The sequence below is a fragment of the Enterobacter sp. 50793107 genome, from assembly GCF_001463365.1.
Taxonomy (GTDB): domain Bacteria; phylum Pseudomonadota; class Gammaproteobacteria; order Enterobacterales; family Enterobacteriaceae; genus Enterobacter; species Enterobacter cloacae.
Map to the genome: position 1 here is coordinate 1 of NZ_LNII01000146.1, position 81,216 is coordinate 81,216.

At 55.6% G+C, this 81,216-nt stretch carries 74 protein-coding genes and 3 pseudogenes; 48 read left to right on the plus strand and 29 right to left on the minus strand.

Annotation, left to right across the window (positions count from 1 at the left end; genetic code table 11):
• The 3 genes and pseudogenes from APU11_RS27160 to APU11_RS18660 all read right to left on the minus strand — a co-directional run.
• Positions 1-448: pseudogene (locus APU11_RS27160) on the minus strand (funZ protein); the annotation flags it as partial.
• Positions 449-764: 316 nt separating this feature from the next.
• Complete coding sequence (locus APU11_RS18655; protein WP_058651547.1) at positions 765-1,220, minus strand: hypothetical protein; 456 nt, start codon at positions 1,218-1,220, stop codon at positions 765-767.
• Between the two features lie 330 nt (positions 1,221-1,550).
• Positions 1,551-2,435, minus strand: a complete 885-nt coding sequence (locus APU11_RS18660; protein WP_058651546.1) for a LysR family transcriptional regulator — start codon at positions 2,433-2,435, stop codon at positions 1,551-1,553.
• A gap of 117 nt (positions 2,436-2,552) precedes the next feature.
• Here APU11_RS18660 and APU11_RS18665 point away from each other — a divergent pair, with 117 nt between their 5' ends.
• From APU11_RS18665 to osmV, 8 genes are all read left to right on the plus strand, one after another.
• On the plus strand, positions 2,553-3,680 hold the full coding sequence (locus APU11_RS18665) for an alpha/beta hydrolase (RefSeq protein ID WP_072056930.1): 1,128 nt from the start codon (positions 2,553-2,555) through the stop codon (positions 3,678-3,680).
• Between the two features lie 112 nt (positions 3,681-3,792).
• Positions 3,793-4,977: an MFS transporter gene (locus APU11_RS18670; RefSeq protein WP_058651545.1), complete on the plus strand. Its 1,185-nt coding sequence runs from the start codon at positions 3,793-3,795 to the stop codon at positions 4,975-4,977.
• Positions 4,978-5,061: 84 nt separating this feature from the next.
• Entirely contained in the window at positions 5,062-5,685 is a 624-nt protein-coding gene (locus tag APU11_RS18675; RefSeq protein ID WP_058651544.1) for a glutathione S-transferase, read from the plus strand.
• Positions 5,686-5,840: 155 nt separating this feature from the next.
• Positions 5,841-6,584 (plus strand): YoaK family protein, encoded by a 744-nt coding sequence (locus tag APU11_RS18680; RefSeq protein ID WP_029882809.1) that lies wholly within the window; start codon positions 5,841-5,843, stop codon positions 6,582-6,584.
• 269 nt (positions 6,585-6,853) lie between these two features.
• Positions 6,854-7,564 carry an osmoprotectant ABC transporter permease OsmY gene (osmY, locus tag APU11_RS18685; protein WP_058651543.1) on the plus strand — a complete coding sequence of 237 codons (711 nt, stop codon included), beginning with the start codon at positions 6,854-6,856 and terminating at the stop codon, positions 7,562-7,564.
• 18 nt (positions 7,565-7,582) lie between these two features.
• Positions 7,583-8,482, plus strand: a complete 900-nt coding sequence (osmX, locus tag APU11_RS18690) for an osmoprotectant ABC transporter substrate-binding protein OsmX (protein ID WP_058651542.1) — start codon at positions 7,583-7,585, stop codon at positions 8,480-8,482.
• Positions 8,483-8,490: 8 nt separating this feature from the next.
• Positions 8,491-9,138, plus strand: a complete 648-nt coding sequence (osmW, locus tag APU11_RS18695; RefSeq protein ID WP_006808875.1) for an osmoprotectant ABC transporter permease OsmW — start codon at positions 8,491-8,493, stop codon at positions 9,136-9,138.
• On the plus strand, positions 9,138-10,286 hold the full coding sequence (gene osmV, locus APU11_RS18700) for an osmoprotectant ABC transporter ATP-binding protein OsmV (RefSeq protein WP_058651541.1): 1,149 nt from the start codon (positions 9,138-9,140) through the stop codon (positions 10,284-10,286). The genes osmW and osmV overlap by 1 nt, the downstream gene beginning before the upstream one ends.
• Positions 10,287-10,328: 42 nt before the next feature.
• Here osmV and APU11_RS18705 read toward each other — a convergent pair whose 3' ends face one another.
• Positions 10,329-10,796 carry a DUF6392 family protein gene (locus APU11_RS18705; RefSeq protein WP_058651540.1) on the minus strand — a complete coding sequence of 156 codons (468 nt, stop codon included), beginning with the start codon at positions 10,794-10,796 and terminating at the stop codon, positions 10,329-10,331.
• Positions 10,793-12,490, minus strand: coding sequence for an S-type pyocin domain-containing protein (locus APU11_RS18710; protein WP_058651539.1), 1,698 nt, complete (start codon positions 12,488-12,490; stop codon positions 10,793-10,795). Before APU11_RS18710 ends, APU11_RS18705 begins: the two co-directional genes overlap by 4 nt.
• 255 nt (positions 12,491-12,745) lie before the next feature.
• On the opposite strand from APU11_RS18710, the gene clcB reads away from it, so the two are divergent.
• A complete protein-coding gene (clcB, locus tag APU11_RS18715) occupies positions 12,746-14,056 on the plus strand; it encodes a voltage-gated ClC-type chloride channel ClcB (protein WP_058651538.1) in 1,311 nt (436 codons plus the stop codon).
• Here clcB and bioD read toward each other — a convergent pair.
• The 3 genes from bioD to APU11_RS18730 all read right to left on the minus strand — a co-directional run bounded on the left by bioD (position 13,991) and on the right by APU11_RS18730 (position 17,064).
• Entirely contained in the window at positions 13,991-14,686 is a 696-nt protein-coding gene (bioD, locus tag APU11_RS18720) for a dethiobiotin synthase (protein ID WP_013096826.1), read from the minus strand. The genes clcB and bioD overlap by 66 nt on opposite strands.
• Positions 14,687-14,816: 130 nt before the next feature.
• Positions 14,817-16,037, minus strand: coding sequence for a sugar metabolism global transcriptional regulator Mlc (gene mlc / locus APU11_RS18725; RefSeq protein ID WP_013096827.1), 1,221 nt, complete (start codon positions 16,035-16,037; stop codon positions 14,817-14,819).
• Positions 16,038-16,158: 121 nt separating this feature from the next.
• Positions 16,159-17,064: a LysR family transcriptional regulator gene (locus APU11_RS18730; protein ID WP_048971287.1), complete on the minus strand. Its 906-nt coding sequence runs from the start codon at positions 17,062-17,064 to the stop codon at positions 16,159-16,161.
• A 121-nt stretch (positions 17,065-17,185) separates the two neighbouring features.
• Between APU11_RS18730 and APU11_RS18735 the strand changes: the two genes are divergently transcribed.
• Positions 17,186-18,439, plus strand: a complete 1,254-nt coding sequence (locus APU11_RS18735; protein WP_013096829.1) for an MFS transporter — start codon at positions 17,186-17,188, stop codon at positions 18,437-18,439.
• Between the two features lie 76 nt (positions 18,440-18,515).
• Here APU11_RS18735 and APU11_RS18740 read toward each other — a convergent pair whose 3' ends face one another.
• On the minus strand, positions 18,516-19,907 hold the full coding sequence (locus tag APU11_RS18740) for an APC family permease (protein WP_058651537.1): 1,392 nt from the start codon (positions 19,905-19,907) through the stop codon (positions 18,516-18,518).
• A 356-nt stretch (positions 19,908-20,263) separates the two neighbouring features.
• A complete protein-coding gene (locus tag APU11_RS18750; protein WP_013096832.1) occupies positions 20,264-21,682 on the minus strand; it encodes a glutamine synthetase family protein in 1,419 nt (472 codons plus the stop codon).
• A gap of 214 nt (positions 21,683-21,896) precedes the next feature.
• On the opposite strand from APU11_RS18750, the gene puuD reads away from it, so the two are divergent.
• The 8 genes from puuD to APU11_RS18790 all read left to right on the plus strand — a co-directional run bounded on the left by puuD (position 21,897) and on the right by APU11_RS18790 (position 30,740).
• Positions 21,897-22,661, plus strand: coding sequence for a gamma-glutamyl-gamma-aminobutyrate hydrolase (puuD, locus tag APU11_RS18755; protein ID WP_014831700.1), 765 nt, complete (start codon positions 21,897-21,899; stop codon positions 22,659-22,661).
• Between the two features lie 25 nt (positions 22,662-22,686).
• Positions 22,687-23,244 (plus strand): HTH-type transcriptional regulator PuuR, encoded by a 558-nt coding sequence (gene puuR, locus APU11_RS18760; protein ID WP_013096835.1) that lies wholly within the window; start codon positions 22,687-22,689, stop codon positions 23,242-23,244.
• A 157-nt stretch (positions 23,245-23,401) separates the two neighbouring features.
• Positions 23,402-24,895, plus strand: coding sequence for an aldehyde dehydrogenase PuuC (puuC, locus tag APU11_RS18765; RefSeq protein ID WP_038419277.1), 1,494 nt, complete (start codon positions 23,402-23,404; stop codon positions 24,893-24,895).
• The gene (locus APU11_RS18770) at positions 24,892-26,172 is read left to right on the plus strand and encodes an FAD-binding oxidoreductase (RefSeq protein ID WP_058651536.1); all 1,281 of its coding nucleotides are present in this window, start codon (positions 24,892-24,894) and stop codon (positions 26,170-26,172) included. Before puuC ends, APU11_RS18770 begins: the two co-directional genes overlap by 4 nt.
• A gap of 25 nt (positions 26,173-26,197) precedes the next feature.
• Positions 26,198-27,469: a 4-aminobutyrate transaminase gene (puuE, locus tag APU11_RS18775; protein WP_045902912.1), complete on the plus strand. Its 1,272-nt coding sequence runs from the start codon at positions 26,198-26,200 to the stop codon at positions 27,467-27,469.
• 150 nt (positions 27,470-27,619) lie between these two features.
• Complete coding sequence (locus APU11_RS18780; protein WP_058651535.1) at positions 27,620-29,107, plus strand: carboxypeptidase M32; 1,488 nt, start codon at positions 27,620-27,622, stop codon at positions 29,105-29,107.
• Positions 29,108-29,256: 149 nt separating this feature from the next.
• Positions 29,257-29,646, plus strand: coding sequence for an acid resistance repetitive basic protein Asr (gene asr, locus APU11_RS18785; RefSeq protein WP_013096840.1), 390 nt, complete (start codon positions 29,257-29,259; stop codon positions 29,644-29,646).
• 275 nt (positions 29,647-29,921) lie between these two features.
• Positions 29,922-30,740 carry a serine protease gene (locus APU11_RS18790; protein ID WP_013096841.1) on the plus strand — a complete coding sequence of 273 codons (819 nt, stop codon included), beginning with the start codon at positions 29,922-29,924 and terminating at the stop codon, positions 30,738-30,740.
• A gap of 28 nt (positions 30,741-30,768) precedes the next feature.
• On the opposite strand, the gene mdtI is transcribed toward APU11_RS18790, so the two are convergent.
• Positions 30,769-31,098, minus strand: coding sequence for a multidrug/spermidine efflux SMR transporter subunit MdtI (gene mdtI, locus APU11_RS18795; RefSeq protein ID WP_013096842.1), 330 nt, complete (start codon positions 31,096-31,098; stop codon positions 30,769-30,771).
• On the minus strand, positions 31,085-31,447 hold the full coding sequence (gene mdtJ, locus APU11_RS18800) for a multidrug/spermidine efflux SMR transporter subunit MdtJ (protein ID WP_029882799.1): 363 nt from the start codon (positions 31,445-31,447) through the stop codon (positions 31,085-31,087). Before mdtJ ends, mdtI begins: the two co-directional genes overlap by 14 nt.
• A gap of 418 nt (positions 31,448-31,865) precedes the next feature.
• Between mdtJ and APU11_RS18805 the strand changes: the two genes are divergently transcribed.
• Positions 31,866-32,903, plus strand: coding sequence for an AI-2E family transporter (locus tag APU11_RS18805; RefSeq protein WP_020688252.1), 1,038 nt, complete (start codon positions 31,866-31,868; stop codon positions 32,901-32,903).
• Between the two features lie 16 nt (positions 32,904-32,919).
• Here APU11_RS18805 and APU11_RS18810 read toward each other — a convergent pair whose 3' ends face one another.
• The gene (locus APU11_RS18810; protein ID WP_038419270.1) at positions 32,920-33,945 is read right to left on the minus strand and encodes an LLM class flavin-dependent oxidoreductase; all 1,026 of its coding nucleotides are present in this window, start codon (positions 33,943-33,945) and stop codon (positions 32,920-32,922) included.
• Between the two features lie 178 nt (positions 33,946-34,123).
• Between APU11_RS18810 and yajD the strand changes: the two genes are divergently transcribed.
• Complete coding sequence (gene yajD, locus APU11_RS18815) at positions 34,124-34,471, plus strand: HNH nuclease YajD (RefSeq protein WP_006808895.1); 348 nt, start codon at positions 34,124-34,126, stop codon at positions 34,469-34,471.
• Between the two features lie 129 nt (positions 34,472-34,600).
• Here the strand turns inward: yajD and APU11_RS18820 are convergent, their stop codons facing one another.
• Positions 34,601-35,389, minus strand: coding sequence for a MipA/OmpV family protein (locus tag APU11_RS18820; protein WP_038419268.1), 789 nt, complete (start codon positions 35,387-35,389; stop codon positions 34,601-34,603).
• Between the two features lie 90 nt (positions 35,390-35,479).
• Here APU11_RS18820 and APU11_RS18825 point away from each other — a divergent pair, with 90 nt between their 5' ends.
• The 4 genes from APU11_RS18825 (at position 35,480) to APU11_RS18840 (ending at position 41,666) form a co-directional block, all read left to right on the plus strand.
• The gene (locus APU11_RS18825) at positions 35,480-36,175 is read left to right on the plus strand and encodes a response regulator (RefSeq protein ID WP_038419267.1); all 696 of its coding nucleotides are present in this window, start codon (positions 35,480-35,482) and stop codon (positions 36,173-36,175) included.
• Positions 36,172-37,368, plus strand: coding sequence for an ATP-binding protein (locus APU11_RS18830; RefSeq protein WP_058651534.1), 1,197 nt, complete (start codon positions 36,172-36,174; stop codon positions 37,366-37,368). Before APU11_RS18825 ends, APU11_RS18830 begins: the two co-directional genes overlap by 4 nt.
• Positions 37,369-37,446: 78 nt before the next feature.
• Positions 37,447-38,595, plus strand: a complete 1,149-nt coding sequence (locus APU11_RS18835) for an efflux RND transporter periplasmic adaptor subunit (RefSeq protein WP_058651533.1) — start codon at positions 37,447-37,449, stop codon at positions 38,593-38,595.
• Entirely contained in the window at positions 38,592-41,666 is a 3,075-nt protein-coding gene (locus tag APU11_RS18840) for an efflux RND transporter permease subunit (RefSeq protein WP_058651532.1), read from the plus strand. The genes APU11_RS18835 and APU11_RS18840 overlap by 4 nt, the downstream gene beginning before the upstream one ends.
• 273 nt (positions 41,667-41,939) lie before the next feature.
• On the opposite strand, the gene APU11_RS18845 is transcribed toward APU11_RS18840, so the two are convergent.
• Positions 41,940-42,386 carry a hypothetical protein gene (locus tag APU11_RS18845; protein ID WP_045295893.1) on the minus strand — a complete coding sequence of 149 codons (447 nt, stop codon included), beginning with the start codon at positions 42,384-42,386 and terminating at the stop codon, positions 41,940-41,942.
• Positions 42,387-42,458: 72 nt separating this feature from the next.
• The gene (locus APU11_RS18850; RefSeq protein WP_060578692.1) at positions 42,459-43,517 is read right to left on the minus strand and encodes an SDR family oxidoreductase; all 1,059 of its coding nucleotides are present in this window, start codon (positions 43,515-43,517) and stop codon (positions 42,459-42,461) included.
• A 97-nt stretch (positions 43,518-43,614) separates the two neighbouring features.
• On the opposite strand from APU11_RS18850, the gene APU11_RS18855 reads away from it, so the two are divergent.
• The 3 genes from APU11_RS18855 (at position 43,615) to umuC (ending at position 46,332) form a co-directional block, all read left to right on the plus strand.
• A complete protein-coding gene (locus APU11_RS18855; RefSeq protein ID WP_038980423.1) occupies positions 43,615-44,502 on the plus strand; it encodes a LysR family transcriptional regulator in 888 nt (295 codons plus the stop codon).
• A gap of 149 nt (positions 44,503-44,651) precedes the next feature.
• A complete protein-coding gene (gene umuD / locus APU11_RS18860) occupies positions 44,652-45,086 on the plus strand; it encodes a translesion error-prone DNA polymerase V autoproteolytic subunit (RefSeq protein WP_029882790.1) in 435 nt (144 codons plus the stop codon).
• Positions 45,070-46,332, plus strand: coding sequence for a translesion error-prone DNA polymerase V subunit UmuC (gene umuC, locus APU11_RS18865; RefSeq protein ID WP_058651531.1), 1,263 nt, complete (start codon positions 45,070-45,072; stop codon positions 46,330-46,332). The genes umuD and umuC overlap by 17 nt, the downstream gene beginning before the upstream one ends.
• Positions 46,333-46,369: 37 nt before the next feature.
• On the opposite strand, the gene APU11_RS18870 is transcribed toward umuC, so the two are convergent.
• Positions 46,370-47,233, minus strand: coding sequence for an aldo/keto reductase family oxidoreductase (locus APU11_RS18870; protein ID WP_058651530.1), 864 nt, complete (start codon positions 47,231-47,233; stop codon positions 46,370-46,372).
• A gap of 142 nt (positions 47,234-47,375) precedes the next feature.
• Here APU11_RS18870 and APU11_RS18875 point away from each other — a divergent pair, with 142 nt between their 5' ends.
• On the plus strand, positions 47,376-49,037 hold the full coding sequence (locus APU11_RS18875) for a methyl-accepting chemotaxis protein (protein ID WP_013096858.1): 1,662 nt from the start codon (positions 47,376-47,378) through the stop codon (positions 49,035-49,037).
• Positions 49,038-49,075: 38 nt separating this feature from the next.
• On the opposite strand, the gene smrA is transcribed toward APU11_RS18875, so the two are convergent.
• Together smrA and APU11_RS18885 are read right to left on the minus strand one after the other, a co-directional pair.
• Entirely contained in the window at positions 49,076-49,639 is a 564-nt protein-coding gene (smrA, locus tag APU11_RS18880) for a DNA endonuclease SmrA (protein ID WP_013096859.1), read from the minus strand.
• A 353-nt stretch (positions 49,640-49,992) separates the two neighbouring features.
• Entirely contained in the window at positions 49,993-50,904 is a 912-nt protein-coding gene (locus APU11_RS18885; RefSeq protein ID WP_020688268.1) for a LysR family transcriptional regulator, read from the minus strand.
• A 175-nt stretch (positions 50,905-51,079) separates the two neighbouring features.
• Here APU11_RS18885 and APU11_RS18890 point away from each other — a divergent pair, with 175 nt between their 5' ends.
• The 7 genes and pseudogenes from APU11_RS18890 to uspE all read left to right on the plus strand — a co-directional run bounded on the left by APU11_RS18890 (position 51,080) and on the right by uspE (position 58,250).
• A complete protein-coding gene (locus APU11_RS18890; RefSeq protein ID WP_013096861.1) occupies positions 51,080-52,390 on the plus strand; it encodes a M20 family metallo-hydrolase in 1,311 nt (436 codons plus the stop codon).
• Complete coding sequence (locus tag APU11_RS18895) at positions 52,390-53,835, plus strand: M20 family metallopeptidase (RefSeq protein ID WP_058651529.1); 1,446 nt, start codon at positions 52,390-52,392, stop codon at positions 53,833-53,835. Before APU11_RS18890 ends, APU11_RS18895 begins: the two co-directional genes overlap by 1 nt.
• A 45-nt stretch (positions 53,836-53,880) precedes the next feature.
• Positions 53,881-55,406: pseudogene (abgT, locus tag APU11_RS18900) on the plus strand (p-aminobenzoyl-glutamate transporter).
• A 10-nt stretch (positions 55,407-55,416) separates the two neighbouring features.
• Positions 55,417-55,932, plus strand: a complete 516-nt coding sequence (gene ogt, locus APU11_RS18905; protein ID WP_013096864.1) for a methylated-DNA--[protein]-cysteine S-methyltransferase — start codon at positions 55,417-55,419, stop codon at positions 55,930-55,932.
• Positions 55,933-56,115: 183 nt separating this feature from the next.
• Positions 56,116-56,868 (plus strand): fumarate/nitrate reduction transcriptional regulator Fnr, encoded by a 753-nt coding sequence (gene fnr, locus APU11_RS18910; protein ID WP_006174991.1) that lies wholly within the window; start codon positions 56,116-56,118, stop codon positions 56,866-56,868.
• Positions 56,869-56,995: 127 nt separating this feature from the next.
• Positions 56,996-57,190 carry a hypothetical protein gene (locus tag APU11_RS18915; protein WP_013096865.1) on the plus strand — a complete coding sequence of 65 codons (195 nt, stop codon included), beginning with the start codon at positions 56,996-56,998 and terminating at the stop codon, positions 57,188-57,190.
• Between the two features lie 109 nt (positions 57,191-57,299).
• A complete protein-coding gene (gene uspE / locus APU11_RS18920) occupies positions 57,300-58,250 on the plus strand; it encodes a universal stress protein UspE (protein WP_013096866.1) in 951 nt (316 codons plus the stop codon).
• 40 nt (positions 58,251-58,290) lie between these two features.
• Here uspE and APU11_RS18925 read toward each other — a convergent pair whose 3' ends face one another.
• The 3 genes from APU11_RS18925 to pntA form a co-directional block, all read right to left on the minus strand.
• Positions 58,291-59,400, minus strand: coding sequence for a mechanosensitive ion channel family protein (locus tag APU11_RS18925; RefSeq protein WP_013096867.1), 1,110 nt, complete (start codon positions 59,398-59,400; stop codon positions 58,291-58,293).
• Positions 59,401-59,506: 106 nt separating this feature from the next.
• On the minus strand, positions 59,507-60,895 hold the full coding sequence (pntB, locus tag APU11_RS18930; RefSeq protein WP_040023063.1) for a Re/Si-specific NAD(P)(+) transhydrogenase subunit beta: 1,389 nt from the start codon (positions 60,893-60,895) through the stop codon (positions 59,507-59,509).
• 10 nt (positions 60,896-60,905) lie between these two features.
• A complete protein-coding gene (pntA, locus tag APU11_RS18935; protein ID WP_020688274.1) occupies positions 60,906-62,435 on the minus strand; it encodes a Re/Si-specific NAD(P)(+) transhydrogenase subunit alpha in 1,530 nt (509 codons plus the stop codon).
• 534 nt (positions 62,436-62,969) lie between these two features.
• On the opposite strand from pntA, the gene ydgH reads away from it, so the two are divergent.
• The 3 genes from ydgH to folM all read left to right on the plus strand — a co-directional run bounded on the left by ydgH (position 62,970) and on the right by folM (position 66,244).
• Positions 62,970-63,914, plus strand: a complete 945-nt coding sequence (ydgH, locus tag APU11_RS18940) for a DUF1471 family protein YdgH (RefSeq protein ID WP_038980415.1) — start codon at positions 62,970-62,972, stop codon at positions 63,912-63,914.
• Positions 63,915-64,099: 185 nt separating this feature from the next.
• A complete protein-coding gene (locus tag APU11_RS18945) occupies positions 64,100-65,482 on the plus strand; it encodes an amino acid permease (RefSeq protein WP_013096871.1) in 1,383 nt (460 codons plus the stop codon).
• Between the two features lie 39 nt (positions 65,483-65,521).
• Positions 65,522-66,244, plus strand: coding sequence for a dihydromonapterin reductase (folM, locus tag APU11_RS18950; RefSeq protein WP_013096872.1), 723 nt, complete (start codon positions 65,522-65,524; stop codon positions 66,242-66,244).
• Here the strand turns inward: folM and APU11_RS18955 are convergent.
• Positions 66,241-66,576, minus strand: coding sequence for a GlpM family protein (locus APU11_RS18955; RefSeq protein ID WP_013096873.1), 336 nt, complete (start codon positions 66,574-66,576; stop codon positions 66,241-66,243). The two genes, folM and APU11_RS18955, sit on opposite strands and share 4 nt — an antisense overlap.
• 128 nt (positions 66,577-66,704) lie before the next feature.
• Here APU11_RS18955 and rstA point away from each other — a divergent pair, with 128 nt between their 5' ends.
• From rstA to tus, 4 genes are all read left to right on the plus strand, one after another.
• Complete coding sequence (gene rstA / locus APU11_RS18960) at positions 66,705-67,421, plus strand: two-component system response regulator RstA (protein WP_013096874.1); 717 nt, start codon at positions 66,705-66,707, stop codon at positions 67,419-67,421.
• A 247-nt stretch (positions 67,422-67,668) separates the two neighbouring features.
• On the plus strand, positions 67,669-67,929 hold the full coding sequence (locus APU11_RS18965) for a hypothetical protein (RefSeq protein WP_038980410.1): 261 nt from the start codon (positions 67,669-67,671) through the stop codon (positions 67,927-67,929).
• A gap of 109 nt (positions 67,930-68,038) precedes the next feature.
• Positions 68,039-69,337 carry a two-component system sensor histidine kinase RstB gene (rstB, locus tag APU11_RS18970; RefSeq protein WP_013096876.1) on the plus strand — a complete coding sequence of 433 codons (1,299 nt, stop codon included), beginning with the start codon at positions 68,039-68,041 and terminating at the stop codon, positions 69,335-69,337.
• 73 nt (positions 69,338-69,410) lie between these two features.
• On the plus strand, positions 69,411-70,340 hold the full coding sequence (gene tus / locus APU11_RS18975; RefSeq protein ID WP_013096877.1) for a DNA replication terminus site-binding protein: 930 nt from the start codon (positions 69,411-69,413) through the stop codon (positions 70,338-70,340).
• On the opposite strand, the gene fumC is transcribed toward tus, so the two are convergent.
• Complete coding sequence (fumC, locus tag APU11_RS18980) at positions 70,341-71,735, minus strand: class II fumarate hydratase (RefSeq protein WP_013096878.1); 1,395 nt, start codon at positions 71,733-71,735, stop codon at positions 70,341-70,343.
• A gap of 137 nt (positions 71,736-71,872) precedes the next feature.
• Entirely contained in the window at positions 71,873-73,519 is a 1,647-nt protein-coding gene (gene fumA, locus APU11_RS18985) for a class I fumarate hydratase FumA (protein ID WP_013096879.1), read from the minus strand.
• A gap of 199 nt (positions 73,520-73,718) precedes the next feature.
• Here fumA and manA point away from each other — a divergent pair, with 199 nt between their 5' ends.
• Together manA and APU11_RS18995 are read left to right on the plus strand one after the other, a co-directional pair.
• Positions 73,719-74,894: a mannose-6-phosphate isomerase gene (gene manA, locus APU11_RS18990; RefSeq protein ID WP_038419228.1), complete on the plus strand. Its 1,176-nt coding sequence runs from the start codon at positions 73,719-73,721 to the stop codon at positions 74,892-74,894.
• A gap of 98 nt (positions 74,895-74,992) precedes the next feature.
• Positions 74,993-76,525 (plus strand): YdgA family protein, encoded by a 1,533-nt coding sequence (locus APU11_RS18995; protein ID WP_013096881.1) that lies wholly within the window; start codon positions 74,993-74,995, stop codon positions 76,523-76,525.
• 86 nt (positions 76,526-76,611) lie between these two features.
• Here the strand turns inward: APU11_RS18995 and APU11_RS19000 are convergent, their stop codons facing one another.
• Positions 76,612-77,640 carry a Mal regulon transcriptional regulator MalI gene (locus tag APU11_RS19000; RefSeq protein WP_029882782.1) on the minus strand — a complete coding sequence of 343 codons (1,029 nt, stop codon included), beginning with the start codon at positions 77,638-77,640 and terminating at the stop codon, positions 76,612-76,614.
• A gap of 178 nt (positions 77,641-77,818) precedes the next feature.
• Between APU11_RS19000 and APU11_RS27170 the strand changes: the two are divergent.
• Positions 77,819-78,013 (plus strand): annotated as a pseudogene (locus tag APU11_RS27170) (PTS sugar transporter subunit IIBC); the annotation flags it as partial.
• Positions 78,014-78,152: 139 nt separating this feature from the next.
• Here APU11_RS27170 and APU11_RS19010 read toward each other — a convergent pair.
• Positions 78,153-78,470, minus strand: coding sequence for a hypothetical protein (locus tag APU11_RS19010; protein WP_060578694.1), 318 nt, complete (start codon positions 78,468-78,470; stop codon positions 78,153-78,155).
• Positions 78,470-78,709 carry a hypothetical protein gene (locus tag APU11_RS28985; protein ID WP_060578695.1) on the minus strand — a complete coding sequence of 80 codons (240 nt, stop codon included), beginning with the start codon at positions 78,707-78,709 and terminating at the stop codon, positions 78,470-78,472. Before APU11_RS28985 ends, APU11_RS19010 begins: the two co-directional genes overlap by 1 nt.
• Before the next feature lie 86 nt (positions 78,710-78,795).
• Between APU11_RS28985 and APU11_RS19020 the strand changes: the two genes are divergently transcribed.
• The 3 genes from APU11_RS19020 to APU11_RS19030 all read left to right on the plus strand — a co-directional run bounded on the left by APU11_RS19020 (position 78,796) and on the right by APU11_RS19030 (position 80,147).
• A complete protein-coding gene (locus APU11_RS19020; RefSeq protein ID WP_060578696.1) occupies positions 78,796-79,035 on the plus strand; it encodes a DinI family protein in 240 nt (79 codons plus the stop codon).
• 255 nt (positions 79,036-79,290) lie between these two features.
• Entirely contained in the window at positions 79,291-79,758 is a 468-nt protein-coding gene (locus APU11_RS19025) for a type II toxin-antitoxin system antitoxin SocA domain-containing protein (RefSeq protein ID WP_060578697.1), read from the plus strand.
• Positions 79,759-79,766: 8 nt separating this feature from the next.
• On the plus strand, positions 79,767-80,147 hold the full coding sequence (locus APU11_RS19030) for a hypothetical protein (RefSeq protein WP_060578698.1): 381 nt from the start codon (positions 79,767-79,769) through the stop codon (positions 80,145-80,147).
• 143 nt (positions 80,148-80,290) lie between these two features.
• Here the strand turns inward: APU11_RS19030 and APU11_RS28165 are convergent.
• A partial coding sequence (locus APU11_RS28165; RefSeq protein ID WP_131729169.1) for a hypothetical protein occupies positions 80,291-81,216 on the minus strand: 926 nt, incomplete at its 5' end.

Below are 81,216 nucleotides of genomic sequence, written 5' to 3' on the forward strand. Positions count from 1 at the left end.
TTTCTGGTGAGAATGCCTTGAGATAATATTCATCTATTGCATCAGTTAGTGATGAGAATTTTGTATAGTTTAGTAACTTTGAAATTGCCCCTTCTTTATCTAATACTTGTTTGGATATTAATAAATACAGAATAACTTTCCATATACCAGAGAAATCAGATAAACTTAAATGCTTTTCGGATTTAAGAGTGATAAATTTTTGGTATTCTGTCTCTCTTATATATTTGGTCGTGGCTAGTGTGTTGTTAATGTTATTATTTGAAAGATAGATAGAGTATGCGGTTTTACCAGTACCTTTCTCTCCTACAAGAAACGATATATTCGGCTCGCATAATTCAGTTAAGTGATTGTCACGTATGAATACTTTATTAAGTAAGTCTTTATTTTCCCTTCTCTTATAATTTTCAGCATCAGCATAACCAAGAGTTAGTTCTTTGATTGGTATCATCGTCACCTCAACTAAAGTAATTGGATAAAATATGGTTATAAGACATTGGCACTGCTCTGTTACATAATGTTGAGGATATCAACATATGAAATGTAAAGGAACCATTTGTAGATGAATGGACTGAATCGCCGTAGATTCGGTAGTCATCTTTCAGGCTGGCATGTGATGACCAACTTCCGCTCCTCGCTCATAGCAGTCATTTACCCGCCCTACTATCGCGAAAGTAATAACAACACAACCCTCAAAAACCGCAAAGGGGCCCACCCAGCCCCTTTCCCACACCACCCTCTAAGCAGCTAACAATGCCTGCCCGCACTCAGTGCGCCACAATTCGCGGCTCCTTCACAAACTCCGCCAGAAGCCAAATCATATCGTGCAGCAGCCCCGTAAGCTCTTTTGCAACGTTCGCGGGCAATGTCCCCCCTTTAACGGCTTGGGTAAGTGCCAGCGCATAGTCAATCTGGGTAGCGGTGTCGTGCCAGCAGTCGGGCACGCAGGAGGTCATTTTTTCTCCCACAATCAGCTGTTCAATAAGGTTCGGCGGGAGATCGGCATCGCAGAGTTCGCGCAGTCGATGAAGCGCTTGCAGCAGGCGCTCACAGAGTGCAGTGCTAATCACGCTATCATCGCTTTCGACCAGCACGGTCACCAGCGCGGCGCAGTTGTCCGCCACGTCAAAGAGATCGGCGTCAACCGGAAGGGGTCGGGTAATAAGCTGCTGAATAATGTTTTCGTCAGATTGAGGGAAAATCAGGGTCTGGATAGTCGCCATATTAGGGCATCCTCTACATGTAATTTTATTCACTACCTTGTGAGTTCCTACGCTCGGGGGTAGCACTGACGGAGGTAGGAATACCGCCCACATAGAAAACGGCCAGCCTTACGGCTGCTCCGCCAGCGCCACCGAGATTGTAACGGGATAAACGCTGCCACGACATACTAAATATCGCTATATGGAATACGGGTTCCTACACCCGATTGCGGATGTGCCGCAACGCCGTCACTTTACGACCCAGGTAACCGGAATAAAAGCATTAACCCTCATTTTCACCGGGTTACTTTTAGGTTTGCGAGGCTCCTTCCAGAAAGCCAGTCTTCCCGCCTACATTTTCAGCGTATCGATCACTGCTCTCAGGGCTGGCGACACATTGCGATGCGGATAATAGAGAAACAACCCGTCCATCCGCAGGCTGTAGCGTTGCAAGACCCGGATAAGCGTTCCGCGCTCCAGATCGTCCGCCACGAGCTCCACCGGAATATAGGCTAGACCCAGGCCCAGCCGGGCAGCTTCCGCTTCCATATAACTGTCCGATAGCGCCCATTGTCCTTCTGGCCGGTGAAAGATTTTCTTGTCGTCCTGAACCAGTTCCCAGTGATAAAGATTACCGTCGGCAAACTGATACGCAATGCAGGGGTGCCTCACCAAATCCTCAGGCGTTTGCGGAAAACCATAACGGCGGAAGTGCTCTGGTGCCGCAACCACGCCCATTTCCATGTCAGGCGTGATGCGTACCGCAATCATCCCCTGCCCGACCTCAGGCCCCAGCCTGACGCCCGCATCAAACCGCTCGGCAATGATGTCAACGAAGCGGCTTTCATTCATCAGTTCAAGGCGGATATCCGGGTAACGCTGCTTGAAGATGGCGAGCTTTGGCAGCAGGCATTTATCGATAGCGTGCTGGCTGGCATTGATGCGCACCGTACCGGACGGCGTCTGGCGGTAATGGGCCAGGGTGGCCAGCCCGGTATCAAGCGTATCGAATGCTGACTCCGTGGTTTGATAAAGCTGCTCCCCGGCGTGGGTAAGTGACAATTTTCGTGTGGTACGCACCAGAAGCTGAACGCCCAACCGCGCCTCCAGCTCACGTACCGAGCGGCTGATCCCGGATTGTGCCAGTCCGAGTCGCTGCGCGGCTGCCGTGAAGCTTCCCTCGCGTACCACCTGCATAAACAAGTACAGCTCGTTGTAGTTTTCCCGTTTCGCCATCGCGCCTGCTCTCTGATTCATAACAAATTGGTATTAATCTTAGCAATTTTCACCCTCTAATCAGCACGATTTCTGCTCCCTATACTCCCCTTATCACAACAACGCACGGGATCTCTAATGAAAACATTCACCCAAAAACTGTCAGTGGCGATGCTGCTGTGTGCATCTTTAAGTGGAGTGACAACAATGAGTTATGCAGAAACGACTAACCCAAACGCGCCCATTTCGATGGTGACCACCTGGGATAAAACCTTCGCCAAAAGTGATAAGGTTGACCATCGTAAGGTGACGTTCCAGAACCGATACGGCATTACCCTGGTGGGAGATCTTTATCTGCCTAAAAACCGTGGGGACCGCAAGCTGGCGGCGATTGCCGTTAGCGGACCGTTTGGCGCGGTCAAGGAGCAATCCAGCGGGCTCTATGCGCAGACGATGGCCGAGCAAGGGTTTGTCACGCTGGCGTTCGACCCGTCTTACACTGGCGAAAGCGGCGGCCAGCCACGCAACGTGGCCTCGCCGGACATCAACACCGAAGACTTCAGCGCTGCGGTCGATTTCCTGGGCCTGCAGCAAGAGGTTGATCGAAACCGTATCGGCATTCTGGGTATTTGTGGCTGGGGCGGCATGGCACTGAACGCGGCAGCAATGGATACCCGCGTAAAAGCAGTCGCCACCAGCGTGATGTATGACATGAGCCGTGCCATGGGCCACGGCGTTGGCGACGGGAAAGATCGCTATTCCACGGCCGATCGTCGTGCCGTACTGCAGTATCTGAACGAGCAGCGCTGGAAAGATGCCGAAAACGGCACCTTCGCGCACGGCGGCCATGATATCTATGTCGATGAAAACGGCAACGTAACGGCGGCTGAGCGTATTCTGCCAGAAGCATTACCCGCCAACCCGAATCCGGTTCTGAAGGAGTTTTATGACTACTACCGGATGCCGCGCGGATTCCATGCACGCTCCGTCAACTCCACCGGCGCATGGACGGCTACCATGCCGTTGTCTTTTATGAACATGCCGCTGTTAAGCTACGCAGGGGAGATCAGCATCCCGACGCTTATCGTGACGGGTGAAAAAGCGCACTCCCGCTATTTTGCCGAGGACGCGTTTAAAACCGTTGGCAGCAAACAGAAAGAGCTGGTCATTGTCCCGGGCGCAAACCATGTCGATCTTTACGACAACGCCGCAGGAAAGATCCCGTTTGCACAGTTTGAGCGATTCTTCAAAACCAGCCTGAAATAAGCCGTTCTGCCCGGGATCATGCAGGCCGCATACGCGTTAGCCTGAAGCATGACGAGCATACGCCACCCGAGCCAAACGGGTGGCCCTCTCTTTGCCTTGATGAAATCTGACTATGTCCGCACTAAGCCAAACCACGCAGTCAAACCGTGAACATACGTACTGGGGCGGCATTTTTGCCCTGACCCTGTGCGTTTTTGTTTTGATCGCCTCTGAATTTATGCCCGTTAGCCTGCTTACCCCGCTCGCCCGAGATTTAGATGTCACCGAGGGGCTGGCGGGCCAGGGGATTGCTGTCTCCGGCGCACTGGCCGTCCTGACCAGCCTGACGCTTTCTCAACTGGCTGGCAGCATGAACAGAAAATATCTCCTGCTGGGAATGACGCTACTGATGGCCCTGTCGGGAACGATTATTGCCTTTGCACCGAACTATCCGGTCTATATAACCGGCCGCGCCCTGATCGGTATTGCCATCGGCGGATTCTGGTCCATGTCTGCGGCAACGGCTATTCGCCTGGTGCCACAACATCAGGTATCGCGCGCGCTGGCTATTTTCAACGGGGGCAACGCGCTGGCGACGGTGGTTGCCGCTCCACTTGGCAGTTATCTCGGCGCGACTATTGGCTGGCGTGGCGCCTTCCTGTGTCTGGTGCCCGTGGCAATAGTCGCGTTCATTTGGCAATGCTATAGCCTGCCTGATATGAAGGGGAATGACCGGGCAACGTCGCGTGGGACGGTCTTTCGGTTGTTTCGTCAGACGGCCGTTATTGCAGGCATGCTTACCTGCGGCCTGTTCTTTATGGGTCAGTTTGCGTTATTTACCTATGTGCGTCCGTTCCTTGAAACCGTTACCCACGTTAGCGACTCCGGGTTGTCGTTGATATTGTTAACCATCGGCGTTTCAGGTTTTGTAGGTACTCTCGTGATTGCCATGGCGCTCAACGCGTCATTTTACCTGACGTTAATGGCCATTCCCCTGCTGATGGCCACCATTGCGGGCGGGTTGATTCTGACCGGGCACAACGTATGGGCCGTTGCCGCACTGTTAGGGCTCTGGGGAATGCTGGCGACGGCGGCACCTGCCGGGTGGTGGACGTGGATCGCCCGTACGCTTCCGGAAGATGCAGAGGCGGGCGGTGGGTTAATGGTTGCGGTGATCCAGCTTGCCATTGCGCTGGGATCAACTACCGGAGGCATGATGTTTGACTATTTGGGCTGGCAGAGCACCTTTCTCATGAGCGGCCTGCTGCTTCTCAGTGCGGCTGGGGTGACATGGCGGCTCGCACGTCTGAACAGATAACGCCGCAGAGGATTAATTGCCGCTTTTCTGTGGCGCTGGTGTATTGTTTTTGAACCCACTATCACTGTGAAGAGGCGCGACAGCATGATCACCATCCTTGGCAAAACCACCTCCATCAACGTGCGTAAAGTCCTCTGGACCTGCGAAGAAGCCGGAATTGCATATCAGCAGGAAGATTACGGCAGCGGATTTGCCCCGACGGAAACGGACGCCTTCCGCGCCCTGAACCCCAACGCCATGGTGCCGGTGCTGATCGACGGCGATTTTGTGCTGTGGGAATCGAATTCAATCTGCCGCTACCTGGTGCGCAAAGCTGGACGCGATGACCTGCTGCCATCGCAACCGCAGGCCTGCGCTAACGTCGAGCGCTGGATGGACTGGCAGGCAACCGAATTCAACAACGCCTGGCGCTATGTATTCCCGGCGCTGGGGCGCAAAAACCCGGACTATAACGATCCCGCGCGGATTGCCGCCGGGATAAAAGAGTGGAACCACTGCATCGGCATTCTGGAGCAGCAGTTGCAGCGCACCGGCGCCTTTACTGCGGGCGAAACGTTTACGCTTGCAGATGTAGTGTTGGGGCTGTCGGTGAACCGCTGGAAGATGACGCCTTTTGACAAACCCGCGGTGCCTGCCATTGATGCCTGGTTTGAACGTCTTAATCAGCGCCCGGCATTTTTGCGACACGGAAATAACGGCATGGTCTGAATTCCCCACGGCCCTATATTCAGCAAGGATATTTTATTTAATTACAAAACCCTGCATCTCGTCAGAGGGAATAATAATTAAGCCATATCCTGGACTGTCCGTTGTACCGCTTTGCTAGCCTGACGTTTCAGGCAAAGCTCACCCCGGAGGTATTCTTGCTGATTAAACTCAAAAAAGAACGAACGCATCAGGAGGATCGCCGGTTAGCCCTCTGGCTGGCGACATCCGCCGGCTTGCTCAACGCCATCGCCCTTGGGGCATTTGGCTTTTTCCCCTCTCACATGACCGGTAATACCTCACAATTATCCAGCGAAGTCTCTTCCACCGATCTGAACGATATTATTTTCTTTGGTTCCATTATTCTGGCGTTTGTCACGGGCGCCATTCTTGCGCGCATTATTGTTATCTGGGGCATTATCCATAATATCCGCCTGGTTTTTTGCCAGATCCTGTTTGTCGAAGGGTTATTACTGACCGGTATTTCGATTTATGAGATGTATTTCCATGCCCTCACCAGCAACCGCACGATTATTATCTTTCTCTGTGGTCTGATGGGGATCCACAATTCCACCTCCACCCAGCTCTCCAGCGGCCGGGTGAGATCGACGCACATCACCGGCACGCTGACGGACGCGGGAATATCGCTGGCCTCGGTGGTGGTGGCGATGCTGCGCCGGGACTACTCCAAAGACACGGCGGCGCAGAAAAGCCAGCTTAAAACCCACTTAACCACCCTGTTCTCGTTTATTACGGGCGGTATCGCAGGGTTACTCCTGTTCCGGTGGATTGGCTTTAATGCGATGCTGGCGCTGGGTGTCATACTGGCGCTGGTATCCGTTTGTTCCATGATTACCATCGCGGTGCGCGTGCGCAAAGTTCGCGCAGCCCTCGGCCGATAGTCAAAACGCAGAGGGCAGAATGTCGCGACAGTTGTGACACCGTCACTTTCATGAAGTCGCTTTAGGACTATTCTGCCCTCTCACAGCCAGCCCTTACCTCATAAGGCTTAATCAAGGTTGTCACTAGTTTCATAGGGTTACTGATTTTCCCCCTTCGCTGGAACCCTTCCCAAACGCTTGCTATAGGTCAACTACCCCTGCCGAAACATGGCATAACAACAGGCAACCGCTGGTTGCGATAACGCATGCGCACAGGGAGACACACCGCAATGCATCCATTACTCAAACGCTCGCTGCTGTTTGTCGGCGCCATAATCGTGGTTCTGGCCCTCCTCACTTGGGGCATTGGGCTGGAGACGATCAAGGCGCGCCAGGTTGACCTAATCTACCTCGGGCAACAGCATTTAATCCTCGTATTTTCCTCGATGTTCTTCGCACTGCTGGTTGGCATTCCGGCGGGTATCCTGCTCAGCCGCCCGGCGGCGCGTGGGGTAGCCGAATACGTGATGCAAATCTTCAACGTCGGCAACACCCTGCCGCCGCTGGCCGTTCTGGCGCTGGCGATGGTGGTGATTGGCATTGGCGATACGCCAGCCATCATCGCCCTGTTTCTTGCCTCGCTGCTGCCGATTGTGCGCAATACCTACGCCGGGCTGTGCTCGGTGCCGTCGTCGTTACTGGAAGCGGCGAACGGGATTGGGATGACCAAATGGCAGCGTCTGCGCCAGGTGGAGTTACCTAACGCCTGGCCGGTGATGCTCTCGGGCATCCGCATCGCCACCGCCATTAATGTGGGTACAGCTCCGCTGGCCTTCCTGATTGGCGCCAGCAGTTACGGCGAGCTGATTTTCCCCGGCATCTACCTGAACGACTTCCCGACGCTGATCCTGGGCGCGGCGGCCACCGCGCTGTTTGCCCTGATCCTCGACACCCTGCTGGCTGCGCTGGGTCGCGTGATGAGTCCCCATCTCCCTCGATAACAATAACAAGGAGCTTTCATGAGACTGATATCCAGCCTGACGGCGCTGTGTGCCGCGGCGCTCTTCACCAGCCAGGCGATAGCCGCCCCGCTGATTCTGGCGACCAAGAGCTTTACCGAGCAGCATATTCTCTCGGCCATGACCGTGCAGTACCTGCAAAAGAAAGGGTTCCAGGTGCAGCCGCAAACCAATATTGCGACCGTTATCTCCCGAAACGCTATGATCAACAAACAAATTGATATGACCTGGGAGTACACCGGTACGTCGTTGATCATCTTTAACCATATCAACAAGCGCATGTCGCCGCAGGAGTCTTACGAGACGGTTAAGCGTCTGGACGCGAAGCACGGTCTGGTCTGGCTCAAACCCGCCGATATGAACAACACCTATGCCTTCGCCATGCAGCGTAAACGCGCCGAAGCGGAACATATCAACACCATGTCTGAGATGGTGGCGAAGATTGAGCAGGTGCGTAAAACCAACCCGGATAAAAACTGGCTGCTGGGACTGGATCTTGAGTTTGCCGGGCGCAGCGATGGGATGAAGCCGCTGCAGAAGGCCTACAACATGGAGCTGGACCGTCCGCAGATCCGCCAGATGGATCCCGGCCTGGTGTATAACGCGGTGCGCGACGGTTTTGTTGATGCCGGGCTGATCTACACCACCGACGGCCGCGTGAAAGGTTTCGACCTCAAAGTACTGGAAGATGATAAAGGCTTCTTCCCGAGCTATGCCGTCACCCCGGTGGTGCGTAAAGACACGCTGGAGGCGAACCCGGGGCTGGAACAGGCGCTTAACACCCTCTCCGCCCAGCTTAACAACGACGTTATCACCGAGCTGAACAAGAAGGTGGATATCGATCATCAGTCACCGCAGCAGGTCGCCCGTGATTTCCTGCGTAGCAAAAAGCTGTTGTAGGAGGCGCTATGGAGACGATTCACTACATTCTGGATAACTGGGATTACCTCTTAACCCTGACGCTGCAGCATCTGTGGCTGGTGGCGCTGGCGGTTGGCCTGGCCATTATTATCGGCGTTCCGCTCGGCATTCTAATTGTCCGTCACAAATGGCTGGCGACACCGGTGCTGGGCATCGCGACCATCGTGCTGACCATTCCGTCCATCGCCCTGTTTGGCCTGATGATCCCGCTGTTTTCGCTGATCGGTCAGGGCATTGGCGCCCTGCCCGCCATTACCGCGGTGTTTCTCTACTCGCTGCTGCCGATTGTACGCAACACCCATACCGCGCTGGACAGCCTGCCACCGGGTCTGCGTGAGGCCGGACGCGGCATCGGCATGACCTTCTGGCAGCGGCTGCGCTGGGTTGAAATTCCCATGGCGCTACCGGTGATTTTCGGCGGCATCCGCACCGCCGTGGTGATGAACATCGGCGTAATGGCGATTGCCGCCGTGATTGGCGCGGGCGGCCTGGGTCTGCTGCTGCTTAACGGCATCGGCGGGAGCGATATCCGCATGTTGATTGCGGGGGCGTTGATGATTTGTCTTTTAGCGATTGTGCTCGACTGGCTGCTGCACCGTCTGCAGGTGGTACTGACTCCGAAGGGGATTCGATAATGATAAAACTGGAAAACCTCACCAAACATTTTTCACAGAAGCACGGCCAGACCTTTAAGGCCGTGGACAACGTCAACCTGAACGTGCCCGAAGGGGAAATGTGCGTCCTGCTCGGCCCGTCCGGCTGCGGGAAAACCACCACCCTTAAGATGATCAACCGCCTGATTACGCCAAGCAGCGGCACGATCCTGATTAACGGTGAAGACACCAGCGGGATGGATACGGTGACGCTGCGCCGCAACATCGGCTACGTGATTCAGCAAATTGGCCTGTTCCCGAACATGACCATCGAAGAGAACATTACCGTGGTGCCGCGCATGCTGGGCTGGGATAAAGCCCGGTGTAAAACCCGTGCCGAAGAGCTGATGGATATGGTGGCGCTGGATCCGCGTAAGTTTCTTCACCGCTATCCGCGCGAGATGTCCGGCGGCCAGCAGCAGCGTATCGGCGTGATCCGCGCGCTGGCGGCCGATCCGCCGGTACTGCTGATGGATGAGCCCTTCGGCGCGGTGGACCCCATCAACCGTGAAGTGATCCAGAACCAGTTTCTGGAGATGCAGCGCAAGCTGAAGAAAACGGTGATGCTGGTCAGCCACGATATCGATGAAGCCCTGAAGCTGGGCGATCGTATCGCCGTTTTCCGTCAGGGGAAGATTGTCCAGTGCGCCAGCCCGGACGAGCTGCTGGCGAAGCCGGCGAACGAGTTTGTCGGCTCGTTTGTGGGTCAGGACCGCACTCTGAAGCGCCTGCTGCTGGTGTCGGCAGGCGACGTCACCGACCAGCAGCCTACTATCACTGTACGCGGCTCTACCCCGCTTCCAGAGGCCTTTGCCACCATGGATGATCACGATATCCGCGCCATCACCGTGGTGGACGAGCACGGTAAACCGCTGGGGTTTGTGAAACGCCGGGAAGCGCGCAACGCCAGCGGCACCTGTGCCGATATCCTGCATCCGTTCCGCATGACCGGCAAAGCGGAAGATAACCTGCGCGTGGTGCTCTCCCGCCTGTATGAAAGCAACACCAGCTGGATGCCGATTGTGGATGAAGAGGGTCGCTATAACGGTGAGATTTCGCAGGACTATATCGCGGAGTACCTCAGCTCAGGGCGTACGCGCAGGGCGCTGAATATTCACAGTGAGAATTGAGAATTATACCAGAAAAGCCCCTTTCGGGGCTTGTATAGAGCATTACCAGCGAAGCTCTGACGTTAGCATATAGGTTATAGACCTCACGCTATCCTCTACGTCATAGTTAATCTGCATGCTCGTGGGAATATCGTGATCCTTTACCTCATAGAGGTCTGTCCAACCATAATCCCTATTCATTACAGTGTAAGGCGGCGCGCTTCGTAGCGGCTCTCCAAGATTTTCATTAACCCATTTGCGTGACATAGACGCCTGCAAGGGTGCTGGTAGTTCATTAGGAAATGTCCAACTGGACGCAGGTTCGTGCTGAATTCTGAGTGTGACAGATTTCAAAATCCGCCCCTCTCGCCAGAAAGAAAGAAAAATCCCTTCCTGAGCCATTTCAAGGTTGATGGTCGGTGTTCCAGAAGATCCCTTCGGGGCAGTCTTATACGGAATTAAATCCTTATCAAGCATATATTGATAAGACTTACCAAGACTATTTATCAGCGCTTCAACGTTTATCGTCATTTGTACAGCCCCGCTTCACTATTTATTTTATGCATTTTCACCCTTGCTGCTTCGATCTGAATTTCGGTCGCGCCATGATCTTTCAATGCCGGTTTTATGGCATCCAGATTGCGATCCACTGCTGCCCTGAGGTTCCTGGAGTCAAGATCAATTTGTGTAGGCGTATTACGTCCACCATATGTCTCGCTTATTTTGTGATGCATATCTTTCGGGATCACGATGGCAGCAACTTTATCAGTCAGCGCAAGTATCTCGTCATCATCTAGCAACGGATAATTAGCTCTCAGATATGCATCAACAGCAGCTCTGGACGGCATGTGATCCGCCTCATACATCCCCTGCCGCGAACGGCGTTTAAAGTCACTGTATAGCTCGACTTCCAGAAACTCCACCGGTGGTTTGCTCAGGTAGATATAAATCGGCGGCAGGTCAGGGAACGGCAGGATCAGAATGTAATCCGCGAAACGCTTTTCTTCCTGTGCCGGGCTGGTGGTCGCCGTTATGCCGGTGTTAACGGGCAGCGGGTCAACAACGACCGGGTTCGGCAGCACTGGCCGCGCCTGGTCGCCGGTGTTCCACGGCTTTTTCTCGTCTGTTCGGTCAGGCGTCCACACGATGGTGATGCGCGGTTCTTCCTCCGTGGTGAAGGTGTACGCCTGCGCGCTACTGTCGTACTCCATTTTTCTGACGCGCACACTGTCCCGGCCAGGCGGCGTGTGCCAGCCATGCGGCACCGGGTTCCCCCGGCTGTTGCTCTCCCACGTATAGCGCACCCTGCTCGGGGCTTCACGCATCTGCGCCAGGCGCATACGGTCAATAAAGTCCTGTTCGCCGTCGTTCAGCCTGCCGGGCATCATTCCCACCAGCAGCCCGGCCACGGGTGCGCCCGCTCCGGCGGCAGCTATTTCACCCAGCCCGGCGGCACCACGCACCGCCCATGTGCCGTAGGTCAGCGCCCTGCCGCTTATCAGCTCCAGCAGGCTTGCGCCCGCTGTGGCCGTCTGCGCGCGCGTAGCTGCAGTTGCGGCGGCAACAGCGGCCTGATAATCCATCTCCTCCTGGTTGCCGTTCCACCAGCGATAAAGGGCGCTGCGCTTTTTCGGTCTGGGGATATCCTCTGGCTTTTTCTTTCTGGCGGTCTGCGCGTGCTGCGGGGTGTCTGAATCGGTTGCCGGGTCGCTGGCCGGCATGGCCAGGAAAAATGCCATATCGGCAAAATTAGTATGGGGTTCGCGCTCGTCACCGGCATCATTGCAGCCATCCCCCCGCAGGCAGGATTTTGCAAATACCCGGTTGCGCTCCCTTTCCTCCTCTCTGCGGTTTTCTTCAGCCTGCTTTTCTGCTGCCAGCCTGGCGGCGTGTTGTTCCCTGGCAACATCAACCGGGTCTCGGCCACGTCCCAGCCACTGACCTGCGGGAGCAATTACCCGATTTGAACCTGGTGGGCAATCACAGTGTACTTTTGAACCGTGAACGGCGACGGGTACGCCGTGAAATGTCACCCGTTCCTCACCTGATACAATCACGCCCTTCCTGCCACATTTAGGACAGGGAGTGGTTTTATCACCTACCCTGAGAATTCTGCGTCCAAATTCGGTGCTGTCCGTAATAGACGCAATACACCTGGCACCGGTAGTCGTTTTATCATTCTCAAGCGCCTGTCCCCGACCAAAATTATCGGTACGGTAACCCATGCGTTACGCTCCGGTAATTAGTAAATTGATTACTCATAAAGAATTCCCTTTTCCTTTTCGTTAATAAAAAAGGAATTTTACTATGAATATGAGTTAACCAGATTTATTCCGCACATTTGGTTAATATTTAACAACCAAATAAATCACCACTAAAAATAAACAACTTAAATATTTAGAACACCCCTATAAACACTCATTTGCATACTGGTTGAGTTCCTATCACAATAGAATACCGATCTCGTTTACTCGCGACCCATGCAACGTCTTCATACTTACCCCGATATCCGCGCGATGTTTCGCCGGCTTCTGATTGCCACCGTCACGGGCGTACTGGCCGCGCTGGCCGTTGCCGTGTTTCGCCACAGCATGTATCTGCTGGAGTGGCTGTTTCTCAGTAACGACAGCGGCAGCCTGGTGAATGCCGCGGCGGCGTTGTCCCCCTGGCGTCGCATGCTCACGCCTGCTCTTGGCGGCCTGGCAGCCGGATTGTTGCTGTGGGGATGGCAGCGGCTGACGGCGCAACGCCCGCATGCGCCAACGGATTATATGGAAGCGCTGGAAACGGGTGACGGGCAGTTCGATTACGGTGCCAGCCTGGTCAAATCCCTGGCGTCACTGCTGGTGGTTTCCAGCGGAAGCGCCATCGGGCGTGAAGGGGCGATGATCCTGCTCGCCGCCCTCGCCGCCTCCTTGTTTGCGCAGCGCTTTACGCCGAAGTCCGAATGGAAATTATGGATAGCCTGCGGGGCGGCGGCGGGAATGGCCAGCGCCTACCACGCGCCGCTAGCCGGAAGCCTGTTTATTGCGGAAATCCTGCTCGGCACGCTGATGCTGGCCTCGCTCGGCCCGGTAGTCATTGCGGCCGTCGTAGCGCTGCTGACGACGCGTCTGTTAAGCCCCGGCGCCACCACGCTGTATGAGGTGCATCTCAGCGAAACGCTCACTGCGGGCGATTACGGATTAATCGTTATCATCGGTCTGCTGGCGGGCGTCTGCGGCCCGCTGCTGATGTGGCTGATGACGGTTAGCCACGCGCTGTTTCTGCGTCTCAAACTCTCACCACCCTGGCAGCTGGCGCTCGGGGGGCTGATCGTCGGGATGTTGTCGCTTCTTACGCCCAAAGTGTGGGGTAACGGCTATAGCGTGGTGCAGGCCTTTCTGCTCTCACCGCCGCTGCTGTCCGTTATTGCGGGCGTGTTTATCTGTAAGCTGCTGGCGGTCCTGGCAAGCAGCGGTTCGGGCGCACCGGGCGGGGTCTTCACGCCGACGCTGTTTGTCGGGCTGGCGACAGGAATGCTCTTTGCGCAGCTTTTTGCGCTGTGGCTACCGGGTTCTGGAACGGCGATTTTGCTGGGACTGGCGGGGATGGCGACGTTGCTCGCTGCCACGACGCATGCGCCTATTATGTCGGCGCTGATGGTGTGTGAAATGACCGGGCAGTATTTTCTGCTACCCGGCCTGCTGATTGCCTGCGTTGTTGCGTCCGTACTCTCGCGAACGTTACGCCACGACTCGATCTACGGCCAGCACACTGCCGAGAGCAGAGAGATCGATGTACTGCGCTAGTTCGCGCTGCTCGGCGCGCGGCAAATAAGGCAGTTCGCCCACCAGAGGGCCGGGCAGTTTTTTGCTCAGCACGTCGATGATTTCTGCATAGTGCGCAAGGCCTGGGTTGATGCGGTTTGCCACCCAGCCCACTAACGGCAGGCCATCATTGGCGATCGCCTGCGCCGTGAGCAGCGCATGGTTGATACACCCTTCCTGGATGCCCACCACCATCACCACCGGCAGTTGCTCCTGCACCACCCACTCGGAAAGTGGACGCAAATCGTTCATCAGGCTGCGCCAGCCGCCCGTGCCTTCAACCACAACGTGATCAACCTTCTCGCTCAGGTTCGCCAGCCCATCCGACAGCAGGGTGTAATTGATCAGCCCGCTGTGCGCCACGCTGCTCTCCTCTTCGCTCAGGGCAATAGGATTGACCGCGTCATAAGGCAGCTCCAGGGATGAGACGCTTTGTAAAACCAGGGCATCTTTATTGCGCAGCCCCTCTGGCGTCTCTTTACTGCCTTTTGCGACCGGTTTGTACCCTGCAACACGTTTACCGCTTGCTGCCAGCGCCTGTAGCAACGCGCGCGATACAACAGTCTTGCCGACAGAGGTATCTGTACCAGTAACAAAGAAACGCTTAAGCATGACTCATTCCACCTCTTGGGTATGCTTCGAAAATATAAACCAGGTAAATAATTCAGTGGGGGAAGTCTACGGGAAGCGTGCGCTATCCGGCTTGAGATAGCGCAATTTTTAGTAAGTCTGTGGAAAAGAGTTAGCCCTGCAGCAGGCGGATCAGTAAGGAGCCGTTATACATTGCATCTTTCACCAGCGCGGCGCCGGCCATGGTGCCCTGGTTCGAAAATTGCGTGCTTTCGACCACAATGTTTTTGCTGTAAGCGGGCAGCGCCTGCTGATTAATGCAGGCCGAAATCGCCGGGAAGAGGATATCCGCCGCCTGGCTGAGCGGGGAGCCGATCAGGATTTTTTGCGGGTTAAACAGATTCACCATAATGGCGAGAATGCGCCCGACGTTATTCCCTACGCCAGTAATGATGTCCTTAGCCAGCAGATCGCCCTGCCGCGCCGCTGTGCACAAGGAATCTACCGTCAGGGGTTGCCCGTGCAACGAGGAGCTCATGGACTGGCTGAGCCTCACCTGCGCCAGCTCAAGCACGCTTTCCACGCTGGCAATGGTCTCCAGGCAGCCGTGGTTGCCGCAGTAGCAGCGTTTCCCGTAGGGATCGACCTGCGTGTGGCCGATCTCCACCAGGCTACTGCTGCCCGCATGCAACAGGCGTCCGTCGGTGATGACGCCCGCCCCGACGTTATGGTCGATCACCACCTGAATGACATCCCGCGCCCCGCGTGACGCGCCAAACAGCGCCTCCGCCATAGTCCAGGCGCTGATGTCATGCTGAATGTAGACCGGTACGCCGGTATGGTTTTTCAGGACCTCACCCAGCGGCATCTCTTTAACGTCTTCATAAAACGGCATGCGGTGCACAATGCCGTTCTCGGTATCAATAATGCCCGGCATGGTGATGGCAATCGCCGTTAAGCGTTCAAGCTTCTGCTGGTGACGAATAAAGAAATGATCGATATGCGTGACAATCGCCTCAAGAAGCGGTTGATCAGCGTTAAGCGGCAGCTCCAGCCGGTCTTCCACCACCAGCTTGCTGCTGAGATCGCGCAGCGCAAGAAAGATCTCACCCCGGCTGATGCGCAGCGACAGGTAATGCCACGCTTCCGTCTCCACCACCAGCCCGACCGCCGGACGACCCCGGCTCCCCGGCTCCTGAATCTCCGTCTCCTGAACCAGGTGGGCTTCCAGCATTTCGCGAACAATCTTGGTAATACTGGCGGGAGCCAGTTGGGCCAGGCGCGACAAATCGATACGCGAAACCGGACCAAGCTGATCAATCAGGCGATATACCGCGCCAGCGTTGGTCTGCTTAATCTGATCAATATGCCCTGGCTGACTATCAGCAACCACCTCGTACTCCCTTATTTTCGAGCTTCGAAATAAACTTTGGGCTATGGTGAAGCACTTGCATGGCCGTCGTCAAATATTTACTTAGCCATGTGATTTACTGCACATTTTTGCCCATTTTTCCCTATAAATATCGCCCGGCAGAGGCGGTGATAAGCTGCTTTTTAAAACGCTGTGCCGCATTGCTCTGTTCATGATGTCTGGACCACACCAGCCACATCTCCGATACCGCGTCGTCTTCGGCAAGCGGGACCCAGCACATTTCACGCAATTGTACCCGTTTAAAGGAGGCCGGGAGAATAGAAACCCCCAGCCCGGCGGCGACCAGACCTATTATCGTCATCGCCTCTCCTACCTCCTGGGTAATGACCGGGGCGAGATCGTAGCGGCGCATCAGGCCCAGAATATCGTCATACAGACCGGTTCCCACCTGCGGGTCGAAAAAGACAAACGGCTCTTTCGCCAGCTCAGCCAGCGTGATGGCAGGTTTCGACGCCAGGGGGTGATCGCGCGGGATCATCGCCATCAGCGGCTCGCGCAGGATCACCTGCCACGCCAGCGAGTCCGGCAGTTGAGTGTTGCGCATCAACCCTAAATCCAGCGCCCCTTCATTCAGCGGAGCTATTTGTTCCCGGGTATTAATTTCGCGCGTCTGAATATGCACGTCCGGGAAGTCACGGCGAAACGACGACAGGGTTTGCGAGACGGCGCTGATAAACGGGGCAGACGAGGTAAACCCGATACGCAATTCACCGGCTTCTCCCAGATAGAGCCGCTCTGCGCGGGCGGCGGCGTCGTCAACCATGCTCAGAATTTGTCGGCTGTCGGCCAGAAACTGCCTGCCTGCCGCCGTCAGGCTCACGCTACGGTTGGTACGGGCGAGAAGACGGGCACCAATCTGCTGCTCCAGGATCTGAATTTGCTGGCTGAGCGGCGGCTGCGAAATGTTCAGGCGCGCGGCGGCGCGGCCAAAATGGAGTTCTTCTGCCACCGCGACAAAGTAGCGTAAATGACGCAGTTCGATATTCATATTTTATAAGTATCATTTGAGATTATTAATATATTAGACAGAATATTTACATTTTCCTACCCTGAAGAGGTGGTCATACCCGTCACCAGAAACCACGGGGATGTTTAAGCAAGGAACATGTGTGAGTCGTACATCTACTGTTGATATCGAACCGGCACGCGATATCGATGATTTACCGGCAGCTTCTCAGCCGGCGCAGTTTATTAAACGTGGTACCTCCCAATTTATGCGCGTCACGCTGGCGCTGTTCTCAGCCGGTCTGGCAACCTTTGCCCTGCTCTACTGCGTTCAGCCTATCCTTCCCGTGCTGTCACATGAGTTTGGCGTCTCACCGGCCAGCAGCAGTATTTCTCTCTCTATTTCAACCGGGATGCTGGCTGTCGGCCTGCTTTTTACCGGCCCTCTCTCTGATGCCATTGGGCGTAAACAGGTGATGGTGACCGCGCTGATGCTGGCGTCGGTTTGTACGTTGCTCTCCACCATGATGACCAGCTGGCACGGGATCCTGATGATGCGCGCGCTCATCGGGTTATCCCTGAGCGGCGTGGCGGCGGTTGGGATGACTTATCTCAGTGAAGAGATCCACCCGAGCTTTGTCGCGTTCTCCATGGGGCTGTACATCAGCGGGAACTCCATTGGCGGTATGAGCGGACGCCTGCTGAGCGGCGTGTTTACAGACTTCTTTAACTGGCGCATTGCGCTGGCGGTGATTGGCTGCTTTGCACTGGCCTCTGCGCTGATGTTCTGGAAAATTCTGCCGGAATCACGCCACTTCCGCCCCACCTCCCTGCGTCCGAAAACGCTGTTTATCAACTTCCGCCTGCACTGGCGGGATAAAGGGCTGCCGCGGCTGTTCCTGACCGGCTTCCTGCTGATGGGATCGTTCGTCACGCTGTTTAACTATATTGGCTATCGTCTGATGCTTTCGCCGTGGCATCTGAGCCAGGCGGTGGTGGGCCTGCTCTCCGTGGCGTATCTGACCGGGACCTGGAGCTCGCCAAAAGCCGGAGCGATGACCGCCCGCTATGGCCGTGGGCCGGTGATGCTGGTCTCAACCGCCGTGATGTTGTTGGGCCTGTTGCTGACGCTTTTCTCTTCCCTGTGGCTGATTTTCACCGGCATGCTGCTCTTCTCTGCCGGTTTCTTCGCCGCGCATTCCGTCGCCAGCAGCTGGATTGGCCCGCGCGCCCGTCGTGCCAAAGGCCAGGCATCCTCTTTGTATCTGTTTAGCTATTATCTTGGATCCAGCTTCGCCGGGACGCTGGGCGGTGTGTTCTGGCACAACTACGGCTGGAACGGCGTGGGCGGGTTTATCGCGCTGATGCTCTGCGGGGCACTGCTGGTAGGCGCCAGTCTTCATAAGCGTCTGAGATAATCCGCCTGCGGGCTGATGTCCGGTAAGACGAGCGATCCAGATAAACGGCACCAGCGTACTGGTGCCGTTTTTACATTCAGGAATCCCAGGCCTGCTCTATCTTAGCGGCTTCAAACTGCGGAGGCGGTTTTCGGAAACGGCGCGTCAGCCATGTCAGATAAAGGGCCCCCAGTGCCGCCCAGATGAGGCCAAGCGTCAGGGACGTCGCTTCGAGGTTTATCCACAGCACGCCGACCGTTACGGCACCAATGAGTGGCAGCAGGAGATAGTGGAACCGATCTTTCCACGTTTTGTTCAGCCCCTTACGCCGCCAGAAATGGTTGTACACCGAGAGATTAACAAACGTAAACGCCACCAGCGCGCCAAAGTTGATCAGCGCCGTCGCGGTCACGAGGTCAAAGTACAGGGCCGACAGCGCCACTATCCCTACCATAATGACGTTCAGGGCCGGAGTACGCCATTTCGGATGCACGTAGCCAAACACCCGCTCCGGAAAGACGTTGTCACGCCCCATCACATACAATAAGCGTGAGACGCTGGCGTGTGAGGCCAGGCCTGAAGCGAGCGTATTCACAAACGTGGTACACAGAAACACCGACTGGAAGAGCTTGCCGCCCACGTACAGCGCAATTTCCGGCAGCGCGGCGTCCGGGTTCTTGAAGCGCGCAATCGTCGGGAAGAAGAGCTGCATGAAAAACGAGGCAACAATGAATATCAGCCCGCCATACAGTGCGGTCAGGAAAATGGCTTTGGGAATAACGCGCGCCGCGTTTGGCGTCTCTTCCGACAGCGTGGTGACCGCGTCAAACCCGAGGAAAGAGAAGCAGACGATAGTCGCGCCGGTAATAATCGGGATCAGATGTGCGTTCTCGCTGATAAACGGCTGCAACGACCAGACGGTGCCCACGCCCTCCCCCTTGTGCAGGCCATGCACCACGAGTATGACAAACACCACCATGATGGCGATCTGCACCAGCACAAACAGGGTGTTAAAGTTGGCGACCAAATTAACACTCTTCAGGTTCGCCAGCGTCAGGATCGTCACAAACCCCACCACCCACACCCACGGTGGGACTTCCGGGAACAATGCGGAAAGGTAGATCTTCGCCAGCAGCACGTTGATCATCGGCAGGAAGAGATAGTCCAGCAGCGAGGACCAGCCGACCATAAACCCCAGATGGGGTCCGATCGATTTCTGCGTGTAGGTGTACGCAGAGCCCGCTTCCGGGAACTGTCGTACCAGTTTGCCGTAGCTGATGGCGGTAAACATGACGCCCGCCAGCGCCAGGAGATACGAGGCGGGCACGTGGCCATTGCTGATACCGGACACAATGCCGAAGGTATCAAACACGGTCATGGGGGTAAGGTAAGCCAGCCCCATCATCACCACCTGCCAGAGTTTGAGGGAACTGCGCAGCCGGGTTCTTCCGGCCATGCCCGGCGAATCAAGAGATGTGTTAGTCGCCATAGACCATCCCCCCCATGCTTACCGTGGTTTGCAATCGCGTTGACCTTAACGCAAACCTGCTTAGCAAAGGGGGAAGTTGTAAAGAACATACGCGATCGTACCAGCGCAGCGTCTCTCGCTCGCACTCACAGCAGGCGCCTGACTGGCCCCCTTCGCCCTGCGGATAGTTGAACATCTGCATCATTTCCTACCTCGTCACACAGTGTCGTTAAGAAAGTCCCTGTGCCGCCTGCGCTCCATAACGCGACTCCCGGGAGATAGCTGGCGTGCCAGCGAACAGTTCGGCCAGGCTCCGCGCAGGCCGTTTGGTGATACGTATGCGATGAAACAAAGCGGCCCCTGACCGGGGCACGTCATCAGGCGTTTTTCAGCATCCACTCGATTTCAGTTTCGGTAATCAGGCGTTCGAACTGCAGTAATTCATCATTTTTGCAGGCGTGATAGACGTGGCAGAAACGTTCGCCCAGTCGCTCGCGAAGGTGATCGTTTTGCATAAATTCCCACAGCGCATCGCTCTGACGAATCGGGAACGGCAATCCGTCCTGCTCCAGACCATTGCCTTCAACTTCTTCCTGCAGGGGTAAATCGTTATCCAGCCCGTGTAAAATGCCGGCAAAAATCGCCGCCATCACCAGATACGGATTCGCGTCTGCTCCCGCCACCCGGTATTCGACCCGATGGTTATGGCGATCGCCGCACGGGATACGCAGGGCAACCGTGCGATTATTGTGTCCCCATGACGCCTGCGTCGGCACGTACATTCCCGGCTGGAAACGGCGGTAGGAGTTGACGTTCGGCGCCAGCAGCGCCATGGACGCTGGCATCAGATCGATCATCCCGGCCAGCGCGCGTTTCAGCAGCGCGGAATCCTCACCGCTGGCGTCTGCGAACACGTTTTCGCCTCTGTTGTTTTGCATGCTGATGTGGATATGCATCCCGCTGCCCGCATGTTCTTCATACGGCTTTGCCATAAACGTGGCGTGCATCTTGTGTTTTTCCGCCATCTGCCTGACGAGACGTTTTAGCGCCAGCGCATCATCGCAGGCATCCAGCACGTTTTCCGTATGGTGCAGGTTAATCTCAAACTGTCCCGGGGAGGCTTCAGCCACTGCCCCGTCGGCAGGGATCAGCTGCAGCTGCGCCAGTTCGTCAATGTCATTCAGCACGTCAGCAAAGTGGTTGAGATTATCAACCGAGTAGACCTGACTCTGCGTGTTACGCACGTCGGTGCCCGGCGCGCAGGGTGGCTGCAGATAGCCGTCGGCATCGCGTTTACGGTCAAGTAAATAGAACTCCAGCTCTACCGCTACCACGGGGAACAGACCGCGCTGGCGCAGCTGCTGCCAGAGTCGGTTGAGTACGTTCCGCGGCTCAACGTCAAAGGGAGCGCCATCTTCATCGACCATGGTGAGCTGCACCTGACCAATGTACTCCGGGTCGGCGGCGGAGGGTGTCAGGGTGCCCGGCACCGGCACACAGATACAGTCCGGCTCGCCCAACTCCTGCCCCAGCCCTGCCTCTTCCACAACGTTACCCAGAATGTCCATGGCGAAAACCGATGCCGGGAAATAGCAGCCTTTTTCAAGTTTGCTCAGTCCGGCAACCGGGATGCGTTTGCCGCGAAAACAGCCGTTCAGGTCGGTCAGGAGGACATCAATAAACTGGGTGTCAGGATACTTTTCTAAATAGCGCTTCACTTCCTGCGTAAAGGCGCTGCCCCGCCTCTCATCCGTGTGCTGCACAAAGTTCTCAACTTCTACGATATTGGTTTCCATGATTTACCACCGTTTTTGGGATTTGCGTTCGCTGCTCTGGACTGTCAAATATAATGTCCACACTATCGAATCTGTATGCAAACAAATTGTTTGTCAAATGTTAAATTAAGTTTGCAAAAGGCAGATCTCGTTGCTAGATTGAGAAAATATTGAACGAAAAGGCCGTTTCACAGGCGAGAATGGCCTAAATTTAGTCCACTTTGTGAGGGCGATCATGGAAAATATAATGAACAAGCCAGTTATTGGCGTGGTGATGTGCAGAAACAGGCTTAAGGGTCACGAGACCCAGACCCTGCAAGAAAAGTACCTGAATGCCATTATTAACGCGGGGGGCTTACCTGTTGCCTTACCGCATGCGCTGGCAGAGCCAGAGCTTATTACCGCTCTGCTGCCAACCCTGGACGGAATTTACCTGCCGGGCAGCCCAAGTAACGTGCAGCCGCACCTTTATGGTGAAAACGGCGATGAGCCTGACGCCGATCCCGGGCGAGATCTTCTGAGTATGGCGCTGATTGCTGCCGCGCTCGAAAGGCGCATCCCCATTTTCGCCATCTGCCGGGGGCTGCAGGAAATGGTTGTTGCCACGGGAGGGACGCTGTATCGCCGCCTGTTCGAGCAGAACGACCTGCTTGAGCACCGGGAAGATCCTGAACTGCCGGTTGAGCTACAATACGCCCCTTCTCATGAAGTTCAGGTTCAGGAGGGAGGACTGCTGTCTCAATTAATACCAGGCTGTAACACATTTTGGGTAAACTCGTTACACGGGCAAGGTGCACGAACGTTAGGACCACGGCTTCGCGTGGAGGCCCGCTCGACGGACGGGCTCGTCGAAGCGGTCAGCGTTCATGACCACCCTTTTGCCCTCGGCGTGCAATGGCACCCCGAATGGAACAGCAGCGAGTACGCCCTGTCACGCATGTTGTTTGAAGGTTTTATCACCGCCTGTCAAAGCCACATTGCCGAGAAGCAACGGCTTTGACCACTACCGTAAAGGAAATGCAACTATGAGCGATGACGGACTGGCGCCAGGGAAACGTCTGTCTGAGATCCGCCAGCAATTGGGTCTCTCGCAGCGGCGTGCCGCCGAACTGTCTGGGTTAACACACAGTGCCATCAGCACCATTGAGCAGGACAAAGTCAGTCCTGCCATCAGTACGCTGCAAAAGCTGCTGAAAGTTTATGGGCTGTCGCTCTCGGAATTCTTTTCGGAACCGGAAAAACCTGATGAACCGCAGGTGGTTATTAATCAGGAAGACCTTATCGAAATAGGCAGTCAGGGGGTTTCGATGAAGCTGGTTCATAACGGAAATCCGAACCGTACGCTGGCGATGATTTTTGAAACTTACCAGCCAGGAACCACGACCGGAGAGAGGATCAAACACCAGGGTGAGGAGATCGGTACGATACTGGAAGGTGAAATAGTGCTGACCATTAATGGCCAGCCTTATCACCTGGTTGCGGGGCAAAGCTATGCCATTAATACCGGCATACCGCACAGCTTCAGCAACACCTCGGCAGGCATCTGCCGCATTATCAGTGCCCACACCCCCACCACGTTCTAATTACCACTCAGTCCCGACGTAAGTGCGCTTACGCCGGGACAAATAAAAACGATCAATGTCGGCATTCAACGGGTTAATTCCCGGGATGCCCCACGGCTTTGTATTGCCTGAAACGGCCATGACCTTATTTATCTGATTGCGAAAGAAAGGAGTGAATATGCATTTTCAGCACCTGACTTACTGGCAGGATAAAGCAAAAAACAGCGCCATTGAGACCCGGTTATTTATTAACGGTGCCTATTGTGACGCCGCCGATAATGCCACGTTTGAAACCGTCAATCCCGCGACACAACAGACGCTGGCGAACGTGGCCCGGGGCAAGCAGGCGGACGTGGACCGTGCAGTTCAGGCGGCGCGTGAGGTATTTGAGCGCGGTGACTGGTCGCAGGCGTCTCCGGCGCAGCGCAAGACCGTGCTCAATAAGCTCGCCGATTTAATGGAACGCCACGGCGAAGAGCTGGCCTTACTGGAAACACTGGACACCGGAAAACCCATCCGCCACAGCCTGCGCGACGATATTCCCGGCGCGGCTCGCGCCATTCGCTGGTACGCCGAAGCGGCGGATAAAGTTTACGGCGAAGTGGCACCTACGGGGCCGGGCGAACTGGCGATGATCGTGCGCGAGCCGATCGGGGTGGTTGCGGCCATCGTTCCCTGGAACTTCCCGCTGCTGCTGGCCTGCTGGAAGCTGGGCCCGGCACTGATCGCGGGCAACAGCGTGGTATTGAAACCGTCGGAGAAATCGCCACTCACCGCCCTGCGGCTGGCCGGGCTGGCGAAAGAGGCGGGCCTGCCGGACGGCGTGCTGAATGTGATAAGCGGTTACGGCCACGAAGCGGGCCAGGCGCTGGCACTGCATCCAGAAGTCGAGGTGCTGACCTTTACCGGCTCTACCCGTACCGGCAAGCAGTTGTTGAAGGACGCGGGAGAAAGCAACATGAAGCGCGTCTGGCTGGAGGCGGGCGGCAAGAGCGCCAACATTATTTTTGCCGACTGTCCGGACCTCGACAAAGCCGTGAGCGCAACCGCCGCCGGGATTTTTTATAACCAGGGGCAAGTCTGTATCGCCGGTACCCGCCTGCTGCTCGAAGACAGCATCGCCGATGATGTCCTGGCAAAGCTGAAAGCGCAGGCCCGTCACTGGCAGCCGGGCGATCCGCTCGACCCTGACAGCACGATGGGCATGCTCATCGACGCTGCACATGCCGATACCGTCCACACGTTTATTCGCGAGGGAACCCGAAAAGGTACGCTGCTGCTGGACGGGCGGGAACAAGCATGGCCTTGTGCAGTCGGTCCCACCATTTTTGTCGACATCGACCCTGCCTCCCCGCTGTGCCGGGAAGAGATTTTCGGGCCGGTGCTGGTCGTCACCCGTTTTAAAACCGAAGAAGAAGCCTTAACGCTGGCCAACGACAGTGAATATGGGCTTGGCGCGGCGGTATGGACCCGCGATCTTTCCCGCGCGCACCGCATGAGCCGCCGCCTGAAAGCAGGCTCGGTCTTCGTCAATAACTATAACGACGGCGATATGACCGTACCCTTTGGTGGCTATAAGCAGAGCGGCAACGGTCGCGATAAGTCCCTGCACGCGCTGGAAAAATTTACCGAACTGAAAACCATCTGGATTGCCCTGGAGTCTCAATCATGACCGAACATACCACCAGCTACTACGCGGCCAGCGCGAACGCTTACGAACCTTTCCCGACGCTTAACGAGTCGATCAGCTGTGACGTGTGCGTGGTGGGCGGCGGCTATACCGGCCTCTCCTCCGCGCTGCATCTCGCCGAAATGGGCTACGACGTGGTGCTCCTTGAAGGAGCGCGCATCGGCTTCGGCGCCAGCGGACGCAACGGCGGCCAGCTGGTTAACTCTTACAGCCGCGATATCGACGTGATTGAGAAAAACTACGGACCCGATGCCGCCAGAGTCCTCGGAAGCATGATGTTTGAAGGCGGGGAGATCATCCGGGAGCGTATCCAGCGCTATCAGATCCAGTGCGACTATCGTCCCGGCGGGCTGTTTGTGGCGCTAAACCATAAGCAACTTGAGACGCTGGAGGAGCAAAAAGCCAACTGGGAACGCTACGGCAATACGCAGCTGGAGTTGCTGGACGCCAGTGACATCCGCCGGGAGGTCGACAGCGAACGCTATACCGGCGCGCTGCTGGACCGCAGCGGGGGGCATATTCATCCACTGAACCTGGCGATCGGCGAAGCAGACGCCATTCGCCTGAACGGCGGGCGGGTGTATGAACAGTCCCCGGTGACCGCCATTCAGCACACCAGCCCGGCTGTGGTAAGCACGCAGCATGGCCAGGTGACAGCCCGCTACGTGATCGTCGCCGGGAATGCCTATCTGGGCGATAAGATAGAACCGGAACTGGCAAAACGCAGCATGCCCTGCGGCACTCAGGTTGTGACCACCGCCCCGCTGCCGGAAGCGGTCGTCCGCACGCTGATCCCCAATAACTACTGCGTGGAAGATTGTAACTACCTGCTGGATTACTACCGTCTTACCGCCGACAACCGCCTGCTGTACGGCGGTGGCGTCGTCTATGGCGCGCGCGATCCGGACGATGTCGAGCGCCTGGTGATGCCAAAGCTACTGAAAACCTTCCCACAGCTGGCCGGTGTCAAAATCGACTACCGCTGGACGGGCAACTTCCTGCTGACCCTGTCGCGCATGCCGCAGTTTGGTCGTCTGGATAAAAACATCTATTACATGCAGGGCTACAGCGGCCACGGCGTCACCTGCACCCACCTGGCCGGACGGCTGATCTCGGAACTGTTGCGCGGTGACGCTGAGCGCTTTGATGCGTTTGCCAACCTTCCGCACTACCCCTTCCCGGGCGGTCGCAGCCTGCGGATTCCATTCACGGCGATGGGCGCGGCGTATTACAGCCTGCGCGATCGTCTTGGCGTATGAGCGTTTCGACAAAAGGGTATCTGACATGAGTAACCAGGAATTTCATCAGCGTAGACTCTCTGCCACCCCGCGCGGCGTAGGCGTAATGTGTGATTTCTTTGCCCGCACGGCGGAGAATGCCACGCTTACCGACGTGGAAGGCAACGACTATATTGATTTCGCCGCCGGGATCGCGGTACTGAATACCGGCCATCGTCATCCTGAACTGGTGGCCGCAGTGGAAAAACAGCTTCACCAGTTCACCCACACGGCCTACCAGATTGTGCCGTATGAAAGCTACGTTTCATTAGCCGAAAAACTTAACGAGCTGGCTCCGGTGCAGAGCCCGGCCAAAACGGCATTCTTCACAACGGGCGCAGAAGCGGTGGAAAATGCCATTAAAATCGCCCGGGCCCACACCGGCAGACCGGGCGTGATTGCCTTCGGAGGAGGCTTTCACGGTCGAACCTATATGACCATGGCATTAACCGGCAAGGTCGCGCCTTATAAGCTGGGATTTGGCCCCTTCCCGGGGTCGGTTTATCACGTGCCCTATCCCTCGGAGCTGCACGGCATCACGACGCAGGATGCCATCACGGCGATAGAACGTCTGTTCAAAGCAGACATTGAGGCGAAACAGGTAGCGGCGATTATTTTTGAACCCATTCAGGGTGAAGGCGGCTTCAACGTCGCCCCGCCAGAGCTGGTGGCCGCCATCCGCCGTATCTGTGATGAACACGGGATCGTCATGATTGCCGACGAAGTACAGAGCGGCTTCGCCCGTACGGGGAAACTGTTTGCCATGGAACACTACGCCGACAAGCCCGACCTGATGACGATGGCGAAAAGCCTGGCAGGCGGAATGCCGCTGTCCGGCGTGGTGGGCCGCGCCGAAATCATGGACGCGCCGGCGCCCGGCGGTCTGGGGGGGACCTATGCAGGCAACCCACTGGCGGTGGCCGCCGCGCACGCGGTGCTGAATATTATCGACAACGAGTCACTGTGCGCCCGCGCCCGGCATCTGGGCGATCGACTGAAAGCCACCCTGGAAGAGATTCAGGGCACCTTCCCTGCGCTCGTGGCGATAAGGGGAAGAGGATCGATGATTGCGGCGGAGTTTTTTGATCCCGAGAGCCGTGCACCTTCGGCCGCCATCGCGCAGGCGATCCAGCAAAAAGCTCTCGCCCAGGGCCTGCTGTTATTGATCTGCGGCCAGTACGGCAACGTGATCCGCTTCCTTTATCCGCTGACCATTCCGGATGCCCAGTTCACCCAGGCGCTGGCGATCTTGCAACAGGTTATGCGTGATAAGACCTAAGTAACCACCGAAAACCGTCTCCCGGCATTCCGGAGACGGTTTCAACGGCGGAGATCGGCTTAGATTTCCTCCGTGTGGGAAATGCTGGGGAATTTGGTCTGTTTCATTGTATGCTCCCTGAAACACATCCCTGGCAAGAGGAAATAAGAATTGCAAAAAACATCCGCCTATCAGTCACTTGTGAAAACCTTCCAGCGTATCTCCCGCTTCTCGCACCTCTCCTCCATCGCCAGTTGGGACATGTTCACCATGATGCCGCCCGGCGGCAGCGCCGCGCGCGGTGAAGCGCTGGCGGAGATGAGCGTCCTGCAACATCAGATCCTGACCGACAAAAAAGTGGGTGAATGGCTGGCTGCAGCGGCAGGTGAAGATTTGAATGACGTCGAACAGGCCAACCTGCGTGAAATGACGCGTCAATATCAGCAGGCCTCGCTGCTGCCGGAATCGCTGGTGGAAGCCAAATCGCTGGCGGGCAGCAAATGTGAGCACGCCTGGCGTACCCAGCGTCCGGCCAATGACTGGCAAGGCTTTTCCGCCAATCTGAAAGAGGTGGTAAAACTCAGCCGTGAAGAGGCGTGTCTGCGCGCGGAGGCAAAAGGTTGCTCACCTTACGATGCGCTGCTGGATATTTTTGAGCCAGACATGACCAGCGCGCGTCTGGACGTGCTCTTTGCCGACATGAAGTCGTGGCTGCCGGATCTGCTGGCAAACGTGGTCGACAAGCAGGCCAGGCAGACCTTCGTTCCGCCTCAGGGCCCTTTCCCGACGGCAACGCAGCGTGAGCTGGGGCTGGAAGCCATGAAGATGCTCGGCTTCGATTTCAACGGCGGTCGTCTGGACGTGAGCGCGCACCCGTTCTGCGGCGGCGTGCCGGAAGATGTGCGCATTACCACGCGGTATGACGAAGATGAACTCCTCAGCGCCTTGTTTGGCGTGATCCACGAAACCGGACACGCGCGCTACGAACAGAACCTGCCGCGCGCGTGGGCCGGTCAGCCCGTTGCCCTGGCGCGTTCAACGGCAATCCACGAATCCCAGAGTCTGTTCTTTGAGATGCAGCTTGGCCGCAGCGAGGCGTTCCTGAAACATCTCCTCCCTGCCGTTCATGCCCGTTTTGGCAGCCAGGCGGCGTTTAGCGAAGAGAACTTTATCGCCTGGAACCAGCGCGTGAAGCCGGGCTATATCCGCGTCGATGCCGACGAAGTGAGCTACCCGGCACACGTGGTGCTGCGCTATGAGATTGAGCGGGCGCTGATCAATGGCGATATCGAGGTGGAGGACATCCCGGCCCTGTGGGATGAGAAAATGCAGGCGTGGCTCGGGTTATCCACCAAAGACAACTACCGCAACGGCTGTATGCAGGATATCCACTGGACCGACGGCGGATTCGGTTACTTCCCGTCTTATACGCTGGGGGCGATGTACGCCGCGCAGCTGTTCCATGCCGCGAAAACGGCGCTGCCAGGTCTGCAGGCCTCTATCGCTGACGGGGATCTGTCGGCCCTGTTTGACTGGCTGCGCCAGAACGTCTGGCAACACGGCAGCCGGTTTACCACATCACAGCTGATCACCCAGGCGACGGGAGAAGATCTGAATATCCGCTACTTCCGTGAACACCTGACCTCGCGTTACCTGTAATGACCCACGCCGGGGAAAGCCCCCGGCGTTGTACAAACGGTTACACGCCGATACCAATCACTCACGGAAACCCCGAATTTACAGGGATATAGTTATTTCAACGGCCCCGCAGTGGGGTTAAATGAAAAACCAAATTCGAGGGTATGAACATGAATAAAGTATTAGCTCTGGTTGTTGCCGCTGCTATGGGTCTGTCTTCTGCTGCGTTCGCTGCTGAGACTACTGCAACTGCTCCAGCTGCCGCTGCACCTGCTGCAACCACCGCTGCACCGGCAAAAACGGTACACCACAAGAAACATCACAAAGCCGCTAAACCTGCTGCTGAGCAAAAAGCGCAGGCGGCTAAAAAGCACCACAAAAAAGCCGTAAAACAAGACGCCGCTAAACCTGCTGTTGAGCAGAAAGCACAGGCCGCCAAAAAGCACCACAAAAAAGCGACTAAACCCGCTGTAGAGCAGAAAGCTCAGGCCGCTAAAAAGCATCACAAAAAAGCAGTAAAACACGAAGCTGCTAAACCAGCTGCTCAGCCAGCTGCGTAAGAGTACAAGCTAAACCGTGCCCTTCGGGGCACGTTGGTAAACCGGCGCTGAACCTTTCAATACAGCGCCGTTTTTTTATCCGGAGGGCGTATGCTGCGACGCTATCGGTTTGAGTTGATCCTTATTCTGCTTATTTTATGCGCGCTCATCGCAAGCCAGTTTTATCTTTCCTGATCGTAGCACGCTGATTTTACTCCCACTTTAGCGCTGTCCCGTCTATAGTATTTTCATAGGGTTCACTTTTAATAATCATAATTACCCCACCAGAGTGTGATATGCGTAAATCTGTTGTGTTATTACTGGGAACGTTTGCTCTTTTTTCTGGATTCGCGCATGCGGATGATGGTGATGATGACACCATTAGCGCGAAAGAGCTTAAAACGCTGTTTTTCGGTCATGATGATCGTACGCGTGTCGCCGATCCTACCCAGGCCCCGTGGGATGCCATCGGGCAACTGGAAACCGCCAGCGGTAACTTATGCACCGCCACGTTGATTACCCCTCAGCTTGCCCTGACCGCAGGCCATTGCCTGTTGACGCCGCCGGACGGCAAACCCGACAAAGCCGTGGTACTGCGATTTGTGTCTCAGAAAGGGATGTGGCGCTATGAAATTCACGGGATTGAAGGCCGGGTTGACCCTTCGCTGGGTAAGCGCCTGAAACCGGACGGCGACGGCTGGATAGTCCCGCCCGCTGCGGCCTCCTGGGATTTCGGTCTCATCATTTTGCGCTACCCGCCTTCTGGTATCACTCCTCTGCCCCTGTTTGATGGCGATAAAGCCGCGCTGACCGCCGCGCTGAAAGCCGTCGATCGCAAGGTGACGCAATCCGGTTATCCGGTCGATCATCTGGATACGCTGTATACCCACACCGACTGCATTGTGACCGGCTGGGCGCAAAACAGCGTGCTCTCTCACCAGTGCGATACGTTACCGGGCGACAGCGGCTCACCGCTGATGCTGAAAACGGATAACGGCTGGCAGTTGATTGGCGTGCAGAGTTCGGCCCCGGCGGCCAAAGACAGATGGCGCGCGGATAACCGTGCTCTCTCGGTGACCGGTTTTCGCGACAAGCTGGAAGCGCTGGCACAATAACAGGCCAGCGCCGCCTCGCCTGACGTCATCAGGCGAGTTTTATCATAATCATACCGGCCAGCAGCAATACCAGGCCGATCCAGCCTTTATTATTTAACCGTTGGCCGAAGAGCACCCACCCTGCTGCCAGGGTCGCGGCAATACCAAACCCGCCCCACAGGGCATAGGCTACAGACAGATCGATACCTTTGACCGCCTGAGACAGGGCGCTAAACGCCCCCAGCACAGCGGCAATCGACATCAGACCGTAAACTTTACGGCGAAAACCATCAGAGAATTTCAGAAACACGTTCGCCAGAATTTCCAGAACAATGGCGAACCCCAACCAGGCCGCGTGGATCCATTCAAACTGCTGCATGGGTCTGCTCCTTCTGCGGTTTTGTCGGTTTACGTGTACCCGATTTAATCAGCACAATCCCGACTACCAGCGTCGTCAATCCGGCGATCTTCATTGTTGATAAGGTTTCGTCAAATAACAAAACGCTGAACAGCGTAATCAACAAAATACCGATACCTTCCCAGAGGGCATAAGCCACTCCCAGCGCGATTTTCTTCACCGCAAACGAGAGGAAAATATAGGAAAGCGAAATCATCACCAGCATTAAAATAAAACCGGTATTGCCATCGCTGACGCTTGCCCATTTCATAGACAGCGTGCCGGTAATTTCAGCGAGAATAGCCAGGGCTAATAAAATCCAGTAAAACATGTTTTTCTCCTGCTTGAGAATATAATCCATCGCGGCTCGCTGCGAACAGCAAACCCAAAAAAGGAAATTAAATCAGATAGCTAAGCGCATGGCGCCAGCTCAGGCAGAAGACGTGACTATAGCGCGTTGCGCCAGTGTTGCTCACCGGACAGAAGGAAGAAAGAGGTGGAGAATACAGCAGTATGGTTTGAAGAATACGTCCTGAACAAATTGTCCATAAAATTACAATTATCCGCGGTGTTGCTTCTCGTCTTTGCGGATCAAAATTGTCCTCGGTAGTTAAACACGCTAAATTTGTACCATAAGCCAGGATTTTACTCAAAGTCTTTTCAATTCTTTACCGAGGCCGTTTGATTTTGGTTAGTTTATTAAACGCCTTTCGCCTTTATTATAAATAAAAAAATACGCAGGAATTGCCATGGCTAAACCCATCATTACCCTGAACGGCCTCAAGATTGTGATCATGCTCGGTATGCTGGTGATCATCCTGACGGGCGTTCGTTTTGCCGCCGATATTATCGTGCCTTTTATTCTGGCGCTGTTTATTGCAGTGATCCTTAACCCGCTGGTTCAGCGCATGGTGCGGATACGCATACCGCGCGTGCTGGCGATCACCCTGCTCATCAGCATCATTATTATCGCGATGGTGCTGCTGGTCGCTTATCTGGGCACATCCCTGAATGAACTGGCGCGCACGCTGCCGAAATACCGCTCGTCGCTGGTGATACCGCTGTTGCAGATTGAACCCTGGCTGCAGCGCGCGGGCATTGAGGTCTCCGTTGAGGAACTGCTGAAGTATATCGATCCCAACGCAGCCATGACCCTCGTCACCAGCCTGCTGGCGCAGCTCTCCAACGCCATGACCTCTATTTTCCTGCTGTTTTTAACCGTGGTGTTTATGCTGCTGGAGGTGCCGCAACTGCCTGCCAAACTACAGCATATAATGGTTCGGCCGGTGGAAGGCATGGGCGCGATTCAGCGTGCACTGGACAGTGTTTCCCGCTATCTGGTGCTGAAAACGGCGATCAGTCTCGTCACCGGGTGTGTTGTCTGGGGCATGCTGGTTGCGCTGGATGTGCGGTTTGCGTTCGTCTGGGGACTGCTCGCCTTTGCGCTTAACTATATTCCCAACATCGGTTCCGTGCTGGCGGCCATCCCGCCTATTCTGCAGGTGCTGGTTTTCAGCGGTTTGTATGATGCCCTGATTCTGCTGGCCGGTTATCTGGTGATTAACCTGGTCTTCGGAAACATTCTTGAACCGCGCATGATGGGACGCGGGCTCGGGCTTTCGACCCTGGTGGTGTTTTTATCCCTGATATTCTGGGGTTGGCTGCTCGGCCCCGTTGGCATGCTGCTCTCCGTTCCGCTGACCATCATCGTCAAGATTGCGCTTGAGCAGACGGCGGGCGGGCAAAGTATCGCCGTACTGCTGAGCGATATGAGTCACAGAGGCTGAGCAACCGTTAGTTTACCTACTCGCGCCAGCCCATTGCTGGCGCCACATGTTTGAGGATCGACTCAATCACATGCGCGTTGTAGTCCACACCAAGCTGATTCGGTACGGTCAGTAACAGGGTATCCGCTTCGGCTATCGCGTCGTCCTGCTTCAATTGTTCAACCAGCTTGTCGGGCTCTGCCGCATAGCTGCGCCCGAAAATCGCCCGCGTTTTTTCATCCAGATAGCCCACGCTATCGCTGTCGTTGCGGCTGGCCCCGAAATACATCCGGTCACGATCGTCCATCAGGGCAAAGATACTGCGGCTCACCGACACGCGCGGCTGACGGGTATGGCCCGCCTCAGCCCAGGCCTGACGATACGCGCGGATCTGTTTTGCCTGCTGAATATGGAACGGCTCGCCGGTTTCATCGTCTTTCAGCGTTGAGCTTTGCAGGTTCATGCCCAGTTTTGCGGCCCAGACCGCCGTTGCATTTGAACCGGCACCCCACCAGATGCGGTCGCGTAAACCTTCGGAATGAGGCTCCAGGCGCAGCAGACCCGGCGGGTTCGGGAACATCGGTTGCGGGTTTGGTTTCGCAAACCCTTCTCCGCGCAGCACCTCAAGCAGCACCTCGGTATGACGACGCGCCATATCCGATTCGTTTTCCCCTTCCTGCGGGACATAGCCAAAGTGACGCCAGCCATCAATCACCTGCTCCGGCGAGCCGCGGCTAATTCCCAGCTGCAAACGCCCGCCAGAGATCAGATCCGCCGCCCCGGCATCCTCCGCCATGTACATTGGGTTTTCATACCGCATGTCGATCACGCCGGTACCGATTTCGATGGTTTTGGTTTTTGCGCCTATCGCCGCCAGCAAGGGGAACGGCGAGCTGAGCTGCCGGGCAAAGTGGTGCACTCGGAAATAAGCGCCATCGGCACCCAGCTCTTCAGCGGCCACGGCCAGGTCGATGGACTGCAGCAGCGTGTCCGCTGCGGTTCGGGTACCGGACTGTGGCGACGGCGTCCAGTGACCAAATGATAAAAATCCGATCTTTTTCATAAGGGGTAATCCTGAGAATGTGTTGCGTTTCTTCTACTCTACGCATTACCGGGCAACAATAAATGCCGTTTATTTAACGGAAAGCGTCAAATAAATTGACTGACCTGAGCAGATCGCTAATGCGTTCCATAATGGGATATAATTTCGCTCACTCTTTTCCTGGCAGGTAAAACCGGCAATGGCTCTGATCCCTAAAAACTACGCGCGGCTGGAAAGCGGCTACCGTGAAAAAGCATTAAAAATTTATCCATGGGTCTGTGGGCGCTGCTCACGGGAATTTGTCTATTCCAACCTTCGGGAACTGACGGTTCACCATATCGATCACGACCATACCAATAACCCGGAAGATGGCAGTAACTGGGAGCTGTTATGCCTGTTTTGCCACGATCATGAACACTCGAAGTACACCGAAGCGGATCAGTACGGCACCACCGTTGTCGCGGGAGAAGACGCGCAAAAAGATGTGGGTGTGGCCACTTTTAATCCGTTTGCTGATTTGAAAGCGATGATGAACAAGAAGAAATAATCTTCCAGGAATTTTCTCGCTCCGGCCAGCTCTGTTCACCCGTATACATAGACGTACCAGGTAATGACATAGATGGCCGTAATGATTACCCCGGCTACGCCGAGGAAGATCGCATCTCTCACCTCCACACTAGAATGTCCAGGTGATGGCGGCGGTGACAGCGCCTTCGTTACGTCGCGATACGATCGGGCTGTTATTTGCATGCTCCCCAAGCCAGGTGTAGTCGGCACTCAGTACCGTGCCCCAATGGGTATCGAACTGATGACTCCATGTCAGGCTGCTGTCTATACCGTAGAATCCACCGGGCGCTGAATAACGGCTATAACCGGAGCGCTGACTCTGCTGCTGACTGACGCCATACCAGGTATTGAGGTAACGGCTGTCGCCAAACAGGGATGCAGACTGAAAAGCAATCGTGTCCTGACTGGTTTGTAGAGGAAGCAGCGTAACAGAGGCCTGGTAGTTTACCCCCTGACTGTCCGTTACAGGCAGGGTCGCTTTGCCTTCCACACTCAGCCAGGAAGTGATTTGCCAGCCGACCGCCAGCCCGGTATTCAGGCTGGTATCGATCTCTCCCATCCCTTTCAGATTATTTGCTCCCTCGCGCCAGCTGGCGTTTTCGTCCGCCCTCCCCAGGTCGTAACCCAGCGTATGTTCAAGGTACACGCCGCTGTCATTTTGCAGGTCATATCCAATGCCTTTCTGCGCATCAATAAAGAATGCACCTTTGCGCCCCTGTAAAACAGGAACCCCTTGCCATACCTGCTTGTCAGAGCCTGAATAACGAGGCGCATAGCGTCCTCCTGCCCCAATCGTCAAATAGTCGGAAGACGTTTGTGCCTCATCGGCGTGTACGCCGGATGCTGCCGTCATCAGAAACGGAACGGTCATATACAGGGCTTTTTTTCTCGCTATCATACTGGTCTCCACTTTTACGTTGTGCGCAGTATGATTTGGCTAAATCAATGAATAGTCGGGATAGTGTTAAGAAACGGTCAAGGTGAACAGATGTTGTCCAGAAGAGTGCTGATTATTGAAGATGATGCCGATGCGGCTGGCGTACTTGAAGCTTATTTACGCCGTGAAAATTACGATGTGACCGTCACGGGGGACGGGCTGGCCGGGCTGGAGATGGCGCAACGCTGGAAACCCGATCTTGTCTTGCTGGATGTCATGCTTCCCGGACTCAACGGAACTGAGGTGCTGGCCAGCCTGCGTCGCAAAAGCGATGTGCCCGTTATCATGGTGACGGCTATGGGCGATACGCCCGATCGCATCGGCGCGTTGAGATACGGGGCTGATGACTATGTCGTTAAACCCTATCATCCGGGTGAAGTCGTGGCACGGGTGCAGGCGGTGCTGCGCCGGAGCAATAAAAACACGCGCGAAGAAGAGATCCTTCGCTGGCAGACGCTGGAGGTGGATGTCACGGCCATTGTGGCGAGCATCATCAATGATGACAATACGCCGCGGGTTCTGGATCTGACCCCAACGGAATTTTCGCTACTGACCACGCTGATGCGTTCACCTTCGCGTCCTTTTTCCCGTCAATATTTACTGGAGCACTGTTTGCCGGAAAGCGAGGCCCTGGAGCGGGTGGTGGATACCCATATTTATAACCTGCGTAAAAAACTCGAAGCCGCGGGTCTTTCCGGCGTGCTGGTTAACGTTCGCGGCGTGGGTTACAGGTTCAGACAGCCATGATAAAGACCCGTCATTCCTCCCTCTGGCGCTGGATTTGCGCGCGCATCCTGGCGCTGGCGATTGGCAGCGTGATCGTTATAGCAGCCTGTATGTGGCTGCGTTACGCCGTGCAGAACTACTGGATAATGGGCAAAATGCCCGCAGCGGTCCGGCAGGAGTTTCTCACGCTCAGCCAGAATCCGCAGTCAAACCCGGCCCGCTTTCACGATATTGTAGACAGCTGGTGGGGGCTCAGTTATTCCACCCCATCTATCGCCTCGGCTGACTGGGTCACCGTGGCTCTGCTGGTGCTGGTGATGATCCCCTTCATTGTGGTAATGGGACTTAAGCACGCGCGCCCTCTGGCGCTGCAGTTCAGCTGTCTTCGTGATGCGGCCAAAGATGTGGCCGATGGACAGTTTGGCCGACAGGCAGAGCTGGTGAGAGATGCGCCCGCAGAAATGATCAGTTTTGCGGCTGACTTTAATACCATGACCGGACAACTGGCTCGCTATGAAAAGGAGCTTCGCGCCTCGCACGTTGCCATGGCACATGAGCTGCGCTCTCCCCTGACGGCAGCCATTGGACGTTTGCAGGGTATGATGGACGGCGTGTTTGACGCCACCCCGGAGCAGTTGGGGATGGTGATGAAACAGCTCCAGCACCTCAACCGGCTGACCGATGAATTGCACCTTCTCTCTTTGGCTGATGCGGGAAATCTTGTGCTTGAAGACAGGCCATTCCGTCTGGATGAGCTGATTCAGGAGCGGGCAGACTGGATAACCCCGCAGGCCGATGCGCATAATTTTGCGATAACGTTGCGTAACCCGCGCGCATGCTCCTTCAGAGGCGATGCGTTCCGTATGGGACAGGTATTTACGATCCTCATGGAGAATTCACTCCGCTACGGACGCGAGGGAGGCCATCTGGAGGTGGCCCTGCATTATGCCCAGGGGCAGTACACCCTCGAATTCGCCGATGACGGTCCGGGTGTATCAAATCACTTTTTACCGGACATGTTTAAGCGATTTAGCCGCGAGGAACAATCACGCGCCCGGCACTCCGGTGGCAGCGGCCTCGGTTTATCAATTGCGCAGGCGATTTGTCAGGCGCATGGGGGAAGTATTAGCGCGTCATTACCAGAAACCGGAGGGCTTCTGGTGCGCATCCAACTGCCCTGGCGCGCTTGTGACGAGGAAAATTCCCGCTCTTGATAAACCCTTGACACAACATCGAATCTTTCTCGATGAACAGCCGATTAAATAACGCCATCCCTTTTCTGGAGCGGCGTTATGTCAGACGAATTCATTCTCTCCCTCCGCCACAGCCTGCATCATGTATACAGCGTGGCGCGCACCCTTTCCTGGCTACACTTTATTCCCCTGGTGATACTTGCCCTGGCTATCTTCCCGCTAACCGGTTGCGGCGATAAACACGAAAACACGCCGCCCCCCGTGCGGGCGGTACGCTACAGTGTGGTGGGTTCAGCGAAAACGCTGCCAGCACTGGAAAGAACCGGTGAGATCCATGCCCATGATGAGACGACGCTGAGTTTCCGTACCGGGGGCAGGATCCTCACGCGCGTCGTCGATATTGGCGATCGGGTTACCGCCGGGCAACTGCTGGCGACCCTCGACAATACCACCGGACAAAATCAGCTCGACGCGGCCACCGCTGACTATGAGGGTGCCAAAGCCTCAGCGCAGATTGCCGCGCTCAACGTCAACAGAATGCAAACGCTGATGTCCACCGGCGCTATAGCCCGCACACAACTCGACACAGCCCGTGCAGACTGGCTTGTCGCCAGCGCGCGTCTGAAAAGTAGCGAGGCGGCACTGCGCAACGCCCGGGAAAGCCTGGGCTGGACCCGCCTTCTCTCGCCGAAGGAAGGCATCATTACCGCGGTCAGCGCCTCTGCGGGCCAGATTGTCAGCGCAGGCCAGTCGGTGCTGACGCTGGCGACCGGTGAAGCCCGCGATGTGGTGTTTGATGTTGCCGCGCCTGATGAGATCCCCTCACCAGATAAGGCTGATTTCCGCGTCGCCTTGCTCAGCGACCCGACGGTCAATGCTTCAGCTCTGTTACGCGATATCACGCCTCAGGCCGATCCCCTGACCCGTACCTGGCGGGTCAGAGCCACCCTGAACAACTCGCCCGCCGCCATGGCACTGGGTGCCAGCGTCACCGTAACCCTGCCCTCCAGTGCCGCGTGCGGTTACGTCCTTCCTGCGTCGGCACTGAGTCGTTACGCAGACAAGCCCGCTGTGTTTGTAATCAACCGGCAATCTCAGGCGCAACTGCGCGTGGTTGTGCCTGCACGTTACACGGCCTCCTCCGTCATCATCGCCTCCGGTCTTGCGCACGGTGACAGGGTGATTACGGCTGGCGTGAGCAAATTACGCTCAGGAGAACAGGTGATTGCCGGGGAGGAGCAGCCATGAACATGAGAAGCACAAAAGAGACATTTAACCTCTCCGCCTGGGCGCTTAAAAATCAGCAGATGGTCAGTTTCTTTATGCTGCTGGTGATGGCGATGGGCGTGTTCTGTTACGAGCGCCTGCCGCGCAACGAAGATCCGGCGTTTACCATCAAAACGGCCGTGGTCTCCGCGCAGTGGCCGGGGGCATCGGTAGCGGACACGACTCGTCTGCTGACGGATACGCTTGAGAAAAAGTTACAGGAGATCCCCTGGCTTGATTATATCGAAAGCGAAACCCGGGCAGGACGCACCGTTATTCATATCAACCTGCGCGATGATACGCCGCCGCAAACGGTGCCGGATATCTGGTACCAGGTGCGGAAGAAAATGCAGGATATCGCTCCGTCTCTGCCAGAAGGCGCTCAGGGCCCTGATGTCAATGACGAATTTGACGACACGTTCGGCACAATTTATGGCTTCATCCCCGAAGGCTATACCCTGCGGGAGGTTCGGGATCGGGTGGAGACACTGCGTCGGGAGCTGATGTCCCTGCCGGATATCGGCAAAACCACCCTGCTGGGTGAACAGCAGGAACAGATGGTTCTGGCCTTTTCCCCGGCCCGTCTGGCGGGGATGGGTCTGGATATTCAGCAGGTGGCGGAGGCGCTCAGGGCACAGAATGCAGTCGTCCCGGCGGGCATCATACGCACGGGGCAGGAGAACATCGCACTCCACGTCAGCGGTGCGCTCACCTCAGAGGAGAGTTTACGCGCGGTCACGCTGCATATTAACAATCGTTATATCCCCCTGACTGACATTGCCACCCTCACCCGGAAAAGCGCCGAACCGCCCTCACCGGCGTTCCGGGTTAACGGAAAACCGGCTATCGGGCTGGCGATTTCAATGGCGCCGACAGGCAATATGCTGCGCTTTGGCGCCGCGTTGAATCAAAGAGTGGCCGCCCTCAGCGCCGGGCTGCCGCACGGTATCGAGATGGTGAAGGTCGCCGATCAATCCGCGGTAGTCAGCGACGCGGTGAGTGGTTTTATCAGGGTTCTTATTGAAGCGGTGGTTATCGTCCTGGCCGTTTCATTTGTCTCTCTGGGGCTACGGGCGGGGCTGGTTGTGGCTGCGGCAATCCCGTTGGTTCTGGCCATGACCTTCGCCGGAATGATGCTGGCCGGGATTGGCCTGCAGCGCATCTCGCTCGGGGCACTGATTATTGCGCTGGGTCTGCTGGTGGATGACGCCATGATCACCGTGGAAACCATGGTTTCTCGTCTGGAGGCTGGCGATTCCCGTCGGCAAGCGGCAACCCGGGCGTTCACAACGACGGCATTCCCGATGCTCACCGGCACACTGGTGATGATCGCCGGATTTATTCCGGTCGGCTTTGCGGCATCCAGCGCGGGTGAATACTGCTTTTCTCTGTTTGCGGTCGTGCTGATTGCCCTGCTGTGTTCATGGGTGGTCGCGATCCTGTTTTCACCGCTGACCGGAACATGGCTGCTGCCGGAGAACGTCAGGCATCATGCCTCCGGCCCGGGGCGGCTCGCACGCGGGTATCACTGGCTGCTGCGTAAGGTATTGCGCCACCGACTCACCACCGTGCTTTGTGCCCTTGCCGCACTGGGTTTGTCCCTGTACGGGACGACGTTTATGCAAGGCGAGTTTTTTCCCGCTTCCGACAGACCAGAGCTGCTGGTGAGCCTGACGCTTCCGGCCAACGCCTCACAGCCGGAAACGCAAAGAGAGGCCGAAAAGCTGGAGAAGGCGCTGGCAGGCAATAGCAATATCGATCATTACTCAACATACGTGGGATCGGGCGCCATCCGTTTTTATCTGCCAATGGATGTGCTGCTGGAGAATGAAAACAGTGCCCAGTTGGTGGTGGTCGCGAAAAACCTCGCCGCCCGCGACCGTCTGCACGCACAGCTGAACAAGATACTGGCGACGCAATTTAGCGACATCATCACACGCGTATCGCCCCTGGAGCTCGGCCCCCCGGTCGGCTGGCCAATCAAATACCGGGTTAGCGGGCCGGACTATGTGAAGGTTCGGGCGCTGGCGAATCACCTGACGGAAGTGATTGGCCAGTCACCGCTCTCACGTGAAGTCAACCAGACCGCCGGTGAACCGGAGAGAGTGATTACCCTTGAGGTGAATCAGACGGCGGCCCGGGCTGCGGGCGTGTCGTCAGAAAGTCTGGCCCGGACGCTGAATACGGTCTGGTCCGGCAGCGTCGTGACCTCAATACGGGATAATGACCGGCTGGTGGATGTGGTGCTCCGCGCCAGAGACAGTGAACGTCTTAATCTGGCCACACTGTCGTCACTGACCGTTGAGGGGAACGATGGCAAAAAAATTCCGCTCAGTGCTGTCGCAACGCCGGTCTGGGGTGTGGACGATCCGGTTGTCTGGCGTCGTCAGCGCCTGCCGTTTATCACCGTGCAAACTGACCTTGCGCCGGGGCTCAGAGCCGAGGTCGTCTCCGCCGCGCTGCGCCCGGCAGTGGATAAACTGCGTGCCCGTTTGCCTGCGGGCTACAGTATTGAGGAAGGCGGCGCGGTTGCGGAGTCTGATAAAGGAAACCGCTCTGTCTTTACCGTTCTTCCGGTGACGCTGGTCATTATGTTGTTATTGCTGATGCTTCAGCTACGACGCTATTCCCGGATGTTTCTGGCCCTGTTCATGGCCCCGTTTGGCTTACCGGGCATCGTTCTGGCGATGCTGCCGGGTGGAACACCGATGGGGTTCGTCGCCCTGCTGGGCGTGATCGCGCTGGCGGGCATGATCATTCGTAACGCGGTGATCCTGATCGGCGAAGCTGACAGCAATCTGGCTCAGGGGATGACGAACGATGCCGCCATTATCGCAGCCGCAGAGCACCGGGCCAGACCTATCTGTCTGACCGCCTGTGCCGCCATTCTGGGCATGATCCCCATCTCGCACCAGGTATTCTGGGGACCTATGGCGTATGCCATTATCGGGGGGTTGCTGGTCGCGACGCTGGTCACACTCACGGTACTGCCCGCGTCGTTCAGTCTGTTATTACAGTGGGGGGACGGTTTACGCAACCGGCACAGCGTATAAAACACGGTCTGTGCTGAAAGCGAAATTGTCCCCCGATCCGTTACGCGGCCGTCAGCGCAAAATGGGTTCTCAGGACCTCAGCAATATCCTCTTCCGCCAGTTGCTGTGTCTTTGTGCCATTTGCGGTGATGGTCTTCAGCATATTGCCCAGCAGGATCTGGCGTCCTCCTTCGTTGCCAGGAGGCCGAAGGTCTGATCAATGCGCTGTCAGAGCGTCGATGCGTTAATGGTTAGTCACTGGCTGGATCGTCTCTGAATGCCGCATGGTGGCATTCAGAAATTGAAAACGGAAAGATCTTTAATATCGGCGTGTGGATTGGCGTTTTTTACCGCTATCAAAAAAGCAGAGAAATTATGATTGAACATCGTTACGTTCGGGTAAAACTGCACCTGTTTTTCCCTTCCGTTTTCAACATAGCTTACTGACCAGATCCGACGATTATTGACCATCGTCGATCCCGGCTTAATGTTTACTATCCTGGCCAGTTCAACCTGAGTGGTTCTATCCTTCTGAATTTCATAAAAATATCGCTCATCATAAAAATAAACCTTGCGGGAAAAACAATCAAAAAACCACGGGTTAGTGGATATTTTCTTCTTGCCCTGGGCATCTGAAACGATGCGTTTTGGCTGGCGAAATGACCTCACGCCATTCCTTATCACCAGATATAACCCAATAACCGGCAGAGCCATTAATAAAACGCTGATTGCTTCCCGCATATTCACCAATCCCGTTGATCACAGTCATGAGCGAGTATAACGGGTTCGTTCCTGAGAACAACATCCCCCCTGTCAGGGAATAATGCGTGCCGCCCTGAGCTGTGCGAACAGGCTGAAAAACATCTCGTCGGTGGCCCGCATGGAGGTGAATCCGGCCCGACGCAGCTTGCTGCCATCGCCAAACATATCGTAATCCCAGCTAAACACGAAGTCGGCAAACTGTCCGTCGTTCAGCTGCAAAATATCGCTTTCCACCAGCCCGCGAGCTGCGGCGAGTTCATGCCATACCGTGCGGTAGTCCGCAAACAACTGCTGAAATGAGAGCCGGACCGGGGGGGCAAACTCCAGTCCAAACCAGTGTGCAATGCGTGGCCACAGCTCGCTCCAGCGCCAGATGTCACCGTTATTCACATTGAATGCCTGGTTCTCTGCTACCGGCGACGTGGCGGCCCACACGGTCGCCTCTGCCAGCAATTCGCCGTCTGTATGATCAACAATGCTGTGCCAGGTCTGTTCGGCGCCGGGAAAACGCAGCGGTAAATTCAGCGCCTTACACAGCGATGCGTACAGCGCGATGCTCAGGGCAAGATTCATGGCGTTACCCGGCACCGTGCTGCCCACCACGCCCGGCCGGATGGCGCTCCAGTGCCACGCTTTTCCCCGTTGAAAATCGCTAAGCCACCTGAGCTGGGCCGCGTTAAACTCCGCGCCCGGTACGCCGGGATCGCTTTCACGTGCCGGGGTTTTGAACGGGCCAAGATGCGCGCCGTAGACTTTGTAGCCCTGCATCAGGCTGACCGTCTCAAGGGGCGCCGTGTTTTCGAGGTTACTGACCAGATGGCGCAGCATGGTGACGTTCGGTTCAACCATCTCTGTCCAGTTCGCGGCATTGACCCAGGCGCTGTAAAACACATGAGTGATCCCGCTGAGCGATGACAGTGCCCGCGCGCTATCCTGTGCATCCAGTAAATCAACATTAACCATCGCAATACCTTCAGGGTGAGATACCGCCTGGCGGCTCAGGCCAATAACCTCCCACTGATGGCGCAAAAGCGTTTTGACCAGCTGGTTGCCAACAATCCCGCTGGCGCCAGCGACCAGCGCGACCCTGTGTTGCTGCGTCTTATTCATGGTGTTTCTCCGAAAGGGGTGACAGACACAGTGTGATCTATTATTTTTTTCTGATATATCCCCCAAATCCGATGGCATTTATAAGCAGAATCACGAAATGAATAACAAGCTCAACGCCATTTCCACCTTTCTGCGCGTCGCCGAAGCGGGCTCCTTTTCCGCTGCCGCCCGCCTGGCCGGGATCAAGCAGTCCGCCGTCAGCCAGCAGATCGCCGCCCTTGAGGAAGAGCTCGGTGTGGTATTGCTGCATCGTACAACGCGCAGGATGAAGCTCACCGCGCAGGGTGAGCGTTACCGGCGGGATATGCAGCTTGTGCTGGAGGCCATGCAGGAAGCAGAGCGACGCCTGAACCCGGTTGAGCATCAATATCAGGGGGCCGTACATGTGCAGTTGCCGAGCGGCCTGGGCCAGCTCGTGTTGCCGCGCCTGCTGACGCTACAGCGCATGAATCCTGAATTACATCTGCAGGTTTCGCTTGATGACCGCATCGCCGATCTGGTCACCGAAGGGGTGGATGTGGCGCTTCGGCTGAGCGCGGAGCCTCCGCAAACCCATGCCGCACGCGTACTGGCACGCATTGAAACGCCGCTCTTTGCCGCCCCGTCATTCCCGCCGGTAGAGTCCGTGTACGCGCTGGCGGCGCTTCCCCACGTGCGATTCAGCGGCATCCCGCTGGACGCTCCCTTACGCCTGGTTTCTGATGACGAAACGATTGATATTGCAGTGAATACCGTTTTCCGAGCCAATACCAGCGACGCCCTGTTACAGGCGCTGGAGGCAGGCATGGGTATTGGCGGTATGCAACTACCGCTCGCGGCACGGGCGTTGCAAACCGGCACGCTGGTGCAGGTACTCCCCGCGTGGCGGTTACCCGACCGCTTTCTCTATGCGGTTTATCCGGACGCTCGCTTTATTCCACACAGGGTCAGAAGCGTTGTGGGGGTTATAGAACAGCTACTGCCTGAAATAATTAAGAAAAATTAAACATTCCAGAATGCATACTCGCCAGCGCGCCTTGTTGAACTAAAAATTTTCGACTTTCAACGAGTTCCGGAAAATTCCCCTCCCGTCTCTTGATCGTTCTGGTTAATCATGAATACTGTATATAAACACAGTAATATGAGTTAACCATTATGCAGTTGATCTCTCCTTTGGGGCCTGATGCCACGTTATTGCTTCCGTTGTTTATGGAGCGGGTGCCCTGTGGCTTCCCCAGCCCTGCTCAGGATTATGTCGAGGATAGCCTTGATCTGAACAAGCTGGTGATCAAACACCCCAGCGCGACCTATTTTGTCAGGGTGAGCGGTGATTCGATGATCGGCGCAGGCATCAGCCATGGTGACCTGCTGGTGGTTGACCGTTCGTTAAACGCCGTTCATGGCGATATTGTGATTGCGGCGGTCGCGGGCGAATTTACCGTGAAGGAGCTGCAAACGCATCCGCGTCTTCAGCTCATCCCCCATAATCCTGACTACGCACCGGTCGTTTTTGCCGCAGAAGACGAGCTGGAGATCTTCGGCGTTGTGACGTTTACCCTGAAAGCTAACCGCCATGTTCGCGCTCGTTGACGTAAACAGTTTTTACACCTCCTGCGAGACGGCGTTTCGGCCCGACCTTAAGGGGAAACCCGTGGTGGTCGTTTCAAACAACGACGGCTGTATCATTTCACGTTCAGCAGAAGCAAAAGCATTGGGGATCGGCATGGCCGGTCCCTACTTCAAGCTGAAGGATGAGCTGAGACGCCAGAAGGTACACGTCTTTAGCTCCAATTATGCGCTGTATGCGGATATGAGCCGCCGGGTGATGACCATTCTCGAAGAGATGGCCCCGAGAGTGGAGATCTACTCGATTGATGAAGCCTTTCTGGATCTGACGGGCGTCAGCCAGTGTATGTCTCTGGAGGCGTTCGGTCAGGCTATCCGCCAGCGCCTGTACAAAGAGACCGGCCTGCTGGTCGGGGTCGGTATCGCGCCCACCAAAACCTTAGCCAAGCTGGCTAACCATGCCGCCAAAACCTGGAAGAAAACCAACGGTGTGGTGGATTTATCGAATATCGATCGTCAGCGTAAACTGCTGTCACTGGTACCGGTCAGCGAAGTGTGGGGCGTCGGGCGCAGGATCAGCAAAAAACTGAATCTGATGGGGATTGAGACTGCCCTGCATCTGGCGGAATGTTCAAGCTGGGTGATCCGTAAACACTTTAATGTCGTGCTGGAAAGAACCGCCCGCGAGTTACGCGGTGAACCGTGTCTGGCGCTGGAAGAGTTTTCGCCAACAAAGCAACAAATCATCTGCAGCCGCTCCTTCGGCAGCCGTATCACCCGGTATGACGATATGCACCAGGCGATCTGCGCCTATGGCGAACGCGCCGCCGAGAAGCTGCGCGAAGAGAAACAGTTTTGCTGCTATATCAGCGTCTTTATTCGCACCAGCCCGCATGCAGAGGACGAGGTTTTTTATGGTAACCAGGCCTCCGGCAAGCTGACGATCCCCACCAACGATACGCGGGATATTATCAGGGTAGCTATCGAGTCATTAAACCGAATCTGGAAAGAGGGACATCGCTATATGAAAGCGGGCGTCATGCTCAGTGACTTTTTCAGTCAGGGCGTGGCGCAGCTTAGCCTGTTCGATGAACACCCACCGCGGCCAGACAGTACAGCCCTGATGCAGGTTATCGACCGCCTTAACCGTTCAGGCCGGGGGTCTGTGTGGTTTGCGGGCCAGGGGGCGGTGAAATCCTGGGCGATGAAGCGGGATATGCTGTCGCCCTGCTACACCACGCGCTATTCCGATTTGCCGATCGTTAAATAACAAAGCCCGGATCCCTCCGGGCTCTGTTTATACGTGATTACACCAGCGCATTCAGCGTAGCCAGCGCGTCAGACGGTAACACCAGCTCCCCTGCCGCGAGGTTTTGCCGCAGATGCGCCACGGAAGAGGTTCCCGGGATCAGCAGAATGTTCGGAGAACGCTGCAGCAGCCAGGCCAGCGCAACCTGCATCGGTGTCGCCCCCAGGTCGTCCGCCACCGCCTGCAGCCCGGAAGATTGCAGCGGCGTAAAACCGCCCAGCGGGAAGAACGGCACATAAGCAATCCCCTGCTGCGCAAGCGAATCCACCAGCGCATCGTCACTACGGTTCACGATGTTGTACATGTTTTGCACACACACCACGGGCACCATCTTCTGCGCCTCGGCAACCTGCGTGGCGGTGACATTGCTCAGACCAATATGTCGCACCAGCCCTTGCTGCTGTAGCTCTGCCAGGGTGGACAGCGGTTCAGCGATCGAGCCTTCCGCCGGTCCGTGTGCGCTAAACATAATCCGCAGGTTCACCACGTCCAGCACATCCAGCTGCAGATTGCGCAGGTTGTCGTGTACCGCCTGGGTCAGCTCCTGGGCGGAAAAGGCCGGCAACCAGGCGCCTTTATCATCGCGTCGCGCACCGATTTTGGTGACGAGGGTAAGATCGTCCCGGTACGGATGCAGCGCCTCGCGGATCAGCTGGTTAGTCACATGCGGACCATAAAAATCGCTGGTATCGATATGATTCACGCCCGCCGCCACGGCTTCCCGGAGCACCTCCAGCGCGGCATTTTTGTCCTTCGGTGGCCCAAAAACGCCCGGCCCGGCCAGCTGCATTGCGCCGTAACCCAGCCGTTTAACCGTGCGTGTGCCCAGCGCGTATGTCCCGCTTTTATCGATGCTGCTCATGTTCACCTTCCTCATAAAAAAGATCCGGATTTACAACAGGTTCCCGACCAGAACCCATAGTTAAGCGCGAGTTAAATTAAAGTTTAAATTTTAGACGACGATAGTATTTGTGTACCCCTGCACTTTCTTACGGACGACCGCTATGCTGAAAAATCTGCACGTGATTACCGGTATTATCTTTGCTCTCACCATATTCTGCCTGCTACAAGTTGTCACGGGAGGGTTGTTCTACTCTGCCGTCAGCAACGATCGCCATAACTTCCAGAACTCCGGGGTGCTTAATGCCCAGCAGGAGAGCCTGAGCGACAGCGTTAACACCCTCATCAAAACGCGCGTTACCGTGACGCGCGTGGCCATCCGCTATCTGAAAAATCAGCGCGATCCGGCGTCCCTTGAGGCGATCAACAAACTGCTTGGCACCGCGGGTAACTCTCTGGCTAAAGCAGAAGCCTATAACAAACAGTGGCAGGCCCTGCCGCAGGTTAACGGCCAGAGTGCGGCGCTAACCGACGAGATGCTGAAATCCTGGAACCAGATGCACGAAGTGATGCGTCTGTCGATTGAGTATCTGCGTGCCGACAACTATCAGGCCTATGGCGATCTGGATGCGCAGCAGGCACAGGACGATATGGAAGCGGTCTATAACCGCTGGCGTGCTGAAAACAACACGCTGCTGAAAGCCGCGGCCGAAGAGAACCAGAGCAGCTTTACCCAGATGCAATGGACGCTGGCGGCTATATTCCTGGCCGTTATCGCCGTGCTGGTGGTGATCTGGCAGGGGTTACAGCACCTGCTGTTAAAACCGCTGCAAACCATTATGAACCATATTCGTACCATTGCGGCGGGCGACCTGACGCAGGATATTACCCTCTCTGGCCGCAATGAGATGGGCCAGCTGGCGGCCGGTCTGCATGAGATGCAGCAATCTCTGGTCACCACGGTCAGCGCCGTACGCGGCAGTACCGACTCCATCTACACCGGCGCAGGCGAAATTGCCGCCGGGAGCAACGATCTTTCCGCCCGTACGGAAGAACAGGCCGCCTCGCTGGAAGAGACCGCGGCCAGCATGGAAGAGCTGACCGCCACGGTGAAACAGAACTCCGACAACGCCCGTCAGGCGACCCTGCTGGCGAAGAACGCGTCTGAGACCGCGGCGCGCGGCGGTCATGTGGTGGATAACGTTGTCCGCACGATGACGGAAATTGCCGACAGTTCGCAGCAAATTGCCCACATCACCGGCGTGATTGACAGCATTGCCTTCCAGACCAACATTCTGGCGCTGAATGCCGCGGTAGAAGCCGCACGCGCCGGGGAACAGGGCCGTGGCTTTGCGGTGGTTGCCGGGGAAGTACGTACCCTGGCGAGCCGCAGCGCGCAGGCGGCAAAAGAGATCAAGGGCCTTATCGAGAACTCTGTCAGCCGCGTGAATACCGGCTCTGAGCAGGTCAGCGAAGCCGGTGCAACGATGAAGGAAATTGTGGCGGCGGTCACCCGCGTGACCGATATCATGGGCGAGATTTCATCTGCGTCCGATGAGCAGAGTCGCGGTATTGAACAGGTGAGCCTGGCCGTTTCGCAGATGGACAGCGTCACCCAGCAAAACGCCGCGCTGGTGCAGCAGTCCGCCACGGCGGCAGCGGCGCTGGAAGATCAGTCCGAACAGCTGCGCCAGGCGGTGGCGGCATTTCGTCTGAACGGTAAACAACAGGCCACGGCGCCCCGTACAACGCATGTGAAAACACCACAGCTGTTGCGCCCGGCCACGGCAGGCACCGCCACCGACAGCAACTGGGAAACCTTCTGAGTTCAGCGCGGGCGAGCACCTCGCCCGCGCTAATCCCGTTAACGGCTGCGCTTGGCGTGCCGTTCCCAGTTCTCCTGTTTCGCGTCGTTGGATTTTCGCAGTGAAACATAACAGGCCCCGCTGCCGCCGTGATGCGGCAGCGCCACGCAGAAGGCCTGTACTTCCTCAAACTCTGTTAACCAGCGCGCCAGATAGCTACGTATCACGTTAGGATGAGCATTCTGTTCGCGCCCTTTTCCATGAATGATAATCAGATTGCGTAATCCGTCGCGTCCGGCCTGGCGAATAAAGGCGTACAGCATCTGGCGGCAACGCTCGGCGGGCTGACGTAACAGGTTCAGGCTGGCCTCGCGGGAGTATTTCCCCGAGCGCAGCTTATCCATTACGCCCTGTTGTATCCCTTCACGCTGAAATGCCAGCGGCTCATCCAGGGGCAGAAGTTCCAGAAAGCCCAGGGTGAGGAAGTTATCCAGTTGCTCGGTATCAATCTCCTGGCGCGCCCGCGTGTTGCGGCTCGGCTGCCAGTGAATATCTGCGCAGCGCTTCAGGGGCTGGACATCCTCCATGGCGTCAAGAAACAGTGATTTGTCGTCAGGGTTCATGGAAATCCTCCGGCTACATCTGAGCCTGTACTATACCTTCGCGGGGGGTGTGCCTCAACAGCCGTTCCCCCGGGCAGGGTGGCGCTGAAAGCAAGCTGATGAATATCAATCGACAGCCGGGGAAAAATTAAACACCACTTAACGCAAACTTCAGCGTAAATAAAACACGCAATTTGGCTTAAACATCCATAAAATCAAACACTCAACCGCCTTTCATTTTGAGAGAAAGCTGTTATAACTTAATTAACCTGCCTCATGGATATAACATCCAGGATATGCGAAGGGATGCACTGCTGTGTGTACTGAAGGGTCTGTCTGATGTCGGACAGGCCCTGTTTTTTATGGATGATGTTTCACGCAGAGACGATTGCCCGCGCCTCGCGTCTGAATTGCGTAATTAACGACTCCGTAAGCGGGGTCTGGCGCGAATCCCGACGCTGAATTAAATAATACGTCGCTTTTGGAAGTGATTCGACAACCGGCAGCATAACCAGACGCCCCGCCAACAGGGGGTCACAACCCAGCTCCTGCGGCAATATGCTTAAAAAATCGCTTTGTGCGACAAGGCTGATACACGACGAAAATGTTTCGCAGACCACGCCAATGCGGGGTATTTGCGAGCGATGGCTAAATACATCCTCTAACTGCTTATAATAACTTCCCCGGGGCGTTGGCATGGTCCAGTTATAATGCAGCAGATCGTTAATGGAGGTTGCTCCCGTCGCCGGATGTCCCTCCCGGCAAAATACGGCAAACGGTTTTTCTAATAGCTTTTCAAACGTAAATTCATGATCGTAAGGCCCCTGATAATAGGTATTGATGGTGAAGTCCAGTTCGCCCTGGCGTAATTCATTGATCATCGATACCAGCTGCCCTTCCATAATTCGCACCTTAACCTGCGGATGCTGCGCATGAAAGCGGGTGATAACCGCAGGCATAAGGCTTCGCGAAATACTCGCCCCCATCCCGATATTGATCTGCCCGGCCAGCTCGCCCTGCCGCTGGCGAATGTCATCCTGCGCCGCGCGCAGCTCTTCCAGAATCAGCCTGGCGCGCTGATAGAAGCCTTCGCCACACTCGGTTAACGCCACGCCTTTGCTTCGGCGCACAAAGAGCTGCGCCGCCATGCCCTCTTCCAGCTCTTTGATCGATTTGGTCAACGCCGGTTGCGAAAGATTCAGCGTCCTGCTGGCGCCGCGAATGCTGCCCTGACGCGCCACTTCAACGAACGCCCGAATTTGATGAAATTTAATCTGAAATGACATAGCCCGACCGATAACCGTTGTTTATCAGAGTAAAGAAACTGTCATCTACTTTAATGGAAAGGGATGTGCGAGGGTAATTCCTGAACGGTTAAAACTGTGAAAAATCGGTTAGTGATAAGTAAAAACTATCACAGCGTGAAGCAGTTCACATATTTTAATGATGACAGGAACAGATATGGACTCACTGGCACAGTACATCCAAACCTTAGCCCCGCAACTGAGCGCATGGCGTCGCGATTTTCACCATTTTGCCGAATCCGGCTGGGTGGAATTTCGGACTGCCGCGAAGGTCGCGGAGATCCTGGATAGCCTGGGTTATGACCTGGCGATGGGCCGCGACGTGGTGGATGCCGAAAGCCGTATGGGGTTGCCGGATAACGCCACCCTGACGCGAGAATTTGCCCGCGCCCGTGCGCAGGGCGCGCCCGAAAAATGGCTCGCGCCGTTTGAAGGCGGCTTCACCGGCCTGGTTGCCACGCTTAACACCGGCCGTCCCGGCCCGACGCTGGCGTTTCGCGTGGACATGGACGCTCTCGACCTGAGCGAAGCGCTCGACGACAGCCACCGCCCGTTCCGCGACGGCTTTGCCTCCTGCAATCCGGGCATGATGCACGCCTGCGCGCACGACGGCCATACCACGATTGGCCTTGGGCTGGCGCACGTGCTCATGCACAACAAAGCGCAGCTGAACGGCACCATCAGGCTGATCTTCCAGCCTGCCGAAGAAGGCACTCGCGGCGCACGCGCCATGGTGGCCGCCGGGGCACTGGACGGGGTGGACTATTTCACCGCCATTCACATTGGTACCGGGGTGCCTGCCGGGACGGTGATCTGCGGCAGCGATAACTTTATGGCGACAACCAAGTTTGACGCGACGTTTACCGGCGTTGCCGCACACGCAGGCGGTAAACCGGAAGAAGGCCGTAACGCCCTGCTCGCCGCCGCCCAGGCCGCGCTCGCGCTGCACAGCATTGCGCCACACAGCGAAGGGGCTTCCCGGGTGAATGTGGGAGTGATGCAGGCCGGCAGCGGACGCAACGTGGTACCCGCCCATGCCCTGCTTAAGGTCGAAACCCGCGGCGAGAGCGAGGCGATCAATCAGTATGTGTTCGAACGTGCGCAATCCGTCATTACCGGTGCCGCCGCGCTGTACGGCGTGACGGCTGAGATGCGCCTGATGGGGGCTGCCACCGCCAGCGCTCCGACACCTGCCTGGGTGGATTATCTGCGCCAGCAGGCAAGCCAGGTGCCCGGTGTGGAACAGGCCATTGATAAGGTTAAAGCCCCGGCCGGTTCTGAAGACGCCACGCTGATGATGGCCCGGGTGCAAGAAAACGGTGGCATGGCCTCCTACATGGTATTTGGCACCGATTTGAGCGCCGGACATCACAATGAAAAATTCGACTTTGATGAGCGCGTCATGACCGTCGCTATCGAAACGCTGGCGCGCACTGCGCTGAATTTCCCCTGGACGCGAGGTGTGTAATGCAGGAGAACTACGCTTTTATTGCCGATGCAATCGACACGCGATGTCAGACGTTCACCGACATTGCCGACGAAATCTGGGATCACCCGGAAACCCGCTTTGAAGAGTTCTGGTCCGCAGAGCGGCTGGCCAGCGCGCTGGAAGCGGAAGGCTTCACCCTGACCCGTGAGGCCGGCGGCATTCCGAATGCCTTTATCGCCAGCTTCGGTAGCGGTAAACCGGTGATTGCCCTGCTCGGCGAATATGACGCGCTGGCCGGATTAAGCCAGCAGGCACACTGCGCGACGGCACACGCCACCACGCCCGGTGCTAACGGCCATGGCTGCGGGCATAACCTGCTCGGCACCGCGGCGTTTGCAGGTGCCGTTGCGGTGAAAAGCTGGCTGGAGCAGCACGGCGGGAGTGGAACCGTGCGTTTTTACGGTTGTCCCGGCGAAGAAGGCGGTTCCGGTAAAACGTTTATGGTCCGTGAGGGCTTGTTTGACGACGTTGACGCCGCGGTCACCTGGCACCCGGAAGCGTTTGCCGGCATGTTTAACGTCAGTACGCTGGCCAATATCCAGGCCGCCTGGCGCTTTAAGGGCGTGGCGGCGCATGCGGCAAACTCGCCGCATCTGGGGCGCAGCGCGCTGGATGCGGTGACGCTGATGACCACCGGCACCAACTTCCTCAACGAACATATCATCGAGAAAGCACGCGTCCATTACGCCATAACCGATACCGGCGGCATCTCCCCCAACGTGGTGCAGGCGCAGGCCGAAGTGCTGTACCTGATCCGCGCCCCGGAGATGGCCGACGCGCAGCAAATCTACGCGCGCATTGAGAAGATCGCTCAGGGTGCGGCGTTGATGACCGAAACTACCGTCGAGTGTCGCTTTGATAAAGCCTGCTCCAGCTACCTGCCAAACCGCACGCTCGAAGCGGCGATGTATCGCGCCCTGCAACATTACGGCACGCCAGCCTGGACGGAGGAGGAACGCGCCTTTGCCCGGGAGATCCGCGCCACCCTGACGGCAAACGATCTGCAAAACAGCCTCAGAAACATTGCTGCAACCGGGGGGAACGAAGGTAAAGCCTTTGCCCGCCGCCACCAGGAGACCCTGCTGGTGGACGAGGTCGCGCCTTACGCCATCACCGATAACGTGCTGGCAGGCTCCACGGACGTGGGTGACGTTAGCTGGAAAATGCCCGTCGCCCAGTGTTTCAGCCCCTGCTTTACCGTCGGCACGCCGCTGCACACCTGGCAACTGGTGGCTCAGGGGCGAACGTCCATTGCCCATAAAGGCATGCTGCTGGCCGGGAAAGTGATGGGTGCCACCGCGCTACATCTGCTGCAGGACGCAGACCTGCTGAAAAAATGTCGTGAAGAGTTCGAACAACAAATACAAGAAAAACCGTACGTGTGTCCGATCCCTGCGGGCGTGACACCGTCACCTTTAAAATAAAAAACACAATACAACACAACAACACAACAGTCCCGAGGAACGCCCATGAGTATGTCATCCATACCTTCGCATTCCCCATCCGGTAAGCTCTATGGCTGGGTTGAAAGGATCGGCAATAAAGTGCCACACCCTTTCCTGCTTTTTATCTGGTTGATCGTGGTTTTGATGGTGGCGACAGCCGTGCTGTCCGCCTTAGGGGTGAGCGTGCGCAGCCCGGCCGATGGCAGCATGGTAAGCGTAAAGAACCTGCTGAGCATTGAAGGGTTGCACTGGTTTTTACCGAATGTGATTAAAAACTTCAGCGGTTTTGCGCCGCTGGGCGCCATTCTGGCGCTGGTGCTGGGGGCCGGACTGGCTGAGCGCGTTGGCCTGCTCTCCGCGCTGATGGTGAAAATGGCTTCTCACGTCAGCGCACGCTACGCCAGCTATATGGTGCTGTTTATCGCGTTTTTCAGCCACATCTCTTCTGATGCCTGCTGGTAATCATGCCGCCGATGGGGGCGCTGATCTTCCTTGCCGTCGGGCGTCACCCCGTGGCGGGTCTGTTGTCGGCAATTGCCGGTGTGGGATGCGGTTTCACTGCCAATCTGCTGATCGTCACCACCGATGTCCTGCTTTCGGGGATTAGCACCGAGGCGGCGAAAACAATCGATGCGGCCATGCACGTCAGCGTGATCGACAACTGGTACTTTATGGCCAGTTCGGTCATCGTCCTGACGCTTGTTGGCGGGCTGATTACCGATAAGATCATCGAGCCGCGGTTAGGGAAATGGGAAGGCCGTAGTGACGAAAAGCTGGAAACGCTGAGCAAAGAGCAACGCTTTGGCCTGCGTATCGCCGGGATAGTCTCGCTGGTATTTATCGCGATGGTGGCGCTGATGGTGGTGCCGGAGAACGGTATCCTGCGCGACCCGGTGAAACATACCGTCCTGCCCTCGCCGTTTATACAGGGCATTGTGCCGCTGATCATCCTGTTTTTCTTTGTCGTCTCGCTCGCGTATGGCATCGCCACTGGCAAAATCCGCCGCCAGGCCGATCTGCCGCAGCTGATGATTGAGCCGATGAAGGAGATGGCGGGCTTTATCGTGATGGTCTTCCCGCTGGCCCAGTTCGTCGCCATGTTTAACTGGAGCAACATGGGCAAATTTATGGCCGTTGGCCTGACCGATGCGCTGGAAGCCGCCGGGTTAAGCGGCGTCCCGGCGTTTGTGGGTCTGGCGCTGCTGTCGTCACTGCTGTGCATGTTTATCGCCAGCGGATCCGCCATCTGGTCGATTCTGGCCCCCATTTTCGTGCCGATGTTTATGATGCTGGGCTTCCATCCGGCCTTTGCGCAGATCCTGTTCCGTATCGCCGACTCCTCGGTGATCCCGCTGGCGCCGGTTTCGCCATTCGTACCGCTGTTTTTGGGCTTCCTGCAGCGCTATAAACCGGAGGCGAAGCTGGGTACCTACTATTCGCTGGTTTTACCCTATCCGCTTATCTTTTTAGGGGTATGGCTGGTGATGCTGGTGGCATGGTATCTTGTCGGCCTGCCGATAGGACCGGGTATCTACCCGAGGCTGAATTAAAGGAAAGAGGATGCTGAGATTACTCGAAGATAAAATTGCAACGCCGCTTGGGCCGCTGTGGGTTATCGCCGACGAGCAGTTCCATCTGCGTGCCGTGGAATGGGAAGAGCACAGCGATCGCATGGAAGAGCTGCTCAACATCCATTACCGCGCCCAGGGTTTTGAGCGTATCAGTGCCACCAATCCAGGTGGGCTGAGCGACAAGCTGGCGGCGTACTTCGAGGGCGATCTCAGCATCATCAATGACCTGCCAACCGCCACGGCCGGTACGCCATTCCAGCGTGAAGTCTGGCAGGCGCTACGCGATATTCCGTGTGGTCAGGTTATGCACTACGGCCAGCTCGCAGAACAGTTAGGCCGCGCGGGCGCGGCGCGGGCGGTGGGTGCCGCGAACGGTTCTAACCCCGTCAGTATCGTGGTGCCCTGCCATCGTGTGATCGGCCGCAACGGCACCATGACCGGCTATGCCGGCGGTGTGCAGCGCAAGGAGTGGTTACTGCGTCACGAAGGGTATCTTTTGCTGTAGTTCCCAGGCTTTTTGTGCTTAATTTTCTACCGGTTAGGCTAAAAATCCATAATCAAGCTGTGGAATTTCAAGAAGATGGCAACACGTTGCCGTCTCTTGTCCTTATTGATGGTTTGCCAGGCTTACGTACTTACCAAAAAGATGTTAAAATTGACCAATATCAATTAAGGCTTGAGCAAACCTATGATCCCAGAAAAGCGAATTATACGACGCATTCAGTCTGGCGGTTGTGCTATCCATTGCCAGGATTGCAGCATCAGCCAGCTCTGTATCCCGTTTACCCTGAATGAGCATGAGCTTGACCAGCTTGATAACATCATCGAGCGCAAAAAGCCTATTCAGAAAGGGCAGACGCTGTTTAAAGCGGGAGACGAACTGAAATCGCTCTATGCTATCCGTTCTGGCACCATCAAAAGCTATACCATCACCGAACAGGGTGATGAGCAGATCACCGGCTTCCATCTGGCAGGCGATCTGGTCGGCTTTGACGCCATCGGTACTGGCCATCACCCGAGCTTTGCGCAGGCGCTGGAAACCTCAATGGTCTGCGAAATCCCGTTTGAAACGCTGGACGATCTGTCAGGCAAAATGCCAAACCTGCGTCAGCAGATGATGCGTCTGATGAGCGGTGAGATCAAAGGCGATCAGGACATGATCCTGCTGCTGTCCAAAAAGAATGCGGAAGAGCGCCTGGCTGCATTTATCTATAACCTCTCCCGCCGTTTCGCCGAACGTGGTTTCTCTCCACGTGAGTTCCGTCTCACCATGACCCGTGGCGATATTGGTAACTACCTGGGCCTGACAGTGGAAACCATCAGCCGTCTGCTGGGCCGTTTCCAGAAAAGCGGCATGCTGGCCGTTAAAGGTAAATACATCACCATCGAAAACGGTGAAGCGCTGGCTGTTCTTGCCGGCCACGCCCGCAACGTGGCATAAACCCCACGAATGATTGATGCCAGGCCGATAAATTTTTATGATTTATTGGTCTGGCAGGTAAGCACACCACTTCCCGCCCCTGCGACAGACATCCCCCCGCTCCTGAAAGGTTCTCGTTGAGGTTAAATTGAGAGAAAGTTTATTTTTCGTTTCAGTTGTTATTGCCTCCGTGACCTTCCTCTTCATCTGGATCATGCTTGTCGGCCCAATGAAGGGAGAGGAAAAAACCTACGTTCAGGACTCCACCACGTTTGCCATCGTGGTGATGGTGCTGTTGTTGATTGCGTTTATCGCGGTGACAACGACGGTGCTATTCTTCTGAGATATTTTCATGAATTATTGATCTGGCAAAACCTTACCTCTGTTTCATTCAGGATATATAGGTTACTCTTTTAATTACAGACTGTGGTGACAGTAGTAAGGAGACCTGTATGGCAAAGTATCAAAACATGCTGGTAGCTATCGATCCTAATCAGGACGATCAGCCGGCATTACGACGTGCTGTGTATTTACATCAACGGATTGGTGGCAAAATCAAAGCGTTTTTGCCGATCTATGACTTCTCGTATGAGATGACCACCCTTCTGTCGCCTGACGAGCGTACCGCTATGCGTCAGGGAGTGATCAGCCAACGTACCGCGTGGATCCGCGAACAGGCGAAGTACTACCTGGAAGCGGGTGTGCCTATCGATATTAAAGTGGTCTGGCATAACCGCCCCTTTGAAGCGATTATCCAGGAGGTGGTCGCCGGTGGGCACGATCTGCTGCTGAAAATGGCGCACCAGCACGACAAGCTGGAATCCGTGATCTTCACGCCGACAGACTGGCACTTGCTGCGTAAATGCCCGTGCCCGGTCTGGATGGTGAAAGATCAGCCGTGGCCTGAAGGCGGCAAAGCCGTCGTGGCAGTAAACCTGGCAAGCGAAGAGGATTATCACAATTCGCTGAACGAAAAGCTGGTCAAAGAGACGCTGCTGCTTGCCGAGCAGGTTAACCACACCGAAGTGCATCTGGTCGGCGCTTACCCGGTTACCCCTATCAATATTGCCATCGAACTGCCTGAATTTGACCCGAGCGTATATAACGACGCGATCCGCGGACAGCACCTGCTGGCCATGAAAGCGTTGCGCCAGAAGTTCAGCATTGATGAGAACATGACGCATGTCGAGAAAGGGTTGCCTGAAGAGGTGATCCCGGATTTAGCCGAACATCTGCAGGCAGGGATTGTGGTGCTGGGCACCATCGGACGGACCGGTATTTCTGCCGCGTTCCTGGGCAATACCGCAGAACAGGTGATTGACCATCTGCGCTGCGACCTGCTGGTCATTAAGCCGGATGAGTACCAGACACCGGTTGAACTGGATGACCCGGAAGACGATTAACGTCAGTCTATTCGCCCGCCTCCCCGGCGGGCTTTTCTTATCAGCTCTCGATCGCTGTCTGTGTCTCTTCAGTTGATCGATCCTGCATCCACGGTGCGTGCAACACCATGCTGGGCAGCGCCAGCTTAATCTCCTGGGCGTTCAGCCCTTCGAGAATACGGATATTGATCTCCTGCTGGATATCCATGTATTTGTTGTAATCCGCCGTATTGACAATATGAACCACTTCAAACGTCAGGCGGTCACGGTCAAACCCGAGGAAATGGGCGCGATCGAACTTTGTCTCACCCACATCGGTGATGATCTGCCTGACCATATCCCCCACATAGCGCAGCTTTTCAGGCGGCGTGTCGCTGGCGACGCCAAACGTGAAGACGATGCGACGGGTCTGCATACGTTTATAGTTGTGGAGCGTCTGCTGAAGCAAAATGGCGTTACCGCAAACGATCTGCTCCCCGCTCAGGCTACGAATACGGGTCGTTTTTAAGCCTATGTGTTCCACCGTTCCCGCCACGTCGTTGAACACCACGAAATCACCAATTTCAAACGGTTTATCAAAGCCGATAGAAAGCGAAGCGAAGACGTCGCTCAGAATGGTTTGTACGGCGAGGGCGATAGCAATACCCCCTACCCCCAGGCTTGCCACCAGCGCGGTGATGTTGACGCCAGCGTTAGCGAGAATCGACAGCAGCATCACAGACCAGACGATAGCGCGAAGGATAAGACCGGTGATCACCAGGGTAACCGGATTTTTATGACTGCCGGGGGCCAGCATAACGTGTCGCAGCCACGACACCACGCCCTGATCCAGCCAGAGCGCCACCTGTATCGCGAAGACAAGGAACCAGGCGTGGCTTACGGTGCTAAAGAGCCGGTCGGGTAAATCAACAAAACGCAGGCTGATGAGCAGCGCCACGACAAAAAGCAGGAAGCGACTGGTGCGGTTAAGCATATCGGTCAGGATAAAACGCATCCTGTTTGTGGTTGGGTGCTTATCTCCCCAGGTTGTGATCCCTCTCTTAACGAATGCGATCAGGCGCGTCAGAAGCCAGTAGACCAGCAGCGTTACAACGATAACCGTGGCGACGCTTACCCAGAATGTCGGCGTCATCATCAGCTCCAGGATGTCGAAGCGGGACAAAAATTGCATTTCACCTCCTCGTAGTACACAAAGGGTAAAGTATAGACAGAGGAGAAACGCTGACCGCAGAAATAAGAAAACCGCCCCGAAGAGCGGTTTTTGAGGAGAACGCGAATTACAGTGCTTTCAGGATCGCATCCACGCTGGCTTTGGCATCGCCAAACAGCATGTGGGTGTTCTCTTTGAAGAACAGCGGGTTCTGAACGCCAGCGTAGCCGGTGTTCATGGAACGTTTGAAGACAATCACGTTCTGCGCCTTCCACACTTCCAGAACCGGCATCCCGGCGATTGGGCTGCGTGGATCGTCCTGCGCCGCCGGGTTAACGGTGTCGTTGGCGCCAATGACCAGCACGGTATCGGTGTCGGCGAAATCATCGTTGATCTCGTCCATCTCCAGCACGATGTCGTAAGGCACTTTCGCTTCTGCCAGCAGCACGTTCATGTGGCCTGGCAGACGCCCCGCTACCGGGTGGATGCCAAAGCGCACCTTAATGCCGCGCGCGCGCAGCTTCTCGGTGATTTCAGCGACCGGATACTGCGCCTGCGCCACCGCCATGCCATAGCCTGGGGTGATGATGACCGAGTGCGAGTTTTTCAGCATCTCTGCCGTATCTTCTGCGCTGATCTCACGGTGCTCGCCCACTTCTTCGTCAGAACCGGTCGAGGAGCCGTCAGAGCCAAAACCACCGGCGATAACGCTGATGAATGAGCGGTTCATCGCCTTACACATGATGTAGGACAGGATCGCACCGGAAGAGCCCACCAGCGCACCGGTGACAATCAACAGGTCGTTGCTCAGCATAAAGCCAGCCGCTGCCGCCGCCCAACCGGAGTAGGAGTTCAGCATCGACACCACAACCGGCATATCTGCCCCACCGATGGAGGCCACCAGGTGCCAGCCGAACGCCAGCGCAATGATGGTCATCACCAGTAACGCCAGCACCTGCAGACCTACGCTTTCGGTACGCACAAAGACCACCAGCAGCACAAAGGAGACCACCAGCGCCGCCAGATTCAGCTTATGACGATTTGGCAGCATCAGCGGTTTGGAGGAGATCTTACCGCGCAGCTTACCGAACGCCACAATCGAGCCGGTGAAGGTTACTGCACCGATGAAGATGCCCAGGAATACTTCGGTCAGATGAATGTTGATCAGAATCGGCTCCATGCCCGGTTCGTGGTACAGATAGCTGTTGAAGCCCACCAGCACCGCCGCCAGACCGACGAAGCTGTGCAGGATCGCCACCAGCTCCGGCATTTCGGTCATTTCAACGCGTTTTGCCAGACGAATACCGATCGCCCCGCCGATGATCATCGCCACCAGGATCCAGGCAACGTTGCCGGTATCGGGTCCGAAAATAGTGGCAATCAGCGCAATCGCCATCCCGGCGATACCAAAGTTATTACCCTGCTGAGACGTTTCGTGTTTGGAAAGTCCCGCCAGACTGAAAATAAACAGGATTGCAGCAACAATGTATGCGGCTGTCACTAATCCTCCAGACATATGCTACCCCTTAGCCTTTACGAAACATTTTCAGCATGCGCTGAGTCACGGTGAAACCACCGAAAATATTGATACTGGCGATCAGCACCGCGATAAAGCTCAGGAAGCTAATCCAGCCGCCGTGACCAATCTGCAGTAACGCCCCGACCACGATGATCCCGGAGATGGCGTTAGTGACCGACATCAATGGCGTGTGTAGTGCATGGGAGACATTCCAGACCACGTAGTAACCCACCACGCAGGATAGCGCGAAGACGGTAAAGTGGCCGAGGAACTCTTTTGGCGCGACATCGGCCAGCCAGCCAAACAGAATAATCGCCAGCGCCATGAGCGCGTATTTACGCCACGGAGATGCCGGTTTAGCAGGCTCTGTGGGTTCTGGCGCCGCTTTCGGTGCAGCCTGAGGCTGGGCGGAAACCTGAATCGGTGGCGCAGGCCAGGTGATTTCGCCTTCACGCACCACGGTCACGCCGCGTACAACCACATCGTCAAAATCAACGGTGATGTTGCCGTCTTTCTCTTTGCAGAGCAGTTTCAGCAGGTTAACGAGGTTAGTACCGTACAGCTGGGACGACTGCGTGGGCAGACGGCCAGGCAGATCCGTATAACCAATCACCTTCACGCCGTTGGCGGTCGTGGATACCTGGTTCGGCACGGTATATTCACAGTTGCCGCCGTTTTGCGCGGCCAGGTCGACAATCACGCTGCCCGGCTTCATGGTGTCCACCATCTCACGGGTGATCAGCTTCGGTGCCGGTTTACCCGGGATCAGCGCGGTGGTGACAATAATGTCCACCTCTTTTGCCTGCGCGGCAAAGAGTTCCATTTCCGCTTTGATAAAGGCTTCGGACATCACCTTCGCATAACCATCACCGCTGCCCGCTTCTTCCTTGAAGTCCAGCTCAAGGAACTCGGCGCCCATACTCTGCACCTGCTCCTTCACTTCCGGGCGGGTGTCAAAGGCGCGGACGATAGCGCCCAGGCTGTTTGCCGCACCGATAGCCGCCAGGCCTGCCACACCGGCACCAATCACCATCACTTTTGCCGGAGGCACTTTGCCTGCCGCCGTGATCTGACCGGTGAAGAAACGGCCGAATTCGTGGGCGGCTTCGACGATTGCACGGTAACCGGCGATGTTCGCCATTGAACTCAGGGCATCCAGAGACTGCGCGCGCGAAATACGCGGCACGGAGTCCATCGCCATTACCGTCACGCCACGTGCCGCCAGCTTCTCCATCAGCTCTGGGTTTTGGGCAGGCCAGATAAAACTCACCAGCGTGGTGCCCGGGTTCAGCAGCTCAATCTCGCTCTCTTGCGGCGCATTCACCTTCAGAATAACGGGTGATTGCCAGACTTCAGCACCGTCCACCACGTCCGCACCAGCCTGAATAAAGGCCTCGTCATCGAAACTCGCCAGTTTGCCCGCGCCGCTTTCAATGGCGACGGTAAAACCCAGTTTAAGCAGTTGCTCCACCGTTTTTGGTGTCGCCGCTACGCGGGTTTCATTGGCAAACCGTTCTTTTGGTACCCCAATACGCATAGTTTTCCCTTCCATCGGTTTTTGATGATGGTTTATCGATAAATGCCCGCAGTTGCATCAAATTTCGCCATCCAGAGAGCGGCGGCAAATGAGTAACCCCGGAAAATAAAACAGTAACAAACTTTCTATAACCTACTGAAAATAGCGCCTGCGATCTACCGCCTGAAAACACTATTTCTTACATTATCTGTGAAAAATAAGCGATCGACCTCGCTGACAGAGATATTTACCTTAAATTCATCCTCAGAACCGATAAATCGCGCAAGCGAAGCGGTAAAAACATGATATAGCGCCATATGAGATCAACTTATTAACATTAAATTAACTTGTAAAAGTCATATGCTTTATCACTTTTGCTTGTCAAACGCCTGTTTTTTCAACATATCACTAAATGTTATCGAATCAGATCCTTCGGTGAGCACAGGCTGTGAAAAATGGCGCAGACAGCAACAGGTTTTAAATGCCATAATCGGGACCGTCTCAAATTAACAACAATACCAGTACATGGTTTGCGCAAGGCGAAGGATTATTTTTATGAAGCTTAAGAACACACTCCTGGCGTCCGCACTTCTTTCCGCGACCGCCCTGTCTGCGAATGCCGCGACAGAGTTAACGCCGGAGCAAGCGGCAGCGTTAAAACCTTTTGACCATACGGTCATTGTGGGTCGTTACAACTCTATTGGCGATGCCGTTACCGCCGCATCAAAAGCCGCTGATAAAAACGGCGCAGCGTCGTTTTACGTGCTTGACCAGTCCGATCAAGGCAATAGCGGCAACCAGCGCGTGACCATTGCGCTGTACAAAGAGAATGCGCCAAAAGCTGACGCGCCGAAAAACCGCGTGATCAACGGCGTCGTTGAACTGCCTAAAGATCAGGCGATTGAGCTGGAACCGTATGACACCGTTACCGTTCAGGGCTTCTACCGCAGCCAGCCAGAAGTGAACGATGCCATCACCAAAGCCGCGAAACAGAAAGGGGCTTACTCGTTCTACATCGTGCGTCAGGTAGATGCTAACCAGGGTGGCAACCAGCGTATTACCGCGTTCATCTATAAAGAAGATGCGAAAAAACGCGTTCTGCAAAGCCCGGATGCCATCCCTGCTGATTCAGAAGCCGGTCGCGCGGCGTTAGCGAAAGGCGGCGAAGAAGCGAAGAAAGTCGAAATTCCAGGCGTAGCAACCTCCGCAGCGCCAAGCGCTGAAGTGGGCCGTTTCTTTGAGACGCAATCCACGAAAGGTGGCCGTTACTCCGTTACCCTGCCAGACGGCACCAAAGTTGAAGAGCTGAACAACGCCACGGCTGCGCAGATGGTGCCGTTCGACAGCATCAAGTTTACCGGCAACTACGGCAATATGACGGAAGTCTCTTATCAGGTCGCGAAGCGTGCGGCGAAGAAAGGGGCGAAGTACTACCACATCACCCGCCAGTGGCAGGAGCGTGGTAACAACATGACCATCAGCGCCGATCTGTACAAGTAACAAAACCCTTCATTAAAGGCGGCTCAATGCCGCCTTTTTTTGTTACTTTTTTTGAATTTCTGCTACACATCATTGCATGCGTTCGTGACACTCCGTAAAATCCCGCGCCTTAGTGTGATCCACCATTTTTATGCGCCTGTGCGAAATAATTATTCTGGATTTGGACCTTTCATAACAGGAAGCCAATGGAAAAGAAACTTGGCCTGAGTGCTTTAACTGCACTCGTTTTAAGCTCAATGCTGGGTGCGGGGGTATTCAGTTTACCGCAGAATATGGCGGCCGTCGCAAGCCCTGCCGCACTGCTGATTGGCTGGGGGATTACCGGCGTTGGCATTTTGCTGCTGGCCTTCGCCATGCTGCTGCTGACCCGTATTCGTCCCGATCTCGATGGCGGTATTTTCACCTACGCGCGGGCCGGTTTTGGGGAACTGATTGGCTTCTGTTCCGCGTGGGGTTACTGGCTATGTGCGGTGATCGCTAACGTCTCCTATCTGGTTATTGTCTTCTCGGCGCTCAGTTTCTTTACCGATACGCCCGAGCTGCGTCTCTTTGGTGACGGCAACACCTGGCAGTCGATTGTCGGGGCGTCGGTGCTGCTGTGGGTCGTACACTGGCTCATTTTGCGCGGCGTCCAGACAGCGGCAAGCATTAACCTGGTGGCGACGCTGGCCAAACTGGTTCCGCTCGGGCTGTTTATTGTGCTGGCGTTTATGGCATTCCGTCTGGATGTATTTAAACTCGATTTCACTGGCCTTGCGCTGGGCGTCCCCGTCTGGGAGCAGGTGAAAAACACCATGCTGATCACCCTGTGGGTTTTCATTGGTGTTGAAGGTGCGGTGGTGGTCTCTGCCCGCGCGCGCAACAAGCGCGACGTCGGACGCGCCACGCTGCTGGCGGTGCTGGCGGCCCTCGGTGTCTATCTGCTGGTGACACTGCTGTCGCTGGGTGTGGTGGCTCGTCCTGAACTGGCCGAAATGCGTAACCCATCCATGGCCGGTCTGATGGTGAAAATGCTCGGTAGCTGGGGCGATGTGGTCATTGCCGCGGGGCTGATTATCTCCGTCTGCGGGGCTTACCTGAGCTGGACCATCATGGCGGCCGAAGTGCCTTTCCTGGCTGCCACGCACAAAGCGTTTCCGCGTCTGTTTGCCCGTCAGAATAAAAACAGTGCGCCGTCAGCGTCACTCTGGCTGACGAATATCAGCGTTCAGGTCTGCCTGGTGCTGATCTGGCTCACAGGTTCGGACTATAACACCCTGCTGACCATCGCCTCGGAGATGATTCTGGTACCCTATTTCTTAGTGGGTGCGTATCTGTTAAAAATCGCCACTCGCCCGGCGCATTATGCGGTAGGGATCGGCGCCTGTATTTACGGTTTGTGGTTGTTGTATGCTTCCGGGCCTATGCACCTGCTGCTGTCGGTGGTGTTGTATGCGCCGGGCCTGCTGGTGTTTATCTATGCCCGCCGTACTCATCAGCTGGAGAACGCGCTTAAACGCCGCGAAATGGCCCTCATCGGGCTGTTACTGGTTGCTGCCGTACCGGCAACCTGGATGTTAATGGGATAACCCTGCGTTTCCCATTGTTGAACTGAAAAGGAGAATACGATGGGAACTGCGCAGCATCGCCCAATACTGATCACCGGTGGAGGCCGTCGTATCGGCCTCGCCCTCGCCCATCACTTTCTCAACCTTCGCCACCCGGTCATTGTCAGTTACCGCACGGAATACCCCTCGATAGACGGGCTACGAAAAGCAGGTGCAACCTGTATTCAGGCTGATTTCTCCACCGACGACGGCATACTTGCCTTTGCGGATAAGGTCAAATCAACGACCCACGGTCTGCGGGCGATTATCCATAACGCCAGCGCATGGCTTGCAGAAAAACCCGGTACGTCGCTCAGCGAAACGCTCGCCTGTATGCTGCAGATCCACGTCAATGCCCCCTATTTGCTTAACCATGCCCTGCAGGATCTGCTGCGCGGCCACGGCCATGCCGCGGGTGACATTATTCATTTCACCGATTATGTGGTGGAGCGCGGGAGCGACAAACACATCGCTTATGCGGCGAGTAAAGCCGCACTGGATAACATGACGCGTTCATTTGCCCGCAAGCTGGCACCAGAGGTCAAGGTGAACGCCATCGCCCCGGCGATGATTTTATTCAATGAGGGCGATGATGCCGAGTATCGTCAGCAGGCGCTGAATAAATCCCTGATGAAAATCGCCCCTGGCGAGAAAGAGGTGATCGACCTTATCGATTATCTGCTCACCAGCTGTTACGTCACCGGCAGAACCTTTGCCGTGGACGGCGGGCGACCGCTGCGCTAGTGATAGCGGCTCCAGAAGAAAATCAGCACCCAGGCGCTGAGCCCCCAGCAGACCACCGCCCCGCCCAGCGCCAGGGGAAGCCGCAGAAAGCCCGTGAAATACCACAAGGACAACAGGTAGAGAAAGTAAGGGATGATTGACCACATGCCAAACACAATGGTGGTGCGCAGCGCCTCAGTGCCGCGTTCCGAGGCGACAATGTAGTGTGCAATGAGCGCAAACGTCGGGAAGAGCGGAATCAGCCCGGCAATGTAGTAATTTTTTGTTTTTGCCAGTACGCCAATCAATAACACCACCAGCGCGCCCAGCGCGGCTTTTATCGCCAGCCCCATGCTTTTTCCTATAACAATCAAGTAACAATAAGAGCCAGAATAACGGAACTGACGTTAATTTTGAAAGATTAATGGAAGGTTAAGGTTACGCGGTGTATGTTGGCATTTTTCGCGATAACAGACGTTGTATGAATAAGATTGTTTATGTAGAAGATGAGCCCGAAGTGGGGCAATTGATCGCCGCTTATCTGGGTAAACATGATATGGACGTTATTGTTGAGCCACGTGGCGATCGCGCCGAAGAGGTCGTGGTGCGTGAAAACCCGGATCTGGTGCTGCTGGATATCATGTTGCCCGGCAAAGACGGGATGACGCTGTGCCGCGACCTGCGCGCTCAGTGGGATGGCCCTATCGTACTGCTGACCTCACTGGACAGCGACATGAACCATATTCTGTCGCTGGAGATGGGGGCCAATGACTACATTCTTAAAACCACGCCGCCTGCCGTTCTGCTCGCCCGTCTGCGCCTGCATTTGCGCCAGCATGCCAGCAGTGAACGCGAGGTGCCGGCGCAGTCCCTGATGCCGCATAAAGCGATGCGGTTTGGCACGTTATCCATCGATCCGGTTAACCGCCAGGTCCTGCTTTCCGGTGAGCTTATCGCGCTCTCTACCGCCGATTTTGACCTGCTCTGGGAGCTGGCCACCCATGCGGGGCAGATTATGGACCGTGACGCGTTGCTGAAAAACCTGCGCGGCGTAAGTTACGATGGAATGGATCGCAGTGTTGACGTGGCTATTTCGCGACTGCGTAAGAAACTGCAGGACAACGCCACCGAGCCGTACCGCATCAAAACCGTGCGTAACAAGGGTTATCTGTTCGCCCCGCACGCCTGGGAAACCTGATCGCGTTAGCAAAATAGCATAGCCTGCGCGAAATGAAGGCATTACATGACAATGCCCTTTCTTTCGCGCGTTAATTTGCCCGTTGGCGCAACAATTAACTTGCTAAGCCAGCGAACTAATCCATAATTACTTTTCCTGCATTCCTTCTTGAGCTCGCACCGGGCCCGCCACATAAACGTTTTTATCGCGACGCTTTCGCTACCTCTCTCCCATAAAATCTTGAAATGAGGATTTAAGCCTATGACATATGTATAGCTACCATGACGTAGAAGCCATCAAAACCAATCTTGAATGGATTGTTAATCAGGCAACGCTTAACCAAGCCTCCCCCACGCGTGCCGACCAAAAAGCCCTCTTTGATCTTCTGGAACTGATTCAGTCTTACGAAATATTGTTGGATTTAATTAACGAATTCGGAAGCGCCGTGATTGATGCGGAGATCGCGGAAGGCCTGAGCGTGACAGAAAAACTCATCGCCAAAATCAAAAGAAGTACTCACGCCATGTAACAAACCTCGGCACGGCTCAGATAATACGTTTGTCGTGCATGATGGTGGTGAAAACACCGGAAGGTTTTTCATGTATATTCTGCATGTATCGTTTTTTCGGTGAGATTTAATGAAAAAGCTTTTTGTGCAGTTTTATCTTTTGCTGTTTGTCTGCTTCCTGGTGATGACCATGCTGGTCGGGCTGGTCTATAAGTTCACTGCCGAACGAGCGGGCAGGCAGTCGCTGGACGATCTGATGAAAAGCTCTCTTTATCTGATGCGCAGCGAACTGCGTGAAATTCCGCCACATGACTGGGCGAGAACCTTAAAAGAGCTGGATTTGAACCTGTCGTTCGATCTGCGCATTGAACCGCTGAAGGATTTCGATTTAGATCCGCCTGCCATGCAGCGCCTGCGTGACGGGGATATCGTGGCACTGGATGAGAAATACACCTTTATCCAGCGCATTCCGCGCAGTCATTATGTGCTGGCTGTAGGGCCGGTGCCTTATCTCTATTATCTGCACCAGATGCGCCTGCTGGATATGGCCCTGATGGCCTTTATCGCCATTTCACTCGCCTTCCCGGTCTTTATCTGGATGCGCCCACACTGGCAGGACATGCTGAAACTGGAATCCGCCGCACAGCGCTTTGGCGAGGGGCATCTTACCGAGCGTATTCACTTTGACAGCGGGTCCAGCTTTGAACGTCTGGGGGTGGCATTTAACCAGATGGCCGATAACATCAACGCCCTGATTGCCAGTAAAAAACAACTGATCGACGGGATTGCTCATGAGCTGCGCACGCCGCTGGTGCGCCTGCGCTACCGGCTGGAGATGAGCGAAAACCTTACGGCGGCAGAGTCTCAGGCGTTAAACCGCGACATCGGCCAGCTTGAAGCGCTCATTGAGGAGCTGCTTACCTACGCTCGCCTTGACCGTCCACAAAATGAACTGCACCTCAGTACCCCGGATCTGCCGACGTGGATCCAAACCCATATTGATGACGTCCAGAGCGTCAATCCGCAACGCACCCTGTTAACGCGCGTCACACCGGGTGATTACGGCGCGCTGGACATGCGCCTGATGGAACGCGTGCTGGATAATCTGATGAACAACGCCATGCGCTACAGCGAGAGCACGCTGCGGATTGGCCTGGACTTGCAGGACAATCAGGCCCGTCTGACGGTGGAAGACGATGGCCCCGGCATCGCCCCGGACGCGCGTGAAACCGTGTTCGAGCCGTTTGTGCGTCTCGACCCGAGCCGCGACCGTGCCACGGGAGGGTGTGGTCTGGGGCTGGCGATTGTCCACTCTATCGCGCAGGCGATGGGCGGCACGGTGCAGTGCGGGGAGAGTGAACTCGGCGGCGCATGCTTCTGCTTTAGCTGGCCGGTGTACCATAACATCGCCCTTCCCGTTCCTGCCTGACCTTAACCGCACGCTGGCCTGACCCGGCGTGCTGTGCTATACCATGAGTATGTTGTAACTAATGGGGATTCACATGGCGACATACGATCTTATCGAAAGGCTGAACAGCACCTTTCGGGAGATGGAGCATGAGCTGTTAACGCTAACCGAGCGCCTGCAGGCCTGCCGCCTGTTGGCTGCACGGGTCTTTACCCTGCCGGAGGTGGCAAAAGGCGCAGAGCACGATCCGCTGCAAACCATCGACGTCAAACAGCATATCGGCCAATCCGCGCGGGATCTGGCGCTACAGCACTATCGTCGCCTGTTTATTCAGCAGCAGTCTGAAAACCGCAGCAGCAAGGCGGCCGTTCGCCTGCCGGGGGTGATCTGTCTGCAAACGGACGCCGAAACCCGTGAGGCGCTGGAAACCCAGATTACGCACATCAATACCCTGAAAGCGGCATTTGAAAAGATCATTACCGAAGAGTCAGGCCTGGCGCCAGCCGCCCGCTTTGAGTGGGTGCACCGCCAGCTTCCGGGTTTAATCACCCTGAATGCCTACCGTACGCTGACGGTACTGCGTCAGCCCGCCACGCTGCGCTTCGGCTGGGCCAACAAGCACATTATCAAAAACTTTACCCGGGATGAGATCCTGGCCCAGCTGGAAAAGAGCCTGAAAGCGCCGCGCACCGTGGCTCCGTGGTCGCGCGAGCAGTGGATTGAGCGCCTGGAGCAGGAGTATCACAGCATCGCGTCATTGCCCGTTGAAACGCGCCTGAAGATTAAACGCCCGGTGAAGGTGCAGCCTATCGCCCGCGTCTGGTATTCAGGCCAGCAAAAGCAGATCCAGTACGCCTGCCCAACGCCGCTGATTGCGCTCTATGATGCCGATCAGGGCGCTGTGGTACCGGACATTGGCGAACTGCTGAATTACGATGCGGAAAACGTTCAGCATCGCTATAAGCCTCAGGCGCAGCCGCTGCAGCTGATTATTCCACGGCTGCACCTGTATGTGGCGACGTGACTATTTCAGGCTGCCGACCATCGCTTCAGGGCGGACCCAGGCATCAAACTCGTCTTCCGTGAGGTAGCCAAGCGCCAGCGCAGAGGCTTTCAGCGTCAGCCCCTCTTTATGCGCCTTTTTGGCGATCTCAGCGGCTTTGTCGTAGCCGATATGGGTATTGAGGGCGGTCACCAGCATCAGCGACTCATTGAGCAACTGACTGATTCGCTCGCGGTTCGGCTCAATGCCGGAGGCGCAATGCGCGTTGAAACTCTCCATGCCGTCCGCCAGCAGACGTACAGACTGAAGCACATTGTGGATAACCATCGGACGATAGACGTTCAGCTCGAAATTGCCTGACGCACCGCCCATATTGACGGCCACGTCATTTCCCAGCACCTGACAGCAGAGCATAGTCATGGCTTCACACTGCGTCGGGTTCACTTTGCCCGGCATAATGGAGCTACCCGGTTCATTTTCCGGGATGCTGATTTCACCAATGCCGCAGCGCGGGCCAGAGGCCAGCCAGCGCACGTCGTTGGCGATTTTCATCAGTGATGCCGCCAGCCCTTTCAGCGCACCATGGGTGTGAACCAGCGCGTCGCAGGTTGCCAGCGCCTCAAACTTATTGGGCGCGGTAACAAACGGTTGCCCGGTAATCGCGGCCAGCTCTTCCGCCACACGCACCGCGTACTCCGGATGGGTATTTAACCCCGTCCCCACCGCCGTGCCGCCCAGCGCCAGCTCAGAGAGATGCGGCAGGCTGTACTCAATGTGTTTGAGATTGTGTTCCAGCATCGCCACCCAGCCGGATATCTCCTGTCCAAGGGTCAGCGGCGTGGCATCCTGCAGGTGGGTACGCCCGATTTTGACGATATCACTGAAGGCCTGGGCTTTCTCGTTAAGGGTGCTTTTAAGCACATTTAGCTGCGGGATCAGCTGTTCACGGATGGCAATCACCGCCGCCACGTGCATTGCCGTCGGGAAGACATCGTTGGAGCTCTGGCTCTTGTTAACGTCATCGTTCGGGTGAACCTTACGCTCCATACCGCGCACGCCGCCCAGCAACTCGCTTGCCCGGTTGGCCAGCACTTCATTCATGTTCATGTTGCTCTGCGTGCCAGAGCCGGTCTGCCAGATGGCCAGGGGGAATTCGTCGGGATGCTTGCCCGCCAGCACTTCGTCGGCGGCACTGATGATGGCGTTGGCTTTGTCAGCCGCCAGCAGGCCCAGATCCAGATTCACTTTGGCGGCGGCACGTTTGGTCAGCGCCAGCGCCTGAATCAGCGAAACGGGCATTTTCTCTGTCGAAATACGGAAATGTTCCAGCGAGCGCTGGGTTTGCGCCCCCCAGAGTTTGTCGGCCGGAACGTCGATCGCGCCCATCGAATCTTTCTCACGGCGATGCGTTGTCATTACTTTCTCCTTGATAATTAAAGATGGGATTGCTCACATGCTTAAGAGATAAGTATTGATGACTTCTGAGAAACGTTATGGCGCTTTGTGCGCTCTTTTTGGTGTCGGGTGGCGTAGCCGCCACCCGGCTTTTTAGCTTACTTCACACATGCCGAACACTGAGAGGACTGGATCTGCTTGAAGAAGTCATTGCCTTTGTCATCCACCAGGATAAACGCCGGGAAATCTTCCACTTCAATTTTCCAGATCGCTTCCATACCCAGTTCCGGGTATTCCACGCACTCCAGGCTCTTGATGCTGCCCTGCGCCAGTACGGCCGCCGGACCACCGATACTGCCCAGGTAGAACCCGCCATGCTTGTGGCACGCATCCGTCACCTGCTGGCTGCGGTTGCCTTTCGCCAGCATGATCATGCTGCCGCCGTTGGCCTGGAGCTGGTCAACATAGGAGTCCATGCGGCCTGCGGTGGTTGGGCCTAATGAGCCGGAGGCATAACCCTCTGGCGTTTTCGCCGGGCCCGCGTAGTAGATCGGATGATCTTTGATGTACTGCGGCAACCCTTCGCCGTTGTCCAGGCGCTCTTTCAGCTTCGCATGGGCGATGTCGCGGCCGACGATGATCGTGCCGTTCAGGGAGAGACGCGTCGAGACCGGGTACTGAGACAGCTGCGCCAGAATCTCTTTCATCGGACGGTTCAGATCAACGCGAACCGCTTCACCTTCACCGGCTTTACGCAGCGCTTCCGGAATGTATTTACCCGGATTGTTCTCCAGTTTTTCGATCCACACGCCTTCACGGTTGATCTTCGCTTTGATATTACGATCCGCCGAGCATGAGACGCCCATACCCACCGGGCAGGATGCGCCGTGGCGCGGCAGACGGATCACACGCACGTCGTGAGCAAAATATTTACCGCCGAACTGTGCGCCGAGCCCCAGATTACGCGCTTCTTCCAGCAGCTCCTGCTCAAGCTGAACATCACGGAACGCCTGGCCGTGTTCGTTCCCTTCGGTTGGCAGGCCGTCGTAGTATTTGGTCGATGCCAGCTTCACGGTTTTCAGCGTCGCTTCCGCCGACGTACCGCCAATGACAAAGGCGATATGGTATGGCGGGCAGGCTGCAGTCCCGAGGGTACGCATTTTTTCCACCAGGTAGTTCTTCAGCTTGCCCGGTGTGAGCAGCGCTTTCGTTTCCTGGTAGAGGTAGGTTTTGTTGGCTGAACCGCCGCCTTTCGCGATGCAAAGGAATTTGTACTCATCGCCGTCCACGCTGTAGAGGTCAATTTGCGCAGGCAGGTTGGTGCCGGTGTTGACCTCTTTATACATATCCAGCGCCGCGTTTTGCGAGTAGCGCAGGTTGTCTTCGGTGTAAGTGTTGTAGACACCGTGCGCCAGCGCGGCTTCATCGCCGCCACCGGTCCAGACACGCTGGCCTTTTTTACCCACGATGATGGCCGTACCGGTGTCCTGGCAGGTCGGCAGAATGCCTTTTGCCGCGATATCGGAGTTACGCAGGAACTGCAGCGCGACATACTTATCGTTTTCGCTGGCCTCCGGGTCGCTGAGAATATCGGCCACCTGCTGCTGATGCGCAGGACGGAGCATAAACGAGGCGTCGTGGAAGGCGTGCTGCGCCAGTAAGGTCAGCGCCTGCGGATCGACCTTGAGGATCTCCTGCCCTTCAAACTCAGAGACAGAGACGTGATCGCGGGTTAACAGGTAATATTCGGTCTGATCCTTACCGAGCGGGAAAGGATCCTGGTAATGAAAGGGTTTGTTCGACATTGTTCTCTCACTTACTGCGTCGGTCTGATTATTCAGGGCAGATGTTCCGCTGCCCGGCTTAAAAGCGAGTCAGCTTATCCTACACAATTTTTTAACAAAAACTGAGACTAGTACGACTTTTTACATCCGCAGGTTACTTCCATGTGGTTTATTGCTTTAATACCCGGAGTTTATTCCACATTTGAATCAGGGCTTGATAATGCAAAAACTCATCAACTCAGTGCAAAACTACGCCTGGGGAAGTAAAACTGCGTTAACGGAACTCTACGGTATCGCGAACCCGGACAACCTGCCGATGGCAGAACTGTGGATGGGCGCCCACCCGAAGAGCAGCTCAAAAGTTGAAGATGCCAGCGGCCAGGTGCGCGCGCTGCGCGACGTAATTGATGCCGATAAAGCCACGCTGCTGGGCAACAGTGTGGCCAGCCGATTTGGCGAGCTGCCGTTCCTGTTTAAGGTGCTGTGTGCCGATCAACCTCTCTCCATCCAGGTTCACCCGAACAAGAAAGCCTCTGAAATTGGCTTTGCAAAAGAGAATGCGGCCGGTATCCCGTTAGATGCCGCCGAGCGTAACTATAAAGATCCGAACCACAAGCCGGAGCTGGTCTTTGCGCTGACCCCTTTCCTGGCGATGAACGCGTTTCGCGAGTTCTCCGAGATCATCTCTCTGCTGCAGCCGGTCGCAGGAGCGCATAACGCTATCGCACATTTCCTGGCAAATCCGAACGCGGAAAGCCTGAGCCAGTTGTTCGCCAGCCTGCTCAACATGCAGGGCGACGAGAAATCCCACGCCCTGGCGGTGCTGAAAGCGGCGCTGGACGGCCAGCAGGGCGAACCATGGGACACCATCCGTCTGATTTCTGCGTTTTACCCGGACGACAGCGGCCTGTTCTCCCCGCTGCTGCTGAACGTGGTGAAGCTAAATCCGGGCGAAGCCATGTTCCTGTTCGCAGAAACGCCGCATGCCTATCTGCAGGGTGTGGCGCTGGAGGTAATGGCCAACTCGGACAACGTGCTGCGCGCGGGTCTGACGCCGAAATATATCGACATCCCTGAACTGGTGGCTAACGTGAAGTTTGTGGCAAAACCTGCTGCCGAGCTGCTTACTCAGCCCGTCAAAAATGGCGCAGAGCTGGACTTCCCTATTCCGGTTGACGATTTTGCTTTCTCCCTGCACGACCTCAGCCAGACCGAAACGACCATCGCGCAGGAGAGCGCGGCGATCCTGTTCTGCGTTGAGGGTGAAGCGACACTGCATAAAGGCGAACAGCGTCTGGTGCTTAAGCCGGGTGAGTCAGCATTCGTTGCTGCTAATGAGTCCCCGGTCAGCGTGAGCGGTACCGGTCGCCTGGCGCGCGTATTTAATAAGCTTTAGACAATACTGAATTTTTTAACAACTCTTGCTAAGCTAGTGGCAGGCTTTATATCTCCGGGCGGTTTCTACCGCCTGGTTTCATTTTAGGGATAGTCGCAATGAAAAAATCGGTCGTAGCGGTAGGCGTGATTGTAGCGTTAGGCGTAGTCTGGACGGGAGCATCCTGGTTTACCGGGAAGCAGCTGGAGAGCCGTCTGGCTGAGATGGTGGCACAGGCTAACAGCCAAATTAAGCGTGGCGCACCGGAAGCGGGTGTAGAGCTGAGCTATCAGAATTATGAGCGCGGGGTATTCACCAGCCATATGCAGCTTGTGGTGAAGCCCGTTGCCGGAAATGAAAATGGCTGGCTGAAGCCGGGCCAGACGGTGGTGCTGGATGAGGTGGTAAGTCACGGTCCGTTCCCGCTGGCGCAGCTGAAGTCCTTTAACCTGATCCCATCAATGGCGTCCGTTCACACCGTGCTGGTGAATAACGACTTAACTAAGCCGCTGTTCGATCTGGCAAAAAATGAATCACCTTTCGCGGTTGATACCCGCATCAGCTATGCCGGTGACACCCGCTCGAATATCGCGCTGAAGGCGCTGAACTACGAGAAAGAGAACGAGAAAGTCACCTTCAGCGGTGGCAACTTCACCGTAGATGCTGACCGCGAAGGGAACGTGCTCTCCCTGACAGGGGAAGCGCAAAGCGGTCTGGTCAACGCCGTTAACGAATACGATCAGAAGGTACAAATTACCTTCAACAATTTGAAAGCAGACGGCAACAGCCGCATGACCGACTTCAAAGAGCGTATCGGCGATCAGAAACTCTCGATTGATAAGATTGCCATTGCGATTGAAGGTAAAGAGATGGCCGTGCTGGAAGGCATGGACGTTGATGGTAAATCGGATGTCTCCAAAGACGGTAAGAGCATCAATACTCAGCTGGATTACACCCTGAAGAGCCTGAAAGTGCAGAATCAGGACCTGGGTACCGGCAAGCTTTCGCTGAAGATCGGCAATATTGACGGTCAGGCGTGGCATGAATTCAGCCAGAAATACAGCAAAGAGAGCCAGGCGCTGCTGACCGATGCCGCGCTGCAGCAGAACCCGGAAGTGTATCAGCAGCAGGCGATGGCCGTGCTGTTCAACAACCTGCCTATTCTGCTCAAAGGTGAACCGGTGATCACCGTCGCTCCGCTGAGCTGGAAAAACAGCAAAGGCGAAACCAGCTTTAACCTGTCTCTGTTCCTGAAAGATCCGGCAACCGCAACGGGCGAACCGCAAACGCTGGCGCAGGAAGTGGATCGCAGCGTGAAGTCTCTGGACAGCAAGCTGACGATCCCAATGGATATGGCAACCGAGTTTATGACTCAGATTGCGAAGCTTGAAGGGTACGGCGATGACGATGCCGGCAAGCTGGCAAACCAGCAGGTGAAAGGCCTGGCGGCGATGGGCCAGATGTTCCGTATCACCAAGGTGGACGACAACACGATTTCCACCAGCCTGCAATATGCCAACGGCCAGGTGACGCTCAACGGTGACAAAATGCCGCTGGAGGACTTTGTCGGCATGTTTGGTATGCCTGCCCTGGGCATGCCGGAACCGGCTGAACCAGCAGCGCCAGCCGAACCTGCGGCGCCGCAGCAGTAAACGACAAAACCCCTCGCGTGAGGGGTTTTTTATTGCCGGGGGGCGGCGATGCCTTACCCGGCCTACGCTCCGCAACGTGCTCTGGGTTATTTCACCGTTACCAAACGCGCCGCCACAATCTGGTGCCCGGCCTGCACGTCTGTTTTTTCGATGCGCTGCATGATCCTGTCCGCCAGCGTGTAACCCATCTCCCGTGCGGGCGTGGTGGCCCAGACGATGGGCAGATCGTCCAGCGCATTTTCGCCAACGTCGGCAAATGCCCCTAACGCCACCTGATGGCCGAAGAAGGTTTCAACCCCCCCCTCACCGCTCTGACGCCCGGCGCGGATCAGACCAAACCAGGCCCCCATCGCAATCACATCGTTGTAGCAAATCACGGCGCTTATCGTCGGGCTGCTGCTTAACAGCGCACCGATCGCTTCTGCGGCTTTTTTCTGACTGGATTCACACTCTACCACCCACTCGCTGTGGAACGGTAAACCGTATTTAATCAGCGTCGCGCAATAACCGCCCACCCGTTCGGCGCGGGTCAACGACGAGCTTTTTCCGCCGAGCCAGGCAATCCGCTGATGTCCGCGACGAATAAGATGCTCGGTCAACATTTGGGCCGCCTGCATGTTATCTGGCCGCAGGGTATCGGCTTCATCCAGATAACTGGCGCGCGACGCAAAGACCAGCGGCACCCCTTTAGCGGCCGCGCGCTCGCATAATTCACTGCTCACGCCCGACGCTCCGGCAACAATCACACCGTCAACGCCCTGGGTGAGCAGCATGTCGAGCCGGGAAAGAAGCTGGTCCGGCTCGCGTCCACCGTGGAGCAGAAACACCATTCGTCCCTGCGCCTCCAGCGCTTCGGTTAACCCGGCGGTCAGTTCGGCGTAAAAGGGTGAAGTCAGGTCACGCACGATCAGGCCAATCACGCCGCTTTGTCCCCCGCGCAGGGCCGACGCCTGACGGTTACGCACAAAACCCAGTTGTTCAACGGCGTCGTTAACCCGCTGACCGGTCGCGGGAGAGATGCGCCCTTTTCCACTCAGGACCAGTGAAACGGTGCTGACGGAAACCCCCGCCGCCAGCGCGACATCGTTGATGGTGATCTTTTTCGCTACAGCCATGTGTTGGCGTGACTCCCTGATAATGAGATCGGTAAAACGTTTTATCAATACGTTATCTTTATACTACCAGTGAAAGGCTGAGAATGTGATTCAGCGCGCACTAAACTTTGATAAAACGTTTTATCTTCTCGCAGCATTGAAGCAGACAAACTGATTTTAACAATAAAGGAGTCGTTTTATGACGGCGAAAACAGCACAAAAAATATCGCTGTGGGAATTTTTCCAGCAACTGGGTAAAACCTTTATGCTGCCCGTGGCGCTTCTCTCGTTCTGCGGGATCATGCTCGGGATCGGCAGCTCGCTCAGCAGTAAGGACGTCATTACGCTGATCCCGTTCCTCGGTACCCCTGTGCTGCAGGCGATCTTTATCTGGAGACTATTAAGTCTTTTAACGAAGTGGCTTGATGTTGGATTGATGTGCGGTAACTTCTGCTATGTTGCCGCGATACGATTTGTCATGTGCAATGAACTAACGTCGTTTCGCGGTAACTTTATGCCCCACCCATGCCCCATCACACCACCCTGTCATCCTGCATCACGCTGTTGATGAAGAATGTCACCCGCCCCATCACCTCAACCTCTTCCGCAGCCTCCCCCTCTATCGCTTCACCATCATCACAAATCAGCGCCCTGCCCATGACTCTCGCAAACTGAGTCCGTCCGCCGCTGAGGATTAGCAGAACCTGATTCTGTACCAGTCTGGTGCACGGCTCGATAACCGCAAAGCCAATATCTGTCTCAAGCACTCTGCTATCCGCTCCAATGTTACACAGCACAGCAGGAGATAATTGTTGCTCAACGTAATCTGATGCTGGTGAAGGAAAGCCCATTATTGCACCCTCCCCATGTTACGCAGGATCCAGTATCGGTTATCACTACCGTCTGTCGTCTTGTCAGCGAAATCTGGCTGGCATCTCTCAATCCATGCGTTCGCGTCTGCCTGGCTGAAATGCCAGTTCTTTTTACGCAAATTATTGATGAATTTGTTTGTTTTGAGACAAAGGTAACCCTTTGGGTTTTGTTCTATAGAGGCTAAAAAAGCTGCGTGAATATCATATTGACGAGTCATAGCAGCACCCTCACTTGCTCATTGACTGTATGCATATACAGTAGTATTTTTATATCCACAGATCAAGTCAGCAAGGAGGGTAAGGGATGTTCGTTGAGCTGGTTTATGACAAGCGTAATGTTGAGGGGCTCGAAGGGGCCAGAGAGATCATCCTGGCTGAACTAACGAAGCGGGTGCACCAGATTTTCCCTGATGCTGAAGTGAAGGTTAAGCCGATGCAGGCGAATGCTTTAAATAGCGATGCCAGCAAAAGTGATCGGGAAAAGCTGAACCGCATGCTGGAGGAAATGTTTGATGAATCCGACATGTGGTTGATGCATGATTAACCAAACACACTTGAAAAAAACTTGTTCAGCCCCTATATCTGGGGTTGAAAAATGAAAAACACCACAAGTTAGTATTATTTAACATATAGAATGGCATTGGCAGCTATTTCTACTATCCAAACTCTGTATTTAGCAAAAAATGCCATCCATTTCTAAGTGACTCACTCCTTTAAACTTATTATGATGTACTAAAATTTACCCATACGGTAAAATTGTTGCAGCATCTGAAAAACCACATAACCAAGGGGGCATGTTATGGCGTATCCAACGTTAGCTGTGGCTAATGCCTTCATTGAAAAAGCGTTAGCCAACGAATTATCTGATCTGACGCCTATGAAACTTCAAAAGTTGATGTTTTATGCTCAGTCATGGTATCTGAAGATTTACGATGAGCCCTTGATTGATGATTTTTTCTCTAAATGGCAGTACGGCCCTGTGATACCATCGCTGTACCATGAAGTTAAAAGTTATGGTTCCTCGCAAATCAATAGCATGATAAGCAATCTGATGCATACCCCTCAAGGTGTCATGATTGTTACTCCTAGCGTACCTAAGCAAGATACCAAAACACGCCAATTGATTGATAAAATTGTTAGTGTTTACGGTCCGCTTCGTGGAACTCAGTTATCTTACCTGACTCATCAACCAGGCACGGCTTGGTCGAGGACGGAGGGTTACAGTTCTGTTATTAGTAATAACCTCCTCAAAGAGTGTATTGAGTAGTTCACTTCATGGCTCAGCGCTCTTCACTCGAAGATATTAGTTTACCGGGATCAGCGGATGCGATCCCGGATTCGGTATCTGTCACTGATGAACAGGCCTCCCCTGAAAAGCACCCTGCATTAGTCATTCAGGAAGTCGAGGATCGCATTGCAGATCGTGCACTCCGCGAGAAATTTGGGGACAAGGCATACAAAGTTGTAAGAAAAACTTTATATGGATGGTGCTGGCTTCTAGCGATTTATGCTGCATTAAAATTCCGCTTTCAAGTGGAAATATTTTCAGACAACGTACTTATAGCCATAACTTCTGCAGTGACATTAAACGTTTTCGCAGCATTCCTTGGCGTGATACGTGGTCTCTTCCCAGCAACAAAACCCACCAAGGACTAGGGCTGTATTTAAATATGCGGTCTGGTTTGTTGAGTAAACACCATGTAAACTCACCGCAGGCTGGTAAACATTCAATACTCGCACTATAGAACGATTGCCAGCTGACCGTCGCCTGTTCTTGCATACGACAGGCGGCGGATTCTTTACGAAGCTGGCTCCTGCAATGCCACATCAATTACTTCTTTCTGACGCCGATTCCAGATGCTGTCTTCTGGCATCTCCAGGCGAAGATCAATCCATCGACCTTCAGGAATGTCCATCGGATCACCGGCAATAATCATCGCAGTTTCCACATCAAAACGGCGACGAAAGACTGAAACAGTCAGCACACCATCATCTTCGGTCGTGATATCAACGAAACACAGAAAGTTGCCGTTGATATCTTGGGGAATCTCCACTGTCCATCCTTCAGAATTCAGTCCACAGCTTCCGGTGACTCGATACACGCCAGCCGCCTCTCTCGACGCAGCAACTCCTTCAGCTTCATCGTTACACTCAATCTCACCACTTCCGTACAGCTTAACTACAGGAGAAGCCCGTTTGATAAAGCCGTTTGTATCGACGGTCGTGTTTGCTTCACCCCACCATTTTTGCCATGTCACTGCCGAAGGATTCGCAGGATCAAAAGTTCCAGTCCAAATATTGTTTTGGTTAAAAGCAAAGCCAAGCCCTGCATTTGAATATACTGGAACCGACATCAAGCCAATAATTGCATTTCCACTACCGGATGGAACCCCGACAGTAGGACTACTGGTACCATCCCCACGCATTCGATAAATTCCGGCACGATAACCATCAGCAAGGCTTACCAACTGAGTGGCTAAAGAAGCATCTGCACCGATGCCAAATCCACCGACCTGAATAACATTGCCATTTGAGGTACCAGCGGCCTTCGTTGCTGATGTTCCTAAACCGAGGTTTGTGCGAGCGTCAGCAGCATTATTTGCACCTGTACCGCCCTGGCTGATACTGAGCGCGGTAGTCAGGCCGCTTAGGCTGGTTATATCGCTGTTAGCCCCTTTCTTCGCCAGCGATTTCTGCCCCGGTACGGTGACGGGCACACCGTTAA

Coding starts and splice junctions, on each gene's coding strand:
- umuC (WP_058651531.1), top strand. CDS start 45,070: ATGTTCGCGCTCGTTGACGTAAACAGTTTTTACACCTCCTGCGAGACG.
- APU11_RS18845 (WP_045295893.1), bottom strand. CDS start 42,386: ATGCGGGAAGCAATCAGCGTTTTATTAATGGCTCTGCCGGTTATTGGG.
- APU11_RS18670 (WP_058651545.1), top strand. CDS start 3,793: ATGTCCGCACTAAGCCAAACCACGCAGTCAAACCGTGAACATACGTAC.
- APU11_RS19000 (WP_029882782.1), bottom strand. CDS start 77,640: ATGGCTGTAGCGAAAAAGATCACCATCAACGATGTCGCGCTGGCGGCG.
- pntB (WP_040023063.1), bottom strand. CDS start 60,895: ATGTCTGGAGGATTAGTGACAGCCGCATACATTGTTGCTGCAATCCTG.
- ydgH (WP_038980415.1), top strand. CDS start 62,970: ATGAAGCTTAAGAACACACTCCTGGCGTCCGCACTTCTTTCCGCGACC.
- APU11_RS18665 (WP_072056930.1), top strand. CDS start 2,553: ATGAAAACATTCACCCAAAAACTGTCAGTGGCGATGCTGCTGTGTGCA.
- APU11_RS18705 (WP_058651540.1), bottom strand. CDS start 10,796: ATGACGATAAACGTTGAAGCGCTGATAAATAGTCTTGGTAAGTCTTAT.
- puuD (WP_014831700.1), top strand. CDS start 21,897: ATGGAAAATATAATGAACAAGCCAGTTATTGGCGTGGTGATGTGCAGA.
- APU11_RS18810 (WP_038419270.1), bottom strand. CDS start 33,945: ATGAAAAAGATCGGATTTTTATCATTTGGTCACTGGACGCCGTCGCCA.
- bioD (WP_013096826.1), bottom strand. CDS start 14,686: ATGCTTAAGCGTTTCTTTGTTACTGGTACAGATACCTCTGTCGGCAAG.
- osmW (WP_006808875.1), top strand. CDS start 8,491: ATGGAGACGATTCACTACATTCTGGATAACTGGGATTACCTCTTAACC.
- APU11_RS18870 (WP_058651530.1), bottom strand. CDS start 47,233: ATGAGCAGCATCGATAAAAGCGGGACATACGCGCTGGGCACACGCACG.
- APU11_RS18885 (WP_020688268.1), bottom strand. CDS start 50,904: ATGTCATTTCAGATTAAATTTCATCAAATTCGGGCGTTCGTTGAAGTG.
- APU11_RS18805 (WP_020688252.1), top strand. CDS start 31,866: ATGGCTAAACCCATCATTACCCTGAACGGCCTCAAGATTGTGATCATG.
- APU11_RS18770 (WP_058651536.1), top strand. CDS start 24,892: ATGACCGAACATACCACCAGCTACTACGCGGCCAGCGCGAACGCTTAC.
- APU11_RS18955 (WP_013096873.1), bottom strand. CDS start 66,576: ATGGGGCTGGCGATAAAAGCCGCGCTGGGCGCGCTGGTGGTGTTATTG.
- APU11_RS18660 (WP_058651546.1), bottom strand. CDS start 2,435: ATGGCGAAACGGGAAAACTACAACGAGCTGTACTTGTTTATGCAGGTG.
- APU11_RS19030 (WP_060578698.1), top strand. CDS start 79,767: ATGGCTCAGCGCTCTTCACTCGAAGATATTAGTTTACCGGGATCAGCG.
- folM (WP_013096872.1), top strand. CDS start 65,522: ATGGGAACTGCGCAGCATCGCCCAATACTGATCACCGGTGGAGGCCGT.
- mdtJ (WP_029882799.1), bottom strand. CDS start 31,447: ATGTTTTACTGGATTTTATTAGCCCTGGCTATTCTCGCTGAAATTACC.
- APU11_RS19025 (WP_060578697.1), top strand. CDS start 79,291: ATGGCGTATCCAACGTTAGCTGTGGCTAATGCCTTCATTGAAAAAGCG.
- asr (WP_013096840.1), top strand. CDS start 29,257: ATGAATAAAGTATTAGCTCTGGTTGTTGCCGCTGCTATGGGTCTGTCT.
- fumC (WP_013096878.1), bottom strand. CDS start 71,735: ATGACAACGCATCGCCGTGAGAAAGATTCGATGGGCGCGATCGACGTT.
- APU11_RS18945 (WP_013096871.1), top strand. CDS start 64,100: ATGGAAAAGAAACTTGGCCTGAGTGCTTTAACTGCACTCGTTTTAAGC.
- APU11_RS18820 (WP_038419268.1), bottom strand. CDS start 35,389: ATGATAGCGAGAAAAAAAGCCCTGTATATGACCGTTCCGTTTCTGATG.
- umuD (WP_029882790.1), top strand. CDS start 44,652: ATGCAGTTGATCTCTCCTTTGGGGCCTGATGCCACGTTATTGCTTCCG.
- rstB (WP_013096876.1), top strand. CDS start 68,039: ATGAAAAAGCTTTTTGTGCAGTTTTATCTTTTGCTGTTTGTCTGCTTC.
- rstA (WP_013096874.1), top strand. CDS start 66,705: ATGAATAAGATTGTTTATGTAGAAGATGAGCCCGAAGTGGGGCAATTG.
- APU11_RS18830 (WP_058651534.1), top strand. CDS start 36,172: ATGATAAAGACCCGTCATTCCTCCCTCTGGCGCTGGATTTGCGCGCGC.
- APU11_RS18835 (WP_058651533.1), top strand. CDS start 37,447: ATGTCAGACGAATTCATTCTCTCCCTCCGCCACAGCCTGCATCATGTA.
- mdtI (WP_013096842.1), bottom strand. CDS start 31,098: ATGCAGCAGTTTGAATGGATCCACGCGGCCTGGTTGGGGTTCGCCATT.
- APU11_RS18825 (WP_038419267.1), top strand. CDS start 35,480: ATGTTGTCCAGAAGAGTGCTGATTATTGAAGATGATGCCGATGCGGCT.
- APU11_RS18710 (WP_058651539.1), bottom strand. CDS start 12,490: ATGGGTTACCGTACCGATAATTTTGGTCGGGGACAGGCGCTTGAGAAT.
- APU11_RS18875 (WP_013096858.1), top strand. CDS start 47,376: ATGCTGAAAAATCTGCACGTGATTACCGGTATTATCTTTGCTCTCACC.
- puuC (WP_038419277.1), top strand. CDS start 23,402: ATGCATTTTCAGCACCTGACTTACTGGCAGGATAAAGCAAAAAACAGC.
- osmY (WP_058651543.1), top strand. CDS start 6,854: ATGCATCCATTACTCAAACGCTCGCTGCTGTTTGTCGGCGCCATAATC.
- yajD (WP_006808895.1), top strand. CDS start 34,124: ATGGCTCTGATCCCTAAAAACTACGCGCGGCTGGAAAGCGGCTACCGT.
- APU11_RS19010 (WP_060578694.1), bottom strand. CDS start 78,470: ATGGGCTTTCCTTCACCAGCATCAGATTACGTTGAGCAACAATTATCT.
- manA (WP_038419228.1), top strand. CDS start 73,719: ATGCAAAAACTCATCAACTCAGTGCAAAACTACGCCTGGGGAAGTAAA.
- uspE (WP_013096866.1), top strand. CDS start 57,300: ATGGCAAAGTATCAAAACATGCTGGTAGCTATCGATCCTAATCAGGAC.
- APU11_RS18740 (WP_058651537.1), bottom strand. CDS start 19,907: ATGGCGACTAACACATCTCTTGATTCGCCGGGCATGGCCGGAAGAACC.
- puuR (WP_013096835.1), top strand. CDS start 22,687: ATGAGCGATGACGGACTGGCGCCAGGGAAACGTCTGTCTGAGATCCGC.
- APU11_RS18750 (WP_013096832.1), bottom strand. CDS start 21,682: ATGGAAACCAATATCGTAGAAGTTGAGAACTTTGTGCAGCACACGGAT.
- osmV (WP_058651541.1), top strand. CDS start 9,138: ATGATAAAACTGGAAAACCTCACCAAACATTTTTCACAGAAGCACGGC.
- APU11_RS18890 (WP_013096861.1), top strand. CDS start 51,080: ATGGACTCACTGGCACAGTACATCCAAACCTTAGCCCCGCAACTGAGC.
- puuE (WP_045902912.1), top strand. CDS start 26,198: ATGAGTAACCAGGAATTTCATCAGCGTAGACTCTCTGCCACCCCGCGC.
- clcB (WP_058651538.1), top strand. CDS start 12,746: ATGCAACGTCTTCATACTTACCCCGATATCCGCGCGATGTTTCGCCGG.
- APU11_RS18840 (WP_058651532.1), top strand. CDS start 38,592: ATGAACATGAGAAGCACAAAAGAGACATTTAACCTCTCCGCCTGGGCG.
- smrA (WP_013096859.1), bottom strand. CDS start 49,639: ATGAACCCTGACGACAAATCACTGTTTCTTGACGCCATGGAGGATGTC.
- APU11_RS18855 (WP_038980423.1), top strand. CDS start 43,615: ATGAATAACAAGCTCAACGCCATTTCCACCTTTCTGCGCGTCGCCGAA.
- APU11_RS18655 (WP_058651547.1), bottom strand. CDS start 1,220: ATGGCGACTATCCAGACCCTGATTTTCCCTCAATCTGACGAAAACATT.
- APU11_RS28985 (WP_060578695.1), bottom strand. CDS start 78,709: ATGACTCGTCAATATGATATTCACGCAGCTTTTTTAGCCTCTATAGAA.
- APU11_RS18965 (WP_038980410.1), top strand. CDS start 67,669: ATGTATAGCTACCATGACGTAGAAGCCATCAAAACCAATCTTGAATGG.
- APU11_RS18730 (WP_048971287.1), bottom strand. CDS start 17,064: ATGAATATCGAACTGCGTCATTTACGCTACTTTGTCGCGGTGGCAGAA.
- APU11_RS19020 (WP_060578696.1), top strand. CDS start 78,796: ATGTTCGTTGAGCTGGTTTATGACAAGCGTAATGTTGAGGGGCTCGAA.
- pntA (WP_020688274.1), bottom strand. CDS start 62,435: ATGCGTATTGGGGTACCAAAAGAACGGTTTGCCAATGAAACCCGCGTA.
- APU11_RS18995 (WP_013096881.1), top strand. CDS start 74,993: ATGAAAAAATCGGTCGTAGCGGTAGGCGTGATTGTAGCGTTAGGCGTA.
- fnr (WP_006174991.1), top strand. CDS start 56,116: ATGATCCCAGAAAAGCGAATTATACGACGCATTCAGTCTGGCGGTTGT.
- fumA (WP_013096879.1), bottom strand. CDS start 73,519: ATGTCGAACAAACCCTTTCATTACCAGGATCCTTTCCCGCTCGGTAAG.
- APU11_RS18675 (WP_058651544.1), top strand. CDS start 5,062: ATGATCACCATCCTTGGCAAAACCACCTCCATCAACGTGCGTAAAGTC.
- APU11_RS18790 (WP_013096841.1), top strand. CDS start 29,922: ATGCGTAAATCTGTTGTGTTATTACTGGGAACGTTTGCTCTTTTTTCT.
- osmX (WP_058651542.1), top strand. CDS start 7,583: ATGAGACTGATATCCAGCCTGACGGCGCTGTGTGCCGCGGCGCTCTTC.
- APU11_RS18850 (WP_060578692.1), bottom strand. CDS start 43,517: ATGAATAAGACGCAGCAACACAGGGTCGCGCTGGTCGCTGGCGCCAGC.
- ogt (WP_013096864.1), top strand. CDS start 55,417: ATGCTGAGATTACTCGAAGATAAAATTGCAACGCCGCTTGGGCCGCTG.
- APU11_RS18895 (WP_058651529.1), top strand. CDS start 52,390: ATGCAGGAGAACTACGCTTTTATTGCCGATGCAATCGACACGCGATGT.
- APU11_RS18925 (WP_013096867.1), bottom strand. CDS start 59,400: ATGCAATTTTTGTCCCGCTTCGACATCCTGGAGCTGATGATGACGCCG.
- tus (WP_013096877.1), top strand. CDS start 69,411: ATGGCGACATACGATCTTATCGAAAGGCTGAACAGCACCTTTCGGGAG.